Origin of the sequence: Corynebacterium sp. HMSC072D12 (genome assembly GCF_001813925.1) — a bacterium.
GTDB lineage: Bacteria > Actinomycetota > Actinomycetes > Mycobacteriales > Mycobacteriaceae > Corynebacterium > Corynebacterium aurimucosum.
In genome coordinates, this window is the sequence record NZ_KV814392.1 from 108296 (window position 1) to 221141 (window position 112846).

Below are 112846 nucleotides of genomic sequence, written 5' to 3' on the forward strand. Positions count from 1 at the left end.
TCGCGCTGCTGGTGCGGGAGTTGCAGACAAATCGTCCGCTGCTCTTCCCGGGCACTGAAAAGGAATTCACCGAGGATACAGCCAAGGAGCTGGGGATTTTCCGTGCGGCGGCCCGCGCTGTGCGGGACTTTGGACCGAAGTCGGTGTCGCACTGCATTATCTCTATGACGGGAACGGTCTCCGATATTTTGGAGCCGATGGTGCTGCTCAAGGAGGTGGGGCTGAACCAGGTAGATGTGGTGCCGCTGTTTGAGACCATCGAGGATTTGAAAGCGGGTGCTGGCATCCTGGAGAAGCTCTGGCAGGTGCCCGTGTACCGCGAGCATCTGCGCTCGCGCGGGGATGTGCAAGAGGTTATGTTGGGGTATTCGGATTCCAACAAGGACGGCGGGTATCTGCAGGCGAATTGGGCGCTGTACGACGCCGAATTGGCCCTAGTTGAGCTGTGTGAGCGCCACGGCGTGGAGCTGCGTTTGGCGCATGGCCGTGGTGGTGCGGTGGGCCGCGGCGGTGGCCCGACGTATGATGCGATTTTGGCGCAGCCGAAGGGCGCGGTCTCGGGTTCGGTGCGTATTACTGAGCAGGGCGAGGTGATTTCTGCGAAGTATGGAGCTCCGGAGACCGCGCGCCGTCATTTGGAGGCTTTCGTTTCCGGTGCGTTGGAGGCATCGTTGTTGGATACCGAGCCGATTGCGGATCCCGAGCGGGCCTACGACATCATGCGGGAGCTGGCGGACTTGAGCGGTACGGCGTACTGCCAGCTGGTTGATGACCCCGGGTTTATCGCCTACTTCACCCAGTCCACTCCGCTGCACGAAATCGGCGAGCTTAACCTGGGCTCGCGCCCGACCTCGCGTAAGCAGACCACCGCGATTACGGATTTGCGAGCGATTCCCTGGGTGCTGTCGTGGTCACAGTCCCGCACCAACATTCCGGGCTGGTTCGGCGTGGGCAGTGCGGTGACAGCGTGGGTTAAGCAATCCTCCAGTGGTGAATGTGGAGTAGGACTGGCCAGCGTAGAAGAAGTAAATGCCACTGCGGATGGAGCAGAAACCGGAAAGGCCGGAGTAAAAAGCGGCGATGGAGAAGTGGAGAAGCGCTGGGAGGAGCTGCGTGAGCTGTACCGTACGTGGCCTTTCTTCCGCTCCGTGTTCGCCAACATGGCGCAGGTCATGGCCAAGGCGGAGATGCAGCTGGCACGCCTCTATGCCAACCTGGTTGATGACAAAGAAACCGCGGACCGTATCTTCAGCCTGATTTCCGCGGAGTTTGAACGCACCCGCGAGGTCTACCTCAAGGTCACCGGCAACGCGGAGTTGGTCAGTGAGAACCAGCGCCAGGCGCGGTCGCTCAAGCGGCGCTACCCGTACCTGCTTCCGCTCAACGCCATCCAGTTGGAGCTGCTGCGTCGCTACCGCCGCGGCGACGATCAGTTCCTGGTGTCCAAGACCATCCAGGTCACGATGAATGGTCTCGCCACAGCGCTGCGCAACGCCGGCTAAGCCGGCACGCCCGCCAAACCGACCGCCCAGCCAACCGGTACGGCCAACCGGCACGGCCAACCGGCACGGCCAACCGGCACGGCCAAAATTCCTGCGGGACAGGCTTGAGCGCATGATCAGTTCCATGAATTAAGCCGGCACGCCGAATGCCCCGCGAGGAGGCGGTTTCCTGCGGGGTACGACCAAACAGTGCTGGAAGAATGCCCTGGCGCTGGTAGCGGCGTTGCTTGCACTGCTACCTGCACTGGCGGGACGGGGCACACCGGTGCCTTAGCGGGCATTGGGGGTAGTTGAAGGGGGGGCTAATTGAAGGCGCTGGTGAAGACCGGTGCGGCGTCGTATGGCGGGATCCATGCCACCCGCCCGCCGATACGGTCCATGTGGCCGCGTGAGGGCGGGGCATCGGGGTCATCGTCGTTGACTCCGTTGTGGTACGGACACAGTGGCACCAGGTTGAGGATGTTGGTGGGCCCGCCGCGGGCCCAGGCTTTGATGTGGTGGATTTGGCATTTCTCAAAAGGAACCTTGCAGCCCTCCCATGCACAGCACGGATTCTCCGCAGCCAAGGCGAGGCGCTGCTTCGTGGTGGCGAAGCGCTGGAAGCGGAAGACATCGAGCGGGCCGTGCTCGCGGCTGACAGCCACGATGATCCCCTTGTCCAGCAGAGCGCGCTCCACTAGCTGCGAACCGGTCATCGTCGCGCCACTTGTTGTGCGGACGATGAACTCTTCGCCATCCTTGTCGGTATTGCCCTTGAGCAGTTCTGCGTAGTCATCGAGCTGCAGGACCGCCATGGTGGCAACCTCAGTTTTGACGCCACCGCCCTCCAGATTCTCTAAGAAGCTCTCGCCGGGGCGTTCCTGGTCGATGCCTTCGAAGACGCCGGTCAGCTGCAGCGAGTCCGCGGTGACCGTGAGCGTGGCCAGGCCGTTGCCATGCTGGGTGAGCTTGGCGCGCTCGGCATACGTGCGGGGCTTGCGCATCATCCGCAACCGCTTGCGCGCTACCTTTTCCACCAACTCAGCGCTGGTCTGGCACAGCTCCACCCGCAAATCCCACGCTTTGTTGTGGTCCCGGACTTTGGCCACGAAGTGCTCGATAAGCTGCAAGGTCACCAGCCCGTGCCCGCGCCGGCGGGCGGCTGCAACCGCCGTGCGCTGCTTCTTCGTCGAGGAGGTATGCCCGAAGTAGGTGTGGTGAAGAGAGAGGAACACGGTGGCGTCGGCAGGCGTGGCGCCAAGGGACACCAAGTCAGATTCAGACAGGCCCGCGCACTCGGCCACCAGGTCAATGGCGCGGCCGAGTGCGGCGAAGTATGTCTGCAATCTCATACTCCGCAGCCTAAAAGCACCCCATCCTGCCGCCAAGCCCCGGACTAGCCATCCGACGAAATCTGTGGATAACTAGTCGGCACTAGGCGCCGGCAAGGCCGCGGCGCTTGAGCAGCGGGGCGACGTCCTTGTCGCGGCCGCGGAACTCGCGGTAAGCCTCCGTGAAGTCGCGGGATGCGCCCTTCGACAGGATGACATCGCGGAACTTTTGGCCGGCCTCGCGAAGGTCGGTTTGCTCCTTGAACCACTCGAAACCATCGGCATCGAGGGCCTCGGCCCAGAGATAGGAGTAGTAGCCCGCGGAGTAGCCACCGGCGAAGATGTGGTTGAAGTAGGTCGAGCGATAGCGCGGCGCAATGAGCTCGTTGTCTAGCCCGGCCGCGCGCAGGGCCTCGGCCTCGAACTCGGCGATGGCCTCCGGTGTAGCTTCCAACTCGGCGGCCTCCGACGCGCTCAGGGAATGCCACGCGAGGTCGATGATCGACGCCCCCAGATACTCCGAGGTGGCGAATCCCTGGCCGAACTCGGAGGCGGCGGAGATGGCGTCGAGAAGCTCGTCCGGAATAGGTTCGCCCGTCTCCACGTGGCGGGCGTACTCCTTGACCAAGTTCTTATCCAGTGCCCAGTTCTCGTTGATCTGCGAGGGGAATTCCACCCAGTCACGCGGTACGTTGGTGCCGGCGAAGGTGGGGTAGCGGACGTCGGAAAGCAGGCCGTGCAGGGCGTGACCGAATTCGTGGAAGACAGTGCGGACCTCATCCATGCTCAGCAGCGGTTGGGAGCCGTCGGCGGGCTTGGTGATGCCCATGACGTTGACGATGACCGGCTTGCGCTCCAGCAGTCGGGACTGCCCCACGAACTCGCTCATCCATGCGCCGCCGCGCTTGGTGGGGCGCCCGAAGTAGTCGGTGAGGAGGAGACCGATCCCGTGCGAGTCCTTTTCCCCGTGCGGGACGGAACCGTCCCGCACCTCCCACACGCGAACCCCCTCTGCGTAGCCCTCGAGGTCATCGCGCGGGATAACGGTGATGCCGTAGAGACGTTCGGCGGCGGCAAAGACGCCCTTCTCTAGGACCTGGTCCAGCGGGAAGTACTTGCGCAGCTCCTCCTCGTCGAGGGAGAAGTCGCGGGCGCGGACCTTGGATTCCCAGTAGGGCCAGTCGGCGGCGGTGAATCCCTGGCTGTTGAGCTCAGCCTCTTCAGCGAGGAGCTTCTGCTCGCCTTCGGCATTGGCCGCGGCGGCGGGGGCGAGGTCGAAGAGCATGGTGCGGGCGGCGTCGGCAGTCGCGGCGGTTTCCTCGGCGATCACGTAGTCGGCATGAGAGGCAAAGCCCAGCAGCTCGGCCCGTTCGGCGCGCAGTTGGACGGCCTCGATGAGCCCCGGGATGTTGTTTTCGGATCCCCTGCTTGCCGACGCCCCATACAACCTCTCCCTCGCATCCTCCCGCGCCAGGCGGCTTAGCTCCGATTGCACGGTTGGCAGCTCCAGCGGGATGGCATAGCCCTCGCGGCCAAGCGCCTCAGCGTCGGCTTTGGCGGAAGCGATGCGCTCGGCGGGCAGGCCTTCGAGTTCCTCCTCGGTGAAGGAGACCGCGCGCTCGCGGGTAGATGCCATGAGGTTGCGGCCAAATTCCTCCGACAGTGCAGAAAGGCGCTGGTTGATCTCAGACAGGCGGGCCTTGCCAGTCGCATCGAGATCGGCACCCTTGCGGGCAAAGGTGCGCAGGAGGTGGTCGTGGAGGCGCTGGCCTTCTGCGTCGTCGGCAGGCGGCGTCGCCTCCTTGATGCGCGCGTAGAGCACCTCGTTCTGGTACATCGCGTCGTAGTGCGCGGACAGGCGCGGGTAGATGTCGGCGGCGATCTCCTCCATCTCCTCGGTGACATCCGTACCGGAGAGGTTGCCGAAGACGGCCATGACGCGGTCGAGGTCCTGGCCGGATCGCTCGAGCGCCTCCACGGTGTTTTCCCACGTAGGCGCGGCGGGGTTGTCGGTGATGGAGGCGATCTCGGCGTCGTGAAGCGCGAGTGCTTCGTCGAAAGCGGGGCGGTAGTGCTCTACCTTGATCTCCGCAAACGGCGGGAGCTGATAGGGCAGCGTAGAGGGGGTCAGTAGTGGGTTAGTCATAAGAAACCACCGTACCTAATAAGCCCGTCCCTATGTGATGGCTTTCACTATGAGCCCATGAGGACTGGCGTGCGTTCCCTGCGTGGAGTGGTGGCACGGTACACCAGGACGATGTCGAGAACCAGGAACGCCGCCAAGGTGATTCCTAAGAGCGGCAGGAAGACGCCCACGGTGGCCGCGAAAAGCGCGCCCAGTCCTGTGGTGGCCCAGGAGAAGTGGGCAGTCGGGAGGAAGCGTGGGCGACGTTTCCACCACATGTAGTACCCCAGCACCACGAGAGCGGCGGTGGCGAGACCCAGCGTGAGTAGCGCAATCTGCAATGGCAGCCCGAACATGATGCCCATGTGCAGGTAGATGCCCCAGCTGCTGAGCTTGCTAAACAGCGGCAGGCTGGAGAAAGGCTGGCGGTCGATGACGTCGCCGGTGGCGCCATCTACCGAAATTGCATCGGAGGTGGTGCGCCATTCCACCCAGCGTTCGCTGACCTGCCAGGCGGAGTGGGCGTCCTCCGGTGGGTACATACGTAGCGGGCCGGTGAGTCCCTCGGCGCGACCGGTGGCGAAGACGCGCTCGGCCTCGGCAGCTATGTTCGTGCTTGACGATGCCCCTCCAACCCCATGCCCTTCATGACCTTCATGCATGGTGTGCTCATGCGTTTCAGCGGTGGTGCCGGGGAGGGCAGTCTCGATGGGGGTGGCCTTCCACTGCATGCGCTCCACTAGGGAATCAACGTTGTCGCCGGCCAGTCCCGACCACGTGATACCGGTGGCAGAGAGACCAAGCAGACCAATGAAGATCCAGGCGCCGACGGTGGAATGCAGACGGGTGGCCTTCCAGCGGGCAGAGCGCTTCGGCTGCTGAGCGGCGTTCCCGGTTGCCTTGTTCTTCGGGCGGCGGCGAATCCACCACATATAAAGACCGCCGCAGGCCATGACCCATAGCCAGGAGGCGGCCAACTCTGAGTAGAGCTCACCGACCTTGCCCAAGTGGAAGCTTTCGTGCAGGGAGGAAATCCAGCGGCGTAGCGGCATCTCGCCCAGGCCGGAGTAGGTGGTGTAGTCCCCGATGACCTCGGCGTTGGCCGGATTGATGAAGACGGTGCGCTGGAGGCTTTCATCGATACTGTCATCAGACACCAACACGCGCGTGGAATCCGTGGGGTTGGTTGCTGGCCAGACTTGGGACACAGGCATGTCTGGGTGCTCGTGCTGTGCGGCCTGGATTTGTTCTTCCAAGCTCACGGGGTGCTCGACCGCCGGAACGGAGATGACATCGTGGTACACCACCTTCTCCAGGGTGGGTGCCATGGCATAGAGGCAGCCAGTCAATGCCGCAACGAGGATGAAGGGGCCGACGAACATACCGCCATAAAAGTGAATGCGCTGAATGAAAGATCGCAGAGCCGTCCGACTCATAGGTAGTGCTCTTTTCAGTGTCTTTGGTGAAGGCCCCTGCTGAACGTTCGCGGGGCGCTCAGCAAAGGGCGATGGACAGGCGCTGATATCAACTGCACTACTAGTCGGAGGTGATGGCTTCTCGGTTCCCAAGTAGTGAAAAACTTTTTAAATAACTGGGGGCCTCGGCGTGAAAAGGATGAAAACCCCGCGAGATAAGGCGCGAGAAGCAAGAATCAGTCAAGAAAAAGCTCTCGCAGCTCAACGGGTAAAAATAGCGTCGCGGAGTGCTGTTTAGGCCTGTTTGTGGTTAATGAAGCAAGAAAAGACCGCCTCGAACTCCAGGGAGGAGACGAAGCGGTCTTTTGTTAAGTGCCTAGCGCAGAATTACTTCTTCAGGCCATCAATGATGTCGTTGAAGGCAGCGACAGGGCGCATGACCTCGGCTAGCTTCTCCTCGTTCGGGGCGTAGTAGCCGCCGAGGTCGACGGGGGAGCCTTGGACGTCGAGAAGCGCCTGCTCAATCTCGCCTGCCTTGGCCTCGAGGGCCTCAGCAACCGGCTTGAAAGCCTCGGCCAGCTCGGCGTCGTCGGTCTGTGCAGCCAGCTCCTTGGCCCAGTTGAGGGTCAGGAAGAAGTGGGAGCCTCGGTTGTCGTTCTCGCCCACCTTGCGGGACGGGGACTTGCCCTCATCCAGCAGGGTCTCGGTGGCCTTGTCCAACGCTGCGGCCAGGACACCTGCCTTGGCGTTGCCGTTGGTGTTGTGCTCGTGGCGGAAGGACTCAGCCAGAGCCAGGAACTCACCGAGGGAATCCCAGCGCAAGTGGTTCTCCTCCTGGACCTGCTGGACGTGCTTCGGAGCGGAGCCGCCGGCACCGGTCTCGAACAGGCCACCGCCAGCCATGAGCGGAACCACAGACAGCATCTTTGCGGAGGTGCCCAGCTCGAGGATGGGGAAGAGGTCGGTGTTGTAGTCACGCAGGACGTTACCGGTCACGGAGATGGTGTCCTCGCCCTTGCGGATGCGCTCGACGGAGATCTTGGTCGCGGTGACCGGATCCTCGATGGAGATGTCGAGACCCTCGGTGTCGTGATCCTGCAGGTACTTGTTGACCAGCTCGATGAGGTTGGCGTCGTGGCCGCGCTCCGGGTCGAGCCAGAAGATGGCCTTCATGCCGGACAGGCGGGCACGGTTGACGGCCAGCTTGACCCAGTCCTGGATCGGGGCGTCCTTGGTCTGGCAAGCGCGCCAGATGTCGCCCTCCTCCACGTCGTGGGAGATAAGGGCCTCACCCTTGGAGTTGCGGACCTCAACGGTGCCGGCAGCCGGCACCTTGAAGGTCTTGTTGTGGGAGCCGTACTCCTCAGCCTTCTGCGCCATGAGGCCGACGTTCGGGACGGTACCCATGGTGGTCGGATCGTAGGCGCCGTTAGCCTTGCAGTCCTCGATGACTGCCTGGTAAACGCCGGCGTAGGAGGAATCCGGGATGACGGCGAGGGTGTCCTGCTCCTCGTCGTTCTTGTTCCACATGTGGCCGGAGGTGCGGATCATAGCCGGCATGGAGGCATCGATGATGACGTCGGACGGAACGTGCAGGTTGGTAATACCCTTGTGGGAGTTGACCATGGCGAGGTCCGGACCGTCGACAAGCGCGTCGTCGAAGGCAGCCTTGATCTCAGCACCGTTCTCGAGCTTGTCCAGACCCTCGTAGATAGCGCCCAGGCCGTTCTCGCCGTTGAGGCCAGCAGCCTCGAGCTCCTCGCCGTACTTCTCAAAGACATCAGCGAAGAAAGCGCGGACGACATGGCCGAAGATGATGGGGTCAGACACCTTCATCATGGTGGCCTTGAGGTGAGCGGAGAAGAGCACGCCCTCTTCCTTGGCACGGGCAACCTGAGCCTTGAGGAACTCGTCGAGTGCCTTGGCGGACATGAAGGTGCCGTCGATGACCTCGTCCTTGAGGACCGGCAGCTTCTCCAGCAGGGGCTGCTCGCCCTCGGCGGTCTTCAGAACGATGGAGAGGGTGTCCTCCTCCGGCATGATGACGGACTTCTCGTTGTGGCGGAAGTCGTTAGCGTCCATGGTGGCCACGTTGGTCTTGGAATCAGCGGACCACGCGCCCATCTTGTGCGGGTTCTTCTTAGCAAAGTTCTTGACTGCAATCGGGGCGCGGCGGTCGGAGTTGCCCTCACGCAGAACCGGGTTCACAGCGGAGCCCTTGACGGCGTCGTACTTCTCCTGAGCCTCTTCGTACTCCGGGAGATCAAAACCGGCTGCCTGCAGCTCAGCGATGGCCTTCTTCAGCTGCACCAGGGAAGCGGAGATGTTCGGCAGCTTAATGATGTTGGCTTCCGGCGTCTTGGCCAGCTCGCCGAGCTCAGCCAGGGCATCGGAGACCTTCTTGTCACCAAGGCGCTCCGGGAACTGGGCCAGGATGCGGCCGGCTAGGGAAATGTCGCGGGTTTCCACCTCGATGCCTGCGGTGGACGCGAAGGCCTCCACGACGGGCTTGAAGGAGTAGGTCGCCAGCAACGGCGCCTCGTCGGTACGGGTCCAGATAATCTTTGCCATGGTTCTCCTAAAGAAGTTGAAAACTGTTCAACCTCACAGGATACCTGTCTTATTTTCTCGCGGTGCCGGTCCCCCTGTGACTCGCGCCACCCGCGGGAGGGGTCTGTGTACTTGGCACAACCTTTCCGGCTGGACTTACGAGCTCGGGAAGGGAAGTACTAAGGTCTGCCCCCGTGAAACCGATGAATACCAGTATCCAACGCCGCCCCGTCCCGCGCCAGACGGAAATCTCCGCGACGCGCCGCACCATCGTGATGATCGCCATGGCGCTGGGCGCTTTTGCCATCGGCACCACGGAGTTCACCTCCATGGGCCTGCTGCCGCTCATCGCGGATGATTTCGGTATTACGGAAGACACGGCGTCGGTGGTTATCTCCGTCTACGCGCTCGGCGTCGTGGTGGGCGCGCCGGTCATCGCTGCACTCACGGGCAAGCTCCCACGCCGCCGCCTCATCATCCTGCTGATCGCTTTCTTGCTCGTGGGTAACCTGCTGACAGCCTTGGCCCCGAACTACGGTGTTCTGCTGGTGGCGCGCTTCATCGCGGGCCTGCCGCATGGCGCATACTTTTCCGTAGCTAATCTGGCGGCGGCCTCGATGGCCCCACCGGGCAAGCAAGGTTTTGCCATGTCGATGGTGGGCATGGGCCTTTCCGTTGCCACCGTGATCGGTGTACCGGCAGCCCAAGCCCTAGGCCAGGGACTGGGCTGGCATTCGGCCTACTACTTGGTGGTGGTCCTTGCAGCCTTAACGATGGTGCTGCTCTTTTTCCTCTTCCCGCACATGACGCGTATGCCGGAAACGGATATGTTCACCGAGCTCGGCGCGTTGAAGAACAGCCAGGTCCTGCTCACCGTGTTCCTCGGCACCGTCGGCTTTGGCGGCATGTTCGCCGTCTACACCTACATCACGTGGACCATGACGGAGGTCGCCGGTATGGACCCGAACCACACCTGGATTGTGCTCATGGCCTATGGCATCGGTATGACTGTCGGCAACGTTGCTGGCGGTGCGCTGGCGGACCGAAACCTGGAATTCGGCATTATCTTTGCTCTCATCTGCATGGTCGGTGTGTCCGTGGCCTTCTACTTCTTGGCGCACAACGCCTGGGCTGGCACGATTGCCTTTGGTGTCTTGGCCTTCTTTGGCTCCATTCTCGTGCCCTCTCTGCAGCTTCGCCTCGTCAACGTGGCGGGGGATGCGCAGAGCCTCGCGGCGGCCTTGAACCAGTCGGCCCTCAATATCGCCAATGCGGCGGGTGCTGCTATCGGCGGTGCGGTCGTGGGCGCAGGTTATTCCTATAACTCCACCGCCCTCGCTGGTGCGGGGTTGGCGGTGGCCGGCTGCATCACCTGGGTTATCACCATGTGGGACAAGCGCCGCCGCGGCCTTTCCGTGAAGATTATTGAACAGAGTTAGACTGGCCGGCATGAGTTTCACCATCGCCTCCGTCAACGTTAACGGCATCCGCGCGGCCTGCAAACAGCGCAATGAGAACAACCCGGGTATGAACGCGTGGTTGGAGACCACGCCGGCCGACGTCGTCCTCATGCAGGAGGTGCGCGCCAACCCCGAGCAGACCCAGAAGGCCCTGGCCCCAGCCCTGGAGGCCGGATGGAACCTGGTGCAGGCCGAATCCGTCGCCAAGGGCCGCGCGGGTGTGGGAATCCTATCGAAGCACGCGCTTGGCGACGTCTCCGTGGGCTTCGGCTCCTTCGCCGAATCCGGCCGCTTCATCGCCGCCACCGTGGAAGGCGTGCGCGTGGCCTCTTTGTATCTGCCCTCCGGCGATACTGATTCCCCGAAGCAGGATGAGAAGTACCTTTTCTTGGATGAATTCTCTGAAGTTTTGGATGAGATGGCAGCGACGTATCCGGAGTCTGTTATCGGCGGTGATTGGAACATCTGCCACCGCGCCCAGGACTTGAAGAACAACAAGCCCAACGAGAAGAAGTCCGGACACTTGCCGGAGGAGCGAGCCTTCATGGACCGCGTTTTTGGCTCTTTCCCGGATGATGAGCCCCAGGAGAAGAAGGGGCTTGGGGACTGGCTCGGCGTGGTGGACTACGAAACCAAGACCGCCTGGGAGGCGGCCAAGGATCCGCAATGGTTTGACGTCGCCAGGCGCCTGCACCCGGAGGCCGAGGGGCCCTATACCTGGTGGACCTACCGCGGCCAGGCTTTCAACAACGACGCCGGGTGGCGCATTGACTATCAGGCTGCCACGAAGGCCATGCTGGAGCGCGCGCAGCGCACGTGGGTGGAGAAGGCGCCGACGGTGGAGGAGCGCTGGTCCGATCACTCTCCGCTTCTGGTGGAGTACAAGTAGCCCACATCAAGTAGTGGTACGATAATCCCGTCTTAACGTCCTTTTCTATTTCGCAGGAGATGCTCATGACCCGCGCAATCATCTACTTTGTCCTCGGCGCTATTCTGCTTGCCCTGGGTATCTGGTGGTGGACCATCGTCGGACCGTCCTTTGCCTTCCTTGGCCCGATCGTCCTCCAGGGTGTTGGCGGCGCGTTCATGGTGGCCGGTTTCGCCGTGATGATGGACGTTATTAGCCCGACCTCCCGCAAGATTTAACCGACGCAGCGCCTCCCCGGCGGAGGCGGCAGAGTAGAGTGATCAACCATGACTGACTCCACTTCTGCATCGACCTCCGCTTCTCGAGTCCTCTCTGGTATTCAGCCCACGGCGGACTCCTACCACCTGGGTAACTACCTTGGAGCGCTCAAGCAGTGGATTGACCTGCAAGACTCCCACGAGGCTTTTTACTTCATCCCGGACCTGCACGCCATCACAGTGGAGCAGAACCCGGAGGAGCTGCGCCACCGCACCGTGGCGGGCGCCGCGCAGCTCATCGCATTGGGCATTGACCCGGCGAAATCCACCCTCTTCGTACAATCCCACGTCCCCGCACACGCGGAGCTGACGTGGGTTTTGCAGTGCCTGACCGGCTTCGGTGAGGCTTCCCGCATGACCCAGTTCAAGGACAAGTCCCTCAAACAGGGCCAGGACCGCACGTCCGTGGGCCTATTTACCTATCCCGTCCTGATGGCCGCGGATATCCTCCTGTATTCCCCGCACTATGTGCCGGTGGGGGAGGATCAGCGCCAGCACCTTGAGCTCACCCGCAACCTGGCGGAGCGCTTCAACAACAAGTACGGCGAGGTCTTCCGTGTGCCGGAGGCCTTCATTCCGGAAGGTTCGGCCAAGATTTATGACCTGCAGGAGCCGACGTCCAAGATGTCGAAGTCGGGGGCAAACCCGAAGGGTATCGTGAACCTGCTCGATGCTCCCAAGACCTCCGCCAAGCGCATCAAGTCCGCGGTGACCGATGACCTTGGCGTGGTGGCCTTTGACCGCGAGAAGCAGCCCGGTGTGTCCAACCTGCTGGCCATTCAGTCCGCGCTGACTGGCGAGAGCATCCCGGACCTCGTGGACAAGTACGAGGGCCAGGGCTATGGCCACCTGAAGGTGGACACGGCGGAAGCACTTGAGGCTTTCACCACTCCGCTGAAGGCTCGCTACGACGAGCTCATGGAAGACCGCGGCGAGTTGGAGCGTATTTTGGCCAAGGGCGCCGAGCACGCCACGGAGATTGCCACCCCGCTCGTGGACAAGGTCTACGAGGCGGTGGGCTTTCTCCCCGCGCGTCGCGGCTGAGTTGGCTAGCATGATGAAGACTGTGTAGAGGATTCTGTAACTTATTTCTGTAATTCATAAAAAGGGGAAAGCCTGTGGCGCCAACGACTCAACCCGATGAGAAAAAGACTGATGATTACGGCATCGAGCGTGCTTATGCCGATGAGCCGGGAGCGGTAGATAAGGTCCGCGAGAAGTCCGGTTTTATCGACCACATCATGAAGATGCTGGATCGCTACGGTAGCCAAGGCGGCAACCAGTTCGCGGCCGGAATTACGTATTTCTCGGTTCTTGCTATCTTCCCCATCTTCATGCTCACGGTGGCAGCCATCGCCACCGTGTTGGCCAATCGCCCCGATCTCATGCAACAACTGGAAGAGCAGATCGCGAACGCCGTGTCGGGCGATCTGGGGGATTCGATTACGGAGCTTCTCCATACCGCGATTGAACAGCGCGGTGCGATGTACGGCATCGGTGGCCTCACCACCCTGTGGTCTGGGCTCGGCTGGATGAATAACCTGCGCATCGGCATTTCGGCGATGTGGATGCAGGATCCGACTGACGCCCCGGGCAACTTTGTGACCAAGAAGCTCAGCGACCTGCTGGGGCTCATCGGCCTGCTCGTGGCCATGGTTATCGCCTTCGGCGTGACGGCGGCGGGTTCCTCCGGACTGACCCAAAAGATCTTCGAGTGGGTTGGTATCGAGTCCTTCCCAGGAATGGGAACGGTGCTGGTTATCGCCGGCATCGTGATCGGTCTCATCGCTAACTTCCTCGTCTTCTGGTGGATGGTGGCTTTCCTGCCGCGCACGAAGGTGCCCACCAAGTCTGGTCTGAAGGGCGCGGCTATCGGCGCTGTGATCTTTGAGGCCATCAAACAGCTGTCCACCGTCATCATGTCCTCCGCAGCGGGCAACCCGGCCGGCGCCGTGTTTGGCCCGGTGATCGTCCTCATGGTGGTCATGTACTTGGTCTGGCGCGTCGTGCTTTACGTCTCCGCCTGGACAGCCACCACCGAGGAGTCCCTCGAGCTGCTGGTTCCGCCGGTTCCGGATCAGGCAGTCATCCGCGTCCGCAACGAGATCCGCCAGGGCCCGAACACGGGCGTGACCTTGGGCGCCGGTGCTGCCCTTGGTGCGGCCGCCGCGGGTGCGTGGGCCCTGCTGCGGCGAAAGTAGGGCGGGATGCTACCAGCGTCTTTTGCCCCGAACCTTTATACGCACTTCACCCTGGATTCGCGCGCGACCTCACGCGAGCTCAGCGTGCAGCTAGCGGCTGCCGACGCCCACCTCGAAGGCCTCGGCTACCTCCCCGAGGACTCCGAACGCGAGGAACTCGCCGTTGCCGCCCGCATTCTCTGCGAGCCCTCGTCCCGAGCCAGCTATGACCAAATGATGGAATCAGGTGCTCGGCTCACGTGGGCGCAGCTCGATGACTACGCCACTACCGGCCGCTGGGGCGAGAGCTATCATGCTGCCACACCCGCCGCGCCTGTTCAGGACGCCCCGCGCGCTACTCCTGGCACCCGAGTGCTTTTGGCCGTCATCGACTACGTCATTGCGGCGATTGGTGTGTCCCTCTTGCTAAGCGTCGGGGTATACAACTCCACTCTCAATGAGGTCTGGCTCACCAGTTTCTCGGGGATCATCACGGTGGCCTATTACATCTGCTTCGAAGTCCTAGTTGGGGCAACGCCGGCGAAGCTGATAGCTGGATACACGGTGCGCGATGTCACCACCCACAACAAGCTCACCTGGCAGCAGAGCATCAAGCGCAACTGGTGGCGCGTGGCCTCCCTCGTGCCGCTCATCGGCCCGCTCATTGCCTTCTTTGGTGCCCTGTACGTGGTGACCACGATTGGTCCGAAGAATGCGCTGCGCGGCCAGCACGACAGTATGGCTAACGCCGAAGTAGTGAAAAAGTAGCAACCACTACGACCAGGAGAGCGACGAGCCCTGCCACGAGCCACCCAATCCAGCCCTGCGAGTCCCCAAAGGATGAAGACCCCGCAGTCGCCTCCGGGGTGGCGGGCGTGGACGGCGTGGTTGGAGCCGGGGTGGTTGGTGCAGATTCCGAGGGCTCCTCTTGTCCAGCCGCGAAATCATCCACAAGCCCTACGCCATCGCCGGGGCGGACGTCGGAGGCTTCGTCGAGAAGCATCTGCGCCTGCTCCCAAGCGCGGAAACCATGCTCGACGGTTGTATCGAGGAGGACCGCCTGCAGGCGGCGCCCGCCGCGATTAATCGCGCCGACGAAGGTATGGTGCGCGTCCTCGGTATAGCCGGTCTTGCCACCAATACCGTCCGGGTCGTTGAGGAAGAGCCCATTGTCGTTCCACAGCTCATAACCGGGCATGTCACCCCAGCCGGGAAACTCCACGTGCTCGGTATCGACGATGCGCGCGAAGGTGTCGTTGGCAAAAGCCGCGCGGTAGATCAACGAGATATCCGCCGCGGACGTCGACATGCCTGCCGCGTCCAAACCGGAGTAGCTCGCCGCCACCGTCGAGCGCGTGCCAATCTCCTGTGCCTTCGCGTTGACTTTCTCCAGCGCCTTCTCATCCCCGCCAACAGCCTGCGCGAGGGCGTGCGCGGCGTCGTTGCCGGAAGCCATGAGTAGACCCTGTAAAAGCTGCTCCACGGTGTAAACCCCATCGGGGCCGAGGCCGACGGCGGAGCCTTCGACGGAGGCGTCGTCAAGCGTGGCGGTGATGCGCTGGTCCAGGGGCAGCTCTTCGATGACCACGAGCGCCAGCAGCGCCTTGATGATGGAGGCTGGACGGTAGCGCCCGTTGGGATCCTTCATGGCGATGATTTCGCCAGTATCCAGGTCGCTAACCATCCACGCCGAAGCCACAACGTCCTTATTGACCCGAAAACCGCGCGGGGCTGTCACACCGCACGCAGCGCCCTCAACCGCGGGAAGGGGAGTGGGCGCTTCCTGGCCAGGTGCCAACCTCTCAGAGGTGGTCGTCGGTTCCTCGGGAACAAGGGAATGCGGGCAGGAGTCGGTATCCGGCGCGGTGGTGCGCGTGGGCGATGAGGACTCTTCCTCTTCTGCAAACGCGGGCGGCGTCGCGGCCAAGGCGAGGGCAGTGAGGATCGCGGGGACATGTTTCATAGCGTGCTTAATCCTAGACCGCGTCCTAGGATGATCCTCATGCATGACGCACCTCTGATTAGCCCCGAAAATAAAGACTCCGGCGCTGAGATTTTCGCCGGCCTGCCCAAGGTGACGCTCTTGGCGCCGTTGCCCACGGATGCTTCCACCCCAGAGGAGCTCCGCGCGGCCACGCACGCTGTTGTGCAGGCGCTTGCCAGCGACCACGTGGTCTACGCCGAGCTCCGCCTGCGCCCCAGTGCTTTCTCCTTCGGTGCCGCCGAGGCGCTCGCTGCAGCGCGGGAAGGACTCGACGTTCCCGGAATTGATGCTCGCCTCATCGCTGAGGGCGATGCCAATAGCTGGGATGTAGGCGAAGGCGTTGCCGGTGCTGCGCTGACAAAGTTGTCTGCGGCTGAGAAGCTCCGCGCAGATTTCATCCCGTGGGAGCGGGACGTTGCCTCCTATGAGGATGCCGTGGTGGCTGTGCAGGCGGGTGCGACACGCCTTGTGCACGCCACTGATCTTGTCGATGACTTCAGCGCTGATCTCGACGGCGTTCGCCCTGGCAAGGCATCCGCGTGGGTGCGGGATCGCCGCATCGCGTTGACCTTCGCGCCGCTGGAGGAGCTGCCCGCAGAGGAGCTGGCTGACCATCCTCTGCCGCTGCTGCAGCAGCTTGGCTTTACCTGCACCGTGGCAGGCGAGAAGCTCAGTGACGTTTTCCTGGCCCTGAGCGAGACCTTCGGCTATGGGCTGGAGGAGTTCTTCGATCTCACTATCAAGGCGATTGAGAACTCTTTTGCCAGTGAAGAAGACCGCCAGCGCCTCATCGAGCAGGAAATCCTACCCGCCTACGAGGAGCTAGCGGATCCGGAATTCGCGGAAGACGCTTCTGATGTGAACGCTTCCGAAGCGGAAGAAGACAGCGAGTCTTCCGAGTAAAAACTAGAAGCGGGAGAAGCGCTTCGTCAGCATTTCCTCCAGGCCCTTCCAGGACTCCGCGTGCTCGGTGTAGGGCTTGGAGGGCACGTAGCCTGCGTGCTCGGTGGAACCCAGCATGTAGCCCAGGTAGTCCTGGAAGCGCGGGTTCTGCAGCATGTAGGAGTTGATGGAGTCATCCCCGGCCCAGTCGGCGGCATCTGCGCAGACCTCGTAGCAACGGCTCATCTGGTCCGTATCAACGGATTCGGGGCCCTTTTCAATATCGCGGACAATGCCGTAGAAGCTGTACTGGTTATCCGGGTGAACGGTGACCTCGAGCTCACCAGCGTTCGCTGCGGCAACGACTTCCTCCCAGGTGGATACCTTTGCTAGGTCGTGGTCATCGTTTTCCATGATCCAGCGCACCAGCACCTTGGAGCTGGGGAAGGTGAAGATTTCGCCCCACTTGCCCAAGAAAACCGGCTTGCCGTCGAGGTAGGTGCGCAGGGTGTAGACCGTCCTCTGATCGGCGGTGATCTTCACCGGGTCGATGCCCGCGGCTGCCCAGGGGGAGCTGTCATAAGGATCGGCGGATTCTGCGGCGGCCTTGCGCTCTTCCTCGGCCTTCTTGCGGGCTTCCTCCGCTGCTTCGCTGGCGGCGGAGATGCGGGTGGCGGCGTTGGTGGTTGCATCCTGGGTGAAGTCAGAGGAAGGAACGACCTTGACCACCTTGTCGAGGTCTTCGATGACCGAGCGCCAGTTGCTGTGGATAACGCGGCCCACGCCGGACCACTCACTCATGCCCTGTTCACCGGCGTAGTGATCGGCTCCGCGGGCAGGGTTGCGCAGGATGGAGTGCGATGCGAAGAAGATGACGGTGTGTTCCGCGGCGCAGACCTCCGCTAGTGCCTGTGCAATCTCCAGGCAGCGTGCGACGGTGGACACGTTCTCGTGGCTGGGGCGGCCGGCCAGGTGCTTCGGCATGCCGATGAGGTCGTAGACGCGTTTCTTTTCTGGCACGACACGGTCCGCCGCTTGGGAATTAAAGGCTTCCCACTTCGGGTGGTCGAGCAAGTCGTGCTTCGTGCCGGATTCGAGGAAGCAGAGCATCTCGGCTTCGGTGTTAAAGAGCAGGACGGATTCGTCGTCACCGAGAAAGGCCTGCCACTCGGAACCGTTCTGGCGCCACTTTGGCGCCCATAGGGTATAAAAATCGCCCTCAGAAAGGGAGAGCTTGATGGGGACAATAGCGCGGGTGTTCATGGGCAAATAGTCTACCCTGTGGGCCTCCAGAAGCCTTTGAAAGCCATCCCCATGTTGTTGGTGCGCAGTGGATTGGTTTGCACGGGGCTGCCGGCCTCCACCATCTGCCCGTCACCGGAGTACATAGCCACATGCCCATCCCACACAACGAGGTCGCCGGGCTGCAGCTCATCCGCGCTCACCTGGCGGCCCACGGTCTGACTTTCAGCGGTGCGCGGCAGTTCCACCCCAGCCTGGCGCCAAGCCCATTGGGTTAGCCCCGAGCAATCGAAGCTGCCGTTGCCGGTGCCGCCCCAGCCATAGGGTGTGCCCAGCTGGGAGAGTGCGGCTTGCACCGCGGCCTGGCCTTGTGCGCTTCCTTTGCTATCAGAGGACGAGGACGTGGTCAGCGCGTGGCGTGCTCCGCCTTCCTCCTGCGGACCGCGCACTGAAGGGCGCACCGCGCGTTGTGCAATGGGCACGAGGGGTGCGGCCGCCTGAAGGAGTTCCCCGGCCAGCTGCTTTACGCGCAGCATCGCCTTGCCGACGTACTCCATTGCCAAGGCCTGCAAAGCCGAGCGGGCTGCGGCCTGCGTGGCTGGGTTGGGGATGAGTAAGCCCAAGGCTAAAGGCAGTCCGCGCTGGAGCAACTCGAATCCCAGCCCGATGAGGTCCCTGACGGCCGCCGAGATGAGCCCGCGCGCGGAATTTAGCGCAGAGCGCGCCGTAGAGAGGTCCTCGGTGGCCTGGCGTGCGGCGGCGAAAAGCGCCCGCGGATCTCCGTGCGCTATCTCCGCTAAGGGCCCGGCAGCAGTGAGATCGGGCACAGTGGGCAGGGAGACATCGGGAAGCTGTGCCGGCTGCATCCGAGCGATGTGAGCGATTGCTGACTCCAACATCACAGACCTCCACAGGCGCTAGCAAGAGCACCGTCAGCGTCCTCGGCCTCGCGGGCCATGCGGAAGCTGGAGTCCGCCACAGCTCCGGCATCCGCCCTGACCTGGGCAAGGCGGGCAGCGAGGTTTTCCATGGCGGAGTTAAATGCGCCGGTGAAGCCACCCAGAACGGAATCAATAGGTAACGCAGGAGGGGGAGTGGCGGAGGCTTGGGAGACGGTGGCCAGTTCGTGTGCCAGCCGGCGGGTGTATTCGGTGTCAATAGTGAATGTGTCAAAGCTAGTCATGCCTTTTTAGACTGCGCCGCCCGCTGATCGGTTCCCGGCGGATTCTTATACAGTGAAGGGCATGGATATCCACGTAGTAGACCACCCCCTCGCCGCCTCCCGGCTCACGCTGATGCGTGATGCCCGCAGCGATAACACCGCTTTCCGTGCCGCCCTGCGAGACCTGGGCACCATGCTGGTGTATGAAGCAGCCCGTGATTTGCCCGTCGAGCATTTTGATTGCGTCACTCCCGTCGCCACGGCGGAGGGCACCCGCCTGCAAAACCCGCCGATCATCGTACCCATCATCCGTGCTGGTCTGGGCATGATTGACCCGGCCCTGTCCATGATTCCGGATGCCCAGGTCGGCTTCATCGGTATGGCGCGAGATGAGGAAACCCACGAGCCGGTGCCTTATCTGGAGGCCCTACCGGAGGATCTCAGCGGCCGCAGCGTCTTCGTGGTTGACCCGATGCTCGCCACGGGTGGTTCCCTCCTGCACTCCCTGAAGCTCCTTGCGGACCGTGGCGCTACCGACATCACGGCGATCTGCATGGTCTCCGCCCAGCCGGGCGTTGATGCGCTGGCTAACTCGGGCTTGCCAGTTCGCTTGGTCACTGCAGCGATTGATCCGGCCCTCAACGAGGACGCTTATATCGTGCCGGGGCTGGGTGACGCCGGCGATCGCCTCTATGGCCCCCGCAATATCGACCTGTAGCGAAACCGTCGGTCAGGGCAGACCGCTCAGTATATCTAGCGTGTGACCTGCCCGGCTAACTGAACCGCATGGTCTAGTTGTAGACTCTTCCCAAGAGGAAACCACGGAGGAGGAAGCAGTGATCTCGGACTACGTCAGTGAGTGGTTCAGCAACCACCGCGCGGAGGTCATCGCGTGGCGCCGCCATATTCACCGCCACCCGGAGACTTCCAATAACGAGGTGGAAACCACCCGCTTCCTGTCCCGCACCCTGCGCGAGTACGGCTTGGAGCCGCATCTTTTCCCCGAGACCGGCCTCATGGTGGACATCGGCCCCGATACGGAACTCGGGCGCCTTGCCTTCCGTGCCGATATTGATGCGCTCCCCGTCACCGAGGTTACCGGCCTCGAGTACACCTCCGAGGTCCCCGGCGTCATGCACGCGTGTGGGCATGACATACACACCACCATTGCGCTGGCCACGGCCTGCGCCCTGGCGGACCTTAATCGCGAGCATCCGCTAGATTTCGGTGTTCGTGTCATCTTCCAGCCCGCCGAAGAAGTCTGGGTAGGCGGCGCCACCGATGTCATCGAGTGGGGTGCGCTCGAAGGCGTGAACTCCATCTTTGCCGTGCACGTCGAACCAAAGCTGCGCGTCGGGCGTATCGGCGTTCGCGCTGGGGCGATCACCTCCGCGACCGATGTTGTGGAAATCAACGTCTCCGGCCCCGGCGGGCATACCTCGCGCCCGCACTTGTCGGCGGACGTCGTCTATGCGCTGGGCAAGCTGCTGACGGACCTGCCAGGTTTGCTCTCACGCCGCGTCGATCCGCGCACCGGCACCGTCTTGGTTTTCGGCCAGGTGAATTCCGGCTATGCCCCGAACGCAATCCCTGAGACCGGCTCTGTGTCTGGCACTATGCGCACGGCAGACATCGGAATCTGGCGGGATATGCAAACGCTCTTCTCCGAGTTGGTGGAACAGGTGCTAGCGCCCCTGGGTGTGGAGCATGAGCTGGTCTACCACCGTGGGGTTCCGCCCGTGCTTAACGACGACGTCTCTACCGCCCTCCTTGCCAGCGCTGCCCAGGCCATTGACCCGCAGGCTGTGGTTCAGGCCCCGCAATCCTCGGGCGGTGAAGATTTCTCGTGGTACCTAGAAAAGGTGCCCGGCTCCATGGCTCGCCTTGGCTGCTGGTCCGGTGAAGGCGAGCAGCATGATCTGCATATGGGTGATTTGGCCCCCGATGAGAGAGCCATCGGCGTGGGCGTCAAACTCTTTGGCTCCGTAGCGGAGCAGTTTGCCAACGTGGAGGATTAAGCGCCTAAGCACTACACTGTGACAAGGATTTCCCAGAGTTCTTATAGGCAGAATTTTAAAAAAGGAGCGACAGTGTCACAGGAAGCCCCCCGCATCGTAATCATCGGCGGTGGCCCCGCAGGCTACGAGGCTGCGACCGCCGGCGCCAAGTACGGCGCGCACATTACGTTGATTGAGGAACAGGGCCCCGGTGGCTCCTCCGTTCTCTTGGACTGCGTGCCCTCAAAGTCCTTCATCGCTGGCGCCAACATTCGCACCGACTTCCGCCGCGCCGATGACATGGGCCTGAACCACCAGCTCAGCTCCTTGCAGCTGAGCCTGGAGGCCCTCAACGGCCGTGTTCAGGCGCTGGCTGCTAACCAGTCCCGTGACGTCCGTGCGGGCCTAGAGAAGATCGGCGTCAAGGTCATTGATGGGCGCGCTGCCTTTTCTGAGGATCAGCATGGCGTGAAGGGGGCAGCGCACAAGGTTGATGTCACCCATAAGGATGGCACCACTGAGACCCTCGACGCGGACCTCGTCCTCGTTGCTACCGGTGCCACCCCGCGCATTCTGCCGGGCGCGCAGCCGGACGGCGAGCGCATCCTCACCTGGCAGCAGGTCTATGACCTCAAGGAGGAGCCGGAACACCTCATCGTGGTCGGCTCCGGCGTGACCGGTGCTGAGTTCGTTTCCGCCTTCGCCGAGATGGGCGTGCGCGTGACCATGGTGGCTTCCCGCGACCGCATTCTGCCGCACGACGACGCCGACGCTGCCGACGTCCTCGAGACCGTCCTGGCCGAGCGCGGCGTGGAGCTGGAGAAGAACTGCCGCGTGGAGACCGTCTCCCGTACTGAGGATGGCAACGTCGTGGTCAAGACCCAGGATGGTCGCGAGATCCACGGCTCCCACGTCATCATGTCCATCGGTTCCATCCCGAATACCAAGAACCTCGGCTTGGAGCACGTTGGTGTGGCTACCACGAAGTCCGGTCACATCGAGGTTGACCGCGTTTCCCGCACCAATGTCGCTGGCATCTATGCCGCCGGCGACTGCTCCGACCTGTTCCCGCTGGCTTCCGTTGCTGCGATGCAGGGCCGTATCGCTATGTACCACTCCCTGGGTGAGGGCGTGTCCCCGCTGCGCCTGAAGACCGTAGCAACCGCCGTGTTTACCCGCCCAGAAATTGCTGCTGTGGGCTTTACCCAGGCGGAGATTGAGGCCGGTGAGGTTGCCGCCCGCACCATCACGATGCCGTTGAATACCAACCCGCGCGCCAAGATGCGCTCGCTGCAGCACGGCTTTGTCAAGCTCTTCTGCCGTGCGACCTCCGGCCGCGTCATCGGTGGCGTGATTGTTGCTCCGACCGCCTCCGAGCTCATTCTGCCCATTGCGGTCGCCGTGACCAACCAGCTCACCGTGAACCAGCTAGCGGATTCCCTGGCGGTCTACCCGTCCCTGTCCGGCACCATCACGGAGGCGGCCCGCCGCCTCGTTGCTCACGATGACCTTGAGTAAAGACCTCGCGTAAATCAGACCCGGGTCTGATTTATCTACGGCCCGCTCTTATAAGCCCAGTGTGCTCACCGCATGCTGGGCTTCTTCCATGGTGAACTGCTCTCCGTATTCGCTGGTGAGCTGCTCTAACAATGCGGAGCCGGACATTGGCATGAGCTCCTGATAGCTCTCTGCTGCCTCGACGGCTTCGGCCATCCAATCAGCATTGACGGTGTCTACGGCGTATTGAGCTTGTTCTGGCGTGAACTTCTCCCCGTACTCGGAAGTCAGTTGCTCATAGAGCTTTGCCTTGGAAAAGGAGGAGAAATCGAGGTAACTCTCTGCGGACTCGAGTGACTCGGCGTTCCAGTCCACATCCAGCTGATCCATGGCGTACTGCGCCGCCTCGGGTGAGAATTGCGAGCCGTATTCGCTCGTGAGCTGGTCATAGAGCTTAGCTTCGGAGAATGAGGAAAAGTCCAGATAACGCTTCGCCGCGCGCAGAGCATTCTTGTGTTCTGCGGGCACGGTGTTGTCATCGCTGCCGGTACCGCCTCCGGCGGTTTCCACGTCAGCTACGGCGTGGTTGATATCGAGCGTCGGGGTGCTCAGCGCAGACTCCAGCGATTCGGCGGCAGTGATGCTTGTGCTTGGCTCCGGTGCGGCGGTGTTAGTCGGGTCATCGCTATCAGAACCTGCATTGAGGGCGATGCCGCCGAGCATGAATACCGCGACGGCACCCGCACCCCACTTGAGGCAGCCGCCCTTCTTTTTCTGTGGTGCCGGTTGCACCGGGGTTGGTGCCGGAGAGAACTGAGGAGCTGCATAAGGGGTGGACATGAGAGAGAACCTCCTGCGTAGGTGAGGGAAGAGAGCTCGGCGGGGTGCCGAACAGCTCCTATCTTGGCAAGCCCACCGGACATCGCAGTAGGAAATTCGAAAGCCTAGGCGAAAATGAAAGAACTATGAGGTGGCATAAGCCGAAACCGGCGTGGCATTGAGGTCGAGGCTGACGGGCCGCCCCACCTGTGGGAAGGCACGCTGCGGGCACGCTGGACGTGGGCAGGCAGCGCAGCCAGGGCCGATGGGGGTCGCCTCAGAAGGGGAAAGGTTGAGCGCATCCGCGTAGACCACGCGATCCGCCTGTGCGATATCGCAGCCTAAGCCCACGACGAATTCTTTGCGCGGCGTGCCCCAGGCCTGGGCCTGGCCTTGGACGAAGCGCGCAATCCACAAGTAGGTGTGGTCATCGGGCATCGAGGCCACCTGCCTCGTGATGCGGTTGGGCGTTTCAAAAGCGCGGTGCACGACCCACAACGGGCAGGAGCCGCCGCTGCGGGCGAAGTGGAAAGCGGTGGAGGACTGGCGCTTGGAAATATTTCCTGCGCGGTCGGTGCGGATGAAGGAGAAGGGAACACCTTGGTGGCCGGGTCGCTGTAACGTCGACAAGCGCTGCGCGGTGGTCTCGAAACCAGTGCCAAAGGCCGTCGCGATGACGTCGATGTCATAGCGCGTTTCCTCCGCAGTGGCGAGGAACTGGGTATAAGGCATGGTCACGGCGGCGGCAAAATACTGCGCGAGGCCCAGCGTGCCAATAGTCTGTGCTTCCTCGCCCGGCAATTCGGCGACGAGTTCCGCGCAATGCTCCGGGTAGGCCAGCAGGCAGTACTGGAGCGCCATTTCGAAGACGAGTTGGGATTCCGTAAGGCCCGCGCGCAGGTGCAACTCGCGGTCGTGGAAGGTGCGGCGCCGTGGTGAAGAGGAGGAGAATCGCGTTGTGACACCGAATTCATCCTGCAAGACGGAAGCTAAGCGCCCGCGGCGCAGGACTCGGTCTCCGAGCGAATCGGAGAGCTCCTCGGCGGCTATGTCGAGGCTATGGACGTAGTTGTGGGCGTCGTAGAAGAAGTCACGGACCGCTTCGAAAGGGCCGGGTTCGGCGGGGGTGTGTGCGGCGGCGTCGACAAGCCGGGGTAAAAGTTCGGGGAAGCGCCCGCTTAAGTCAGTAAGGGTGGCTTCGGTGGCTTCGGGGAAGAGCTGGCGCAGCTCGGCGAGAGCGCGCAGATCGCGGTCCCCTGCAAAGTACGTGGCGTCAACGCCGAAGCGTTGGGTCAGCTGCATGAGGACGGTGACGGTGAGGGGGCGCTGGTCATTTTCCAGCTGGTTGAGGTAGCTGGTGGATAGCCCCAGCTGCTTCGCCATGGCGGCTTGTGTGAGTTTGCGTTCCTTGCGTAGTGCGTGGATTCTCGCCCCCGCGTAGTGCTTGGTCACCGTCTGCTTCCTCCTAAAAGATTGCGCTAGCTGGGGATTCCACAAGTTTTGCAATTAACGCAAATCCCTGCAACAGATAGTCACAGTTTACACATGTGGCAGGTCACACGGAGCGAGGTTAGTGTGATGCCTATCGCAATCGTTGTTCTGGTCTAGGAGGGAATCCCGTTGATTAACCACGAAGTACGTACCCACAAGTCCGCCGAGGACTTTCCTATTGAAGAGCACTTGGCCTACAAGGTTGCCAAGGTAGCTGCCGATCCCGTCGAGGTTCCGGCCGAGACCACCGAGATGATCATTAACCGCATCATCGATAACGCCTCCGTGGCTGTTGCCTCCGCCACCCGCCGCCCGGTGACCTCCGCCCGCGTCATTGCGCAGGCCCACCCGGTGCAGGAAGGCGGCGCCACCATCTTCGGCGTGGACGGTAACTACTCCGCCGAATGGGCTGCGCTGGCCAACGGCACCGCCGTGCGCGAGCTGGACTACCACGACACCTTCCTTGCTGCCGACTACTCCCACCCAGGCGATAACATCCCGCCGATTCTCGCCGTGGCTCAGCACAAGGGCCTGACCGGCAAGGACCTCATCCGTGGCCTGGCTACTGGCTACGAAATCCAGGTGAACCTGGTCAAGGGAATCTGCCTCCACGAGTGGAAGATTGACCACGTGGCACACCTTGGTCCGTCCGTCGCCGCGGGTATCGGCACCATGTTGAACCTCGATGTGGACACCATCTACCAGGCCATCGGCCAGGCACTGCACACCACCACCGCCACCCGCCAGTCCCGCAAGGGCCTGATTTCCTCCTGGAAGGCCTACGCCCCAGCCTTCGCGGGCAAGATGGCCATCGAGGCAGTGGACCGCTCCATGCGCGGCGAGGGTGCCCCGGCCCCGATTTGGGAAGGTGAGGACGGCTTCATCGCCTGGATGCTGCACTCCCCGGAGCGCACCTACACCGTCCCCCTTCCGGCGGAGGGTGAAGAAAAGCGCGCCATCCTGGACACCTACACCAAGGAGCACTCCGCGGAGTACCAGGCACAGGCCCCGATCGACATGGCCTTTGCCCTCAAGAAGACCCTCGCGGAGAAGGGCCTGAAGACGGAGGACATCGAGTCCATCGTCCTGCACACCTCGCACCACACCCACTACGTCATCGGCACCGGCGCTAACGACCCGCAGAAGATGGATCCGAACGCCTCCCGCGAGACCCTGGATCACTCCATCATGTACATTTTCGCCGTAGCCCTGCAGGACGGCGAGTGGGACTACGAGACCTCCTACTCTGACGGGCGCAAGCACCGTCAGGACACCATCGACCTGTGGCACAAGATTTCCACCGTTGAGGATCCAGAGTGGACCCGCCGCTACCACTCCAACGACCTGGATGAGAAGGCTTTCGGCGGCAAGGCCGTCATCACCTTCAAGGACGGCACCGTCATTGAGGATGAGCGCGCGGTGGCCGACGCCCACCCGCTCGGCGCCCGCCCCTTCGGCCGCGAGGAGTACATCAACAAGTTCAAGAAGCTCGCCGCCGGCAAGGTCTCGGAGGAGGAGCAGGAGCGCTTCCTCGCCGCCGCCCAGAACCTGGAGAACCTCACCGACCTGAACGAACTCAACGTTCGCCTCACCGACGAGGCTATCGCCACCGCACCCGAGACCCCGAAGGGACTGTTCTAAATGGCTGGCCTATTTGGCTCCACTATCAGCAATGCAGACAAGCGCAAGAGCTTCCGCGAGGCACTGAACGCACCGGAAATTACCACTTTGCCGGGCGCCTTCAACCCGCTGACCGCGCGGCTTATCCAGGATCTCGGTGGCTTCGGCGGCGTGTACGTCTCCGGTGCGGTGCTGGCCAATGACCTGGGCCTGCCGGATATCGGCCTGACTACGCTCACCGAGGTGGCGCAGCGCGCTGGGCACATTGCCCGTGCCACGGATTTGCCTGTGCTTGTCGACGCCGACACCGGCTTCGGCGAACCCATGTCCGCCGCCCGCACGGTTGCCGCGCTGGAGGACGCTGGCCTGGCCGGCTGCCACCTGGAGGACCAGGTCAACCCAAAGCGCTGCGGTCACCTCGATGGTAAGGAAGTCGTGCCGACGGATCTCATGGTTCGCCGCATTACCGCCGCCGTCAATGAGCGCCGCGATGAGAACTTCATCATCTGTGCCCGCACCGATGCCGCCGGCATCCACGGCATCGATGAGGCCATCGAACGTGCCAAGGCCTACGCCGATGCCGGCGCGGACCTTATCTTCACCGAGGCCCTCTACTCGCCGGAGGACTTCGAAAAGTTCCGTGCCGCCGTGGACACCCCGCTGCTGGCCAACATGACGGAGTTTGGCAAGACCGAGCTGCTGTCGGCTAAGCGCATTGAGGACTTGGGCTACAACGCCGTCATCTGGCCGGTGTCCACCCTGCGCGTGGCCATGGGTGCTACCGAAGAATTCCTGCGCGACATGCAGGAGACCGGACTGCAATCCGAGGAGTGGCTCGAGCGCATGCAGCACCGCTCCCGCCTCTACGAGCTGGTGCGCTACGACGAGTACAACGCCTTCGACCAGAGCGTGTTCACGTACTCCAAGGACAGCTACAAGCCCACCTTTGACTAATCCCCCGGCCTAGCCCACACGCTAGGCCCCCCACTTAAGGAGAAACACCATGTCTGAAACCCCAGAGATCCGCAAGGGCCTGTACGGCGTTGTCGTCGACGAGACCGCCGTGTCCAAGGTTGTCCCGGAGACCAACTCCCTGACCTACCGTGGCTACCCGGTGCAGGAGCTGGCCCGCTACTGCTCCTTCGAGGAGGTTGCCTACCTGCTGTGGAATGGCGAGCTGCCGACCCAGGATGAGCTGGTCCGCTTCTCCGCCCGTGAGAAGGCACTGCGTCACCTGGACCGCCACCTCATCGACCTGATCACCTCCATGCCGAAGTCCTGCCACCCGATGGACGTGCTGCGTACCGCAGTCTCCTTCATCGGCTCCCAGGATCCGGAGGAGTACACCAAGGACTCCGAGCACATCCGCCGCACCGCGCTGGAGCTTATGGCGAAGTTGCCGACCATCGTCGCACTCGACATCCGTCGCCGCCGTGGCGAGGGATACCTCGAGCCTTCCCGCAAGAAGGGCTTTGCGGAGAACTTCCTGTGGATGGTCTTCGGTGAGGAGGAAGGCTCCCCAGCCCTGTCGCGCTCCGATATCGAGGCCTTTGATAAGTCCCTCATCCTCTACGCGGAGCACTCCTTCAACGCTTCCACCTTCGCTGCCCGCGTGGTGACCTCCACGATGTCCGATACCTACTCCGCTGTTACCGCCGCCATCGGCGCCCTCAAGGGCCCGCTACACGGTGGTGCTAACGAGGCCGTGATGAAGAACTTCCTGGAGGTCGGTGACCCGGCCAAGGCAGAGGAGTGGACGCTCAACAAGCTCAAGAACAAGGAGCTCGTCATGGGCTTCGGTCACCGCGTGTACAAGAACGGTGACTCCCGTGTTCCGACCATGGAGGCTGCCTTCCGCGAGCTGGCCAAGGATCACGGCCAGGAGCAGTGGGTGGAGATGTACGAGAAGATGGCTAAGACCATGTACGAGAACACCTCCATCAAGATCCAGCCGAACCTGGACTTCCCGGCTGGCCCCGCGTACCACATCTTGGGCTTCGACATCGAGTTCTTCACCCCGATCTTCGTGATGGCCCGCATCACTGGCTGGACCGCACACATCGTGGAGCAGAACGAGAACAACTCCCTCATTCGCCCGCTGTCTGCTTACAACGGCAAGGAGCAGCGCTCCGTTCCTCCGAAGCAGATCTAAGAGAAGCGGACCTAGTCAGCGTAAAACCAGCGCACGAAACTTTCTTCTCGTGGGCTGGTTTTCTTCTTTGTCCGACTATGTGCAGCGTGTGGATTCCTGTTGACATATAAGCCGATTCTCGCCCGCGTTGTCGCCTCGGACACTATCCTTGTCTTCGTATTGTTCCTATCTGAAAGGATCACTCCTAGTGTCTGATACCGCCCACAAGTCCTTCTCCAAGATCTTGGTGGCCAACCGCGGTGAGATTGCCGTGCGTGCCTTCCGCGCCGCCTTTGAGGTCGGTTCCAAGACCGTTGCAATTTATCCCAAAGAAGACCGCAACTCCTTCCACCGCGCCTTCGCGGATGAAGCCGTGCGTATCGGTACCGAGGGTCAGCCGGTCAAGGCTTATCTCGATATCGATGAGGTTATTCGCGCCGCCAAGAAGTCCGGTGCGGATGCCATTTACCCGGGGTATGGCTTCCTTTCAGAGCGTGCAGATTTGGCTCGCGCCTGCCGTGACAACGGCATCAAGTTCATCGGCCCCACGGCTGAGACCCTCGACCTGACCGGCGATAAGGCCGCCGCTGTGGCTGCAGCTGAGGAAGCAGGGCTGCCTACGTTGAAGGACTCGAAGCCCTCGACGGACGTCGACAAGCTGGCGGAATACGCCAAGGACTTTGAGTTCCCTGTCTTCGTGAAGGCAGTGGCCGGCGGCGGTGGCCGCGGCATGCGTTTCATTGAGAACGAGGCGGAGCTGAAGACCAAGTGCGCTGAGGCCTCCCGCGAGGCGGAGGCCGCCTTCGGCGATGGCAATGTTTACCTCGAGACCGCGGTCATTCGCCCGCAGCACATTGAGGTGCAGATTCTGGCTGACTCCCAGGGCAACGTCATGCACCTGTACGAGCGCGACTGCTCCGTGCAGCGCCGTCACCAGAAGGTCGTGGAGATCGCCCCGGCGCCGACGCTGGACCCGGAACTGCGAGATCGCATCTGTGCGGACGCCGTGAAATTCTGCGAGCACATCAACTACGAAGGCGCCGGTACCGTCGAGTTCCTCGTCGATGAGAAGGGCAACCACGTCTTCATCGAGATGAACCCGCGCGTGCAGGTGGAGCACACCGTGACCGAGGAGGTCACGGGCGTGGACATCGTGAAGTCCCAGATGCAGATTGCCGCTGGCCGCACCCTGGAGGAGCTGGGCCTCAAGCAGGAAGATATCCACATCACCGGCGCGGCACTGCAGTGCCGTATCACCACTGAGGACCCCTCTAACGGCTTCCGCCCAGATACCGGCACGCTGACCCAGTACCGCTCGCCGGGCGGCGCGGGCGTGCGTCTCGACGGTGCAACGGCCGTCGGCGCGGAGATCTCCCCGAACTTTGACTCGCTGCTGGTGAAGATGACCTGCCGCGGTGTCACTTTCGAGCAAGCCGTGGCCCGTGCGCAGCGCGCGCTCAACGAGTTCACCGTGGCCGGCGTGGCCACCAATATCGGCTTCCTGCGCGCTCTGTTGCGCGAGCCCGACTTCGTCAACACTCGCGTGGACACCAGCTTCATTCCGGAGCACCCGGACCTGCTGAAGGCCCCGCCGGCTGTGGACGAATCTGGCCGCATCATCGACTACATCGCTGACGTGACCGTCAACAAGCCGAACGGTGAGCGTCCGACCACCCTGCGCCCCTTCGATAAGCTGCCGGATCTGGACTTTAACTCCGAGTTGCCGCGCGGTTCCCGTGACGACTTGCTGGAGCTGGGCCCGAAGAAGTGGGCAGAAAAGATCCGTAAGCAGGATGCTCTGGCGGTCACCGATACCACCTTCCGCGATGCTCACCAGTCCCTGCTGGCTACCCGCGTGCGCGGTACCGCTCTGGTCACGGCTGCTGAGGCCGTTGCCCGCATGACCCCGGAACTCTACTCCGTGGAGGCGTGGGGTGGTGCTACTTACGACGTCGCCATGCGCTTCCTCAAGGAGGACCCGTGGGTGCGCCTGGATCTGCTGCGTGAGGCCATGCCGAACCAAAACATCCAGATGCTGCTGCGTGGCCGCAACACCGTGGGCTACTCGCCGTACTCCAACGATGTGTGCACCGGCTTCGTGCAGGAGGCTGCTAAGTCCGGCGTGGATATCTTCCGTATCTTCGATGCGCTAAACGACGTCACCCAGATGCGCCCGGCTATCGACGCCGTCCTAGAGACCAACACCACCGTGGCCGAGGTTGCCATGGCCTACTCCGGCGACATGTGCTCCCCGGATGAGAAGCTCTACACGCTGGATTACTACCTCAAGCTGGCCGAAGAGATCGTCAACACCGGCGCCCACGTCTTGGCCATTAAGGACATGGCAGGCCTGCTGCGTCCGGAGTCCGCATCCAAGCTGGTCATGGCTCTGCGCAAGGAGTTTGATCTGCCGGTTCACGTGCACACGCACGATACCGCGGGTGGCCAGCTGGCTACCTACTACGCGGCGGCCCTCTCTGGCGCGGACATCGTCGACGGTGCCTCCGCACCGCTAGCGGGAACCACCTCTCAGCCATCGCTGTCCGCCATCATCGCGGCATTCTCCAACTCCTCGCGTGACACCGGTATTTCCCTCAAGGCAGTCTCTGACCTGGAGCCCTACTGGGAGGCAGTACGCCAGCTCTACCAGCCGTTCGAGAAGGGCATTCCTGGCCCGACCGGCCGTGTGTACCGCCACGAGATTCCGGGCGGCCAGCTGTCCAACCTGCGCGCGCAGGCTACCGCGCTGGGCTTGGAGGACCGCTTCGAGGTTATCGAGGACACCTACGCTGCGGTGAACGAGATGCTCGGCCGCCCGACCAAGGTGACTCCGTCCTCCAAGGTGGTCGGTGACCTCGCTCTGCACCTCGTGGGTGCTGGCGTGGACCCGGCTGACTTCGAGGCCAACCCCACCAAGTACGACATCCCGGATTCCGTCATCGCCTTCCTACGCGGTGAGCTTGGTACGCCTCCGGGTGGCTGGCCGCCGCTGCGCGACAAGGTCCTGGAAGGCCGCGCGCCTGGCGACGTCGCCGTCAAGCCCGTCCCCGAAGAGGAGAAGAAGCACCTGAGTTCGGATGATTCCACCGAGCGCCGTGCCTCCCTCAACCGCTTGCTCTTCCCGAAGCAGTTCGAGGAGTTCAACGAGTTCCGCCGCACCTACGGCAATACCGAGGCGCTGACGGATACCGTCTTCTTCTACGGACTGGAAGAAGGTAAGGACTACATTGTCCACCACTTCCCTGAGGGCTCCAACGACCGCGCAGACCTCAAGCCCATCACCTTGCGTCTTGATGCTATGGGTGAGCCGGACGAGAAGGGCATCCGCAACGTCGTACTCAACGTCAACGGCCAGATCCGCCCGCTCAAGGTTCGCGACAACAACGTTGAGTCCACTGTCGCCACCGTGGAGAAGGCTGACCCGTCCAACGAGGGCCACGTGGCCGCACCGTTTGCCGGCGTGGTGAACCCGACCGCCAAGCCGGGTGACGAGGTCAAGGCCGGCGACCAGATCGCCGTCATCGAGGCCATGAAGATGGAAGCCTCCATCTCCGCCACCAAGGATGGCACCATCGAGCGCGTCGCCATTGGCGCCGCCACCAAGGTTGAGGGCGGCGACCTCATCGCGGTCATCAACTAAAGGCCGACTTAGGTCATGGATGGGTGAGCAGCGTCATTCTTGGCGCTGCTCCCTGGTGGTTTTGGCGGTGGGATGGGATTCTTCCTCACTACATTGACCTAAGTCAGGAGGGCGCCTCGCAAAAGGCATCTGGCAGAAGTCATCTTTGGGTCCAAAAACGCCATCTGCACTGAGTAAAAGGCGTTTTCAGGCGTGAAAACGCCTTTTGACTGATGCCTTTTATCAGACGCCTTTTGCCAGATGCCTCCCGCATGTCGATGGAGGCACGTAGACGTTGCGCGTTGCGAGGGGAGCGAAGAAGCTAGTCGCGTTTTCGCGAAGATACGTGCAGTGTTATACGGAAACCGTCGTTGTGGCCCGACTTGGATCCGCGGTGGGTGAGCAACGTCGCTCTTCGCGCTGCCGTAGGCGCGCCGCGAAAGGTGTCGAGTATAGTCGACACTTCTAGGGGAAATCGAGAAAGCGTCGAGTATAGTCGACACCCTTTTGCGGACTTGTGCTGCTAGAAGCGCTTGAGCATCACGTGGGCATCCGGGCGGCCCGGGACGTCGATGTCGACGAAGCCCTCGGATTCATACAGCTTGCGGGCGCCGGTGTTCTCCGGCTCAATCCACAGCGATACCGCGGGCGCCTCCTGTGCCTCGGCGAGGTCGCAGGTGTTGCGCAGGAGGCGTCGCCCAGCGCCCAAGCCCCTGTAGCGGGACTCCACCGCAAGGAAGAGCTCGGGAATCTCCTCCGGATCCAGGTCGGTGGCCCACTGGGACTCATCAAAAGGATCGGCCTCTGGATTGCCGGTGTAAGCAGCACCCTTCGCTTCAGTGGTGTAGTAGCGCAGCCACGCGCCACCAACGGGCACGCGGTGGCTGGAGACGGCGATGACGCCGCCGTCGACATGGGGCGACCATTCATCGACGTACAGCCCCACGTCAGGCGTGTGGAAGTCCCCGATATGGGCGTCCTCGTCACCGAGGACATCGGCGAGGAAAAGAAGGCGGGAGAGGTAGGTACGGTCGTGCTCCTTGGCCAACCGTACGCCGAACTCGGAATCGTTAACGCTCATGCCTTCCGAGGCTACTTGATCTCTGAATTTAGTCACTAACTGAGTGACTCGAGGGGAGTTGGTGGCGCAATCCTGATGCGCCATTGCTGCATCCCCCCGGAGCGACAAAACAGCACCCCGGTAAGTAGTACTCAGCGGGTAAGTAACCCGGAGCAGAGCTCCACCGGGGTATCACGTCAAAGAGTACTTAACAGTGCTAATCGAGGCAAGGTTTGTCGCAGTTTTGCGCTGTTCTCTGCCGGCAGAGACGCATTAGCGAACTACTTGATCTCCAGAATCGGCTCGCCCTTGTTGATCTGCGTGCCGGTGGACACCTTGAGGTCGGTCACGGTGCCGGATTTGTGGGCCTTGACGGGGTTCTCCATCTTCATGGCCTCGAGGACGACAACGACCTCGCCCTCTTCCACTTCCTGGCCCTCCTCGACGGCGACCTTGATGACGCTGCCCTGCATCGGCGCGGTCACGGTGTCGCCGGACACGTTTGCCGACGCCCCCTTGCCACGACGCTTCTTCGACTTCTTGCGCTTATTGCCACCGCCCAAGAGCAGGTTGCCCGGCAGGGCCACCTCGATACGGCGGCCGCCCACCTCGACGACGAACTTCTGGGCAGCCTCCTGTTCTTCGTCCTCGGGGGGCTCGGTGGTGTCGGTGTATTCGGGCAGTTCGTTTACCCACTCTTCCTCGATCCACTTGGTGTAGACCGTGAAGTTGCCGTCTTCGGCGGTGAAGGCAGGATCGGTGAGGATTGCTTGGTGGAAGGGGATAACCGTGGGCAGGCCCTCGATGCGGTACTCGGCTAGGGCGCGGCGTGCACGCGCAATGGCAGTCGCGCGGTCCGGGCCCCAGACGATGAGCTTGGCCAGCATGGAATCGAACTGGCCACCAATGACGGAACCTTCGCGCACGCCGGAGTCCATGCGCACGCCCGGGCCGGAAGGCTCGGAGTACGTGGCGACGGTTCCGGGGGCTGGCATGAAGCCCGCGGCGGCGTCCTCGCCATTGATGCGGAACTCGATGGCGTGGCCGTGCGGAGCCGGGTCCTCGGAGATGGAAAGCTCGCGGCCCTCGGCGATGCGGAATTGCTCGCGAACGAGGTCGAAGCCAGTGGTTTCCTCGGTAACGGGGTGCTCCACCTGGAGGCGCGTGTTGACCTCGAGGAAGGAGATGAGGCCATCGGTGCCGACCAGGTATTCCACGGTGCCGGCGCCGTAGTATCCGGCCTCGCGGCAGATGCGCTTGGCCGACTCGTGGATGGAGGCGCGCTGCTCATCGGTGAGGAAGGGGGCAGGGGCTTCCTCAACGAGCTTCTGGAAGCGGCGCTGCAGGGAACAGTCGCGGGTGCCCATGACGACGACATTGCCGTGCTGGTCGGCGAGGACCTGAGCCTCGACGTGGCGGGCCTTATCCAGGTAGCGCTCGACAAAGCACTCACCACGGCCGAAAGCAGTGACGGCCTCGCGCGTGGCGGACTCGTAGAGGTCCTTGATCTCCTCGCGGGTGTGGGCGACCTTCATGCCGCGGCCACCGCCACCGAAAGCGGCCTTGATGGCAACCGGTAGACCGTGCTCGTCGGCGAAGGCCTCGACCTCCTCTGCGCTGGCGACGGGATCCTTGGTACCCGGTGCCATGGGAGCGTCAGCACGCTCGGCAATGTGACGGGCGGTGACCTTGTCACCCAGGTCGGCGATGGACTTCGGGGAGGGGCCGATCCAGGTCAGGCCCGCGTCGATGACGGCCTGGGCAAAATCGGCGTTCTCGGAGAGGAAGCCGTAGCCGGGGTGGATGGCGTCGGCGCCGGATTTGGAGGCGGCGTCGAGAATCTTGTTGAAGTCGAGGTATGACTCTGCGGAAGTTTGACCGCCGAGTGCAAAGGCTTCGTCGGCAAGCGTGACGAATGGGGCGTCAGCATCTGGCTCAGCGTAGACCGCTACGGATGCGATGCCGGCGTCGCGAGCCGCGCGGATAACGCGGACCGCGATCTCACCGCGGTTGGCCACGAGGACCTTGGTGATGTTCTTGGTTTCAACTGCCACGGCAGGAACCCTCCTCCATTTTTTCTGATAGGACTGCGTACTATTCTTGCACACCAAAACATGAGGATACCTTCACATCTTGGTTTCGTGTCAAAAAATAAACCCGCACCAGCGTGGATGCGGGGTTAATTCGGCGTGTTTTTAGCGCTCAACGGGCATGCGAACCATGTTGCCCCACTCTGCCCACGAGCCATCGTAAACGCGCGCTGCCTTGAAGCCGAGCAGGTACTTGAGCACGAACCAGGTGTGCGCGGCCTGAGCGCCGACATGCGAGTAAAGGACGGTTTCCGTTGCGGGCTCTAGCTCGCCATAGTTGACTTTGAGCTCGCTGAGCGCGCGGAAGCAGCCGTTGGGGTAGACCGCTCGATCCCACTCGAGGTTGATGGCGCCTGGGATGTGGCCGTGGGTCAAGGTGGTGCCGTAGGCAGACTCACCAGTTCCGTTCTTGAGGGCGGCTTCGCCGCAGAACTCGTCTGGACTGCGGGTGTCGACCACCGTGGTGGTGGAGCCGCGCAGCTCGTCGACGAAGATGCGGGATGATTCTTCGCGGGAAACCTCAGGGTAGGAGGAAGCGGTTGGGTCAGGGACCATAAACGAGGTATCGCGTTCCTCGGACATCCAGGCATCCCGGCCACCATCGAGAAGCCGCACGTCTTCGTGGCCGTACAGCTCAAAGATCCACAGGGCGAATGCAGCCCACCAGTTGGACTTGTCTCCGTACAGGATGACGGTGTCATCGCGCTCGATGCCCTTCGAGCGAAGGAGGGCTGTGAAATCTTCCGCGCTGATGATGTCCCTCGTTGTGTTATCGAGCAGTTCTGTCTGGACGTTGATACGGATAGCGGTGGGGATGTGGCCGATATCGTAGAGGAGTGAATCCTCATCGACCTCGATGACGTGGAGGCCGTTGATGCCCAGTCGCGCGGATAGCCACGGTGCGGACACGAGGCGCTCAGGGTGCGCGTACTCCTGGAAAGGGGGATTCGGGTCGAATTCGGCCACGGTCCACCTGCCTTTCTCGTTAAGGGGAAACGTTCGCTTCAACTCTAGCGCGCTCGGCCGAAAAGTGGTCACGGGGGAGGGCTCTTTGTGGTGTTGGATACATTTTTATGCCGTAGGGTGCCAGCTCGCGTGTGCTGGTTATAACAAGTGTGCAGGTCAGGGGCTAAAAACTGCGTTAAGCTCGACTTTTATCGCATTTTGGCGTCGCTTCTTCAGGTGAGCGAACAGGCCTCACCTGGGTTATTTTAAGAAGTGACACTCATCAACCCCCTAGCGAAAGGGAAGCACTGTGCACAAGGCAATCGTCGTCTTCGAGGTCGAGGGCGGATCCGACAAGCAGATCAATGGACACCGTAAGGACACCATGCCGATCGTCGACTGCATCAAGGATGCAGGCTGGCACGCAGAGGTCGTGTTCTACCGTCCCGAGTGGTCTGAGAAGCTCTTTGAGTATGTATCTGAGAACTTCGATGCCTACATTTCCCGCGTGAACCCGGGCAACATCCCGGGCGGTGAGAAGGGCTACTTCGACTTGCTCACCAAGCTGTCCGACGCCGGCCTGGTCGGCATGTCCACCCCGTACGAGATGATGGCTTACGGTGCCAAGGATGCCCTGGTTAAGCTCAATGACACGGACCTGGTTCCGGCTGACACCGCCGCCTACTACGACGTCGAGTCCTTCCACAAGACCTTCCCGGCCTCCCTGTCCTACGGCGAGCGCGTGCTCAAGCAGAACCGCGGTTCCACTGGTTCCGGCATCTGGCGCGTGCGCCTTGCCGACGAGAAGCTGGCCGAGTCCGTCGAACCGGGCACCGCACTGCCTCTCGACACCAAGATCAAGTGCACCGAGGCTGTGGACAACCACACCGAGGAGCGCGAGCTCGGCGAGTTTATGGATTTCTGCGACCAGTACATCGTGGGTGACAACGGCATGCTCGTGGACATGCGCTTCATGCCGCGCATCGTTGAAGGCGAGATTCGTATTCTTCTCGTGGGCCCGGATCCGGTCTTCGTGGTGCACAAGAAGCCGGCTGAGGGCGGCGACGCTTTCTCCGCGACCCTGTTCTCCGGTGCAAAGTACACCTACCAGAAGCCGGAGGAGTGGCAGGAACTCGTCGACATGTTCGCTGAGGTCCGCCCGGTCATTGCAGAGAAGCTCGGTGGTGACAACATCCCACTGATCTGGACCGCAGACTTCATGCTGGCGGACGGTGAGAACGGCGAAGACACCTATGTCCTTGGTGAGATCAACTGCTCCTGCGTGGGCTTCACCTCTGAGCTGGACATGGGCATCCAGGAAAAGGTGGCGGCTGAAGCCATCAAGCGCGTGGAGGCCAAGCACGCATAAGCGTTTATTTTCGCGCTAGCCTTATCGAGTTTCCCCTGCCGCGGCAGGGGAAATTTGCATTTTCTTGGGGCTTATTCCCCGAGCCGGGCTGCCGGTGAGCGAGATCTCAGGTACGTTCGAAGGGGTAAAAATTGCGCCAGTGTAGTGCTGTAGCGTGCTGCGAAATTCGATGATTCTCCGAAAGGTCTAAGGAATAATGACGAACCCCAACCAGTTTGGTGAGAACGCCGACAACAGCGATAGCAACGTGGGCGATAACAGCTTTAACGGTTCCCACGGCGAGAACTCTGGGAACGATAACTTCGGTAGCTTTGGCGGCTACGGCAGCCCCCAGTCCAACAAGGATAGCTCGGCGTCTGGCTGGAATGCCCAGGATTCGAACTCCGGCTTTGGCTGGGGTGGCCAGGCAGGATACGGCGATTACTCCGAGAACTCTGCTGAGACTTCCTCGTTTGGTAGCGCCTCTTCCCAGGATTCGCAGCCGGACACTGACCGCGAAGCTAAGGACAGCATGTTTAGCGAAGGCTTTGCTTCTGCTGAGCCCGCATCCGAGTCCGCTAAGGACCAGGACACCCACTCCACCCAGGACTCCTTTGGCGCCTCCTATGCTTCCTACAACACCGATAGTGGTGCTGGCGCCGAGCATGCCGCTGAGTCGACGAACTCGAACCAGAGCCACAGCGACAACGGCTACGGCACTAACGGCTATGGCAACGACGGCTTTGGCGGTGGTGCGCAGACGGAATCCAACCAGGGCCATGGCTTTGGGCAGCAGTCAAGCAATGGTTTCGGTAGCCAGGCCTCTCACTCCAACTCCACGTCCGGTTTTGGTAGCTACTCCCAGCAGAACCAGGGCTTCGGTGCACAGGAGCAGCAAGGTTTCGGCACCCAAGGACAGCAAGGTTTCGGCACCCAGGAGCAGCAGGGCTTTGGCCAGCAGAACTCGCCCTTTGCGGCCTCCCCGCAGAATCAGTACCCGCAGCAGGCTGCGCCGAATGGCGGTTCTTCCAAGGGCACGGGATTCTTCAAGGCGCTATTTGACTTCTCTTTCAGCAACTTTATCACCCTGAAGTTCTCGTCCTTCATTTATATGCTGCTCGTCATTTTGTCAGCAGTCTTCTGGGTAGGAACGATCCTCTTCTCCTTCGCGTTTTTCGCTGATAGCGTTCTTTTGGGAATCCTTGCGTTCCTCGGTGCTGTGATCTTCGGCGGAATCACCTTCCTTTTTTACGTCATCCAGTTCCGATTGATCTTGGAGTTCTTCGTGGCAAACATCCGCACCGCGCAGAACACCGGCGATCTGGTTGCCAAGGCGGATGGCGATAAGGCTTAAAAGTCACTCTCCGCGCTGCTGTAGGGCAGACAAACAAATCCCGCGGCCTCAGTATTCGAGGTCCGCGGGATTTTTCTATGCAGGGGCCGCCGCGGTTTACGCGGCGAGCAGAGCGGCGTTGTTCCTAGCCAGTCGGGCTGGCCGAGCTGCTTAGTCCAGCAGCGCGGCGACGGACTCGGAGTCGGCGTCGGAAAGCATCTGGCGGATGCGGTCATACTCCGCGTCCTCACCAATGGCCTTCGCAGCATGGCCCAGAGCGGCAATCGCGCGCAGCACACCCTGGTTGGGCTCGTGGGAGAAGGGGACAGGGCCCCAGCCCTTCCAACCATTGCCGCGCAGGCGGTCGAGGCTGCGGTGGTAGCCGGTACGCGCATAGGCGTAGGCGGTGATGAAAGCGGTGGGCTCAGCACCCTTGTTCTTGTCTAGTTCCTGTTCCGCCAGCAGAGCCCAGAGCAGCGGGGAATCCGGGTGGGTGACAATTCCTGCGGTGAGATTGGAGGTGCTGTCAGCACCCGGATCGGCGGGCAGCTTGATGGGCGGGGGAGCGAGCATATCTTTCATTTCCATGCCGCCCCACTCTAGCCATGTGGCGCCACGGCCACCAGAGGGGGTGAACCTTGGAAGGGGCGAACCTGGAAGGGCGAACCTGGAAGGTTCGCCCGGAACTAGATGGGTTTGCCCAGAATTAGTGCTGAGCCCAGAAATCGGAAACGTTGAGCCCAAAGAAATACAGCGCGCGGCGCAGCACTGGTAGCGAAAGGCCGATAACGGAGGAGGGATCGCCCTCAATGCGGTCGATGAACCAGCCGCCGAGGGCTTCCAAGGTAAAGGCGCCGGCGCATTCGAGTGGCTCGCCGGTGCGGGCGTAGGCCTCGATATCGGCGTTCGAAGCCTGGGCAAAGTGCACCGTCGTGCGCGAGGCTTCTACGAAGCGCTTATCGCCCCGCAGCACGCAATGGCCGGTGATGAGCTCCGCGGCGCGCCCGGCCTGCGCGTGCCAGCGCTCCACGGTGGCCTCGGGGGTATGGGGTTTGCCTTGGAGGGAGCCGTCGAGAAGCAGCATGGAATCCCCGCCCACCACGACGTCCTCGGGATAGTCAGGAGCAATAGCCTCTGCCTTAGCAGTAGCCAGCGCACAGACGATCTCGGCGGGCTCAGCACCCGCCAGGCGCTCCTCGATGGCCCGCTCATCCACGTGGGCCGGGGCGATGACGGGTTCCACGCCCGCACCCCGCAGGATGGACAGGCGGGAGGGGGACTGGGAAGCTAGAACCAGGCGCATGCGCTTAGTAGTAGCGGACGTTGCGGAAGGCGGACGGGTTGAACACATCACCCGGCTGGCCCCACAGGTCGCGCTCGGAGCGGATATCGGCGGCCTTGGCGCGCGCCTCAGAGTCGAGCTGGCTGAGCACCGTGGACAGGGCCGCCACCTCAGCGTCGGTGGGGTTGCCGCGCAGAACGGTAAACAGGGAAGCGGTCATAGGGAAACCTCTACAAAACGATATTGCCGTGTTTCTTCGGCAGGGTTGGAATAATCTTGCGATCCAGCAGGCGCAGGCCCTCGATGAGGGAGCCGCGGGTGGCTGCCGGGGTAATGACGGAATCGACGAGACCACGCTCAGCGGCCTGGTACGGGGTCAGGTAGGCGGCGGCCTCCTCCTCGCTCAGCTCTAGCTCTGCGGCCAGTGCAGGGGCATCGGCCACTGAGATCTCGGCCGTCGGCCACGCATAGGACAGGTCCGCACCGAGTTCCTTGGAGCCGAAAGCGATGTAGCCGGTGCCGTGCGCGCGGCGGACGATGACACTGATCTTGCCTACGCTCGCCGCGGAGTAGGCGTGCACCAGCTTGGCCAGCGCTGCCTTCTCCACATCCAGCGCCGGGGAGTCGACGAACTCGATAATGGGGGTATTGAAGGCATCGCAGAGGCGGATGAAACGCGCGGCCTTAGCGGCAGCTTCCGCATCGAAGGAGTCGCGGTTGGCGATGATGCCCACGGTGCGGCCCTCGACGCGACCGAAGCCGGTGAAGACACCGCGCACCTGGGCGCCGAGCTCGAAAACATCCTCGCAGGTGGCGGTGACCACGTCGGCGAGATCGACGGCGCCGTCATCTCCCACGAGGGTATCGAGGGCGTGGTCGGCGTCGGTAATGTTCTCCTCCACAGAGCCCGCAACGATGGTGGCCTCGGTGCGGGGAGCGGCGGCACGGTTATTGGAAGGCAGGTAGGAGAGCACGCGCTTGGCGACGTTCACCTCGTGCTCCCCATCCGCCTGCAGGTCACCGTCCGGAGCAATGACGACATCCGACAGCGCGGCTACGAGCGAGGCCTCCTTGGAGTCCGCGTAGACTGCCGTGACCTGCGGGATGAGGCCGGAAGCGGTGGTGGCGCGGGCCAGGATGCGGGCCTGCATGGCGGAGGAGACAATGCCCTCCTGGGCGCGGGGCTTATCGCTGGCGACGAGTGCGACGATGGGCACGCCGGTCTTAATGGCCAGGTCATAAAGCTTGGTGACCTTTTCGCCATAGACCTCGCCCATGGTGCCGTCGAAAAGCGAGGCGTCCTGCGCATAGGCGCAGACCTTGCGGCCATCGACAGTGCCGAAGCCGGTGACGACGCCATCGGTGTAAGGACGGATGTGCTCGCGGCCGAACTCGGTGGAGCGGTGGCGAGCGAGCGCGTCGGTCTCCACGAAGGATCCGGCGTCAAAGAGCGCCTCGATGGCGCTGCGGGCCGCAGGAACCTCTCCCTGCGGCGCCCGGGACTCGGTGAGCTTAGCGCTCAGGTCCTCGATCTTGCCAGCGGTCGTCTTCAAGTCAGTCATGGGACACTAGTGTAATACAGTGCGTCTTCTGCACTACGCTGCGCTCGTTCCGAGCGCAGCCTAAAGCGGGATGTTGCCGTGCTTGCGTGCCGGGCGGGCCACATTCTTGTCCGTGAAGAAGCGCAGATTCTTGGCGATTGCACTGCGGGTTTCAGAGGGGAGAATGACGGCGTCGATAAGCCCGCGCTCCGCTGCCTTATACGGGTTGAGCATGTGGTCTTCATACTCACGCTCGAAGGACTTGGTCAGCTCAGCTACGTCGAGGCCCTTTTCGTGGGCAGCCTTGATCTCCTTGCGGTAGATAAAACCGACGGCGCCGGCAGCGCCCATGACCGCGATCTGGGCGGTGGGCCAGGCCAGGTTGACGTCCGCTCCCAGTCCCTTGGAGCCCATCACACAGTAAGCGCCGCCGTAGGCCTTGCGCAGGGTGACGGTGATCTTCGGAACGGTGGCTTCGGCGTAGGCGTAGAGCAGCTTGGCGCCGCGGCGCAGGATGCCATCGTGTTCCTGGTCGGCGCCGGGGAGGAAGCCGGGGACGTCGACCAGCATGATGATCGGGATATTAAAGGCATCGCAGGTGCGCACGAAGCGCGCGGCCTTCTCTGAAGAATTGATGTCGAGGCAGCCGGCGAAGACCTGGGGCTGGTTGGCCACGAACCCTACGGTGCGCCCTTCGATGCGGCCGAAGGCGGTGACCACGTTATCGGCGCGGTCGGCTTGGATCTCCAGGAAATCGCCGTCATCGGTGAGAGCCTCGATGATCTCCTTGACGTCATAGGGCTGGTTCGGGGAATCCGGGATGATGCTATCCAGCACGAGGTCGTCGACGGTTTCTTCGCCCAGCTCCTCGTAGGGCTCAACCGGGGTCAGCTGGCGGTTATTGGAGGGTAGGTAGGTCAGTAGGTCGTGTACCCAATCGAGCGCTTCCTCGTCGCTAGAAGCGGTGTAGTGCGAGGTGCCGGACTTGTGCATGTGGACGCCGGCGCCGCCGAGTTCTTCCTGGCTGACTTCTTCACCGGTGACGGTCTTGATGACGTCGGGCCCGGTGACGAACATCTTGGACTTCTCATCCACCATCACCACGAAGTCGGTCAGTGCGGGGGAGTAGGCGTTGCCGCCGGCGCAAGCACCCATGATGACGGAGATTTGTGGGACGACGCCGGAGGCCTTGACGTTCTGGTAGAAGGTCTTGGCAATCCAGTCCAGGGACACGGCGCCATCCTGGATGCGGGCGCCGGCGCCCTCGTACAGTCCGATGAGCGGGCGGCCGGTGGTGATGGACAGCTCCATGATCTTGATCATCTTCTCGCCGTAGACTTCGCCGAGGGCGCCGCCGAAGACGGTTCCGTCCTGGGAGAAGATGCAGACCTCGCGGCCGTCGATGGTTCCCCAACCGGTGACGATGCCATCGGTCAGCGGGCGCTTCTTGCCCATCCCGAAGTCCGTGGTGCGGTGCACGGCGAGCATGTCGGTCTCCACGAAGGAGCCTTCATCGAGGAGGTAGTCCAAGCGCTCCCGGGCTGTGAGGCGGCCCTGGGCGTGGACCTTGTCGTGGGCTTTTGCACCCATGGGCTGCGCCGCTGCTTCGCGACGCCTCTTCAGTTCAGCGATCTTGCCTGCGGTGGTGTCGGCGCTCAGGGAGTCAAGCTCCGACAAATGTGAGGAAATAGTCATGTTTCGACAGTGTAGAGAAGTTTTGTATAGGAATGTATAGCGGCGATCGGGTGATTTCTCTCACAATTGACGTTTGTGCAGGTAGATGGGGCGGGAAAAGTGAGGGTTTTCTCGCATACGGCGTGTTGGGTGCATGCTAACCGTCCTTGCCACCTTGCTCAGTTCCAAGGGCGCTGTGCAGGCGAGCAACGTGCAGGGCAATGTAGGCGAGCTCATTGTCATTAATGGCATGACCTTGACCTTCCAATTTGGAACGAACTAGACGAGCAATGCGCACTGCTGCAGCATCATCGTGTTCGATAGCCGCAAGCATGGAGTGCAATGGTGCGTCAGCTTCCCGGCTCGGGGAATGTAAACGTGCGAAGAGATACCGCAGGTGCGTAACGAATCGTGTGACCGTGGGGGAGCTGGGGCGAAGGTGGCACTGAAGCTCGGAAGAGACCAAGTCGAGAAGAGCAGAGATTTCCTTCGTGGTGTTTTCTGCCTTGGTCATATCCCCATCCACAAACTGGGCGTTGATGAAATGCATCGCTACGGCGGCGGCTTCATCGCGGGCTAGACGGACGCTAGTGGCTTTCTCTACTTGGTCGAGGAGCTTTAATCCCAGCTCAAATTCCTCTGGGTACAAAGTGGATACTTCCCACATCAATGGGTAGCTGAATTCGATTCCGCTTTCTTCGCGTTCGATTGCGAAAGAAATATGATCTGCTAGGCCTAAAACTAAAAGCTGTGTTTCGCTGACCTGAGAGTGCGTGTTTACGAAATTTACAACAAGATTGACTATGTCTAGCGGGAGATCAGAGAGTAGTGCGGTGAGGTTTGCGATGGGGTGAGCGGAGCTTGGGCGGAATACTTGCTCCACAGCATCATCCTGGATTTCATCGCCAAGCTTTCGACCGAAACCAATCCCCTTGCCCAAGCAGATAGCTTGAGTACCTTGTGCGTCGGTACAGAGCACAGCGTTGTTGTTAAGTGCGCGGATGACATCCATAGATTTAGGGTACAGGGCACGGTAACGCAGACTTGAAAGGTGCAGTCGTACGTGACCGTGCCCTGTCTTAGGAGGTGAGATTGTTAGAGCTCAGCTCCGTTGGAAGCTATGACATTTCGGTACCACTCGAAAGAATCCTTCTTTGAGCGGGACAGAGTGCCATTGCCCTCATTATCGCGATCGACGTGGATCATTCCGTAGCGCTTCTTCATTTCACCGGTGGTGAAGGAAACTAGGTCGATGATTCCCCATGGGGTGTAGCCCAGGAGATCGATGCCGTCTTCGAGGACGGCCTCCTTTACTGCCGCGATGTGGTTTCGCAGATAGTCGATGCGGGCCTCATCGTGGATGGAACCATCGGCTTCCGCGTTATCGACCGCACCGAAGCCGTTTTCCACAATGAAAAGTGGCTTTTGGTAGCGGTTGTAAAGGGAATTGAGGGAGTAGCGCAGCCCTTGTGGATCGATTGGCCAGCCCCAATCAGAGGACTTGATATACGGATTGTCTACTGAATTGGGCAATCCGCCGTTGACCGAGGAACCAGCGTCGGCCACTGCATCGTGTTTAACGGTGTTGGACATGTAGTAGGAGAACCCGAGGTAGTCGACGGTGCCGTTGCGGAGAATCTCGTCGTCGCCTTCTTGGAATCCTGGGTTAATTCCCTCTCGCTCAAATTTCTTCAGAGCATAGGCCGGGTAAGAGCCGCGGATTTGTACATCGGGGAAGAAGTATCGATCGCGGCTAGCAATTTCGGCGGCCATGATGTCTGAGGGATTGCAGCTGTACGGGTACACCGGGACCATGGCAACCATGGCGCCGATCTGTAGGTCGGGATTGATCTCGTGTCCTACTGCTACGGCACGTGCGGAGGCGAGCAGGCAGTTGTGCGCGGTTTGGTACAGCACCTGCTGGGGGTTTTCACCTTCGGCGATGGTCACGCCCGAGTTGGTCCAAAGGAAAAGCGGGTTATCCACATTCATTTGGTTGTTGATCTCGTTGAAGGTCATCCAGTACTTGACCTTCTTGTGGTAGCGCTCGAAGCATACTCGTGCGAAGCGCTCAAAGAATTCCACGAGCTTGCGGTTACGGAAACCGCCGTATTCACGAGCGAGGTGAAGGGGAATCTCGAAGTGGCTTAATGTGATGACGGGCTCGATACCGTACTTAAGAAGCTCGTCGAAGACCTCGTCATAGAACTTGAGTCCTTCTTCATTGGGCTCAAGCTCATCGCCTTGCGGGAAAACCCTGGACCAGGCAATTGACGTGCGGAAGCATTTGAGTCCCATTTCTGCGAAAAGTTTGATGTCTTCGCGGAAGCGACCGTAGAAATCGATTGCTTCGTGGTTGGGGTAGAACTCGTTGGCTTCGATGGTTTCGGTGACGCGGCGGGGAACTCCGTGGGCACCAGCGGTGAGGACGTCGACGACGGAGGGGCCTTTACCGCCCTTGTTCCAGCCGCCTTCGAATTGGTGTGCAGCAACAGCGCCACCCCAGAGGAAATCCGGATTGAGTGACGTGGTCATTTACTTGGCTCCTTCTGCTTGAGTCTGGTTCGAGGACTTGGCTTCAACGGCCATGAGCTCGTTTCCATGAGTGGTACGGGTTGATGGATGGATGATGACATCAGCGAATTTCTTCGTATTCGTGATGATTACTGGCGTAGTGAGTGAAAAGCCGGCTTGGGTAATCGATTGAGCATCAAATTCAACCAATAAGTCTCCTTCTTCGACGCGCTGTCCCTTTGTAACGTGACTGGTGAATGGCTTTCCCTTGAGCGCGACCGTGTCTAGGCCGATGTGGACCAGAACTTCAACGCCGTCATCTGAAATGATCCCTACAGCGTGTTTGGATGGAAGGACTGTCGCAACAGTGCCATCGAAGGGCGCGTAAACCTTGTTGTCGGTCGGTTCTACGGCCACGCCCTCGCCCATGGTGCCCTGTGCAAAGACCGGATCGTCCACCTCGTTAAGAGCGAGAACTGTGCCAGTCACAGGGCTTGAGATGTGGAAGACGGTCTCTTTTTGGGAGAGCTGGTTGTGGTATTCAGCGGATGCGGCATCGGAGTCGGGGGAGCTGTCGGTTGCTTCGGCAGGGGCCTCGGCGAGCACATCCGTGAAACCAACAAAGTAGACGCCGATGACGGCTCCGAAGAATGCTACAGCGCAGCCAATAATCTCTCCCATGAGCGAGTTCGTTCCAGGTTCGTAGGCATTCATGATGGTGAGCACGCCAGGTAGTCCTGCATAGACGTATTGCAGGGAACCGAAGAGGGACACCACAATGGCGCCTGCCGCACCCGCGACACAGCCCACAATGAATGGCTTCTTTAGGCGGAGTGTAACGCCATAAATAGCGGGTTCAGTGATGCCGAAGACGCCGGTCAGGGAAGCGGATGCGGCGACCTTCTTCATTTCGGGGCTGCGAGACTTGAGGAAGACTCCGAAGGCCGCTCCAACCTGAGCAATCACCGCAGCGGTCTGGAAGGCCTGGAAGGGGTCTGAGCCATACTGTTCAAAGTTCGCGAGGACCATTGGGGTAACGCCCCAGTGCACACCAAAAATGACGATTACCTGCCAGAAACCACCTACCATGGCTGCGGCGACAGGGGGAGCAACATCGACCAACCAGTTGAAACCGTCTGCAATGAGAATTGCGCCCTGGTTGGATAGAGGGCCAATAATCAGAACAGTGAGTGGCACGGCGATGATGAGGCAGAACAGCGGGGTAAACAGCTGCGTGATGACCTCAGGTAGGTGCTTCCGGAAAAACCTTTCGAGGTAAGACAATCCCCACACGACGAAAAGGGGTGGAAGCACAGTTGAGGTGTATGTGGTCTCGCTCAATCCAAAACCGAAAAGCGAAATGTGTTCGCCCTCGGCCACACGTGAGGCAATGTCGGCCATTTCTGGGGCGACGAGAGCGCCAACGGCGGCGACAGAGATGAATGTGTTGGTCTTGAAGAATTGCGAGGCGGTGATCGCGATGAGGATGGGGAGGAAAGTAAAAGGCGCCCAGCTCATGAGCGAGAAAATCTCGTATGTACCTGTCTCACCAAACTCCGGCCAGGCGGCAGTGATGAGGATGAGCGCACCTTGGATAAGGCCCGCTGCGGCGAGTACGTAAATGAAGGGGGCAAAAACCGCCGACATCATAGCGATGATGCGGTTCATGAGGGTGGGTTTATTGTCCTCGTCATCAATCTGCTGTTCATTAGGATCGATTCCTAGCTGATCAATGGCAGCTTCGTAGACCTCTCCCACGCGGTTGCCGATGACGATTTGGAACTGCCCTCCCTTCTCGACGGTTGTGATGACGCCGGGCAGATTTTCAATCTTGGTGTGGGCGTCTTCGGGAGTGCTCTTCAGGACGAGGCGCAGGCGAGTGGCGCACCGAGCAATTCCTGTGATGTTAGATGGCCCGCCGACCAGAGTGATGATGTCGTGGGCAAGCTTTGGATAATCACGTACCGGGGCGGTCATGATGTCCTCACTTTCGTTCTTAGGCTTTCGAAAAGTCCCAAAACGAAAAAGACTCGCGAGAGCAATGAAGCTGAAGTCCCTTTCGTTAAAGGGGGATTCCGCTTCAGGTTCTTGCCTCTTGCGAGTAACAGGCCTGATAGCCGATATGTGAAACTATAGCCCCTCTTGTGGCAGGGCACAAGAGGGGCTAGTTGTGATGTGGATTAAGCGGCTTTATCTGGAGCGTCGGCTAGCCAGCCGAGGTTGTAAAGGAAGAGTTCAACCTCTGTGAGATCCTCTTCGCTGGGAAAGGAGTTGGTCAGCGCCGCGTAGGACTCTTCGATGTCGGTGCGGGTGGCTGGGACGAGGCCGTGCTTGTGCAGATCTTCGGCGATCTGCGATACCAGCGGCGCCGGGTGCACCGTGTCAAGGTTGATTCCGGTGGCACTCTTGAATTCGTTAGTGATGGCGGAAAGGAATCCGGTCAGGGTATTCATTTGGCTCACCTCTCTATTTCTTGTCGTAATGATGCGGCCGTCCGCATCATGGGGTTAAACCAACTATATAGGTAAAGTTCTCTAAAAGCTAGCTTTCGTTCACGGCGAGTTAACTTTCAGTTAACCTAGCGCGAAATATGAGGTGAGAAACGAGCGCCTTTTAAGCCTCAATGGGCAGCCAGGCGTAGCCATAGGGCCCGAGCTCCACAGGGCCTAGGTCGACGGTCTGATCCGTGAAGTTATGGAGGCACAACAACTCAGCGCGCTGGAATCCCAGAACGCCCGTCTGACCGGTTTCCACGGCTTCGAAAGGTGCGGTGCCGAGTTCCGGATGTGCCTTACGCTGCTGGATTAGACCGCGGAGGCGGTGGAGGAGCGAGGAGTCGTCGGCAAGCTGTTCTTTCACTGAGACCCCTACGCCGCCGACGATGGGACGGCGCGGGTGAGCGGATGTAGTGAAACCTGCGCCCTCACCGGGCTCCCATTGCATGGGCGTGCGCACGGCATCGCGGTCGGGCAATTCGGGGGCATCGTTCATACCAATCTCATCGCCGTAATACAGGAAGGGCGCACCCGGCAGAGTCATGAGAAGTGAATAAAAAAGCTCAATCTTGCGGTAATCATTGCCCAACAGTGGCGCGAGGCGCCGCGCGATGCCCACGTGGGCGCGCATCTGCTCATCCGGCAGGTAGTGCTCGTACATGATGGCGCGCTGGTCCTCGTCGACCATTTCTAGGGTCAGCTCGTCGTGGTTGCGCAGGAAGGTGCCCCACTGACAACCCTGGGGAAGCTCCGGAAGCTCCGCCATGATGTCGTAGACCGGTGTGGCGTCCCCCAGCGCGAGGGCTTGGTAAAGCCGCGGCATCACTGGGAAGTTGAACACCATGTGGAAGCGATTGCCCGTGCCATAAAACTCCATGGTTTCTTCGGGCGGCTGGTTAGCCTCCGCGATCATGATGGCCTCGGGGTAATTCTCGTCGATGAAGGCGCGGACCTTCTCCACAAACTCGACCGTCTCCGGCAGAGACTCGCCGCCCACCCCATCACGCTCGTACAGGTAGGCGATGGCATCGAGGCGGAAGCCGTCCACGCCCTTATCTAGCCAGAAGGAAAGAATCTTGAATACTTCCTCGTGGACCTTCGGGTTGTCGTAGTTTAGGTCCGGCTGGTGTGAGTAGAAGCGGTGGAAGTAGTACTGCTTGCGCTCCGGGTCCCATGCCCAATTCGAGGTTTCCGTATCGGTGAAGATAATGCGGATCTCGGGGTAGCGCAGGGGATCATCGCCCCACACGTAATAGTCGCCGTAAGGGCCTTCCGGATCGGTGCGGGAGGCCTGGAACCACGGATGATCGGTAGAGGTGTGGTTGAAAGCCAAATCCGTCATGAGGCGCATGCCACGAGCGTGAAGTTCGGTGACGAGCTCGTCAAAGTCTTCCATCGTGCCGTAGTCAGGGTGAATGGAGTAGTAGTCGGCGATGTCATAGCCGTCATCGCGCAGCGGGGAGGGATAGAAGGGGGAGAGCCACAGGCAGTCCACTCCGAGCCACTTGAGGTAATCCAGCTTCTCAATAACTCCACGTAGCGTGCCAACGCCTTCGCCGTGGGTGTCCTTGTACGAGCCCACGAGGGCCTGGTAGAAAATGGCGTTATCGTGCCAGGTCATCGGAGATCCTTCCGTTTGGCCCGCCACAGCAGAAACTCCGCCAGGCACAGCGCGCCCGCCAGGAGCCCCGGCCAGATGGCGGGGGAGGGGTGAAAAAGATTGAGGACTGCTTGCACCAGCGCCAGGAAGGCAAAGAAGCCAACGAATCCCAGCGCGGTGTCCCATAGCAGTTCACGGCGCATTAAGCCTTGACACCTCCGGCGGTGAGGCCGGCGACGATGCGGTGCTGGAAGATGAGCACCATGATGATGAGCGGAACCGTTACCAGCGCGCCCGCGGCCATGGTGGCGGCATAGGGGTACTCGAAGGCCGAGGGGCCCGAGAAACGCGCGATAGCCACGGTCACCGGCTCAGTAGCAGTGGTGGATAGCTGCTTGGCCAGCATGAACTCGTTCCACGTTGTGATGAAAGCGATGATGGCGGTGGTAAACAGCGCGGGCGCGGCCAGGGGCAGGAGCACGAGGCGGAAAGCTTGACCGCGGGAAGCGCCGTCCACGCGGGCAGCTTCCTCCAGCTCCCAGGGCAGCTGACGGAAGAAGCTCAGCAGTGTGTAGACAGTCAGGGGCAGCGCGAAGGAGATATTCGGAATGATCATCGCGCGGTAGGTGCCAATCCACTCGAGGTTGCCAAAGAGCTGGAAGAGCGGGGTCACCAACGCGATGGCCGGGAACATCGAGGCGGCCAGGATGATGCCGGTGACGATACCTTTTCCAGGGAAGTCGTAGCGAGCTAGCGCATAGGCGGTGAACACGCCGATGAGGACTGCGACAGCGGTCGTGGCTAGGGAGATAAGCAAAGAGTTCCCCAGTGCGTTGAGGAAGTCATTGCCCTTGTCTGTTGCCAGTGCATCCCGGAAGTTGTCCAAGGTCACGTGCGTGGGCCACGGGGTGGTGTCGAAGGTATGGGACTTGTGCCGCAAGGCGGTGACAACCATCCAGTAGAAGGGCGCGAGCCCCCAGAACATGATGAAGAGGATGCCGAGGTAGTGGCCAAGCTTTTTCATGACTTCTTCTCCTTCTTCTGGCGAGCAGTACCGGAGATATCAGCGCCGAGGAAACGGACGAGGATGAACGCGACGGTGAAGATAAGCAGGAAGATGAGTGTGGACAGCGCGGAGGCTGAGTTGAAGTGGCCCTGGCGCATGTCTTCCACCACCAGCTGGGAAATGGTGGCCGTCGGCGCGTTGGAGGAAGCGGAGATCATGATGACCGGCAGGTCGTACATACGCAGCGCATCCAGCGTGCGGAAGAGGATGGCCACCATGAGTGCTGGCCGCACCAGTGGCAGGGTGATGGTGAAGAAGGTTTGGATACGCGAGGCGCCGTCCACGCGTGCTGCGTCATAGACATCGCGCGGAATCATCTGCAGGCCTGCCAGGATGAGCAGTGCCATGAACGGGGCGGTCTTCCACACATCAGCGATAATCACCGCGAGGCGGGCATAGAACGGGTCCGTGGTCCATGCGATGCGCGAGCCGATGAGCGCGTTAACGATGCCATCCGGTGCAAACATGAACTGCCATAGCTTCGCGGTGACTGCGGTGGGAATGGCCCAGGGAACCAGCACCGCCGCGCGCACGAGGCCGCGACCGCGGTATTCGCCGTTCATCACCAGCGCCATGAACATGCCCAAAATCGTTTCCAGGGTCACCGTGACCACGGTGAAAAAGAGCGTGATCTTAAGTGCCGGCCAGAAATCAGTAGCGATGACGCCATCCGGGCACGTGCTGGCCTGGCCGGTGGCAGACATGCAGCGATTAGTGATCCAGTACAGGTAGTTCTCGAGGCCTGCGAATGCGCCTTCCTCGAATACACCCGTGGTCGGGTTAAGCCGCTTGTTGCCCTGGAAGGACAACATCACAGCGCGCACGATGGGATAGCCGATGACCACGGCCAGCGCTATCAGCGCCGGCGCGATGAGCGCAGCAACGCGCAGATACTGTCTGCGGGGCTGCGCGGTAGGCGGTGCTCCAGCCATGCGGTGCCTGCCTTTCTGATTTATAGGGGAGGGGGTTATCGGGGGTTGGGGAAAATCATAGCGGGTGGCGTAGACATCCTCTGGACATCCTCTGCGCGCGAGCACCTTGATGCCCATTGGTTTAAATCCAGATCAAAGAAGGAGGCGCGGGCAAGTCACGTGGACTTACTCGCGCCCCCATTTCACGCTGGGAAGATTAACCCTGGGAGGCTGCCTCGATGGCGGCCTTCATGTCCTTCGTAGCGTCATCGACGGACTTGTCAGCGGTCAGAGCCGCGTAGGCGTTATCCTGCACGGCCTTGGAGATGGCGGTGTAGAACGGGGAGACCGGACGCGGCGCGGCGTTCTCCAGGGATTCCTTCAGAGCCGGAAGGTACGGGAACTCCTCGACGAGGGACTCATCGTCGTAGATGGAGGCCAGCACCGGCGGGAAGGAAGCCTCAGCGAAGGACTTCTGGTTCTCCTCGTTGATGATGAACTTCATGAAATCCAGGGCCGTAGCCTTGTGCTCGGAGTTGATGTTGATGCCGTTGTTGTAGCCACCGAGGGTGGAGACACCGACTCCGTCCTTGCCCACCAGCGGCTGGACCTCAAACTTCACGCCAGCCTCTTCGGAATTGGTGTACATGTACGGCCAGTTGATGGCAAAAGCGGTCTTGCCCTCAGTGAAAGCGAGGTTGGTCTCCTCCTCCGTTGTGGCGGTGGAGTCCTTGGAGATGGTGCCGTCTTCGTAGGCGTCGACAAGCGCCTGCAGGCCTTCCTTGGCCTCGTCGGAGTCAACAGCGATGTTGCCCTCATCATCCAAGATGGAGCCGCCCCAGCCCTCGATGAAGCCGGCGGTGTTGACGGTGAGGCCCTCGTACTGCTTGAGCTGCGTGGTCAGGCAGGAAGCATCATCCTTGAGAGCCTCGCAGGCAGAAGCGATGTCTGCGAACTTCTCCGGAGCCTTGTCCGCCAACTCAGTGTTGCGGAAGAGCAGCTGGCCGTTGGTGTTCTGCGGCAGCGCGTAGAGGGTGTCGTTGTAGGTGGCGGACTCCACGGTGGGCTCCAGCAGTCCGGAGGTGTCCACCTCAAGGTCACCGGTTAGCGGTGCCAGCCACTGGTTAGCGGCGAAGTCCGCGGTCCAGACCACGTCCAGCGCCATGACGTCGTAGTCGGAGTTGCCCGCCTGCAGGGACTGCACGAGGGTCTCGCGCTGAGCGTCGGCCTCGCCGGCGAGCTCCTTGAGCTCGACCTTCTCATCTGGGTGCTCGGCGTTCCATGCCTCGATGATGGGCGTGATCTTGTCGGTATCGTTTTTGCCCATGGCGAAGGTGATGGGGCCGCGGCCGTCACCATCAGTCGAGGAGGCATCGGAGCCAGTGCTTGACGACGATCCCTCGTCGCTCGAGGAGCAACCCGCCAAGGTCAGTGCGAGTGCAGCGGTGGTGACGACAACGCCGCGGCGGACAGAACGCAGCGAGCTGGGGAGGAAGGGCTTCTTCATTGAATATTCACCTTTCGGAAAACTTCTGATGACTACAAAATAGGGGATCATCCCCACACTGCACGTGGTTTTGGCTTTTAATTCACTTCAAACGGGGGTGAAATCACCCCTGTCCGTGGTGTTTCTTAAGCCTCAATACGCTGGCCGGTCTCCGGATCGAAGCGGTGAGCCTCGCGGGGGTTAAAGGTCAGCACGACGTTCTCACCACGCTGCGGAACGTTGTCGCTCGCGCGGGCGACGAAGCGCTGCTCGCCCACCATGACGTAGACGAAGGACTCAGAGCCCAGCTCTTCCACGAACTCCACCGTGCCTTGGAAGCCAATCGGCCCCTTATTGATGAACATTTTTTCCGGGCGAACGCCGACGCGTCCGCCGTTGTAGTCGAAGATGTTCATCGCGGGGGAACCGATGAAACCGGCGACGAATTCGTTAGCGGGAGCGTCGTAGAGCTCGCGCGGTGGCGCGACTTGCTGCAGAACACCGTCCTTGAGCACGGCCACGCGGTCACCCATGGTCATGGCCTCCACCTGGTCGTGGGTGACGTAGACAGTGGTGGTGCCGAGACGCTGTTGGAGGCTGGCCAGCTCCGCGCGGGTTTGCACGCGCAGCTTAGCGTCGAGGTTAGACAGGGGCTCATCCATGAGGAAGGCCTTCGGCTCGCGCACGATGGCGCGGCCCATGGCCACGCGCTGACGCTGACCACCGGAGAGGTCTTTGGGCTTGCGCTGCAGGTACTCCGTCAGCCCAAGGGTCTTCGCTGCTTCTTCTACTTTGGCTTTGATTTCAGCCTTGGGCATCTTGGCCAGCTTGAGGGCGAAGCCCATGTTCTGGGCAACGGTGAGGTGCGGGTAGAGCGCGTAGTTCTGGAAGACCATGGCGATATCGCGATCGCCTGGCTCAAGGCCCGTGACGTCTTTGCCGTCAATAAGGATGCGGCCGCTGGAGACCGGCTCCAGCCCCGCGAGGGCGCGCAGGGTGGTGGACTTACCGCAGCCGGACGGGCCGACGAGGACTAGAAACTCGCCGTCCGCAATCTCGAGATTGAGGTCTTTGACCGTGGGCTTCTCGGCACGGGGATAGGTGATGCCGACGTTCTCAAAAGTGACCTTTGCCATGGATTCACACTAGCACCTGGCGGTGCGTGCATTAGGCTGGAATTTGTTATGAAGAAGTTCGCTCCATTCCTCGCGCTGCTCTTGGTCGGTTGCTCCAGTACGGAATCCGCGGAGTCCTTTGCGCCACTGACAACCGTTTCTACTGGGACTGCTGATGCGTCTTCAGCGCCTTCGGAGACTACGACGGAGTCATTGACCTCCACTACCAAATCTTCTTCGGAAGAGCCTTCCCCGACGATGCCCTCGAAGGAGTCCGCGACATCGCCGACGACTTCGGCTGCAGAGACGCAGCGCGATACCGTGTTCCGCGCTATTTTTGCCGATACTGTCGACGCGTCTGACGTCCGCTCGCAGTTGGTGGACAATGGCCACGTGAATCGCTCCACCATGCGTGCCAGCATGAAGGGGATGGGCCTGGATGTCTCGGATTCGGAATTGCAAGAGTACGGCGAGTGGGTTTGTGAATGGGTTACCCCAGCAACTCGCTATGTGCTGGTGACTGAAGGGAAGCCGGACAGCCTTGGGGCACAAGACCGCGCTGATTACGACAAGTTGATCGGGGATACTGTTTCTTTCCTGGCAGATACGCGGCAGATCACCGTCACGCCTGAGCAGGTCACCCATGCGTTGCCGCAGGCTGTGCTGACTACCTGTCTTGACGATGCTACTGCCCGCACAATTCTGGCCAATCCGGATTACTTTTAGTTACTTCGAGGCGGCAGTGATCCGGCGGGTAACCTAGGGTGCATGACTGCACTTGATATGGACCGAATCCGCGAGGCGCTGAGCGAAGACTTCGCTGTTATCGATTACACCGAGTCCACTGGCTCCACCAATACCGATCTCATGCAGGCCGGCAAGGTGGCTGATGGCACCGTTTTGCTGGCCAATGAGCAGGTTGCCGGTAAGGGCCGATTGGGCCGTCAGTGGGTGAGCCCGGCTGGCTCGCAGCTCATCTTTTCCGTTCTCATCCTTCCGGATTCGCTGGATCACCTCGGTACTTTGCCGCTAGCTGCCGGCTTGGCCGTGACTGATTCCGTAGAGGGTGCGGTACTCAAGTGGCCGAATGACGTGCACATCGATGGTAAGAAGCTGTGCGGCATCCTCGCCGAGGCCGGTCCAGTGGGCGAGGCCTTCAAATCTGCTCCGAAGACGGAAGTTTCCAAGGCTGAAATCAACAAGGCCGAGGTGAACAAAGCCGAGATCAACAAGGCAGAGATCAACAAAGCAGAGATTAATAAGGCAGAGATCAACAAAGCCGAGGTCAGTAAAGCTGAAATCGCCCCCAAGACCCAGTCTGCGAACCCGCCTTCAGCCCGCGTGGTCGTGGGCATGGGCATCAACGTCACCCTGACCCGCGAGGAACTGCCCATCGAGGCCGCGACATCGCTCGCGCTCGAAGGCCTTGATACCGACCGCACGCAGCTGGCGATTACCGTGCTGAAGAACCTGCGTCGCCGCATTACCCAGTGGGAGCAGCAGGACCCACAGCTTTTGGCTGATTACCGTAAGGTGTGTTCTTCCATCGGGCAGGGAGTCCGCCTCGAAGCCCCGGCCGGCGACGTCATCGGCACCGTCGAGGGCGTGGCCGATGATGGCCGCATCAACGTCGGCGGCGAGTATTACTCCGCGGGTGATGTCATCCACCTTCGCCCGGCTGATAATTAGTCGCCCGCGCTGCGTGGCGTCTAAGCGTCGACCGGCGAGGCCCCATAGAAGACGCCGTGCTCGACACATGGCGCTATTCAAAAGGCGTCTGTCAGAAGGCATTAGTCAAAAGGTGTCTTTGGGGGCAAAGACACCTTTTGGACGCCTCCACATGGCGTTTTCAGGGGCAAAGACGCCTTTTGACTGACGCCTTTTAGGAAATGCCATGTGCGAAGCCTTGGCTGGGCCTGCAAGGCCTAGGACGTGACGTCCTCTTGCCTGGACAGCGGGAGCAGGGAGGTACCATGAGCCCCATGAACCTCATGCAGATGGGCCGCGGCGAGGTTGTGCGCGCGGATATGACCGCCCCCTTTCGGACGCTGCTCTTTCCTTTTTTAGAGCTCATCGTGATTACCGGGGTGTGCTGGATTGCCATCGGCTGGTGTGACTATAACGGCATGGACCTGGCGCTTCGCAATGGCTTAGTAGCTTTATGGGCCCTGCTTGCTGCCTGGCGCTTCATCGGTCCCTTGGTGAAAGCCCGCCGTAAGCGCTTCATCGTGACCAACCTGCGCGTCATCGCTCGCGAAGGCAAACGCGTTGATTCGATCCCGCTCACGGATATCCGTGGTGCGCGCCGCCGTCGCGGCGGGATTTCGCTGGCACTCCACGGATACGAGAAGCCGATGTATTTCCCATCCATCCCCAAAGCCAAGCGCGTCGAGGATATCCTCAACGAGCAACCGGTCTGGGGTTAGTCCTTAATCTCCGTCGTGTGTAGCTGCTGGTCCAAGTCATTAGGGGCCAGGTTGGCGGAGCGGAACTCGTGGGTCAGCGGCAAGCGCAGATCCAGGTCCGTGCCAGGGCAGAGCTCAATGGTGGCCTCATCCACCGTGTAGTCCAGCACGTGTCCGCCGGAGGTCCGCGCAGCGTCAATAAAGTGCACGTGGCAGCCCGGCACCGAAATGCCTTTTTCAAAGACCGGTGTGCGGAAACCACCGATGATGCCTTCGACGTTTTCAAAGCGCAGTTCCTTATCGCCGCCCACGGCCTGCGCCATCGGCGGATAAGGCTTGCTCTGCTTGACCACCGTGCGGGTAACCACGTTGCTGAAGCGTCCGGTGATTCGCACCGCGTACATGTAGTTGGCGGAAGGCTCGACTTCATCGATGAAGGCCGAAAGCTCCTCGCGCTTCAATCCCTTGGGCGCGGCCACCTTAATACGGGGGACGAAGTTCGTGGCCACCGCGAAGGGGGTTCCCTGGTCCAAGTCCGCTACCGTCGCGGTGCCATCGCCGCGTAGCTGGTAGCACACGCCGTCGAGGATAATCATCTCCCCATCCAGCGCATCGAAGGTGCCGATGCCAAAATTGCCTTTGCCCAAGAGCTCGCCGATGGTCATTTCGCCGTCGTAAATGCCATCCAACAGCGCGGTCATGAGGGAGTTCTGAAAGATGGTATGCCGGACGATCATGGCCCCAAGGCTAGTATTGAAAGGGTGAGTGAACAACACAAACCCCTCGTTACTGTTTATGGAGACGGCCAGCTTGCACGCATGATGCAGCCGGCCGCCGCAGAGCTCGACATCAGCTTGCGCGTGCTGGCCTCCGCGCCAGACAAGTCCGCCGCACAGGTGATCCCGGATGTGGTGCTCGGTGACTACCACGATCTCGACGTGCTCACCGCCGCCGCGGAAGGCGCGGATGCAATTACCTTTGAGCACGAGCACGTCCCGACGGAGCACGTCGAGCGTCTTATCGCCGACGGCCTCAACGTCCAGCCCCAGCCTTCCGCTCTCCTCTACGCGCAGGACAAACTGTTCATGCGCGAGAAGCTGGCCGAGCTGGGCGCCCCAGTGCCGCGCTTTGCCGCTATTGAATCGGTGGAGGATGCGCGGGATTTCGCCGCGCTTGTCGACGGTCACGTGTGCCTCAAAGCCCGCCGCGGCGGCTACGACGGTCATGGCGTGTGGTTCCCGTCAGCGGAGGAGCTGGAGCCGCTGGTAGAAGAGCTTCTCGCCGCTGGTACTCCGCTTATGGCTGAGGAAAAAGTTTCCCTTACTCGCGAGCTGTCCGTGCTCGTCGCCCGCCGCCCCTCCGGCGAGGTCAAAGCCTGGCCGGTCACCGAGTCGGTGCAGCGAGACGGCATCTGCGCCGAGGCTTTTGCCCCAGCCCCGAACTTGTCGGCAGCGCTCGCGGAGCGCGCCATGCAGGTGGGCATCAAGGTAGCCACCGAGCTGGGCGTTACGGGTGTGCTGGCAGTGGAGCTTTTCGCTTTTGCCACGAAGCAAGACGCCGGCTGCATCATCGCGTCCGCTTCAGGCGCGCCGGGAGCGGTTGTGGAAGAAGATATTGCGGTCAACGAGCTGGCCATGCGCCCGCACAACACCGGCCACTGGACGCAGGATGGCTGCGTGACCTCGCAGTTCGAGCAGCACCTGCGCGCCGTGCTGGACCTGCCGCTGGGCTCCACCGCGCCGTTGGCGCCCGTAACGGTCATGGCCAATGTGCTGGGGGCTGAGGAGGATCCGCAGATGCCCATGCCGCAGCGCGTCCGTGAAGTCATGGAGCGCTACCCGCAGGCGAAGATCCACCTCTACGGTAAGGACCACCAGCCGGGTCGCAAGATCGGCCACGTCAACGTCGTTGGTGAGGACGTGGAGGAAACGCGCCGCATCGCCCACGATGCCGCCCACTTCCTCGTCCACGCGCAGTGGGCGTAAGCCCACTGCGCACTCTTAAGCCCACAGCGCACTCTTCAGACCACTGCGCACTCTTAAGCCCGCAGCGAGCTTAAACGCTAGTAAAGAAGGAGATTTTTCATGGAACCACTCGTCGGACTGATCATGGGATCCGATTCCGATTGGCCCACCGTCAAGCCCGCAGCCGAAGTGCTCGCCGAGTTCGGCGTGCCCTTTGAGGTGGGCGTCGTCAGTGCGCACCGCACCCCAGAAAAGATGCTGGCTTATGCCAAGTCTGCCCACGAGCGCGGGCTCAAGGCCATCATCGCCTGTGCCGGTGGTGCGGCCCACCTGCCAGGCATGGTTGCCGCGGCCACGCCGCTGCCGGTCATCGGCATCCCGCGCGCGTTGAAGGATCTCGATGGTCTCGATTCACTGCTGTCCATCGTGCAGATGCCGGGTGGGGTGCCGGTGGCAACCGTATCCATCGGCGGTGCGAAGAATGCGGGCCTGCTTGCCGTGCGCATCCTCTCCGCGGGCGACCCAGCACTGGTGGAGAAGATGGCGGCCTACCAAGAGAACATGGCCGCCGAAGTAGAAAAGAAGGATGAGAACCTGCGTTCCCAGCTCCTCGGCGAATAAGACGCGGCTTTAACCGGGCAACTCGCTTGTCAGATCCGGGTAGGAGGCCTGGGCGCCGGAGCCCGTGACGGTAAAGGCCCCGACCCGCGCGGCGAAGCGCGCGGCATCCACCAGCGAATCGCCGTCCAACAAGCGGGCACACAGCGCGCCGGCGAAGGCATCGCCCGCGCCGGTCGTATCGACGGCGGTGACGCGTGGGGAGGGAACGTCGATAAGCTCGGCCCCCTCGGCCACAAGCGCCCCGCGCGCGCCCAGCGTGAGAACCACCGAGGCAAAGCCTGCCTCCCTTAAGCGCTGCGCTAGCTCCGCTGGCGCGCCCTGGCCGCTCAACCCCAGCTGCTCGAGGATGAGCCCGGCCTCGTGCTCATTGGCCAGCAGCGGGTCGGCGCGCAGGAGCGCTTCCTTTTCCACCTCGATGACCGGTGCGAGGTTGACCACGACCCGACCTTTGGCCAGCTCGATTGCCTTGGCAAAGCCCGCTGGCGGTATCTCACCTTGGAGCAAAATGAGCTCCGATGCGGTGATGGGGGAGGAGTGCGTGGTGACGAATGAATCGCTGACAAGCGCATTAGCACCCGGCACCACGATGATGGTGTTTTCACCCTGCTTATCTACGGTGATGACGGCTAAACCTGTTACCTCTTCGCTGGCCTCGACGTGCGTGAGGTCCACGCCGCTGGCCTGCAAGTAGTGCATCGCAGGCGCGGCATAAGCATCGCTGCCCACCGCGCCGACGAAGCTCACCTGCGCACCCAGCTGGGCAGCCGCGACCGCCTGGTTTGCTCCTTTGCCACCCGCGGTGATGGCGCCGCCGTGCCCCAAGAGGGTTTCGCCCGGTTGGGGATGCCGCGCGGCGTGGACCACGAGGTCAGCGTTGATGGAACCAACTACGCACATGCTCATGCTGCCCAGTATGCACGCTAAGCTAGCGGGCATGCAGTTTCCGCTTCTGGTGTTGGGCGCGCGCGTCGAGGGCGGCGAGCCTGGTCCGCTGCTGTGTAGCCGGTTGGACCGAGCGGTGGTGTTGTCTCGCCTGTTGCCGGAGGAGCCGATCATCGTCTCCGGCTTCGGGGAGGCGGAGCCGATGGCGCGCTACCTCATCGAGCGGGGCGTTAATCCGGAGCGGATTCTCCTCGAACCACTCGCTACCAGCACCAACGAGAACCTCGAGCGCGCCCATGCGCTGTGCCCGGAATACACCTATTTCCGCGTTGTGACCAATGACTTCCACGTGCTGCGCACCCGCATGTGGGCCGGGCACCTAGGGATTCGCGTTCACATGCACGGCGTGCGGACCCCGCGGAAAGACCGCTGGTGGATCTACCTGCGCGAGGTGGTGGCGACGCCGCATTCGCTGCTGCGCATTGTGTGGCGGCGGGTGGTGGCTAGGCGCCGAAGAACATGAGCACGATGGCAATCATCCAAATGACAAACCAGTGGCGCTTTTGCGGAGTGGTCGGGTTGGCCTTCTGCTGCAGCGACTTGAGGAAGTACCACGTTCCAGGCAAGGCGAAGCCGATGCCCATGGCTACATCGCCATCAGTAATTCCGGTGAAGCCTACGAGGACCGAAAACAGACTCAAAAGCCCTTTGAACAGGGAGAAGCTGTGGACCGTGCCGCCCGGTGAGTGCTGTTCAAGGGAATAGTCCTGCATCGGCGCCGGTGGGTAGGCGCGCTCAGGCTCAGCGAAAGGTTCAGCAGAAGGCTCCGCGGCCGGATCCGCGAAATGCTCTGCAGAAGGATTCGCAGAAGGCGCCGCGTAGGATTCGCGCGCGGGCTCCGCGAAGGGATTAGCCCCGCGGCCGTTGATTGGCTTGGCCGGCTCCTCGAAAGGGTTGGAGTCAAAGGGATTGCTCATGCGATTCACACTAGGCCACTAGTACACCGAACCCCGAATTAGAGCTTGGCCAGCGTCTTCCGGATGCCTTCTTTCAGCGTTGCCCGTGATTGCTTCATCGGATGCGCAATCGCCCGCAGGCCCATATATGCAATTTGGTCCGCTGCGCGGTTCAGCGGGTCACCCGCATGCCCCATCACCCGACGGATGGTCACCGCGCAGACTCCCTCCACGTCATTCCACGCTTGCTGGAAGCGCGAGCGCGAGCCGGAAGACAGCCCCCGCCACACCCCGCGCGAGCGCATCGCCTTCGAGCCCTTCTGCCGAATCTGTTCCACCGCTTCTAATGCAGCGACGGAGTCTGACTCGATGATCGCCTTGGTTGCCCCGACTTTGAGCAGGTATTTCAACGCCAGGGTGAGGGATTCGAGCTCAAGCTCATCGGTGCTGGCCGTCGTCTTGCGCGTGCGCAACCGGTAGTCACCATTGCTGGCCACGAAGCACATGGAGCCCTTAAACACCGTGTCCGAGGAGGCATCCGTGGCGATGCGCACGGTGGCGTCTATGGGCCACGAGGAGGCTGTCGAGAAGTTCGGCCACCAGTGCGCCTCCGGCGTTTCCACCTTGACGACCTGCTTCTTGCGTGGGGCCTCGCCTTCTTTCTTCGCGCGGCGCGCGGTGATCCCGGCCTGCTTGCGTCGCACGGAGCTAGCGCTTTTCGACGCCCTATTCTCCTCCGCAAAACTCCCCGTCACGGTATAGCCGCGTTCCTCCAACGCGGCCCGCAGCGCCGCCTGTCGGCGGCCGGTGACTATCCACTTGCGGCCCCGAATATTCTTCGTGGCCTTCTCCAATTCGCGGACGGCTACCTCAACGATATCGCCCTTCCGGATCTGGCCCTTGCGCACGAAGCGCGTTTTCTTGGTGTTAACGGCGATGACCCAACCGTCAATCGTGCCGTTCTCGGCGGAATCCCAGCGCTCATCCCACAGTGCAATAGCCACGTGCACGGGTGCTGAGATCATGTCCTTGGTGATCTTGCGCGTGCCGTAGGTGCGCGACTGCGTGCCCGTCAGGGCGGAGAGCTCGAGTGGTTCCATAGCTCTACTAGTAAACCATTTCAACGCTTTTCTGTAACGCTCGGCTGTCTGATGCAACATACTCAGTGAGCCCACGAACAATATGGAGTTATTTAGTGTCTGTCCTTACCTTGCCTGGTTCGCGCAAGCGGGAATTCTCCCGCCTGTTTCGCGAGCATTACCCGGCGGTGCTGGCCTATTTGCGCCGCCGCGTCCCACCGAGTCACGCGGAAGAGCTGGCGGCTGATGTATTTGAGCGAGCGTGGGCTGGCTTCGACTCTTTACGCGGCACGCCGCTGCCGTGGCTCTATGGCATCGCCCGCAATGTGATGCGGGAGTTCTACCGCACCCGGCGGGAGACGGAGAACCTCGACGACCATGAGCTGGAATCCTATGCCGGTTATGACGCAGTCGATGCCAATCTCGACATCACTCGCGCGTTGATGCAGTTGCCGCATGCCGAGCGCGAAATCCTCACCCTCCATGCGTGGGAGGGCCTCGACCACCCCGATATCGCCGAGGTCCTCGGCATTTCCCGCAATAACGTGCGCGTTCGACTGCACCGCGCGCGTACCCACCTATCCGAACTCACAGGAGAAACCGATGTCTAACTCTCTCGACAAACTCCGCGCCGCCAATCCTGTTCCCGACACCGCGCTTGACGACGCCTCCCTCTCCCGCTCCGAAGACACCCTCGCACAGATTACGAAGGGTCGGCCCACGTGGACAATAGCGGCGGCCTCCGTCGCGGTGCTTGCGCTCATCGGTGGCGCCTTCCCGTTGCTCAATAACTCGGAGCCCGTGGCCTCGGCCGCAGAGATTCTGACGCAGGCCGGCGAAGCTGCGGCCACCCAGCCCGATGCCGTGGATAAAGGTGTGACCGCGAAGGAATACATGAAGCGCGTCGATACCCTTGGCGATGCCACCGCGATCACCGAATATGCGGTGGATGCCGGCGGTGCCGTGGAGGTCTCCTCGCAGGGCGAGGTGCCAGGCTTCGATCCGCAGCCCTCCATCAACCCAGAAGACCTCGTCGTTGCGACCGATCGCGCCGGGTTGGAGAAGCTGGCGGATTCCTTCCCGAACCACGCCCTCGGAGCGCTGGAGCTGCTGCTCCAGCCCGGACTAAGTAGCGAGCAACAGAAGATTGCTTATGACATGCTGGCGGAAGCAGACGGCAATGAGGTCGGCACCGTTGAAGGTGAAGGCGAGGATCAGCTGGTTACCGTGATTCGCGATTCCGACCAGGTCTCCTTCTCCGTCTTGCCTGCGACCGGCCAACTGGTGCGCGTGGTCGGCCTCGTAGGCCCGGACGTGGAAACCACCATCGATGCCACCGCGATCTTGGACTGCGTCTCCGTCACAGGCCTGGAGGGCCCGGACCGCATCTCGCTAGCGTGCGCTGACAATAATTACCTGGTCAACGAATTGGACTGGCAGCGCTGGGGAGCCGACTCCGCAGAGGCAGAGGGCGTGGCCATCGAAAATGACTGTGACCCAAACTGCGCGGAAGGCACATTCAATGAGGATCGGGTGAAGGTGGTCGTCGATAAGCGCGTGGCGTGCGGCTACCATGCCGAGGTTTACTCTCGCGTGCGCGTGCAGTACCCGGATGGGCGTGAGGAAGAGCAGCAGATTGGCTGTGCGCCCTAGGTAAGTTGGCGCAGGGCGAACTGGCCGTACATGTCTCCTAAAGCCTCGGCGGTGTAATCACCGTCGGGGCTAAACCATTGGGCCACACCGATGCCCATATCGATGAGCGCCCAGCAGGCGATTTTGAGGTTCTCCGCGTGGAAATCGCCTTCGTTGACCACGGCCATCCAGCGCGCGACATAGTCGCGGCGTAGCTGCAGGACGACGGACTTGTGGGGCTCTTCGAGGTTAGTGAGCTCGTTGTTGACCACGCGGACGCGCCGAGCATGGGTGGCATGGTAGATGACATGGGCTTTCATGGTGGCGACGAGCTTGTCGCGGGGATCGCTGAGCCCGGCGAGGCAGGCGGCGTTGGCGCGGAGGAGATCCTCCATGGCGGTGATGGTGACTTCGGCGAGGAGCTCCTGTTTGGAGGAGTAGTGGTTGTACAGGCTGGAGGCGCGCATGCCGACGGCCTTGGCGATGTCCTCCATGCCGGTGGCGTGGTAGCCGCGCTGGTCAAAGAGGTCGAGTGCGGCGGCGGCGATTTGGTCGCGGCGTCTCTGGTTGGCCATGGTGGGCGTCCTCCTCAATGAGCTAATGGTGGTTAGTGTACCTGCGATGTGGGTTGTGGGGGACGGTTGGGGGCTGGTTTGTCTGGTGGCTGTGCTTGCGTGGTCATGCCGCGTTGTGTGTGGTCGTGTCACGTTATGTGTGAGGCACTTGACAGCCAATGGAGAGTCAGGTCACAATTAGGGCTAATAGCCATTCGTATTGCCTGTTTATTGGAGAACTCACCATGTCTCACAACCTCTTTGAGTCCACCACTGATTTCTTGGGTGTTTTTGACAGCCTCTCTGAGTCCGATGCTGCGGGGTGGAAGCGTGCAGCGCAGTTTCGCGAGTACTCCGCCCCGGTGATCAACCGGCACTGGCAGGCTGCGGAGTACCCACTGGACTTGGTTCAGCGCTTGGGCGACTTGGACGTGATGACGGATGGCCTGGCGGTGGAAGGCCATGAACAGATGTCCACGCTTGGTGCTGGCCTGGCACTCATGGAGGTCACGCGCGCGGATGCCTCGATGGGCACGGTGATTGCGGTGCAGGCTGGGCTGGCCATGCGCTCAATTTCGATGTTGGGTTCTCCGGAACAGCAGGCCTTGTATTTGCCGCAGATGGCTTCGTGCTCTTTGCTTGGTGCCTTCGGGCTGACGGAACCGGCTCACGGTTCGGACTCAATTGCTTTGGAGACCACCGCGGTGCGCGACGGCGATGAATGGGTGCTTAATGGCGAGAAGAAGTGGATCGGCAACGGCGCTTCCGGCGGAATCACGATCATTTATGCGCGCATGGAGGACGGCAATGTTGGCGGTTTCATCGTCCCGCAGGAGGCTCCTGGCTATTCGGCTTCGGTGATTGAGGGCAAGCTGTCCCTGCGCGCTATCCATCAGGCACACATTACGTTGACTGATTGCCGAATCCCCGCAGCTAATCAGCTCCCGGGCTGCCGCAGCTTCAAGGATGTGTCTCGCGTTCTTACCGCTACCCGCATTGGTGTGTCCTGGATGGCGCTGGGCTCCGCGGTGGCCTGCTACGAGATTGCCCGCTCGTATGTGCTGGAGCGCGTGCAGTTTGGTCGCGAGCTGGCGAAAGCGCAGATTATTCAGCAGCGCTTGGCCAATATGGTGCTTGACTTGAGCCAAATGATGCTGACCTGCCGTGAGGTCTCTTTGCGCGAAACCGCGGGGACCTTGGCCCCGGAGCAGGCCTCGGCGGCGAAGCTCCACAACACCCGCGCTGCTCGTCGAATTGCCGCTGATGCCCGCGACATGCTCGGCGGTGTGGGCATCCTGCTGGAAAACGACATCGCGCGTCACTTCGCTGACGTCGAGGCCATGCACACCTACGAGGGAACCGATACCGTGCAGTCCCTGATTATGGGCAAGAAGATTACCGGTTTCTCGGCCTACAAGTAGCGTTTCGAAGTGGCCCCATATTCCACCGTGCCCATCTTTTCCCACTATCGCGGTCATTCTAGGTTCGAGTCCTGGTGGGGAGGCCTCTGTTGGAACCGTCGTGAGCGGTCGAAGATGGTTCTGCTCAGAAGGCATTAGTGAGAAGGTTTGTTTGGGGGCAAACGAACCTTCTTTGTGCTGTTAGAAGGTTTACTTGGGTGCAAACGGGCCTTTTGACTAGAGACTTCTGAGTGAAGCCTTGTGAGTGGAACCTTGTGGATTACTTTGTTGAAGGATCAGCCAATTCGATGGATGAGTTGTAGTTATCCACAGACGGGGAATCGACCGTAGCTTTTGAGGGCTGGAAGCCATGATGATGGAAGCATGATTGACGATTCACACCTCATTTACCTACGACCCCTTTCGAACAACCACCCTGTGTGGAAACAACTTGCTTCAGGTGAACTTATTCGCCTCACCTCGCGTTACGCGATAAACAGCGAGTACTATTCAGCTCTTCCTTACTACCAACGCCATCTCTTTGACATCGTTGCCTTCGGGCGTAGCGCTCATCGGTCAGTTCTCGTGGAAAGATCTGCGGCCAAACTGTTGGGCTTGTGGACGCTGTCGTCTCGGGACGCACAAGTTGTTCTAGCACGGCAATCCAAAACAGTCCCGCCGCGACGGCAATGGGATAGCAAGGTGATGTACCGAAAAATGTGGCTGCCAACCTCAGACATTATGGAGCGCTTCGGGCTTCGGTGCACGTCGGTTGCGCGCACCTGCATCGACGTCGCACGGCTTGCGACGTTTGAGGAAGGGCTGATGGCTGTCGACTCCGCTTTGCGCAAACGACTCGTTAGCATTGACGATTTACGGTCAATGATCACGGCAATGGGCCGTGTAAAAGGTGCTGCTCAGGCTAGGAAAGTGGTTATGCACGCTACCGCCCTCGCCGAATCTCCCTATGAGTCCTATGCGCGCGGCATGTTAATTGTGGAAGGTCTGGGAAAGAAACTCGTGGTTCAGCCAGAGCTTCAGGGTGGGTATCGGCCGGACTTGCTTCTCAACGGCAAAGTCATCATGGAAATAGACGGCGCTGTGAAGTACGACGGAGCGACCTACGGAAAATCTACCGAAGCGGTGATACGGGCTGAGCGGCAAAGAGAGAAATACCTTCAGAATCTTGGATACATCGTGCTGCGCTATTCACCACGGGATCTTCTCCAGAACCGAGAACAGGTTCTTAACGAGGTGCGCGGTGCGTTAAACACCGTGCAACCTCGTTCAGCCTAGCGAGCCTCCTTGTCAGCACGAGGGCGCTGCCAGATGGTTTCATTCAGAAGGCATTAGTGAAAAGGTTTGTTTGGGGGCAAACGAACCGTTTGTAAACGCCTAGATGGTTTACTTGGGGGAATGCGACCGGGGAAGCCCAACGCATGTGGGCCTCGAGCATTCGCGTTTTAGCGCTTCAGCCCCGCGATCATGGTCTTCAAGTTGCTGCGCAGGAAATCCTCGTAGGTTCCCGCGACCGTGCCCGGCTTGCCGAGCTCATCGGAGTGCAGTGGCTCGTCGAAGATCGGAATCCCGGCCTCCTTCGAGACGGTCTTCATGGGGCGCGTATCCACGTTCGACTCCACGAACAGGTGCTTCGGGCGCTTGTCCTTCAGCTGGCGCACGAGGTGTCCGATCTGCGCGGGGGAGCCGTTTTCATCCGTGTCGATCTGCCAGATATACAGCTGCTCCATGCCGTAGGTGTCGACCATGTATTGGAAGGCATGTTCACTGGCCACGAGCACACGATCCTCCTTCGGCAGCGCACCGATCTGCTCGCGGTAGTCGGCGTCGATGCTCTCCAGCATGGCCTTGTACTCCGCCCCCTTCTCCTCGATGTGCTCGGCACGCTCGGGCAGGGCCTCGGCCAGCGCCGCGGTCACGTTCTCGGCCATCGCGATGCCGACGGTCGGGTCCAGGAAGGCGTGCGGGTTGATCTCCTGATTGCCCTTTTCGTCCTTGAGGTACTTCGGTTCCACGCCCTTGGTGGCCTCGACCATCTGGGAATCGTCCAGGCCCGCGGTGTTTTTCAGTTTCGCGAGCCAGCCGTGCTCACCGCCCTCGAGGTTCAGCCCGTTGTAGAACAGCAGGTCGGCGTCGCTCGTCGCATCCAGGTCCGCGGGCAGGGGGTCGTAGTCGTGCGGGTCCGTGCCGGTCGGCACGAGGTTATGGACGTCCACCGCCTCGCCGCCGATCTCCTCCACCAGGTCCGCCAGCAGCGTGAAGGTGGTGACGACGTTCAGCTGCTCACCGTCTGCCTTCTCCTCCGTCGAGAAGGTCACGGCCCCGAACACGAGGGCACCGCCCACCAGGAGGGCCAACAGCGCGGCCAGTGGCTTATTGCCCAGCGAGCGAGCAATCAGTCCCTTGCCTGGCGCGAAGAGGAAAGCCAGCAGGAACAGCGCGCTGGCGGTCAGCACGATCGTCACGCCGGAGGACACGTTGTAGCTATAGCTCAGGAACAGCCCCACTACGGAGCTGAGCGCCGAGATCGCCACTGAAAGCCCGATCATCACTCCCAGCCGGTTCGTCAGCAGGTACGCCGCCGACGCCGGAGTAATCAGCAGGGAGACCACCAGGATCACGCCCACCGTCTGCAGGGAAATGACCGTCACCAGCGTGAGCACCACCATCAGCCCGTAGTGGATTGCCCGCACGGGCACGCCAGCCGACTGCGCCATGACGGGGTCGAAGGTGCTGAGCTTGAGCTCCTTGTAAAAGACCAGCGTGAGAATCAGCACGGCAGCGGCAATACCGATCGAGAGGTTGCGGTCGGCGTCCTGAACGGTCAGGACGTTGCCGAAGAGGATCTCCGTCAGATCCGTCGCCGTCTGCGCTTTCGCCATGAGCAGCACGCCGATCGCGAAGAAGGCGGAAAAGACGATGCCGATCGCCGAATCGTTCTTCACAGTGGAGCGTTCGCTGATCAGCCCGATCGCCAGTGTGGCGAGTAGACCCGCGACCACCGCCCCGAGGAAGAGGTTCGTGCCGAGCAGGTAGGAGGCCGCGACCCCCGGTAGTACGGCGTGCGAGATGGCGTCGCCGATCAGGGCCATGCCGCGCAGCACGATGAAGCTGCCGACGATGCCGCAGGCCACGCCCACGATCACCGAGGTGATCAGCGCATTTTGCAGGTAGCCGTGGCTGAGTAGTGAGTCGAGGAACTCCGCGATCATGCTGTCTCCTCCTGGAGGGCTGCCTGCCGTGGCGTGGGGTGGGCTGGTGCTGACGGCTCGCGGATGACGAGCGCGCCGAAGGCCTTCTGCAGCACGTCGGGGACGAAGACCTCCTCGGTGGGACCCGCCGCGACGAGCTCGCCGTTGAGGACGATGAGGTCGTTGTAGTAGCCGCGCACCGTGTTCATGTCGTGGTGCACGACGACGACGTGCTTGCCCGCGTCCGCCATCTGCCGCAGCAGGGTCACGATCGTCTTCTCGCTGGGGACGTCGATGCCGACGAAGGGCTCGTCCAGGAAGATGTACTCCGCGTCCTGGACGATGGCGCGGGCAAAGAGGACGCGCTGGAACTGTCCGCCCGAGAGTTCGCTGATGTGGCGGTGGCGAAAGTCCCACATGTCGACGTCCTTGAGAGCCTGGGTGGCTGCTTCGCGTTCGGCCTTGCCGGGGCGGTGGAAAAGACCCAGGCGCGGGTAAGTGCCCATCAGGACGGTGTCGAAGACGCTGGTGGGGAAGTTGCGGTCGAGGTCAGAGCGCTGCTCGATATAAGCGATTGCGCGGCGCTGCTCGGCGGGGGCCTTGCCGTCGAGGGTGACGGGGTAGCCGGCAGGGGCGCCGGTGGGGCCTGTGCCGTGGACGTTGTGTTTGTCCAGGATCTGGAGCATCGCCTTCATGAGGGTGGATTTGCCTGAGCCGTTGGGGCCGATGATGCCGTGCATGCCGGGGGAGTCGAGGGTGAAGCTGATGTTCCGAATCGCGGTGTTCGCGCCGTAGCTCACGCTCAAGTTCTGGACGCTAATACTCATGGCAGCCAAGAATAGTGTTCAGTTCAATGTATCACCAAATTCAATGTATTGAACTTTGGGGTGGGGTGGTGTTGGGGGGCAAGTAAACCATGTGACTAATGCCTTTTAAGTGGAACCATGTGCAAGTTTGAGCTGTACACAGAATGACCAGCTCAAACTTGCAAGTGACCAGCTTAAACCTGCCTGTCAATTGCCGGTCCAGGTCGCAACGAACAAGGAGAAACCCCACTCCGAAAAAGGGAGCGGGGTTGGGAAATAGAAGCGGCCGGGGCTAGTTGTTGAGGGGCTTGCGGGTTGCGGCCATGTGTTTGGCGCGCTCCACGTTGGCTGGGAGGAGGACCAGCGGTACGTCGAATTCCACTTCGCGCTCACAGAACTCGGTGAAGCTCAGCGAAGCCGAGGCGGAGTTGGAGGAAGTAGGGGCGGTATACATCTCGGCGAGCTTGGCCACGATAACGTGGTCGTTCTCGGTGGTGCCCTCGATGGGCCAGTCATGGTCCAAGGCGGGGGAGCCGGAGTACATCTCGATAGAAGCGTCTGCAGGCGGGGTGTAGGAGGCAGCCAGGTCCGCGGCCTCGAGCAAAGCGTGAGCGAGGACGTGGTCGAAGGACATGAGCACGACGTCATCCGAGGATAAGAAGCCAGCCTTCTGGGCTTCGAAAGCAGAAGAGAAGTTGCGGGCGGAGGCGATGAAGTCGAAGGCCTTCTGGTGATAGTCTTCGACACCGGCTGCCTTGAGGCGCTCCAGCGAAGAGATAGTGCCCGTCCAGCCTGGGTAGAGACCCACCGTGCGCTCCGGGAAACCGAGGCGCGTATCGGCATGAGCAACAATGCGGTCGCAGGCCAAAGCGGTTTCGAATCCGCCACCCAAGGCAACACCCCGCACAGCCGCTACCACGGGAACCGGGACGAACTTGAGTGCACGCAGGGTTTCCGAGCCATCCGAAATCAATGATTCGACGCGCGAAGCGGAACCCGATTCACCCGCAGCCGCAATGGACGCGAGGTCCGCCCCCGCGCAGAAGACCGGCTTGTCGTTAGCAATGACCAGAGCGACAAGGTTGGAAGAGGGCACAGCGTCGAGGGCGGCTCGAATGACCTCGAGAGCCGGGGTTGGCATGGAGTTCATCGGTGTGTGCAGGTCGATGATGCCGATGCGTCCAGCAGAGGTGGACACCGCGTAGACTGCGCCCGCCTCCAGAGAAACGATGGTCTCAGTATCAAGAGAAGACAGCGTTACGACGCCCTCGCGCGGCGCGAGCTCCTGACGAGAACCCGTCGAGGACAGCACTGAGCCCTCGCCATAAAAGCCACCCGCCTGAGCAGCAGCGGAGACCAATTCAGGAACGTCTGCACCATAAGCGGAGGCGACGTGGTCGATACCGATGGCGTCGGCAAGCGCGAAGATGCCCTTCTTCCAGCCGAAGCCTAAGGTCAGTCCCTCGTCGATGAGGCCCACGTGGTCCGCGATGGAGGGAGCTACCTCGCAGCAGTAGGCCAGCGTGTCGAGGAAGACCGCGCGGGCAAAACGGCCGCCGGGGGAGTCAGTGTCCATGACCTCGCGCGGATCCTTGAGGCCCACGACAGGATCGGAGGGTTGAGTACGGGGCACGTACTCGTAAGAGGAGTTGATGACCTCGTCACGGCCGCGATAGAAGCCACCCTCACCAGTGCGGCCGGTCAGCCCCCGAGAAACGAGACCTTCGATGAAGGAGTCATCACCAAGGGGGACGTCAAGCAGCGGATCACCTGCCGGCAAGGCCGTCTCCAAAGACTTCCAAATGGGCTTGACCAGCTGGAGACCGATGTAGTCGAGCAGCCCGAAAATACCGGTGCGGGGGATGCCGAAGGCGCGGCCGAAGGCAGCGTCCGCAAGCTCGTAGCTCACGTCGAACTCGCGGGCGCGGGCCACGCCGGCGGCCATCCAGTAACAGCCCACGCGGTTGGCAATGAAGCCCGGCGTATCGCGGCACTCAAGAGCAATCTTGCCCAGGGTTTGCTCGATGGTCGTTCGCAGAGCAGCCTCCGTGGAGCCGGAAGCGATGAGCTCTACCAGGCGCATGACCTTCGGTGGGTTGAAGAAGTGCGTGATGGCGAACTTGTCGCGGCGGGCTTCCGGCACGCCCTCCAGGAGCGACGCCAGTGGCAGGGGAGAGGTATTCGAGCTCAACAGAGCATCCGCAGACAAATGAGGCTCAATGGCCTGATAGAGCGAATGCTTGGCGCCGAGGTCTTCGAAGATGGCCTCGATGATCCACTCGCGGTCCTCCAGCAAGGCGTAGTCATCGCTGGCGCGCACGCGCTCGGCAAACTCCGGCAGGTGGAAACCCTTGCGCTTGAGCTGGATCTCGACGCCCCTCTGGGCACCCTCCGCGTCCTGGTCCAGCAGCACGACGTCCATGCCTGCCGACGCACACAGCGCCGCAATGCCGGATCCCATAGAACCTGCTCCGATGACGGCTACCTTGGTGATGCTCATTTACTTCGCTCCATTCTCAATAATCATGGCGATTCCCTGACCGCCGCCGATGCACATGGTGACCAGGCCATAGCGCTTGCTTTCGCGGCGCAGCGCATAAGCTAGCTTGGTCAGCAGGATGACGCCCGTGGCACCAACCGGGTGGCCGTGCGCGACGGCACCGCCATAGATATTCGTCTTGGCCGGGTCGAAGCCCAGCTGGTCCTGCACGGCGATGGCCTGGGCGGCGAAGGCCTCGTTTGATTCGATGAGGTCAATATCCTGCAACTCCAGGCCGACCTTCTCAAGCGCCTTCGGCACTGCAGCCACCGGACCGATGCCCATGCGCGTCGGGTCCACGCCCGCGATGGACCAGGACACAATCTTCGCCAGCGGGTCTAGGCCGCGCTTGGTCACTTCCTCCGCGGTGGCCAGCACGGCGGCCGCAGCGCCATCGTTGATGCCGGAGGCGTTGCCGGCGGTGACGGTTCCATCTTTAACGAAGACCGGCTTGAGCTTTGCCAGCTTCTCGACGCTCGTCTCCCGCACGCTCTCATCAAAGTCCAGCTCGCCGACCGGGACGATTTCCTCGGTATGCACGTCCTCCGCGCGGGCCTTCGCGGCACGCTCCTGGGACTCGGCGGCGAATTCGTCCTGGCGTTCGCGGGAGATGTTGTTATCCGCAGCGACGTTTTCTGCGGTGACACCCATGTGGCCGGTGCCGAAGGGGCAGGAGAGTGCGCCGGTGAGCCAGTCGTAGAGTTTGCCATCCCCCATGCGCTTGCCAAAGCGCGCTCCTTCGACGGAGTAGGGCGCGTTACTCATGGATTCTGCGCCGACGGCTAACGCTAGAGAGCCGTCGCCAGACTGCAGGAGTTGGGCTGCACTGATGACTGCTTGGACACCGGAGCCGCAGAGGCGGTTAACGCCCATGGCAGTGGAGGAGTCTGGCAACCCTACGTTCCGGGCAATCGCGCGGGAGAGATAGAGGTCCTTCGGCACAACGGGCATGACGTTGGAGGCCACGGCGGTGTCGAGGTCTTCTCCTGAAAGCCCCGAACGCTCAATAGCCGTTTCGGCCGCAAGGGAGCCAAGTTCGGTCAGGGAAAGCCGCGCGAGGCTGCCGCCGAATTTGCCGATAGGCAGGCGTGCAGCCCCGGCGATGTAAATGTCCTGGGGCATGAATTCCTCCATAGATTTATGCGAATGGCCATTAGTTAACTTGTATCCTAGGTCACTTTCTATTGCCGTGCAATGAAATCTGGCGAGGGGTGTGGGGGTGGCTGCACTTTTGCCGTGGGTGTAACGTGCGCCACCCCCGCGCTGTTTACAGATTGTTCAACAACCCTTATGCTTTCACCAACGTTTAATGCGACCTTCGTCACGAAAGGTGCCCAACAATGAGTTCGGACCCCACCAAATCCTCCGCTTCCCAGGAAGCCGCCCAGAACGCGCCGCAAGAAGCGCAGGCCCCCAAGGGCATCGGCGCCATGGCCGGCGCCATGTTCCTCATGGCCACCTCCGCCATCGGCCCGGGCTTTTTGACCCAAACCTCCGTCTTTACCGTGCAGATGGGCGCCGCCTTTGCCTTCGCCATTGCGCTGTCGATCATCGTCGACATCGCCATTCAGCTGAACGTGTGGCGCGTGCTTGCCATCTCCGGCATGCGTGCCAACGAGCTGGGTAATACTGTTCTGCCCGGGCTGGGATGGTTCCTCGCCATTCTCGTCTTCATCGGCGGCATGGTCTTTAATATCGGCAACATCGCCGGCTCGGGCCTCGGCCTTAACGCCCTGCTGGGCATCGATGCTCGTATCGGCGGCCTTATCGCCTCCGCTATCGCCATCTTCATCTTCTTGTCCAAGCGGGCGGGCGTCGCGCTCGACCGCATCGTCGCCGCGCTGGGCGCCATCATGATTCTGCTCATGCTTTACGTGGCGATTGTTTCCCAGCCGCCGGTGGGCGAGGCGCTGAAGAACACCGTCATGCCGGAGAGCGTCGATTTCTTCGTCATCACCACCCTCATCGGCGGCACGGTGGGCGGCTACATCACCTTCGCCGGCGCGCACCGCCTCATCGACTCCGGCCTGTCCGGCCCGGAAAACGTCAACGCGATTACCAAGACCTCCGTGCTCGGCATCATCGTCACCGGCATTATGCGCGTGCTACTCTTCCTCGCGGTCCTCGGCGTCGTGTCGACCGGCGTTGCGCTCTCTGAAGACAACACGGCTGCCGATGCCTTCCGCCACGCCGCCGGCGAATTTGGTCTCCGTGCCTTCGGCGTTGTGCTCTTCGCTGCCGGCTTGTCCTCCGTTATCGGCGCGTCCTACACCTCGATCACCTTCGTGACCACCCAGAAGGTCAGCCCGCGCACCCGCAATTTCCTCACCGTAGGCTTCATCGTTGTCTGCGCCATTCTCTTCGGCATTCTCAACTCCGCGCCGCAGAAACTCCTCATTTTCGCGGGTGCCTTCAACGGCATCATCCTGCCCATCGCTTTCGCTATGGTGATGTGGGTCGCGTTCAAACGCCACGACCTTACCCACGGTGTTAAGCAGCCGATGTGGCTGCTCATCGCCGGTGTGCTGGCACTCGCGTTGGAAATCTTCATCGGCATCAAGTCCATCTCCGGAATCGTTAACCTATGGGCATGATGCAGACTCCCGCAGAAGTGCGCGCCTTTGCCCGCGCACACGACATGACCACCACTGCCGGCCACGCCCGCGGCTTTATGCAAGCCAACCTCATTGCCCTGCCGCGCGAGTACGCCTTCGACTTCCTTCTTTTCGCGCAGCGCAATCCCAAGCCATGCCCCATCGTCGGTGTGCTGGAGGCGGGGCAGTTCACTTCTGAGCTCATCCCGGGCGGGGACATCCGCACCGACATCCCGGCCTACAACATCTACGAGGACGGCCAGCTCACGCAGACGCTTGGCGACGCTTCCCCCTTCTACTCCGAAGACATCGTCTCCTTCCTCATTGGTTGTTCCTTCACCTTTGAGAATGCACTTGTGGAAGATGGTATTTCCATCGCTCATATCGAGCAGGGCCGCAACGTACCGATGTATCGCACGACGATTCCCTGCACCCCGGCGGGTGCCTTCTCGGGGCCGATGGTGGTCTCCATGCGCCCCATTCCTGCGAGCCAGGTGTCCGATGCCGTCCGCATCACCTCCCGCTATCCAGGCGTCCACGGCGCCCCGGTTCACGTGGGCGACCCGGCCGCCATCGGCATCGAAGACCTATCGCAGCCCGATTTCGGCGAAGCCGTCGACATTCCTGAGGGCACAATCCCGGTCTTCTGGGCGTGCGGCGTGACTCCGCAGGCCATCGTGATGAACTCGCGGCCTAGCCTGGCCATCACGCACGCCCCAGGCAAGATGCTCGTCACCGACATCCCGGACCGCAACTTCCTCATCCCCTGAGCCCCCAGTTCGGTGGCGTTTCCTCTAGCTCTCATGACGCTGATACATGGTTCTACTCAGATGGTTCTGGTCAGAAGGTTTGTTTGGGGGCAAACAAACCTTCTGTGAATGCGTACATGGTTCACTTGGGGGTAAACGAACCTTTTGACCCGAACCATCTCACTAGAACCATGTGGGCCGAGCAGTTTCGCGCGGGTGGAACCGGCTAACAGGAGCGCAGGCGCAGCTAGAGGATTCGGAGACTAAAGGACCCGAAGAATCGATTCCATCGCGCGCATCAAGTCCGCGCGGCAGGCATCGGCGGCGGCCTCACGTTCGCCTTGCGCGATGAGGTGGGCTAAGTCGATGTTGGCCTGCACGTGGTTATCGTGAATCTGCGGGTAGCGCTCCAGGGTCAACAAGAAGGTGAGTCGCATGCGCGCTAGGAGATGAGACATGGAGCGGTCCAGCGTCGGTGAGCCCAGACCAGCGACCAACCTCTTGTGGAAGCGCTGGTTGATGAGGGGGCGGGGAGCGCCGTCTTGCACGGCGGATTCGGTCAGCCGCACCAACTCGTCCGGGTCCTCAAAGGTGGCGTAGCGCGCAGCGGCCGGCTCGATGGCGGCGCGGGCCAAATAAAGATCGCGCACGAAATCGGCATCCGGGGTGGCAATGAACACGCCCCTGTGCGGGATGCGCTCCACGATGCGCTCGGAAGCGAGCATGGCGAAGGACTCCCGCAGGGTGTTGCGGGAGCATTCGAAGCGCTCGGCCGCGCGGACCTCGCTGAGCTGCTGCCCAGGCATGTACTCGCCCTCAGAGATGGCGGCGCGGAGCGCGGAGGCGACGGAATCTGCAAGCATGCGACTTACAGTAGCCCGCCGCTTAAGAAATCGTGGCGATCACCGCGCCCGGTTCCAACCTCGAGCCTTCCTTTGCCACACGGCTCAGCTTGCCCGCAGACGGAGCCTTGACCGCAGATTCCATCTTCATCGCCTCGATCGTGGCGATGGCCTGGCCTTCTTCGACCATCTCGCCGTCTTCTACGTTCCATGCCACGAGGTTAGCCTCGTAGGGGCATGTCACCTCGTTGCCGCTGTCGCTGGCCCCAGACGCCGCGCTTGCCGACGCCCCCTTCACCGGCCCCTGCGACAACATATCGGTGGGGAAGCCCACGCTGACCAGCTTGCCGTCGATTTCCAGCGCCACGCGGGTGCGCTGCGCGTAGATGGCCTCGACAGGAACGGTAGTACTCGTGGCCTCCGCGGAGGGGCGGTAGTTGTGGTCGAGCCAGTCGGTGTAGATGCCGGCCGCGGCATCGGCGTCGCCATGGTCCACGAGGACCTGGGAGGAGACCATATCGCGGTGGAAGGGCAGCACGGTGCGAACACCTTCGATATCGAATTCCTGAAGGGCCTGCTGCGCGCGTTTCAGCGCGATCTCGCGGGTTGGGCCCCAGACCAGGAGCTTGGCCACGAGCGAGTCATAGTAGGGCGGCACGATGGATCCGGAGCGCACACCCGAATCGACGCGGATGCCAGGACCGGTCGGCGGCTCAAAGCGCACGATGGTGCCGGGGCAGGGAGCGAAGCCGTTGAGGATGTCTTCGGCGTTGATGCGGAACTCGAAGGCGTGGCCGTCCATTTCAGGGTCTGAAGCATGAGCTTCAGACGCATGCGCTTCAGACGCATCGGACGAAGATGAGGAATCGGACGCGCCGGACACGAAGGAGAGAGGCTCGCCAGAGGCGATGCGGAACTGCTCGGCGATGATGTCCACGCCCGTGACCATCTCGGTCACTGGGTGCTCCACCTGCACGCGGGTATTGACCTCGAGGAAGGAGATCGTGCCATCCTCGGAGACGATGTACTCGACGGTGCCTGCACCGGTGTAGCCCACCTTCGCGCAGATGGCGCGGGCACCCTCGTGGATGCCGGTGCGCTGCTCGTCGGAAAGCGCGGGCGCCGGGGCCTCCTCGATGAGTTTTTGGAAGCGGCGCTGCGTGGAGCAATCGCGGGTGCCCAGCACGGCGACGTTGTCGTGCGTATCGGCCAGAATCTGGGCCTCCACGTGGCGCGGGTGGGTCAGGAATTTCTCCACGTAGCACTCCGCGCGTCCGAAGGCCTCCTTGGCTTCGCGGCCTGCCGAGTTGAAGGCAGCCTCGATGTCCTCGAGGTTTTCCACCACCTTGAGGCCGCGTCCGCCGCCGCCGTATGCAGCCTTGATGGCGATGGGCAGGCCGTGCTCCTCAGCGAAGGCGCGGGCCTCCTGCCAGTCATCGATGGGATCGGAGGTACCTGGTGCCAGTGGGGCGCCGACCTCCTCAGCCACGCGACGCGCAGCAATCTTGTCACCGAGCAGCTCGATGGACTCCGGCGAGGGACCAATCCACGTCAAGCCGGCTTCGGCCACGGTGCGGGCAAAGTCGGCGTTCTCCGAGAGGAAGCCATAACCGGGGTGGATGGCGTCAGCGCCGGCGCGCACGGCGATATCGAGGAGAGCCGGGATGTTCATGTAGGTATCCGCCGCGGAGTTGCCGGGAAGCGCATAGGCTTCGTCGGCCACCTGAGTGTGCAGTGCGCCAGCATCGGCTTCGGAATAAATGGCGATGGAGCGGATGCCCAGGTCACGCGCGGTTCGGGCAATACGGACGGCAATCTCGCCGCGGTTAGCAATAAGGACTGCAGAGATCATGGGTGGGTGTTCCTTTACTAGTGTTTAAGCGAGTTCAAAGCGGACCGTCGCCCCCGGCGGGAGCTGCGCGGCGATATCAATATCTTCTTCGAGGACTGTGGCGATGACCGGGTAGCCACCGGTCACGGCGTGATCGCGGAGGAAAATCACGGGCTCACCGCTCGGCGGAACCTGGACGGAGCCGGCGACCATACCCTCCGAGGGCAGCTCGCCCTCCCGGGCGCGGCTCAACGCCACGGAGCCCTCCGGGCCGACCAGGCGCACGCCCACGCGGTTGGACTGTGCAGTAACGGTCCACTCGGTGGCCAGGAACGCCTCCAGACTTTCGGGCGTAAACCAGTCATCGCGCGGGCCGAGCACGCAGCGCAGCACACCCTCGGTCTGTCCGTGCGCGCCTTCGCGAACGCGCATCGGGTTGCTCAGCTGCGCATCCGTCATTGCGGTGGAGCGGGGGAGGACACCGATGACATCGCCCAGCCGTACCGGTGTAGGCCCCAGCCCGGAGAGCACGTCGGTGGAGGCTGAGCCCAGCTCCGCATCCGCCACGATGCCACCGCGGATGGCGATGTAGCTGCGCAGGCCCACCGTCGCGGGATCCACGGTGACCGTTGAGCCGGCGGTGACGAGCACTGGGCGCGCGAGGTGTACCGGCATATCGTCGAGAAGCACGCGGGATTGGGCGCCGGTGACGCACACGACGGCGTCGGTCAGCGCGCGCAGGCGAATGCCGCCGATATTCTCTAGTACGGTGGCGCCGCGCGGGTTGCCCACCGCGACGTTGGCCGTGGCGGCCGCAGCCAAGTCAGCAGCACCCGAGGGCGTGACGCCCAAGTTGCCGCGGCCGGGGCGGCCCTGATCCTGATAAAGCGTCAGCAGGCCAGCATCGAGGACCTCCAAGCGCGGCAAGCGCGCCGGGGTGCGGCGGCCAAAAGGCGTGGTGGACACCACGTCCGGCAGCGAGCTCACCGCGCGATAGCGCACGCGGTCACCGGGCTGGACCAGTGCCGGCGGGTGGGCATCAGATTCCCACATCGGAGTTGAAGTAGTGCCCAACAGCTGCCAGCCGCCCGGGGAGACGCGCGGGTAGACAGCGGAGAAACCGCCGGCAATACCGACGGCACCAGCCGGCACCGCAGTGCGCGGGGTGGCGCGGCGCTCGATGTTGAAATTCTGCGCCGAGTCCGCCGGGGTGCAATAAGTAAAACCGGGCGCGAAGCCGCCAAAAGCGGCGAGCCACTCGGTGGACGTGTGCCAATCAATGAGGCCTTCGCGCGACATGCCCATCAACTCGGCGGCCTCATCGAGGTCCTCGCCGTCATAGAGAACGTCGATCTCCACAAAGCGCGGATCCTCGCCCGCCTGCGCGGTGGGGTGGAAGTCCTGCAGCTTCTCCGCGGCTGCGGCGGCGGAATTCGGCGTGGCAAAGGTCAACAGCAAGGTGGTGGCGGCAGCAATCGCGTCGACTTGATCTTTGAGCGGATTAGCGTCGAGGGCCGCGTGCCACGCCATGACCTGGGGCAAGTCCTCCAGCTCTATGAGCAGCGCGCGCGTTCCTACGGGGTGAATATGCATCAGATGGCGCTCCGAATCTCAATCCCGCGCGCCTGCAGCACCTTGACCACACCGCGCAGCAGCTGGACCGCGCCGGGCGAATCACCGTGCGTGCACACCGACTGGGCATCCACGTTGAGTACGGAGCCGTCGATGGCGGTAATAGAGCCGGTTTCGGCGACCTCGAGCACGCGCTTGACGACGTCCCCCTCATCACCCATCACCGCATTCGCCTCGCGCCGTGAGACGAGCGTGCCATCGGGGTTGTAGTTGCGGTCGGCGAAGGCCTCGCGGATGACGGTGAGGCCCTTCTTCTCGGCGATGTCGACGGCGATGCCGCCGGGCAGCAGCATGACGGGCAGGTCGCCGAAGGCCTTGATGCCGTCGATAACCGCGTGGGCCTGGGCCTCGTGGTGGACGATGGTGTTGTACATTGCGCCGTGCGGCTTCACGTAGGCCACCTGTGTCCCGTTGGCCTGGGCTAGGGCCTGGAGGGCACCGATTTGGTAGGTGATTTCGGCGGCAAGCTCGGCAGGTGCGTAATCGATGAAGCGGCGGCCGAATGCTGCTGGGTCGTTATAGCCAACGTGCGCGCCGACGGTAACTCCTGCCTCTGCGGCCGCCTTGAGCGTTTCCGCGATGGAGTGCGGGTCACCGGCGTGGAAGCCGGTGGCGACGTTGGCGGAGGAGACAAGCTGGAGCATCGCGGCGTCATCGGCCACGGGGTTGCCGGCGGTGGTTTCGCCGAGGTCAGCGTTGAGGTCTATGTGCAGCGCGCTCATTACAGGAGGACACCTCTTCTATAGTTCCCGAATTGTTGAACAATCTATGGGTGCCTAGTGTAGCCCGCATCACGTCATTTTGTGAAGTGTGTCCCTCATCTTTGCGGCTGTGGGAAGTGAAAGCACCCCCATCACGACCGTGATGGGGGTGCTGCTGGTTAACGCCTTTAGCTTGGCGCTTTAAAAGCTTAGGTGTAGAAGCTTTGAACTAGAACGGGAGGTTGATTCCCAGTGCCTGTGCTGCGGCTGGGCCGACTGCGGCCAGTGCGCCGAGGACACCGAGGACGATAGCGGCGATACCCAAGTCGGTCGGCTTGCCGTCTTCGGAGGAGAGCTTGCCCTTGAAGTCATCGAAGGAGCTCTGGCCATCCTTGTTCTTGTCGCCCTTGTCTCCGTCGCTGCTGCCGTTGTCGCCGCCCTGCTCGCTGCTGCCGTTGTTGCCGCCTTGCTCGCTGCTGCCGTTATTACCCTCGGTACCGGCGGAGGAGCTGTTGTTGGTGTCCTGGCTGCTGGCCTCTTCGGCGTGAGCGGCGGTGACGCCAGCGAGTGCGAGGGCACCGGTCAGGGCTGCTGCGGTGAGGTTACGGGAGATACGCTTCATGTTTCTTCTCCTGGGAATAGATCGGGAAAGTTCGGTCAATGCCGTATCAGACGATGTTGTCACCGTTAACTGATTTCGACTGCCCACATACTAACCAGAAAAAAGTGAGATGCGCCAAACTATTTTGTATTTTTAAGCTATTCCACGGGAATTGTCATGAAGGTTTCAGGGTGCGGGGTGGCGGTTGGGGGTGTCTGCGAGGAGTCATTTTGTGGCAATGCTCCTGGTTAACTTCGATATTGTGGCCTATCGTTGTTCTAGTTCATTCGTTGAATTTTTAACTTGCCCCAAGGTGTGCCACCGGTTGGGTGGTGGTGATTTGCGCGTCGGGAGGTTGCTAAAACGCATAAACCGCGTTCCTCCGCCTTTAGGTGGGGGAACGCGGTGTGTGGTGCTAGTTGTTCTTAAGCGAAGAACTTGCGGCGAGCAGCGAAAGCGCCAGCAGCGATCATGGCTGCGAAGGCCAGGGCGGCAAGGCCGCGAGCAACGGTGTTGGAGCCGGTCTCAGCGGAGATGCCGCGGGTCTGTGCCGGGGTCTGTGCGGCGGTGCTGTCAGCAATCTGGCCACCCTGGGCGATGACCTCGTCCTTGTTCTCCTGCAGCATCTGCTCGGAAGCAGCCTTCTCTTCGGCGGTCGGAGCGTCCTTCTGTGCAGCCTCCTGAGACTTCACGTAGGTCTTTCCATCCTTGGCCAGGTACCAGGTCACGCCACCGATGACGAGGGCAGCCGGCAGAGCCAGCCAAGCCAGCTGCTTCTTGTCGAAGTCAGTCTCGCTGGAGGAGGGGTCTTCATTGGTGGAGCCTTCGCCCTCGTTGGTGGAGCCTTCGTTGCCCTCGCCTTCCGGGTTTTCTGCATCGTCGGCCGGAGCATCCTCTTCAGGAGCTTCCTCTTCAGGGGCCTGCCGAGCCTGCAGTTGCTCCCAAGCCCACTGTGCCTGCTCTTCGGTCAGTTTGGTGGTTCCGTCCAGCTCGCCGTCCTCGTTGCGGTGCGCGTAGGTACCGTCGGCCTGCCTCTGGTAGGTCACGCCATCGAGTTCAAACTCGGCCGGGGCCGGGATCTGGGCAGAGGCAACGGCGGTGCCGCCGAGTGCGAGGGAACCAGCCAGGACGGCTGCGGTCAAAGTGCGGTTGATGTGCTTCATAAGTTTCTCCTTGTGAGGGTAGTGAGAGGGATTCAACCCAACGTGAACAACAATAGTCACAACTTTCACATCAGTCACAAGGGTTTGGAAGTTTTGCTCGCTAACATGGCGGACACCTCTCGCGCCAAACGGGCCGCGTGTTCGGCTTGTGAGGGCCCGTTCGGTTGCGTCTATGGGGTCTGTTGACCTGCAGAAACATGCGCTATGAAAACCGGCGAGCTGGGAAAATGTTCGATAGAAGCCTAATGGGCTGAGTGTCCCCCACTATGGGGGGTATGGCAGGAAGCTCTAGCCTTGGTCTGTGGCAGCTTCAGGCGTTTCGGCTACGCCTTCAAACTGCCATCCCACCACGGCATTGCGTACCGCCGCTGCCAGTGGGTTGGCTGGCTGGATGCAGCTGATGGTGAGCAGGCGGCCGGGCTGGGCATCGGCGCCCCAGATGCTCTCGTCCTGCTCGAGACCGTCCTTTGAGGGATCGTGCAGATCTGTCGCGGTGTATACCAGCCACTGATCAGCGGAGTTCTGCGTGCGCAGGTATAGCTTGTCGCCTATTGAAGCCTTGTGCTCGTCTGCCCGGCCGTCGTAGAGATTATTAAATACTGCCGGCACACCCGCGCCGGTATGGCCGGCGATAACCACGATGTCTTGAGCATCCGTACCGGGAAGTGAATAGGGCTTATCCTCCGCGGTATAGGTGCAGGCCTTATTCATCGAGTCCGGATTGATCTTGTTGTCTTTGACTCGGCAGGAGCCTTCTTCGAAGTCCGTGCGTACATCAATTGCTGGGATGTACATCTCGACTGCGGGGGAGGGCTCGATGACTGCGGCGGGTTCCGTGACTATGTCGGCGGGTTGCGGCGCGGGTGCTTCTGGTTCCTTATTGAACTTAAGCGCGGCGACAATCCCGAGGAACACCAACGCCAGAATCAGGAGGACCCCCATCCCGCGACGGCTGTCAGGCTGGTGATGGCGCGCTGCGTGGCGCCGTGGTGAAGTTCCTTGTTTTCTCGTCGGTGCTGTTCGTGTTGGTGTTTGTTGGGTAGGCGCCGACAGGGAAGCGGATCGCCGTGAAGGGGTAGCGGTCGAAGAGGGAGAAGTTAACCGTTCTTGGCTGGGGCGGCGTCGCGGCCGGTAGGCCGAGCGCTCAGGGGTAGCGTCCGCGCGGCCTTGAAGAGAGCGGCTACGGCGTGCACGCTCAGCACGAAGATCAATACGGATTCCTTCTTCCGGCAGGCGGTAGCTATCGCGCTGTGCCGAGTAGCGAGAATCCATGGTGAGCTCCTGAGAAGAACGATAATTAGAAAATTACAGTACTACTCGCTCAGTAACCATTCCTTAAGTGCGCGTTATGAATCACTTGTTACCGAAGCTCATCCACGCGTTTTCCCTCACAGGCGAGCTGAAAGCGTAGTGCGTAGGTGATGAGCCAGTGGGTGGACATGAAGTGGCCGTCGACAAGCTGCGGTTGTGCGCTGGCAGCAAGCGCCTGTGCGCGGGGTAGGACGGAGGCGTCGAAATGCTCAGCGAGTTCAACGAGCATCCACGCCCTGGTCAGCGCTAGGCCGAAGAGGTGGGCCAAACGGCCATCGGTTGGGTCGAGTACCTCAGGAATTTGTGTAAGAAAGTCCAGTGCCTCGGCGCGGTGGGGAAGAAAGCCGTCGAACCAGTGTGGGAAATCCGGCAGAACGCGCGACATGAGTAGCGCCTCCGATAGTCCGTTGGACAGGAAATCGTGCCCAGACAGCTCCCATTCGAGCGGGTAGTTGTGGTCGTCGCCAAAAAGGAGAACCGAGGCGAGCTGCAACAGCCAGGCGCGCCCATAGGGCATCTCATACCCGGGGTGTTCGACGAGGTAGTTGTATTCGACGGTGAGGGCTTGGGGGCTGAGGCGATCGTCGAGAAGCGCGGCAAGACTGGTGGGGGGACTCCGGTCCGAGAACCTCGTTTAGTAGCGTGCCTGAGTACTGCATGTGGACGCTGGAGTGCCAGTTGAAACAACCGTAGAAACTGGGGTGCAGCTTGCGGGGCGCACGTCGCAGTCTTCTGTGGAAGCGCTTGTGTGGTGCATCGCGGCGGGGAATTCGCGCTCGAGTGCGGCCGCAATTGTTTCCGCCCAGTCGCTGGCACAAGTTTCTAGCGAAGTCATGCGTTAAGTATGGCAAAGCTGAAGGTGGGGTGTGTCTTCTCTTGACTTCTGGGGTGTGCGTTTGAAATTGACCATCGAACGCATGAGCGACATTGTGGTGTTGATGTCCGGTCGCCCTCGTATTCTTTAGAGCAGGCATCCAAGAGGTGGGGGAATGCACGTCCGCACGCACGCGGTCTAGCAAGGGTGTCTGGAGCTACAGGCAACACTTCGTCTTGGGGGTTGCCATTATCGAAGAAGGGGGAACCTTGAGGTTCTTGGAACACAAGCCGACGACGTTTAGTAAGAGACAAGTACATCGAATAGGAAGTGCGTTACAGAATGGGGAAGCGGTTGATGAGGAACGGTTTGGTCTGTTCTTGGGCCAGCAATCAGCCCTGTGTGATGCGATAATTCAAAAAGCAGGTCAGACCATGGCACAACTTGATAATCGGTTGACGCTGAGTTCAGACTCGATTGTGGAGCCAGATTCAGATACATACTTCCTGGGTTCTCGTGTAAAAACACGAGACACGTTGAGGGAGAAGTTGAGTCGAATGCCGAGCTTTCCTTTGGAGAATATCCAAGACGTCTCTGGAGTACGGCTGGATCTCGACGTGACTCTAAAGGAACAATCGATACTGGCGGAGCTTCTTTCTCGAGATCTTATGAAGGCTGGGGCGAGGAAGGTAGAGCTCCGGGACATGCGCGAGGAACCGCACTCGGGCTATCGCGCGGTGCACCTACATGTGATGTCTGAGGCCGGGCGTGCAGAAATTCAGTTACGAACGGCGCTTCAGTCGCAGTGGGCAAACCTTTATGAAATGGCAGGAGACTTGTAGGGGAGAGAAATCCGATACCTCGAATTCGGCGGAAAAATTCCGGCAGGATTTGAGATTGAGACCCGCGCTTTGCATGAACTGTCCGAAGTCGTAAACAGGGTGGAAAAGCTCGTCGATATTCTTACTGAGCCTTTCGAAGGCAACCAACCTGCTGATACAACGCAAAGAGAAGCACGTCAATTGCGACGTAGCATGTACAAGATGCTAGATAAATTAATCCATGAATTCGAAGAACGCCGAGTTCAACGTGACGTGGAGGGAGAATAAATCGATGCCAGCCTATTTGATTAAATACCATCGACCGACAGGTGCACTGGAAGTAACTGAGTACGAATCCCTCATCGAGGGAACCCGCGCTCGTCATAGACTGGATCAAGTAAATAAGGATCCTGACGTCGAGATTGTGGCGATTGGCGCTAAGAATTTAGAATCCGTCCGCCATACGCACGCGCGCTACTTCTTCCGTGAGAAGACCGCGCCGCCGTACCCCTTTGTGGCTTAAAGCTTGAAGCTTTGAATAGCGCAGTTGGCGAATACTAGCCGCGAAGGATTTTCGCCATGGCCTTTCCTTTGGCTAGCTCGTCAACGAGCTTGTCCAGGTACCGAATATTCTGCATCAGTGGGTCCTCGATGTCCTGGACACGGTGTCCGCAGATGCTGCCAGTGATGAGGTGGCGAGACGGGTTCAGTTGAGGGGCCTGCTCGAAGAACTCCTCGAGGGTGATCTTTTGCTCCCGGACCCTCCCCAGTCCTTCAACCGAGTAGCCGGTAAGCCAGGTGATGACTTCGTGGAGCTCGCTGACAGTCCTGCCTTTGCGCTCCACTTTGTTGACGTAGTGCGGATAGATGTCGGCGAAGGGCACGGAAAAGATTCGATGAGGCATGTGGCGCAGTATATTCGTGGTCCTCGAAATGCGTGGAGGCCGTTCGGCGTCGCGGGTTAGCCGTGCCAGAGCGACGAGATTAGCATCGCCCAGTGGTTGTCACCTATTGGTAGGAATCGCCTGCGCTGTTGTGGTTCCGCAATGCTCCCGCTGCCGTTCTGCAAAGACTTTGTTGCCATTCTGCAAGGTTCCCATTGCCGTTCTGCAATGCTCCCGCTGCCGTTTGATCATGCTGTGAAACGCCAAAAAGAGGGCACCCTCGGCCGCTGCGAAGCGGTGTGAAGGTGCCCTCTTTTGTAAAGTCTGGGCGGGTGAGATAGCTGGGTTAGTTCCAGACGGGGGCATCGCCAAGCTGCAGCTCGGAGTAGCGCGCCTCCGGGACGGTGGCGGAGTAGGGCTTGCCCACGGCCTCCCATTCCTGATCAGCGTTGCAGCGAACGTCCTGCCCGTCGGTGTCGAGCATGGTAAAGCCCCACACCAGCTTGCCCTGGGAGTTCGCCGGCAGTGTGTACGGGCCAACCTCTTGGTTCAGCTTCCAGTGCTGCTCGTGGACATAGTTGAAACCGTAGGTCTGGGTCAGCACCTTGGCCAGTTCGCCCTCGCCCTTGATGGAGCCGGAGACCTCAATGGTCTGAGTGCGGGCCTGGGTCACGGTGTGGCTGACCGGCACGGACTCATCGTTGCGGTTGGCCACGCTGGTGGCATCCGTCTGCTTGAACCAGCGGCGAGTGGCGGTGACGTAGGTGCCGTTCTCACCGGGTGTTGCGCAGTGAGTGCCCGGCTTGAAATCATCGTTCCAACGCTGGGGCAGCTCGAAGTCCCCGCCGAAGTCAGCGGCGTGGGCAACGGGAGCGGCTGCCAGCAGGCTCAGCGCAGCGAAGACGCTCGCGGCAGTGCGCGCGATGGACTTCTTCAGCACGTCTTAGCCCCAATCGTTGTTGTCGCGGGTGGAGACCTCCACGTGGCGCTCCTTCGGCAGGGTAGCGGTGAAGGTGTCGCCGTTAGCCTGCCAGGTGTTATCGGAACCGCAGATGGTCTTCTGGCCCTCAAAGTCGGAAACCACCCAACCCGCGCGCATGACGGCGGTCTTGCCCGGAGCGATGTTGTACGGGCCGACCTGCTCGCCGACCTCGTAGGACTGGGAGTCGGTGTAGCTGGAGGAGAAGGTGAAGTTGATCAGATCCAGCAGCTTGAAGTCCACGCCGGCGGAGACGTTCCAGGTCTTGGTCTTGGTTTCCTTGATGGAGCGAGTTACCGGCAGCGGCTCGTCGTTGTAGTTGGAGATGGTCCAGGAACCGGCGGAGCCGTCGAAGTAGGTGCGCTTAATTTCGACGGTCTGGCCGGTGTCACCCGGGTTGGCGCAGTGCTCACCGATGGTGGTCGGGTTGGCCGGACCCAGGTCACGCGCAGGCAGGGCGTTGGCGGCCGGGGCAGCGATCAGGCCGCAGGCGATGGCCACGGCGGCGGTGGTGGAAGCAATCTTGGTCTTGAACATGTGGGTGTACTCCTTGGGGGATTAAAGGTGGATTAGTAGATGGTCTGGGTCGGGACTGGAAGGTTGCGGTACTCCTCCGGGGTTACGTCCTCGGTGCGGGTGGAGCCGTCCTTGCTCGTGATGGTGGCCTCCGCCCAGAAGCCGCTGGGAGCGGTGGTCTGCTTGTAGTTGGAGGTCAGGCTGTACTTGCCGTCCTTGCCGCAGTGGATTTCGCGGTAGTTGATGCGGGTCATGGTGGTGCCGTACTCCACGCGTACGCGCTCACCGGGGGCGAGGTCGACGTGCTCGAGTTCAGTTCCCACCGGCATGTAGGCGCGCTTGACCGCGCCGACGGATTCCAGCCAGCCCTTCGGGATATCGCCGCGGTTTCCGCGCCAGTTGGTGTAGGGGGCGTGCTCGGCGCCAACGACGAAGTCAGTAACCGGTGCGTATTCATAGTCGCCCTTGGACCAGTTGAGGAAGTCCGTGGAGTAGCCCGGCTTGCGGAAGGTCGGCGTCACGGCAGTGATATCCAGCGGGTACCAGGAGCTATCGCGACCCTCGCAGGTCTCGCCCTCCTTGGGCCAGGAGGGATCGCGCTGCAGTTCCTCGGAAGGCTGCATGATTTCATCCTTCTTCGGATCTGCGATCTTTTCCAGGCTGGGGCCGGATACGGAGGTGTAGTTGCCCTCGATGGGCTTGGAATTGGCGCCCGGGGAGCGGGAGGGAATCTCCATGGCCAGGTCCGAAACGGAGCCGTCCGCCTTGATGATGTAGGCAAAGGCATAGCGCTCGGCCGGGCCCTTGCCGCGGATAACGTTGGCGCCGGGCATGTTCTCTAGACGGTCGTCGTTACAGCCGACGAACATAGAGATGAAGTCCTTTTCCACCACGCCGTATTCCACGCGGAAGGATTCACCCGGCTTGAGCGTGATGGGACCGAAGGTTTCCTTCTCCTGCCAGCCGTTGGATAGCTTCAGTCCGATATCGGACTTGGCGGTGGTGTCCCACCCGGAAGGCATCGCGGCCTTGGAGTTGGCTTCAATCTTGTGGTTGGTGCCGGTTTCCACGGAGGCGGTATAGGGCACTTCTTGGTCAGTGGTGTTCTTGAACTGCAGAGTGCCGTCGCTTAAGTAACGGCGGCCGGTTTCGGCAAAGTGCCACTCCGGGGTGGTGAGGTCTTCGCCTGCTGCGCTGCAGCTCTTGTAGAGGTTCGTGATGGGGTAGGCCTGCGGCATCGGCGGAATATTGGCTGCCTGTGCTGCGGGCGCGATGAAGGCCGCGGTTGCCATCGCGGCTGTAGCCGCCAGCGGCGCGAGTGCGCGGAGTCTCTTGATGTGCACCTGGATACCGTCCTTAAAGAAACTCAAAGAATGATGGGGAACTAATTTAATCCTGAAACAATCTTAGGTGCCGAAACCGGAGGCTTTGAAAGCTGGACAAGAGATTTCCTAAGGTCTTGGGGGAAGTTGGCGGTGTCAATATGATGACTGCCAGTGTTTTGACCTTTCGTGCACAATAATTCGATTGACCCTATACGGGGTTGCCGAAATTTCAGGGTTTCAAACGAATCTGCTGGCAGTGAGCTTTGCTCGGGGAAGTTTCGTAGGAGAGCTGATGGTACTGATGCTCGCGCCATGCCTGCATTTCTCACCCCTAGGGTGAGAAGCGTGTGGCTGCGGCCGTGGTGGGAATGGGGCTGCGCTTGGCGACGTCCCCTTCACCCCACCGTCTGCTCTCCTGGTGGAGGGCGGGGCGTGAGACGGCAGATGCGAAAATATATTCCCATCGTGTTGTTAGTAATCCACCGCCTCGCGAACAATCGGGCAGGTCATGCAATGCCCGCCACCGCGGCCGCGCCCCAGCTCTGCCGAGCCGATCTCCACTACCTCAATGCCGGCAGCCCGCAGCTTCTTGTTGGTGTGCTTGTTGCGGTCATAGGCCACCACCACGCCAGGTTCAATAGCCACGACGTTGTTGGCATCATCCCACTGCTCACGCGCGGCGGTATAAACATCCCCACCTGTTTCAATGACCTCGAAGCGTCCAATACCGAGTGCCTGGGCTACGACATCGAGGAAGGAGTCGGTGGGCAGTTCGACGTCGAAAGGCGCCGTGCTTGTGGAGGGGTGCAACACGATAGGCCGGATGGTGTCCACAACCTTGGGGTAGGCGGTGACCTTATCGGCGTCCAAGAAAGTGAGTACGGTGTCCAGGTGCATTGATGCGCGGTCAGCGGCCATGGCGGCGATGATGATCTTCTCCGCCGCACTCTCCTCGAAGAGCCGCATGGCCAGCTGGCTCACGCCCTGCCATGTGGTGCGCTCACCCATGCCGACGAGGACGATGCCCTTGCCAATCGGCATGATGTCACCGCCCTCTAGTGCTGCGAGACCCGGCTCCTCATCGGTATTTCCGTACCAAAATTGGAAATCTGCCTGCGCAAACCGCGGGTGATAGTTGTAGATAGCCCGCGTCAGGAGTGTTTCCTGGTGGCGCGCCGGCATGCGCATTGGGTTGAGCGAGACTCCGCCATAAATCCACGCCGAGTTATCGCGCGCGTACTGCGTATTGGGCAGCGGGCGCAGCGCAAAAGCGTCAGGCCCGTAGATCTCACGCATGGCGTCGATGGTGCCGTGGCCTAAGCCTTTCGGGATTTCGGCGAAAGGCAGTCCGCCGATGAGGAGCTCTGCCAGGTGCGCGTTGGACATCTCGTTGAACCAGTGGAGCAGCTCGCCGCCGATGCCCACACCGACGTTCTTATCCAGCAGCTTGAAGTCCAAGATGAAGTCACGCCCGCCCGGGGTGGCCAGGGTCTCCTCCAAGAGCTTGTGCATCTCCAGCACCTCGACGCCGTAGCTGCGCAGCTTGGTGACGAACTCCGCGTGATGCTTCTTGGCCTCGTCGACCCAGAGGACGTCGTCGAACAGCAGCTCCTCACAGTTGCTGGGGGTCAGCCGCTCGTGCGCGAGCCCCGGCGCACACACCATGACTTGGTGGAGCTTGCCAACCTCGGACCACACGCCCAGCGGGGGAGTTGTCATCTGCGTGAACCTTTCTTCGCGCGCGGTGAACCGTGTCAGCCACGTGCGTAGTGAGAGGCGGCACCGCAAGGAGGAAGTGTGAACTAGATGACAATTCTAAGATAAGTTTGAACTTTTTCAAGCTCCCGACAGCGAGGAAAACCCACGTAGGCGCAGGTTTTGCGGCGGTTTGCATACTATTATCCGCGTTTATTCAGACGGTCCCAGCGCGCACACGGTGCGGTTTCACGCCGCGCTTGGCGACGCCCTCCCTCCACCACTTCGACAACACCGACGCTGGCAGGTGCTGCATTCCCCGGCGAGCCGGATGAATAACTTTGAGAGGAATGGAAACTCTGCGCGAATAGTAGAGATGTAAACGCGCGGGGGTAGGTGTGGCGTGCAGTCCGAGGGCGAGGGAGGCCTCGCTACTGGGCGTCGAAGTCTTCAGCTATAAGGCTTGCCGCGTGCTCGCGGAGGTAGTCACGTAAGTACGGCAAGGCGAAATCGACTTCGCCGTGGCCCGTGGTGGTGATCATTTCGGCGTCGAGAAGCCGGCGGCGATAATTGCCTACATAAGAATCAGTCTTATTGAAGCGTGCCTTGATATCCGCCATCTTGGAAGGGCCATCGCTTTGAGCCATGTAGACCAAAAAGCTTCGGTCGACGGGGGAGAGGTCCGACAGCGCTGGCTCATGAATAAGTTGGCCGAGCTTGCGCTGTGCTGTTGCGACTCCTCGCTGAGCAGCGTCGATAGAAATCTCGGTACCTCCGTCAGCGGTACGCGCCTTTTCCCTAAAGGAGCACTGGCCGACGAGCTGAATCATGAATGGATATCCATGGCATGCCTCAACCGCGGTTTCCAAAGCGTCCTGTGACCATGAGGTGGCGGCGCTGTGAAGGGGTTCCTCCAGTGCTTCACGTACATCCGAATCGGAGACTCTGCCCAGTTCAATGCGGTTGGCGCGTCGAAGAAAGGTGACTGGATTGGTGTCGCCACGACTGTTCAGCTTCCCGGAAAGCAGCGGTCTAATTGAGGACGGGATGCCTGCCATGACAACGGAAATGTCCTCACCCTCGCGAACTAAATGTTGAATCGTGGCGCCGAACTCTATGAGCTCCTGGCTGCGTTGGTGGTGCATTTCATCCAGTGTTACAAGTACCCCACCGGGCTCCTGGCGGGATTTCCGGTCTAGTTCACGTTTGTAGGCCAGTAAATCTTTCAGTGCATTGCGCAGTGAATATGTGGACTCTGCAATAGCTCGAGTATCCCAATTGAGCCCGCCTCCAATGCCGAGGATGGAGACGTTGAGGCCTTTGAGCTGCTTCCTCTCTTTAGCCAGAAGCTGAATAATGCTGCTACGCAGTCGCTCAACAAAACCGGTCGTTGCAGTGTCACTGAGCGTGAGCCAGCCGCGCTCGAGCGCTTCGTCTTCGAAGGCGTTTAGAAGGACTGTCTTGCCGATGCCGCGTGGTCCGATGATGAGTGAGATCCTCTCATGGGCACCAGGGCCTTCATCGAGTGCAAAACCGAAATCACGAATGGCATCGCTGCGGCCAACCAACAGCGGGGGAGTGGCGCCGAGAGTAGCCGTAAAAGGGTTGGTGTGTTTCGGATTCATGTCCCTCACTCTAGACCACAGAGCTTTTGAAGTCTTGTGAAGTTTATGAATTTTGTGAATTCTTTGAAGTTTATGAAGAGCTTTGAAGTTTGAAGAAAGGCCGCGCCGCTATCAATAGGAAGTGGCGGCGCGGCATGGAGCGATTGGGAAAGAAGCTGGTTTACCAGCCCTTTAAGGAGCATCTTTGGCGCAAGGGAAACTCCCCGGACATCGTCGTGGATGAATCGAGTTTGGGGGAGCGAGCATCCCGCCGGGTGGAACAGAAAGCGAGCACGTACTCACTCAGCAACATTTAACTGGCCACGTACTGTAAACGTATGACTCAGGACGCTTTGAAACCTATAGCGGAACTGCCCCGCGGTGAGTTCGCATTCCCTGGCCCGCTTCGCGACGCCCTCGTCACCGCCATCCTGAACAGCACCAAGACCACTACGACGTCCTTGTTGGCCGAATATCCGCACGGCTACAGACCGCAGGAGGACGTGGGCAACCTCGAAGCAGTCCTCGATTCACACGACAACGTTGTGTGCGTCATCTGTATCACCGAGGTCCAGGTCTGTCGGCTCGCCGACGTCAGCGACGAGCACGCCATCGCCGAGGGCGAGGGCTACATCAATGCCGACGAATGGCGCGCCGGGCATGAACAATTCTGGCGCTCACCCGAGTTCGTTGAATACATCGGGCAGTTAGACATCAACGATGACACTCAGGTGGTGTGCCAGCGTTTCACTGTCGACTCGCGGTACCCGACCAAGGGGTTGGTGCCGTGGAAGGCCGAAACCTAGGAGAGGCGGTACACCTCGTAGTCATCCGGCACACCTGCGCCGGGAACGTGCTGCAGACCGAGCTTCAATGCTAGAGCAATCGAAGCCTCGTTGGTGGGGTCGATGATGGCGACGACAGGGAGCTGCGGGAAACGTTCTCGCGCACTGGCAATCGCAACGGACGCAGCCTCCTTGGCAAAGCCCTGTCCCTGTGATTCGGGTGCGAAGCGGTAGTAGAGGTTGAGTACTTCTTCACCAGCTTCCTCGCTATGGCGCACACCGGTGAAACCAATAGTGCTGCCATCAAGCGTGGACACCACGTAGTAGCCCAGCTGCTTCTCTCGCCAATTGGCTTGCCATGCGCGTGCCAGCTCCACGGCTTCCTCCCTAGTCTTCATAGCCAGTTCAGGGCGGTGCTCGTAGGTGCGGGCATCCGAGTGAATGGCGAAGATGGCGTCAATATCGGCATCCGTCGGCACCGCAAGGAGAAGCCGGGGAGTGCTCAGAGCATGAGTATCATTCATTGTGATTTCCTGACGTTGGAGATGCTGTCAAGTCAGGCTACCTAATTTGTACGCGCGAGATGCAGTCGATTTCTGCGTTGGGGCAACCTTATCGTTAAAGCTGGTTATCGGGTGGTTGCCTTTAAAGGCGCAGCAGCCTACATAGTCGTTCACCGACAATCTAGGCGCTGGTGCGGCTGGTACCTGATGGACGGGTGCAGTTTGCCGAGCTTTCTGCTCCGCTAAGTGAGCAGCCTCAGCTGCTTTCCGCTCTGAACAGCAAGCAGCCTCAGCGTGTGATCCTCACGAACGCTGGGATCGGGGGGCGTACCGAGGCTGCCGATCCAAAAATCCCTGAATGGCGCCCTGTAAAGAGAAAACCATCTCTCTACCGGGCGCTTTTAGTAGCGGGGCGCACGAAGCCTACCGCCCAAAGTTCTGCACAGCATACAGCTTGCCATCAGCACCGATGGCCATGCCGATGCCCACGGACGTGGCTCGGGGGTCGAGCAGGTTTCTGCGGTGGCCGGGGGAGTCCATCCACAGCTGGACAACGCGGGCGTCGGAGTAGTCGCTCCATGCCTGGAGGACGTTCTCGCCCCCGGCTGGCAGGCCGGCGGGGTAGTGGGTCCAGTAGTTCGGGCGGTGTCGGGTCTTGCCATCGCGGCTTAGGGTGTTGGCCCAGTCTTGTGCGAGGTTGGTCAGATTCGTGTCAACACGCAGCGGTGCGAGGCCATTGGCCACGCGTTGGGCATTGGTTTGCTTAATAATGCCTTGCACACTGGCGGATGCGCGGGGAGCTGGGGCGGCTGGGCCGCTAGCAGAGGGCTTTGTATTGAGGAGCGCGGCCGGGGCGGAAGAACCGAAGGAACTAGCAGCCTGAGCAGGGGTGTTGAGGGAGCCAGCGAAGAGTGCTGCGGTGGCAGCAATCGGGACGACAATTTTTGTGGCGGTATGTCTAAAGTGGAGGCGGAACATAGTGGGCACCTCTTTCTGCTTCAGGGTTAAGTGGCAGCTTTTTGCCGCGTACCGATCGGTACTTTCACTTAAAATTAAAGCTCTCTTTGGCGCAGAAAGACCAGTTGACCAGCAGTTTTAAGCTTTGCCTTTATGTTTGTCGCCTTTCATGTCTCGCCCCTTAGGCTTCTTTAGATTTCCCCTACTTTCGGCCCGACTTTGTAAAGGTTGAGTCGATTGTTTCAGTCAGTGGGGGTAATGTGCGGGGGGTGCTCGCTCAGGATTGCAGCCTTGTGTTCAGGGGTTTTAGGTGAAAAGGGGGCAACTATTGTTGAAACCTTGGCCGTTTCTTTGTAAAAGCATGGAGACTTTCTGTGAACGTATAGCGTGCACTTATGTGTAGTGGGGTGGTACGGCAAGTGAAAGTGCGACGACGAGCGCGAATGGGCTTGAGCGCGGGGCATTTGTCCCGTTTGAAGATTAGGAAAGATAATACTGCTATTGGGGTGGGCTATTTGAGTGAGGTGTGGCGGTTGCCGGTATATCAAGAAGGGCCGCTCGGAAAGCTTGCTCGGCATGGCAGTACGGTGAGTAGCCGAGCTAAGCAGCGGGATCGGCAAAGCCCCGCATCACGTCAGATTACGCAATGCGGGGCTAGTTCGGCGCTACAGGTTCAGCGCTAGGAGCGGGTGAGGGAGTTTACTTGATGTCCTTTACCACGTCCGGGTTCTTGTCCAGCCACTCCTGGACGGCCTCCAGCTCCTTGCCCTCGCCGTACTCGTTGACCACGAGGTCTTCCAGGGTGCCGTACTGTTCATCATCCAGCTTCAGGCCCTTGAGCCACTCGGCCACCTCAGGGTTGTCCTCCTCGAAGCCGTCGCGGGCTAGCCAGTGCAGACCCTCGGTATCACCCAGGGTGCCCTTCGGATCCTCGAGGTCCTTGACTGGGAACTTAGCGTTAGCCCAGAACGGACGCCATAGGGTGACTACGATGTCCTCCTCAGCGTCGGTAGCGGACTTCAGCTCAGAAAGCATAGCCGGGGTGGAAGAGGTGGACAGGTTGTAGCCGTCCAGTTCGTAGCCTTCGATGGTCTCCTGGGAGGCCTTGGTCAGGCCTGCACCCGGCTCGATACCCACGACCTGGCCGCCGAAGCGGTCAGCCTGCCCCTTCAGGTCTTCGATGGAGTTGACATCATCCATGTACTCCGGCACTGCCCAGGTCAGGCGGGCATTTCCGTAGTAGGCGCCGTAGTCCTCAATCTTGTCGGAGTACTTGTCCATGTACTGCTTGTGGGTGAATTCGGACCAGGCAGACGGGTAGATGTCGATGTCGCCGGAAGCGAGGGCGGTGTAGACCACGGCGGCGTCGTTAAGCTGCTCGTGCTCAACGGTGTAGCCGGCCTCCTCCAGCTTGTTCTGAAGAAGGTGGGCAGTGGACAGGCCATCGGTCCAGGACGGAATGTAGCCCATGGTGATGGTGCCCTTGTCACCGTCATTGTCGGAGCCAGATGCGGAGTCCGAGGAGTCAGAGGAGCAGGCCACGAGGGAAGCGCTCAGCGCGAGGGCAGAGACGGTGGCCAGAATCTTACGGGAGAACATTTTTGATGGTCCTTTCAGATATCGAAATGGTAATGATAGGCGCGGTGCCACTCACGCCGGAGGTTTAAGCGTCATTGAGCTTGGGCAAAGCATCGCCATGGGTACCGAGCCACTCTTGGACGGCTTTGTCTTCGTCGCCATCCTCGTACTCGTTGACGATGAGGTTTTCGAGGGACTCGTACTGCTCCTGATCCAAAGTGAGGTTCCCGAGGTAGTCAGCGACGTCGGGGAACTGCTCGCTAAAGCCCTTGCGTGCGAGCCAGTGCATGTTCTCTGGCTCTCCCATGGAACCTTCCGGATCCTCTAGGCGCTTGATGTCGTACTGGCTGTTGGCCCAGAAAGGGCTCCAGAGGGTGACGACGATGTCCTCTTGATTGTCGATGGCATTTTCTAGCTCAGCCAGCATCGCTGGGGTGGAGGAGGTTGCCAACGTGTAGCCTTCATCCTCCAAGCCATAAGCATCGACGGTGTTGGAGGACAGCTCAGTCAGGCCTGCACCGGGTTCAATTCCGACGATTTTCCCGCCGAAGCGATCCGCCTGCCCCTTGAGATCAGAGATGGAATTGACATCGTCCATATAGGTGGGAACCGCGAAGAAGCTTTCGGCCTTGTCGTACCCAATTCCCAAGTCTTCGAGGTTCTCGCCGTACTGGTCCATGTATTTCTTGTGAGTACGCTCGCTCCATGCCAGCGGGAAGATATCAATGTCACCGTTATCGAGTGCGGTGTAGAACACGGCGGCGTCGGAGAGCTCTTCGAGCTCTACGTCATAACCTGCTTCGGTGAATTGTTCTTTGAGGAGGTTGGCCCCGGATACCGTATCGGTCCACGCAGGCATGTAGCCGAGGGTAAGAGTCTTATCCTCGCCCGAGGAAGAGCAGGAGGCCAAACCACAAGCTAAAGCCGCAATAGAAACGGCGGCCACTATCTTGTTTTTCAACATTGTGAGTCCTTCTTGTTCTTTGTGTTGACTGTTTTCGGTCTGTCTAGGGTTTCTCCGTGCGCGGTATTACTTGCGCACCAAGTTCAGAATCGAGGCCGGGTAGCTCTTGAGCGAACCCAGAGCCGCGGTGAGGCGGTCAAGGAAGACAGCCAAGATAACCACCGCGAGGCCGGCTTCAACGCCCTGAGCAATATCCAGGGTGGAAATAGCGGAGACCACTTCCTTGCCCAGGCCGTCCGCGCCCACCATGCCGGCGATGACTGCCATGGACAGAGAGAGCATGATGACCTGGTTAATACCGGCCATGATGGTCGGCACGGCCAGCGGGAGCTGGATGCCCTTGAGGATCTGCCAATTGGTGGCACCGTAGGACTTGCCGGCCTCTACGGTTTCGCTATCCACCTGGCGGATGCCCAGTTCGGTCATGCGCACACCCGGAGGCAGCGCGAAGATGATCGTGGAGAAAATGCCCGGGACCACGCCGATAGAGAAGAATGTCACCGCTGGGATGAGGTAGACAAAGGCCGGCATGGTCTGCATGAAGTCCATGATGGGGCGGATGATCGCGCTGGCAGTGTTCGACTTTGCTGCCCAAATGCCCAGTGGAACCGCCAGGATGGTGGCAGATAAAGTGGCGATGAGCACCAGCGACATGGTCTCCAACATGGTGTCCCATTGGCGCATGCACATCACCAGCAAAAAGCCCAGGGCGGAGCCGATGGCGAACTTGGGCGAGCGGAAGAACCAACCCAACAACGCCAAGATGACGAGCATGATGATGCCAGGGACGGAGAGGAGCACCTCTGAGAAACCGTCAATGAGGAAGCTCATGATGGCGGAGAAGGCGTCGAAAAGCACAGCGGCGTTATCGGTGAGCCAGTCAATGCCGTCCGAGACCCAATCGCCCACGGGGATGCGGGGCAATGCGTTTTGATCCATGGCTTAGTTCTCCTCTCCAGTGGTGTCGATGTCACTCGATGCGGCGGACAAGAGAGTCACGCGCGGAATAACACCGGTGAACTTGCCGTTGCCGTCGACAACGAGCAGAGGGGTCGTGGTGTCGGCGGCATATCCGAAGAGCTCCGCAATGTTCTGGCCCTCATGGACAATGTGCGTGGTGCTGGAATCCAGCGGCAGCTCGCTGTTGCCGTTGCGCACCGCCTTGGCGATGTCCTCTTCCCAGACCACGCCGGCTGGTGTGCGGTCGGCATTGAGCACCACGAGCCAGGAGTTTTGAGATTCGCGCAGGAGCTTTTGCGCGGTGAGCGGGCCCTGGCTCGCGTTTAGGGTGTTCTGTGGGCGTTCGACGATATTCTCCGCATTGAGTACGCGGGAGCGGTCGACATCCTTAACGAAGTCGGCCACGTAATTATTGGCGGGGTTTTGCAAAATCTCTTCGGCGGTACCAATTTGTTCCACCCGGCCGTCGCGCATCATGGCGATGTGGTCACCAATACGCATGGCTTCGTTGAGATCGTGGGTAATAAAGACGATGGTCTTGTTGAGGGAAGCCTGCAGGTCGATGAGCTGATCCTGCATGTCCTTGCGGATGAGCGGGTCCAATGCGGAGAACGCCTCATCCATGAGCAGGATGTCTGTATCTGCTGCCAGCGCACGGGCGAGGCCCACACGCTGCTGCATGCCGCCGGAGAGCTCGTCTGGCATGGAATCAGCCCAGCCTTCGAGCCCCACCATGGCCAAGGCTTCCTCTGCCTTGGCCTCACGCTCTTGCTTTCCGACGCCCTTGATTTCCAGCCCATACGCCGCGTTCTCACCGACAGTGCGGTGGGGTAGCAAAGCGAAGGACTGGAAGACCATGGAGATACGGTCGCGTCTTACAGCGCGTAGCTCCTCTTCCGACATGGCTGCTAAGTTTTGGTCGCCAATGAAAATCTCGCCTGAGGTGGCATCCCACAGACCGTTGATCATTCGGATGAGCGTGGACTTTCCGGAGCCCGACAGGCCCATAACAACGAAGATCTCTCCCGGTTCAACCTCAAAGCTGGCATCAATCACCGCGGCGGTGAGGCCCTGCTCGCGGAGATCTTCACGAGTAGACCCATTCTTGAGGGATTCCACCCCTCTCTTGGCATGTTTGCCAAAGACCTTGTACAGATTCTTGGCAGTAATCGCTGCCATTTCCCCTCCTTGCTGCGGGAATCGCTAACTCGTCCACCGTGTCATGACATCCAGATTGTTTCAACCAAAAAATCAGCTTGCGGACAGGTTTTGCAGTTAGCTGCGCGCTCGCGGCGCGTGTTGTGAAGAGTGCAGTCCCATGCCTGAGTGCTGCGGATACTTAGGGTTCTGACGTGGTGGGGGAGTCCACCAATCTCAAGCGAATAACGAAGCTATAACAACTTCCTGTTGTCGAGCTGGACCTTGCGGGCACGGTGCGCTGCTAGGCTCGTGCGTTATGGCACTGTGTGATGCGCCGATGCTTGTCGACGGCGGCCTCGGAACCCACCTTGAAGCCCAGGGGCATGACATCTCTGGCCCGCTGTGGTCGGCGCGGGTGTTGCGGGAGAACCCCGCGCTCATTGAGTCTGCGCACGTGGACTTCTTCGCCGCCGGCGCGCAGGTTGCTACCGCGGCCTCCTACCAAGTCACCTTCGATGTGCTTGGTGAAGAAGCGGAGAAGCTTCTTCGCCGCAGCGTCGCAGTGGCCCGTGAGGCGGTGCGAGTGGCCGTCGACAAGCGCACTGCCCATGGTGATCTGCTGGTCGCTGCATCCATCGGCCCCTATGGCGCGGGTCCGGGGAAGGGGACGGACTATGACGGTGCTTATGATCTGCGTCGCGGTGAGCTACAGCGCTGGCATGCCCGCAGGGTAGCGATACTTGCGGATACGGACGCCGACTTCCTCCTTGCGGAGACCATTCCCAACGTCGAGGAGACGGCCGCATTGCTCGAGCTCCTTGAGGAGCAGCCTAAGCCCTTCGCACTGAGTATTACCGGCGCCATCGCGGCGGACCCCGAGAAGTTCTCGCGGGTTATTGAGCTTGCCAACCAGTCGCCGCGACTGGGAGCTCTGGGCGTAAATTGCGTCGACCCATCACGGGCATGCGCGGTGGTGAAGCAACTGCGAAGCGGCACCGATAAGCCGCTTCTGGCCTGCCCCAACAGCGGGGAGAACTGGGACCACGGCGCTTGCGACTGGCAGCCTGCTCCTGCCGGCGCTATGAACCTGACCGACGCAGCGGTGGAGCTTCAGGCTGCAGGCGTTAGCTTGCTGGGCGGCTGTTGCCGTGTGGGGCCTGCCGAGATTCGGCAGTTGCGCAGCGTCATCAGTTAAGCCGGGGCCGGCAATGCCGAGAAAAACTGTGGCGCGGGAGATAGAGTGTTCCTGTGAAAAAGTTTCCTCTCCTTGCTGCAACAGCAGCACTACTCATCACAACACTGTCCGTGCCTGCTGCTAACGCCGAGCTGACCCAAACTGAGCGGGACCAGTTCCGCACCGATCCCGTCGGGGCGATTGCTTGGCAGGCTATTAAGGGCTCCTCGGAATACGTGCGCGCCGATGGCAACACCATGATGGCCGCGTCCTTCTTCTCCATGACTTCGCCTGGGGAGAGTATCGGCCTGCCAGCCCTGGAGAACTGCGCCGAGCGCGTCGGCTCCTCTTCGCCGGCAGGCGGTGTGCGCTACGTGGCGGCTGCCTTGTGCGCAACCTTCGACCGGAATGCCCGCAGTCAGGTGCAGCGCGGTGACTTTGGCTACGCGCCGCTGGGCTAAGCCGCGCCGTATTGAACCGCGCTACGTCACGTAGTGCGTAGCGCATAAAATCGGGTGGCGTGTGAAGGAGGATGATGCACAAGCACGTTGTGATCATGGGAGTCTCAAGCTGCGGTAAGTCCACGGTCGGGGAGTTGCTGGCGCAGCACACCGGCCTTCCCTTCCAGGACGGGGATGACATGCACCCGGCAGCGAACATCGAGAAGATGGCCTCGGGACAGGCGCTTGACGACGATGACCGGAAACCCTGGCTCGAATCCATCGGGCGCTTCCTCGCAGACCAAGAAGGTGGCGCCATCGTCGGCTGCTCCGCGCTCAAGCATTCCTACCGCGAACTCATTCGCACCGCAGCGCCGGATACGGTCTTCGTGCACTTGCACGGCTCCTATGAGCTGCTCAAAGAGCGCATGAGCCAACGCTCCGGACACTTCATGCCTGTATCCCTGCTTGATTCGCAGTTCGAGACCTTGGAGGAACTGCGCCCAGAAGAAGCAGGAGTGGTGCTGGACGTCAGCGCCACCCCGGAGGAACTTGCCGCCGCGGCGGCCGAGTACTTGCGGGCTTAGCTGGTGCTTCCTGACTTAAGTCATGGGTGGATGAGCAACGCCACTCTTGCACTGCTACTTGGTGTTGTTCGGCGGTGGGGTGGGATTGTTCCCGCACTAAAATGGCCTAAGTCTGAAGGGCGTCCTGCAGAAGGCATCTGGCAAAAGGCATCTTTGGGTCTAAAAACGCCATCTGCGATAAGTAAATGGCGTTTTCAGCCGTGAAAACGCCTTAGGACTGATGCCTTTTGCCAGACGCCTCCAGCATGTCAATGAAGGCACGTAAATGTTGCACGTTGCGAGGGGAGCGAAGAAGGCATTCCGTTTCGCGAAGGCAGATACGTGCAGTGCACTTCGGAAACGGCCGTAGTGACCCGGCTTAGGTCATTGGCGGGTGAGCAACGTTTCTCTCGACACTGCTACCTGGTGGTTTTCGGCGGTGGGGTAGGATTGTTCCGCACTAAAATGGCCAAGTCAGGTTTCAGGGTTAGCTGGTGCTTTCGAGATCCTGCCGCTGCTCCAGCTGCGGCACTAGAGCAGCGCGGCAGCACCGTAGAAGATAAGGACAATGCCGAAGCCAATAGAGGAAATGAGTGCCTGGTTTACTGTCCACGTCCGCAGTGTGGTCGACACATCCATGCCCATGAGTCGGCCCACGAGCCAGAATCCCGAGTCATTGACGTGGCTGCCAAAGACCGAGCCAGCCGCGGTGGCAAGCGTAATGAGGACCAGTTGGATTTCGCTGAAGCCGCCAGCCTCGACGGCAGGCGCCATGAGCGCGGCGGCCGTGGTGAGGGCAACGGTGGCTGAGCCTTGCGCCAGGCGCAGGGCGACCGCGATGAGGTAGCAGGCCAAGATAACGGGGATGCCGAGGCCGGACATAGAATCCGCGAGGGCATCACCAATGCCGCTGGTACGCAGCACCCCGCCGAACATGCCTCCGGCACCGGTGATGAGGATGACGGAGCAAATTGGGCCGAGCGCAGACTCCATGGTCTTCTCAATGGCGCTTTTGCCTTCCCCGCGGCGCAGGCCCAGCACGGCCATCGCCGCAAGCGTGGTGATGATGAGCGCGATCGGCGTTTGCCCCAGAAAGATGAAGAAGCGCACCCAGGTGGCGGAAGGATCGACAACGCCAGCTGTGCCCAAGGTAGTCAACCCGGTATTGCCAAAGATGAGGAGCATGGGGATGAGCAGGATGCTGATTACTGAAGCGGGGGAGGCCGGGCGATCCGGCAATTCGGCATCGCTGACCAGCGCACCGGTTATGGCCTCCTCCAGGCGGTAGGGGTATTTCTTGCCCAAGTGGAGACCGAAGCGGTAGCCGGAGAGATACCATGTGGGCAACGCGATGAGGAGGCCGAAGATAAGGATCAGGCCGATGTTCGCGCTGAAGAACTCACCTGCTGCGACGGGGCCTGGGTGCGGTGGCACGAAGACGTGCATGACGGAGAAGGCACCGGCCGCAGGAATGCCATAGGCCAAGACTGGGCCGTCCAGGCGCCTGGCGACGGCAAAGATGACCGGCAGCATCACCATGAGGCCTGCGTCGAAGAAGATGGGAAAGCCCATGATGAGGGAAGCCACGCCCAGCGCTAGGGGCGCTTTGTTTTCGCCGAAGAGTTTCACGAGGGCGTCGGCAAGCGTTTTGGCTCCGCCGGAGGTCTCTGCCAAGCGCCCGATCATGGCGCCCAAGCCCACCAACAAGGCTACGGAACCGAGAGTCGAACCGAAGCCGCTCGTCATGGTGGGAACCACGCCATCCAGCGGGATTCCGGCGGCCAAAGCGGTGAGCGCGGAAACCGTGACAAGGGTGACGAAGGCGTGCACCTTGAAGTGGATGACGAGGATGAGGATGACGGCGATGGCCGCCACCGCAATTCCTAATAGAGGTCCGGTGCCCAGCGTGGGCTCCCAAGTGTCCATGACATTCATGAATGTTGATTTTACGTGCGCGGTGCGTGGTGATCTAGAGCTCACGCGATGTAGTTGTGCGCGTGATTGACGGTGCTAGTCCACGCCGAGTGCCGGGCCCACCGTGGCCCAACTGATGGCTAGCTCCCGGCGGAAGAGCCCCCACGTGTGGCGCCCGGCCGGAAGCTCGTAGTAGTCAAGATCAACGCCAGCGGCGGTGGCACGCTTGGCGTAAAAGGAACTGCACCAGTAATCCAAGCGTTCGTTGAGTCCCAAGGCTGGGAGCGGTGAGTCCTCAATATCGACATCAAAGTCTGCCGGGCCGCCGCGGGAGACGATGACAAAGGTCTTCCGCCCCTTTTGGTGATCGAGGTTGAGAACCGGCGAATGCTGCGCCCACGCCGGATCCCACGGCGCGCCGAAAGAACGAGCTGGGTCCGTACCGTAGAAAGCCGCGCTTACCCATGCGAAGGACTGCGCGAGGATACCTGTGGTCGAAGGGCAGCCGGAGAAGGAACCAGCAACCTTGAACCGCGGATCAAAAGTGGCAAGCTCCAGCGCTGGGCCGCCCGAGTTGCTCACGCCCGCGATGCCGTCGCGGCCGTTGCCGTGAAACTCGGCGTCGATAAGCTGCGGTAGTTCCTTGGTGAGATAGGTGGCCCACTTGTATTTTCCGTGGGTGTCATGGGGCTGCGCCCAGTCGGACATCATCGAGCCATAAGCGCCGCGGGGTGATACGACATTCACGTGCTTGTCGCGGAAGAACTTGGAAGCTCCGCCACCGTCCCACCACAGTGCGTCCTCGCCTCCGCCGGCGCCGCCCAGCAGGTAATAGGTCGGGCGAGGCTGAGTATTCTCTAATCCTCCCAGAGGAAGAATGATGTCGTTAGTGATAACGCGGTCCATGGCCGGTGAATAGGCCTTAAGCTCCCACACGTTGTCTTGGATATGCCGCAGCTCGCGCAGTTGTGCCGGTGCGGTGGTCGCGGGTGGGCGCGTAGCTTCTGGTGCGACCGTCGGGATTCTCACTTGCTGAAGTAACTTCCCCCAAGCAGCGAAGATATTATCGGCAAAGAGTACTGGAGCTAGTGGGCCCAGGGCTATGGGATCGAGGGCACTGGAGTGTTGATCGATGTTCGCGATATCGCTGCTCATCGCATCCGGCGCCTGTGCGTGCGCCGGGTGAGCGTGAGTGGAGGAAAGGATCAGCCCCACTGAAAGAAGGCCCGCTAGTGCGGTGCGAGAGAAATGCATTGGTTCACAATAGCCAACTAATTGTGTACCGCGAAATGCCGTCTGCGATATGAGAGCCTCGTGAAAGAGCCGCTGGGCACAAAGAAACCCCGACCGCACGGTCGGGGGTTTCCTCTCACTCTCTCACTGCCGGACTAAGCGCCGGCGGGCTGCACTCTCTGTGAAGCGGGCGTGGGGTGTTCCTTAGAACAGGCCCTCAGCCTTCTTGCCGGTGTCCTTCACGGTGATCTCGCGGGAGTCAACGTTCTGGTCGTTGTCGGTGGAGTTATCACCCTTCAGGCGGGAAATCTGGGTCACCTCGATGTAGTTCTTCAGGCGGCCTTCCTTGGTGTTGCCGTCGCCGAAGTCCAGGTTGGCAACGCGAGCGCTCTCGCCAGCGTTAATCGGGTTAGCCAGGGTGACCTCGAAGGAGCGGGTGGAGGTCTTCTCATCGAAGCCCAAGTCGCGGATGTGCGCACCGTTGGAGGAACGCGGGGTGATGAGGCGGTCAACGCCCTTCGGGCCCTCAGCGGTCTTGACGTCAACGCGGTACTGGACAGCCGGGAAGTCGCCGTAGTAGCGCTCGGTACCGACGTTCTCCAGGCGGAGAGCAACGGTGCCGGCGAAACCAGCGTGCTTAGCACCGGAGGTGGTCAGAACCGGCTTCAGGTCCAGCTTCTGCTTGGCCTCATCGGTCTTGCCGTTATCAAGGTCCTCCTGGACCTTCTTGTCGGCTTCCTCTTCCTTCTTACCCTCAGCCTCGGACACGGCCTTCTCCTCCGGAGCGACCTCGTTGTCCTTGATGACCTCGGCGTCAGCCTCCGGGGACTTCTCTTCCTCAACAACCTTCGGGTCGTTGACGTCGGTGGTGTTCTGAGCGTCCTTGTTTGGAGCGTAGGAATCAGCGATGTCGTCGTAGAGCTTGACGCGAACCTCGTTCTTCATCGGCTGCATTGCGGACCAGAAGGTCGGGGTGGACCAGGTGCCGTTCGGCTTGCAGTACTGCTGGGTACCGGTCATGTTCAGAACGCGGAAGCCGTAGGTAGCTTCACCGGTGTGGTTCGGCGGAACATCGTACGGGCCGATGGACTGGCCAGCCTCCCAGGACAGGGAGTAGGACGCGGAAGCACCGAGCTTGGTAGCAATCTCGTGGGAGACGCCGAAGGAGCCCTCGGAGTTCTTGCCGGAGCCCTTGCCGCCTGCGTTCATGGAGGTGGTCTCAGTGCGGTCACCGTTGACGGACAGGGTGATGGACTGGGACTTGGACAGGTCCTGCTGCAGCGGGATGTCCTTCTTGGTCTGGTTGGTGGTGGAGATGGTGCCTGCTGGCATGAAGTTATCGGTCACCTTGTAGACCACGGTGCGGTGGTCCTCCCACGGGTTGCAGACCGGGCGCGGGTTGAGCACGTTGGCCTTCATGTGGTCGGAGCCGTGGGACGTGTGAACGATGGGCAGCTTGGCGTTCACAGCCGGGGTCTCTGGGTAGGACTCGGTCTGGGTAGCTGCGGAGGCAGCCGGCGCGATGAGGGCAGTGCCTGTAATCGCGAGGCCGGCGATGAGGCCGGCGGTGCGACGACGCTTGGTCATTGTTGTTCTCCTGGATGAAAATTTTTGGGGCAATGTGGTGACGCACTGCGGTGGCGCTGTAGGAGCGCTGTTGTGCCCAGTGCGTGACGTGTTGCAACGATAAGACGCTTTTCAGGATCGCGCACCCTTAGAATTGTTAATATTTTTGCCCATGGAAGTACATTTCGATCGGGTGGGTCTGACGTGAACATTTCACTAAGAAATTTGCGCCAACCTTGGTTTTGTCCCAGTAGACCGTATTCTGGGAAAACGTCTCTTTGACCGTTCGTTCACAAACTAAAGAATGACCCCATCGAGGGGTGTTTAGGGGGTGCGTTAGGGATGGGCGGCGGGTGGTTTGGCCCTGAGGGGGCAGGGATGTGGGCGCAGCCGTAGGCTTCTGAATTAAGGGATTTCTTAAAGGGGCTGCGTCATTCTTCTTCGATCTCCGGGTCTTCCGAACGGGCTTGCTCGAAGACCTCTGCCGCGGCGCGCAGATTAATGGTGCCGATGATGAGGCTGACTACGATATCCGGCCACGGGCTTGCCCATGCCAGCATGAGAAGGCCGGTGCCAAGAATGAGAATGTTGGCGGCAACATCGTTGCGCGCGGCCAACCAAGCACCGCGCGTGAGCGCGCTGCCGTGACGCAGTTGCAGCAATAACACCGCGCAGAGCAGATTGATGAGCATGGCGGCTACGGCCGTGCCGGAAAGCGTGAGCGGCTCGGGCACGGCGCCAGTGACGATCTTCCATATGGCCATGGCATAGGATGCCACGGCAGGAATCAGGATGAGTCCGGCTAGGCCATAGCTTGCTTTGCGACGCCGAGTCCCAACTTATTTTTCTTATGAGCGGTTGTGTATTAGTCGACGATGGTGACGTCGTCCTCGCGGCGGTGTCTTTCGCCGGCGAAGCCACCGAAGGCTGTAATGAGCGCGGTGGCGGCCAGGATGATAATTCCCGGTGTAGAGCTAGGCGTGTCATTGGAGGCGTTCAGCGCGGTAGCGAGGAAAGGCAGCAGTCCCGATACTGCCGACGCGATATTGGCAGAAATGGCCACCCCGGAATAACGGACGTTAGCCGGGAAGATCTCTGAGAGTAGGACGCCCGACACGGAATAGGTGATTGTAACTAGGGACAGTCCAATGCAAACAGCAAGCGTGAGTAGTACAGCATTGCCGGTATCGATCATCGCCCACAGCGGCCACGCCATGATGGCGGTGGCAAGCGCGCCGTATCCGATAACGCGACCGGGGCCAATCTTTTCGCCGAGGCGGCCGAAGATGATGTTGATAAAGATCTGGCACACAGCGCCGAGGAGGGTGGCGTTCACGACGGTCTGGCGCTCGAAGTCCAGCGTGGTTGTGGCATAGGAGAGGACGTAGGTGCTCATGACGAAGAAGCCGCCGATTCCTAGGAAAGCTGCCGCAGAGGCGAGGCATAGTTGTGGGAAGTGTTGTGTGAAAAGCTCCTTCAGGGAGCCTTGGTGCGCGGCTTCGTCTGCCTCGGCCTCCTCTTCGAGTGCTTTGTAGACCGGGGATTCCTCAGCCTTCGAGCGAATCCACAGTGCTACTGCCAGGAAGGGGAAGGCGATGAGGAAGGGGATGCGCCAGCCCCATGAGCTCACCGCGTCATCACCGAGCATGAGTACAAGCGCGAAGGCGCCGGAGGAGAGCAACGTACCGGCGGGGGAGCCGATTTGCACGAAGGCTGCGTAACGGCCGCGCTTTTCTGCCGGCGCGTGTTCGATAGCCATGGTTGTTGCACCACCCCATTCGCCGCCGACGGCGACTCCCTGGAGCAGACGCAGGATGACCAGAGTGATAGGTGCCCAGATGCCAATGCTGTCAAAGGTGGGCAGGAGGCCAATGACTCCGGTGGCTACTCCGATCACGACGATGGAGATGATAAGGGCTGGTCGGCGCCCCATCTTATCGCCAATTTGCCCGAAAATAACCGCGCCGAGTGGGCGGGCGAGGAAGCCTACGCCGAAAGTGGCGAAGGAGGCGAGGGTGGCGCCGGTGCCCGACATTCCAGAGAAGAAGAGTTCGTTGAAGACGAGCGCGGCGGCGGTGCCGAAGAGGAAGAAGTCATACCATTCGAGGGCTGTGCCGACGAATGCGGAACTGGCGATGCGGAAGACGTCCTTTGAGTCGACCTTGATTTCCTCGGCGCCGGATTGGGCCGAGGCGGCCGGCGCTGCATGGGTAGTCATATCGAGGTGCTCCTTATGTGAAATGCATTACCTTTCTATGGAACATTAGGTGCGCGTCACCTTGGGGTGAATGGGGCGGAGAGTTTTCTATGCATTGCCCCACTGGCCGAGTGCTGTGGTTGTGTCTGTGCACAAGTGCTATCGGGCAGTGCGATGGAGTGCTAGCAAAGCTCGCGCGGCATCCTTTGGGCGAGTGATGTCAAGACCGGTGAGCTCGTTGACGTGTCGTAGGCGGTTGAGCACGGTATTGCGGTGGCAGTGCAGCGCTTCCGCGGAATCCTTGATGGACCCGCAGTCCAGGTAGGTGGTGATGGTCAGGTAGAGCGGCGCGTGGTGAAGCCGTAACTCGGCGATTGTCTGGGTGAGCTCCGTCATGCCGCTGGCGGTGAAGTCTGCGAGGGCATCCCCGGCGACGGCCCAGAGTGCATCGGGCGCTACGGTGAGTTGGTTCAGCGGCCCGGTGGCGTCGAAGATGTGTGGTGCCTGATGTGCAGCCGCGCGCGCTCCGGCTAGTCCGGTGACGTTGCGAAAGAGCACCCCGGAAATATCTGCCAACTCTTTGGTCCTGCGTCCTGTGGAATGGCTGATGGGGCACTGTTCACTGGGCCAAAAGGCCACAAACATCCCGCGCACACCGTGGCCGAAGGCCTTGCCGGAGGAGATGGGTTCGTCGAGAAGTGCGCGCAACTCCACCGCCGCAGTGGGGTGGGCCACCACGACATCGAAGTGGCAATCGGCATCCAGGTTGAGCGCGCGGGTGATTTCCGCAATGCCGAGCGTGCCCAGTGATTCGGCCGCAAAGAGCCTTTCCAAATGTCGGGCGTGGGCGCGGTGCACGTCGTGCTGCCCGCGCGCTTCTTCTAGGCGGTAGGCGTCGCGTACCACCAGGTTGTACATCGTCACAACGGAATGCAGCTGGGTCACGTGGTCGATGAGCACTTCCTGGTCCGCGCCGGCGGCCCGGCGTAAATGCTCCCAGAGGGCCGTGAAGTCGAGCTGGATGGCGTCGATCAGCGTTGCTAATTCCACGCCCTGGTGTGCGCGCCGCCGACCCAGGCTCTGTGCGTGGGCGCGCAGCTCCTCCTCATCCATCGCGCCGACCAGCACATCGGAGATGCGAGCGAGGACCTCAAAGGCTGTAAGGCGTAGCTCGTCCTCGCTCACTAGTGAGTCGCCATAGCGCCCTGAGCGGCTAAAGGCGGTGAGGAAATCCTCCACCAGCCGGGGGATGGTGCCCTGGACCTCCGCAACGATATCGTGCCAGCGTTGTTCGTGCATGTGCACAACGCTACACGGTGGTCACTGGTGAATTGCCCTCACTGCGGGGAGGTGTATCACTTCTACGTTTAACCTGTGGGGGCAGACACAGCACGTACCGCGTGCAGTTCGTTGGAGAAACAGGAGAACACAGGAGGACGCATGATCACGCGCATCGACAACGCCCACATCCTGACCCAAGACCCTGCGCGGCCAGTCACGGATGCGGTGGCCTTTGCCAACGGGCGCATCCTGGCAGTGGGGCAGGCCGCCCGCGACCTGCCCGCTGACCAGGTGTGCGATGCCGGCGGGCGCACGCTGAGCCCTGGTTTTAATGACGTGCATTCCCACACCGTGTGGTTCGGCCAAACGCTGCTGGAAGTCGACCTCTCCCGGGCCACAACGCCAGAGGATGTCTACTCTGCATTGCACGAGGCCGAGCCCAACCCCGACGGCTGGGTAGTAGCAGCAGGGTTTCGTCCCTCCGGGCTGGATGCGCCGGTGGAGATAGAGCAGCTTGACCGCGTGACCGGCGGGGCTCCGCTGCTCATCAAACACAACTCGGGTCATGCCTACACGGTGAACACCGCGGCCCTGCACGCGGCAGGCGTTGACCCCGCCAACCCGCCGGAGGTGGAAGGCGGCGAGTTCGTTTGCGATGCCGATGGCCACTGCACTGGGCTGCTCGACGAAAACGCTATGCGCGCTATCCAAGAGGTGACACTGCCGGAATCCGGCGAGGAGATTGCCCGCGCCCTGGAACTGGCCACGCGCCGCTACCTCGAACGTGGACTGACCTCTGTCACGGATGCCGGTGTGGCTGGCGGCTGGATTGGGCACAGCCCGCGCGAGATTGCGGCCTATCAGAACGCCACCCTGCACACCCGCATGCAGGTGATGGTGACCATGGATGTGCTCCACGAGATTTCCGGACACGCCTCCGACGGGACCGGCTGGGGACTGGATGGTGGCCTGCGCACCGGCTTCGGCGATGAGTGGCTGCAGATCGGACCAGTGAAGATTTTCAGCGATGGCTCCCTGCTGGGAACCACTGCTGCGCTGAGTGAAAACTATGCTTGTTGCTCCCACCACGGCTACTTCCAGGGTGACCCAGAACAGATGCGCACCCGCGCGTTGCGAGCGGCGAATTCTGGCTGGTCACTGGCCATCCACGCCATTGGGGATGCAGCGGTAGATTTTGCGATAGAGACGCTGGAGGAGGCCGTCGAAAAGCATGGCGTGCCCGCCATGCCGCACCGCATCGAGCACGGCGGCGTGGTGCGCCCCGACCAGATTGAGCGCCTGCGCGGCAAGCCCATCGTGGTGGTGCCGCAGCCGCTGTTCATTCAGGCCTTCGGTGACGCGATGGCGGATGCCCTCGGCCCGGAGCGCACCGCGTGGAGTTACCCGGGCAAGCGGCTTCTCGACGCCTCCCTCATTCTCCCCGGCAGCTCCGATCAACCTGTGGCACCCGGGGTGCCCTTGGAGGTCATGCAAGCCTTCGTGGAGCGGCGCACCGCCTCGGGCCGGGACTACGGGCCTAAGGATCGTCTGACCCCAGCCGAGGCGCTCTACGCCTATACCGCCGGTTCGGCCGCGGCGACGGGCTGGGCCGGGCGCAAGGGGCAGGTGATGCCGGGGCAGCTGGCGGATTTTGTGCTGCTTTCCCAGGACCCGCTGCAGACTGATGACCTTTCCACCATCGACGTGGCCGCCACCATTGTGGGCGGCGAGCTGCGCTACGGAAGCTTTTAAGGAGTAGAAATGCGATCAACCACCAACGAACAATTCCTGGCCGATTTCCAAGCCATGTCCGCCAACGGTGCCACTCCGGGCGGTGGCGTGGAGCGACAGGCAGCCAGTGCCGGCGATAACCTCAACCGCGCCTGGTTCCACGAGGTCCTAGAGTCCCTCGGGGCGCGCGTCATCTATGACGAGATTGGCAACCAGTACGGGCTCTTCGAGCTTGTCCCCGGCGCCGAGTACGTGGGCCTGGGCTCACATCTGGATTCGCAGCCCTTGGCCGGCCGTTTCGACGGTGCTTATGGCGTGCTGGCTGCAGCCCATGCTGCCGGGCGCGTGGCGCAGTCGGGTGCCAAGGCGCGCTATAACCTGGCGGTCATCAACTGGTTCAACGAGGAGGGCTCGCGCTTTGCGCCCTCCATGATGGGCAGCTCCGTGTTTGTGGGAACGCTGGCGCTTGACCGCGCCCACTCCGCCACCGACCTTGCCGGCGTCACTGTGGCGCAGGCCCAGGAGGAAGCCGGATGGGCCCCGCGCGGTGAAGCCCCGAAGCTCGCGGCCTATGCGGAGATCCACGTCGAGCAAGGTAAGGAACTTGAAGCTGCCGGCAACACGATTGGCCTGGTTACCGCCACGTGGGGTGCGAAGAAATTCCAGGCGGTGGTCTCCGGTGAGCAGGGCCATACCGGTTCCACTCTGATGGCCGATAGGAAGGATGCGCTCTTCGGCGCCTCCCTCATCATTGCTTCAGTAGAGCGCCTCACCCACGAATTCGCCGAAGGCCAGCTGCAGGCTTCGGTCTCGCAGCTAACACTGGAGCCGAACTCGCCCGTGACCATCGCCCGCGAGGTGCGCTTCAACGTGGATGTGCGCTCACCCTCCACGGAGGTGCTGGAGAAAGCCCAAGCGCGCCTGCAGGAGATTATCGCCGAAGCAGAGGAGGAATCACGCACCTCGGTCGAGCTATCCCCAACGCACGAGTGGGCACTCAACCCCTACCCAGCAGCCGGCGTGGCGCTCGCCCAGGAGGTCGTGGAGGAGCTGGGCTACTCGCACCAGGAGATCTACACGGTGGCCGGCCATGACTCGACCAACCTTAAGGAAGTGG

Annotated in this window: 100 protein-coding genes and 1 pseudogene (2 of these 101 cut by a window edge); 37 read left to right on the forward strand and 64 right to left on the reverse strand. The window is 61.0% G+C overall.

Annotated elements, in window-relative coordinates; translation table 11 throughout:
* Positions 1 to 1502: the 3' portion of a phosphoenolpyruvate carboxylase gene (ppc, locus tag HMPREF2943_RS04125; protein ID WP_070710869.1), read on the forward strand. Its footprint begins 1249 nt before the window's first position; only the last 1502 of its 2751 coding nucleotides appear in the window; the start codon falls outside the window, past its left edge; the stop codon is at positions 1500 to 1502.
* Positions 1503 to 1804: 302 nt separating this feature from the next.
* On the opposite strand, the gene HMPREF2943_RS04130 is transcribed toward ppc, so the two are convergent.
* The 4 genes from HMPREF2943_RS04130 to HMPREF2943_RS04145 form a co-directional block, all read right to left on the reverse strand.
* On the reverse strand, positions 1805 to 2833 hold the full coding sequence (locus HMPREF2943_RS04130; protein ID WP_070644388.1) for an HNH endonuclease signature motif containing protein: 1029 nt from the start codon (positions 2831 to 2833) through the stop codon (positions 1805 to 1807).
* 82 nt (positions 2834 to 2915) lie between these two features.
* Positions 2916 to 4958: a M3 family metallopeptidase gene (locus tag HMPREF2943_RS04135; protein WP_070710870.1), complete on the reverse strand. Its 2043-nt coding sequence runs from the start codon at positions 4956 to 4958 to the stop codon at positions 2916 to 2918.
* 47 nt (positions 4959 to 5005) lie between these two features.
* A complete protein-coding gene (locus tag HMPREF2943_RS04140; protein ID WP_070710871.1) occupies positions 5006 to 6373 on the reverse strand; it encodes a PepSY-associated TM helix domain-containing protein in 1368 nt (455 codons plus the stop codon).
* Positions 6374 to 6739: 366 nt separating this feature from the next.
* Positions 6740 to 8923 (reverse strand): NADP-dependent isocitrate dehydrogenase, encoded by a 2184-nt coding sequence (locus HMPREF2943_RS04145; RefSeq protein WP_070710872.1) that lies wholly within the window; start codon positions 8921 to 8923, stop codon positions 6740 to 6742.
* Positions 8924 to 9105: 182 nt separating this feature from the next.
* On the opposite strand from HMPREF2943_RS04145, the gene HMPREF2943_RS04150 reads away from it, so the two are divergent.
* From HMPREF2943_RS04150 to HMPREF2943_RS04175, 6 genes are all read left to right on the forward strand, one after another.
* Entirely contained in the window at positions 9106 to 10341 is a 1236-nt protein-coding gene (locus tag HMPREF2943_RS04150; protein WP_210399720.1) for an MFS transporter, read from the forward strand.
* Positions 10342 to 10351: 10 nt separating this feature from the next.
* Positions 10352 to 11251 (forward strand): exodeoxyribonuclease III, encoded by a 900-nt coding sequence (locus tag HMPREF2943_RS04155; protein WP_070710874.1) that lies wholly within the window; start codon positions 10352 to 10354, stop codon positions 11249 to 11251.
* A 65-nt stretch (positions 11252 to 11316) separates the two neighbouring features.
* Positions 11317 to 11508 (forward strand): hypothetical protein, encoded by a 192-nt coding sequence (locus HMPREF2943_RS04160; protein ID WP_049157254.1) that lies wholly within the window; start codon positions 11317 to 11319, stop codon positions 11506 to 11508.
* A gap of 48 nt (positions 11509 to 11556) precedes the next feature.
* Positions 11557 to 12591 carry a tryptophan--tRNA ligase gene (gene trpS / locus HMPREF2943_RS04165; RefSeq protein ID WP_070710875.1) on the forward strand — a complete coding sequence of 345 codons (1035 nt, stop codon included), beginning with the start codon at positions 11557 to 11559 and terminating at the stop codon, positions 12589 to 12591.
* A 74-nt stretch (positions 12592 to 12665) separates the two neighbouring features.
* Positions 12666 to 13748, forward strand: coding sequence for a YhjD/YihY/BrkB family envelope integrity protein (locus HMPREF2943_RS04170; protein WP_070521401.1), 1083 nt, complete (start codon positions 12666 to 12668; stop codon positions 13746 to 13748).
* 6 nt (positions 13749 to 13754) lie between these two features.
* Complete coding sequence (locus HMPREF2943_RS04175) at positions 13755 to 14495, forward strand: RDD family protein (protein WP_070710876.1); 741 nt, start codon at positions 13755 to 13757, stop codon at positions 14493 to 14495.
* Here HMPREF2943_RS04175 and HMPREF2943_RS04180 read toward each other — a convergent pair.
* On the reverse strand, positions 14470 to 15690 hold the full coding sequence (locus HMPREF2943_RS04180; RefSeq protein WP_070446409.1) for a D-alanyl-D-alanine carboxypeptidase family protein: 1221 nt from the start codon (positions 15688 to 15690) through the stop codon (positions 14470 to 14472). The two genes, HMPREF2943_RS04175 and HMPREF2943_RS04180, sit on opposite strands and share 26 nt — an antisense overlap.
* A 39-nt stretch (positions 15691 to 15729) precedes the next feature.
* On the opposite strand from HMPREF2943_RS04180, the gene HMPREF2943_RS04185 reads away from it, so the two are divergent.
* Entirely contained in the window at positions 15730 to 16614 is an 885-nt protein-coding gene (locus HMPREF2943_RS04185) for an amidohydrolase family protein (RefSeq protein WP_210399718.1), read from the forward strand.
* A gap of 3 nt (positions 16615 to 16617) precedes the next feature.
* Here HMPREF2943_RS04185 and HMPREF2943_RS04190 read toward each other — a convergent pair whose 3' ends face one another.
* The 3 genes from HMPREF2943_RS04190 to HMPREF2943_RS04200 are packed head-to-tail and all read right to left on the reverse strand — an operon-like array spanning position 16618 to position 19018.
* Positions 16618 to 17856 carry a hypothetical protein gene (locus tag HMPREF2943_RS04190; protein WP_070446405.1) on the reverse strand — a complete coding sequence of 413 codons (1239 nt, stop codon included), beginning with the start codon at positions 17854 to 17856 and terminating at the stop codon, positions 16618 to 16620.
* Positions 17857 to 17867: 11 nt separating this feature from the next.
* Positions 17868 to 18734 (reverse strand): C40 family peptidase, encoded by an 867-nt coding sequence (locus HMPREF2943_RS04195; RefSeq protein WP_070710878.1) that lies wholly within the window; start codon positions 18732 to 18734, stop codon positions 17868 to 17870.
* Complete coding sequence (locus HMPREF2943_RS04200) at positions 18734 to 19018, reverse strand: hypothetical protein (protein WP_070521391.1); 285 nt, start codon at positions 19016 to 19018, stop codon at positions 18734 to 18736. The genes HMPREF2943_RS04195 and HMPREF2943_RS04200 overlap by 1 nt, the downstream gene beginning before the upstream one ends.
* A gap of 61 nt (positions 19019 to 19079) precedes the next feature.
* On the opposite strand from HMPREF2943_RS04200, the gene upp reads away from it, so the two are divergent.
* The 3 genes from upp (at position 19080) to HMPREF2943_RS04215 (ending at position 22512) form a co-directional block, all read left to right on the forward strand.
* Positions 19080 to 19715 (forward strand): uracil phosphoribosyltransferase, encoded by a 636-nt coding sequence (gene upp / locus HMPREF2943_RS04205; protein ID WP_010189385.1) that lies wholly within the window; start codon positions 19080 to 19082, stop codon positions 19713 to 19715.
* Positions 19716 to 19833: 118 nt separating this feature from the next.
* Positions 19834 to 21015 carry a M20 family metallopeptidase gene (locus tag HMPREF2943_RS04210; RefSeq protein WP_070446401.1) on the forward strand — a complete coding sequence of 394 codons (1182 nt, stop codon included), beginning with the start codon at positions 19834 to 19836 and terminating at the stop codon, positions 21013 to 21015.
* 72 nt (positions 21016 to 21087) lie between these two features.
* Positions 21088 to 22512 carry an NAD(P)H-quinone dehydrogenase gene (locus HMPREF2943_RS04215; protein WP_070446399.1) on the forward strand — a complete coding sequence of 475 codons (1425 nt, stop codon included), beginning with the start codon at positions 21088 to 21090 and terminating at the stop codon, positions 22510 to 22512.
* Between the two features lie 48 nt (positions 22513 to 22560).
* On the opposite strand, the gene HMPREF2943_RS04220 is transcribed toward HMPREF2943_RS04215, so the two are convergent.
* Together HMPREF2943_RS04220 and HMPREF2943_RS04225 are read right to left on the reverse strand one after the other, a co-directional pair.
* On the reverse strand, positions 22561 to 23331 hold the full coding sequence (locus tag HMPREF2943_RS04220; protein ID WP_070710879.1) for an Ltp family lipoprotein: 771 nt from the start codon (positions 23329 to 23331) through the stop codon (positions 22561 to 22563).
* Between the two features lie 123 nt (positions 23332 to 23454).
* Positions 23455 to 24762, reverse strand: coding sequence for a short-chain fatty acyl-CoA regulator family protein (locus tag HMPREF2943_RS04225; RefSeq protein WP_070710880.1), 1308 nt, complete (start codon positions 24760 to 24762; stop codon positions 23455 to 23457).
* A gap of 168 nt (positions 24763 to 24930) precedes the next feature.
* On the opposite strand from HMPREF2943_RS04225, the gene prpD reads away from it, so the two are divergent.
* The 4 genes from prpD (at position 24931) to HMPREF2943_RS04245 (ending at position 32192) form a co-directional block, all read left to right on the forward strand.
* The gene (gene prpD, locus HMPREF2943_RS04230; RefSeq protein WP_070446395.1) at positions 24931 to 26442 is read left to right on the forward strand and encodes a 2-methylcitrate dehydratase PrpD; all 1512 of its coding nucleotides are present in this window, start codon (positions 24931 to 24933) and stop codon (positions 26440 to 26442) included.
* Entirely contained in the window at positions 26443 to 27375 is a 933-nt protein-coding gene (gene prpB / locus HMPREF2943_RS04235; protein ID WP_070521380.1) for a methylisocitrate lyase, read from the forward strand.
* Between the two features lie 49 nt (positions 27376 to 27424).
* A complete protein-coding gene (locus tag HMPREF2943_RS04240) occupies positions 27425 to 28573 on the forward strand; it encodes a bifunctional 2-methylcitrate synthase/citrate synthase (RefSeq protein ID WP_070446391.1) in 1149 nt (382 codons plus the stop codon).
* A 187-nt stretch (positions 28574 to 28760) separates the two neighbouring features.
* Positions 28761 to 32192 (forward strand): pyruvate carboxylase, encoded by a 3432-nt coding sequence (locus HMPREF2943_RS04245; protein WP_070710881.1) that lies wholly within the window; start codon positions 28761 to 28763, stop codon positions 32190 to 32192.
* A 502-nt stretch (positions 32193 to 32694) separates the two neighbouring features.
* On the opposite strand, the gene HMPREF2943_RS04250 is transcribed toward HMPREF2943_RS04245, so the two are convergent.
* From HMPREF2943_RS04250 to HMPREF2943_RS04260, 3 genes are all read right to left on the reverse strand, one after another.
* On the reverse strand, positions 32695 to 33252 hold the full coding sequence (locus HMPREF2943_RS04250) for a GNAT family N-acetyltransferase (RefSeq protein ID WP_070644368.1): 558 nt from the start codon (positions 33250 to 33252) through the stop codon (positions 32695 to 32697).
* Between the two features lie 260 nt (positions 33253 to 33512).
* On the reverse strand, positions 33513 to 35285 hold the full coding sequence (locus HMPREF2943_RS04255; RefSeq protein WP_070710882.1) for an ATP-binding protein: 1773 nt from the start codon (positions 35283 to 35285) through the stop codon (positions 33513 to 33515).
* 141 nt (positions 35286 to 35426) lie between these two features.
* A complete protein-coding gene (locus HMPREF2943_RS04260) occupies positions 35427 to 36287 on the reverse strand; it encodes a sulfurtransferase (protein ID WP_070710883.1) in 861 nt (286 codons plus the stop codon).
* 289 nt (positions 36288 to 36576) lie between these two features.
* On the opposite strand from HMPREF2943_RS04260, the gene HMPREF2943_RS04265 reads away from it, so the two are divergent.
* Together HMPREF2943_RS04265 and HMPREF2943_RS04270 are read left to right on the forward strand one after the other, a co-directional pair.
* Complete coding sequence (locus tag HMPREF2943_RS04265; protein WP_010189357.1) at positions 36577 to 37635, forward strand: Cj0069 family protein; 1059 nt, start codon at positions 36577 to 36579, stop codon at positions 37633 to 37635.
* 196 nt (positions 37636 to 37831) lie between these two features.
* A complete protein-coding gene (locus tag HMPREF2943_RS04270) occupies positions 37832 to 38968 on the forward strand; it encodes a DUF4282 domain-containing protein (RefSeq protein WP_070521363.1) in 1137 nt (378 codons plus the stop codon).
* Positions 38969 to 39118: 150 nt separating this feature from the next.
* Here the strand turns inward: HMPREF2943_RS04270 and HMPREF2943_RS04275 are convergent, their stop codons facing one another.
* The 15 genes from HMPREF2943_RS04275 to HMPREF2943_RS04345 all read right to left on the reverse strand — a co-directional run bounded on the left by HMPREF2943_RS04275 (position 39119) and on the right by HMPREF2943_RS04345 (position 54652).
* Positions 39119 to 39535 carry a DUF3151 domain-containing protein gene (locus tag HMPREF2943_RS04275; protein ID WP_070521360.1) on the reverse strand — a complete coding sequence of 139 codons (417 nt, stop codon included), beginning with the start codon at positions 39533 to 39535 and terminating at the stop codon, positions 39119 to 39121.
* Positions 39536 to 39653: 118 nt separating this feature from the next.
* Entirely contained in the window at positions 39654 to 40250 is a 597-nt protein-coding gene (locus HMPREF2943_RS04280) for a Maf family protein (protein ID WP_070446377.1), read from the reverse strand.
* Positions 40251 to 40254: 4 nt separating this feature from the next.
* The gene (locus HMPREF2943_RS04285) at positions 40255 to 40449 is read right to left on the reverse strand and encodes an acyl-CoA carboxylase subunit epsilon (protein ID WP_070644361.1); all 195 of its coding nucleotides are present in this window, start codon (positions 40447 to 40449) and stop codon (positions 40255 to 40257) included.
* 10 nt (positions 40450 to 40459) lie between these two features.
* Positions 40460 to 41791 (reverse strand): carboxyl transferase domain-containing protein, encoded by a 1332-nt coding sequence (locus tag HMPREF2943_RS04290; RefSeq protein WP_070710884.1) that lies wholly within the window; start codon positions 41789 to 41791, stop codon positions 40460 to 40462.
* Positions 41792 to 41851: 60 nt separating this feature from the next.
* A complete protein-coding gene (locus HMPREF2943_RS04295) occupies positions 41852 to 43465 on the reverse strand; it encodes an acyl-CoA carboxylase subunit beta (RefSeq protein WP_070521352.1) in 1614 nt (537 codons plus the stop codon).
* Between the two features lie 136 nt (positions 43466 to 43601).
* Entirely contained in the window at positions 43602 to 44456 is an 855-nt protein-coding gene (locus tag HMPREF2943_RS04300; protein WP_070710885.1) for a PRD domain-containing protein, read from the reverse strand.
* 83 nt (positions 44457 to 44539) lie between these two features.
* A complete protein-coding gene (locus HMPREF2943_RS04305) occupies positions 44540 to 45979 on the reverse strand; it encodes a 6-phospho-beta-glucosidase (RefSeq protein WP_070710886.1) in 1440 nt (479 codons plus the stop codon).
* Positions 45980 to 47935, reverse strand: a complete 1956-nt coding sequence (locus HMPREF2943_RS04310; protein ID WP_070446365.1) for a beta-glucoside-specific PTS transporter subunit IIABC — start codon at positions 47933 to 47935, stop codon at positions 45980 to 45982.
* Positions 47936 to 48138: 203 nt separating this feature from the next.
* Positions 48139 to 48411 carry a hypothetical protein gene (locus HMPREF2943_RS04315; protein WP_070446363.1) on the reverse strand — a complete coding sequence of 91 codons (273 nt, stop codon included), beginning with the start codon at positions 48409 to 48411 and terminating at the stop codon, positions 48139 to 48141.
* A 160-nt stretch (positions 48412 to 48571) separates the two neighbouring features.
* Positions 48572 to 50074 (reverse strand): maltose alpha-D-glucosyltransferase, encoded by a 1503-nt coding sequence (gene treS, locus HMPREF2943_RS04320; protein WP_070710887.1) that lies wholly within the window; start codon positions 50072 to 50074, stop codon positions 48572 to 48574.
* Positions 50071 to 50256, reverse strand: coding sequence for a hypothetical protein (locus tag HMPREF2943_RS04325; protein WP_070446358.1), 186 nt, complete (start codon positions 50254 to 50256; stop codon positions 50071 to 50073). The genes treS and HMPREF2943_RS04325 overlap by 4 nt, the downstream gene beginning before the upstream one ends.
* Positions 50256 to 51077 carry a carbohydrate ABC transporter permease gene (locus HMPREF2943_RS04330; protein WP_070446356.1) on the reverse strand — a complete coding sequence of 274 codons (822 nt, stop codon included), beginning with the start codon at positions 51075 to 51077 and terminating at the stop codon, positions 50256 to 50258. The genes HMPREF2943_RS04325 and HMPREF2943_RS04330 overlap by 1 nt, the downstream gene beginning before the upstream one ends.
* Positions 51074 to 52051, reverse strand: coding sequence for a carbohydrate ABC transporter permease (locus tag HMPREF2943_RS04335; RefSeq protein ID WP_070710888.1), 978 nt, complete (start codon positions 52049 to 52051; stop codon positions 51074 to 51076). The genes HMPREF2943_RS04330 and HMPREF2943_RS04335 overlap by 4 nt, the downstream gene beginning before the upstream one ends.
* Before the next feature lie 196 nt (positions 52052 to 52247).
* Positions 52248 to 53537, reverse strand: coding sequence for an ABC transporter substrate-binding protein (locus tag HMPREF2943_RS04340; RefSeq protein ID WP_070446352.1), 1290 nt, complete (start codon positions 53535 to 53537; stop codon positions 52248 to 52250).
* Positions 53538 to 53662: 125 nt separating this feature from the next.
* Entirely contained in the window at positions 53663 to 54652 is a 990-nt protein-coding gene (locus tag HMPREF2943_RS04345) for an ABC transporter ATP-binding protein (RefSeq protein WP_070446350.1), read from the reverse strand.
* A gap of 48 nt (positions 54653 to 54700) precedes the next feature.
* Here HMPREF2943_RS04345 and HMPREF2943_RS04350 point away from each other — a divergent pair, with 48 nt between their 5' ends.
* The 3 genes from HMPREF2943_RS04350 (at position 54701) to HMPREF2943_RS04360 (ending at position 57057) form a co-directional block, all read left to right on the forward strand.
* A complete protein-coding gene (locus HMPREF2943_RS04350) occupies positions 54701 to 55357 on the forward strand; it encodes a hypothetical protein (protein WP_246817265.1) in 657 nt (218 codons plus the stop codon).
* A 42-nt stretch (positions 55358 to 55399) separates the two neighbouring features.
* On the forward strand, positions 55400 to 56320 hold the full coding sequence (locus tag HMPREF2943_RS04355; protein WP_070710889.1) for a biotin--[acetyl-CoA-carboxylase] ligase: 921 nt from the start codon (positions 55400 to 55402) through the stop codon (positions 56318 to 56320).
* 293 nt (positions 56321 to 56613) lie between these two features.
* Entirely contained in the window at positions 56614 to 57057 is a 444-nt protein-coding gene (locus tag HMPREF2943_RS04360) for a hypothetical protein (protein ID WP_070710890.1), read from the forward strand.
* Here HMPREF2943_RS04360 and budA read toward each other — a convergent pair.
* Positions 57054 to 57773 carry an acetolactate decarboxylase gene (gene budA / locus HMPREF2943_RS04365; RefSeq protein WP_070710891.1) on the reverse strand — a complete coding sequence of 240 codons (720 nt, stop codon included), beginning with the start codon at positions 57771 to 57773 and terminating at the stop codon, positions 57054 to 57056. The genes HMPREF2943_RS04360 and budA overlap by 4 nt on opposite strands.
* On the opposite strand from budA, the gene HMPREF2943_RS04370 reads away from it, so the two are divergent.
* Together HMPREF2943_RS04370 and purE are read left to right on the forward strand one after the other, a co-directional pair.
* The gene (locus HMPREF2943_RS04370) at positions 57759 to 59021 is read left to right on the forward strand and encodes a 5-(carboxyamino)imidazole ribonucleotide synthase (protein ID WP_083315643.1); all 1263 of its coding nucleotides are present in this window, start codon (positions 57759 to 57761) and stop codon (positions 59019 to 59021) included. The genes budA and HMPREF2943_RS04370 overlap by 15 nt on opposite strands.
* A 99-nt stretch (positions 59022 to 59120) precedes the next feature.
* On the forward strand, positions 59121 to 59621 hold the full coding sequence (gene purE / locus HMPREF2943_RS04375; RefSeq protein WP_046647007.1) for a 5-(carboxyamino)imidazole ribonucleotide mutase: 501 nt from the start codon (positions 59121 to 59123) through the stop codon (positions 59619 to 59621).
* A gap of 9 nt (positions 59622 to 59630) precedes the next feature.
* On the opposite strand, the gene HMPREF2943_RS04380 is transcribed toward purE, so the two are convergent.
* Positions 59631 to 60524: a ribokinase gene (locus HMPREF2943_RS04380; protein WP_070710893.1), complete on the reverse strand. Its 894-nt coding sequence runs from the start codon at positions 60522 to 60524 to the stop codon at positions 59631 to 59633.
* A 31-nt stretch (positions 60525 to 60555) separates the two neighbouring features.
* On the opposite strand from HMPREF2943_RS04380, the gene HMPREF2943_RS04385 reads away from it, so the two are divergent.
* Entirely contained in the window at positions 60556 to 61026 is a 471-nt protein-coding gene (locus HMPREF2943_RS04385; protein WP_070710934.1) for a YdcF family protein, read from the forward strand.
* Here HMPREF2943_RS04385 and HMPREF2943_RS04390 read toward each other — a convergent pair.
* Both HMPREF2943_RS04390 and HMPREF2943_RS04395 read right to left on the reverse strand, forming a co-directional pair.
* The gene (locus tag HMPREF2943_RS04390; protein WP_070710894.1) at positions 61007 to 61480 is read right to left on the reverse strand and encodes a hypothetical protein; all 474 of its coding nucleotides are present in this window, start codon (positions 61478 to 61480) and stop codon (positions 61007 to 61009) included. The genes HMPREF2943_RS04385 and HMPREF2943_RS04390 overlap by 20 nt on opposite strands.
* A gap of 38 nt (positions 61481 to 61518) precedes the next feature.
* Entirely contained in the window at positions 61519 to 62559 is a 1041-nt protein-coding gene (locus HMPREF2943_RS04395; RefSeq protein WP_070710895.1) for an RNase H family protein, read from the reverse strand.
* Positions 62560 to 62654: 95 nt separating this feature from the next.
* Here HMPREF2943_RS04395 and HMPREF2943_RS04400 point away from each other — a divergent pair, with 95 nt between their 5' ends.
* Together HMPREF2943_RS04400 and HMPREF2943_RS04405 are read left to right on the forward strand one after the other, a co-directional pair.
* Positions 62655 to 63149, forward strand: a complete 495-nt coding sequence (locus tag HMPREF2943_RS04400; RefSeq protein ID WP_070710896.1) for an RNA polymerase sigma factor — start codon at positions 62655 to 62657, stop codon at positions 63147 to 63149.
* Positions 63142 to 64191: a hypothetical protein gene (locus tag HMPREF2943_RS04405; protein ID WP_070710897.1), complete on the forward strand. Its 1050-nt coding sequence runs from the start codon at positions 63142 to 63144 to the stop codon at positions 64189 to 64191. Before HMPREF2943_RS04400 ends, HMPREF2943_RS04405 begins: the two co-directional genes overlap by 8 nt.
* Here HMPREF2943_RS04405 and HMPREF2943_RS04410 read toward each other — a convergent pair.
* Entirely contained in the window at positions 64188 to 64745 is a 558-nt protein-coding gene (locus tag HMPREF2943_RS04410; RefSeq protein WP_046647001.1) for a TetR/AcrR family transcriptional regulator, read from the reverse strand. The two genes, HMPREF2943_RS04405 and HMPREF2943_RS04410, sit on opposite strands and share 4 nt — an antisense overlap.
* A gap of 224 nt (positions 64746 to 64969) precedes the next feature.
* Here HMPREF2943_RS04410 and HMPREF2943_RS04415 point away from each other — a divergent pair, with 224 nt between their 5' ends.
* Both HMPREF2943_RS04415 and HMPREF2943_RS12135 read left to right on the forward strand, forming a co-directional pair.
* Positions 64970 to 66145 (forward strand): acyl-CoA dehydrogenase family protein, encoded by a 1176-nt coding sequence (locus HMPREF2943_RS04415; RefSeq protein WP_070710898.1) that lies wholly within the window; start codon positions 64970 to 64972, stop codon positions 66143 to 66145.
* A 363-nt stretch (positions 66146 to 66508) separates the two neighbouring features.
* Positions 66509 to 67420, forward strand: coding sequence for a DUF559 domain-containing protein (locus HMPREF2943_RS12135; protein WP_083276458.1), 912 nt, complete (start codon positions 66509 to 66511; stop codon positions 67418 to 67420).
* A 167-nt stretch (positions 67421 to 67587) separates the two neighbouring features.
* On the opposite strand, the gene HMPREF2943_RS04425 is transcribed toward HMPREF2943_RS12135, so the two are convergent.
* The 4 genes from HMPREF2943_RS04425 to HMPREF2943_RS04440 all read right to left on the reverse strand — a co-directional run bounded on the left by HMPREF2943_RS04425 (position 67588) and on the right by HMPREF2943_RS04440 (position 73800).
* Complete coding sequence (locus tag HMPREF2943_RS04425) at positions 67588 to 69354, reverse strand: metal ABC transporter solute-binding protein, Zn/Mn family (protein WP_246815742.1); 1767 nt, start codon at positions 69352 to 69354, stop codon at positions 67588 to 67590.
* The gene (locus HMPREF2943_RS04430) at positions 69351 to 70160 is read right to left on the reverse strand and encodes a metal ABC transporter ATP-binding protein (protein WP_035006260.1); all 810 of its coding nucleotides are present in this window, start codon (positions 70158 to 70160) and stop codon (positions 69351 to 69353) included. The genes HMPREF2943_RS04425 and HMPREF2943_RS04430 overlap by 4 nt, the downstream gene beginning before the upstream one ends.
* Before the next feature lie 271 nt (positions 70161 to 70431).
* Entirely contained in the window at positions 70432 to 72639 is a 2208-nt protein-coding gene (locus tag HMPREF2943_RS04435) for a 3-hydroxyacyl-CoA dehydrogenase/enoyl-CoA hydratase family protein (RefSeq protein ID WP_070710899.1), read from the reverse strand.
* Positions 72640 to 73800: an acetyl-CoA C-acyltransferase gene (locus HMPREF2943_RS04440; protein ID WP_070710935.1), complete on the reverse strand. Its 1161-nt coding sequence runs from the start codon at positions 73798 to 73800 to the stop codon at positions 72640 to 72642. It abuts the gene before it with no gap.
* 308 nt (positions 73801 to 74108) lie between these two features.
* On the opposite strand from HMPREF2943_RS04440, the gene HMPREF2943_RS04445 reads away from it, so the two are divergent.
* Both HMPREF2943_RS04445 and HMPREF2943_RS04450 read left to right on the forward strand, forming a co-directional pair.
* On the forward strand, positions 74109 to 75272 hold the full coding sequence (locus HMPREF2943_RS04445; protein ID WP_210399721.1) for an NRAMP family divalent metal transporter: 1164 nt from the start codon (positions 74109 to 74111) through the stop codon (positions 75270 to 75272).
* Positions 75263 to 76042 (forward strand): putative hydro-lyase, encoded by a 780-nt coding sequence (locus HMPREF2943_RS04450; protein WP_371325757.1) that lies wholly within the window; start codon positions 75263 to 75265, stop codon positions 76040 to 76042. The genes HMPREF2943_RS04445 and HMPREF2943_RS04450 overlap by 10 nt, the downstream gene beginning before the upstream one ends.
* A gap of 242 nt (positions 76043 to 76284) precedes the next feature.
* On the opposite strand, the gene HMPREF2943_RS04455 is transcribed toward HMPREF2943_RS04450, so the two are convergent.
* From HMPREF2943_RS04455 to HMPREF2943_RS12725, 9 genes and pseudogenes are all read right to left on the reverse strand, one after another.
* Positions 76285 to 76884 carry a GntR family transcriptional regulator gene (locus HMPREF2943_RS04455; RefSeq protein ID WP_070710901.1) on the reverse strand — a complete coding sequence of 200 codons (600 nt, stop codon included), beginning with the start codon at positions 76882 to 76884 and terminating at the stop codon, positions 76285 to 76287.
* Positions 76885 to 76906: 22 nt separating this feature from the next.
* Positions 76907 to 78715 carry an acetyl/propionyl/methylcrotonyl-CoA carboxylase subunit alpha gene (locus HMPREF2943_RS04460; protein WP_070710902.1) on the reverse strand — a complete coding sequence of 603 codons (1809 nt, stop codon included), beginning with the start codon at positions 78713 to 78715 and terminating at the stop codon, positions 76907 to 76909.
* 24 nt (positions 78716 to 78739) lie between these two features.
* A complete protein-coding gene (locus HMPREF2943_RS04465) occupies positions 78740 to 80287 on the reverse strand; it encodes a 5-oxoprolinase subunit B/C family protein (protein WP_070710903.1) in 1548 nt (515 codons plus the stop codon).
* Positions 80287 to 81048, reverse strand: a complete 762-nt coding sequence (locus tag HMPREF2943_RS04470) for a 5-oxoprolinase subunit PxpA (protein ID WP_070710904.1) — start codon at positions 81046 to 81048, stop codon at positions 80287 to 80289. The genes HMPREF2943_RS04465 and HMPREF2943_RS04470 overlap by 1 nt, the downstream gene beginning before the upstream one ends.
* A gap of 208 nt (positions 81049 to 81256) precedes the next feature.
* The gene (locus tag HMPREF2943_RS04475; protein WP_070710905.1) at positions 81257 to 81649 is read right to left on the reverse strand and encodes a hypothetical protein; all 393 of its coding nucleotides are present in this window, start codon (positions 81647 to 81649) and stop codon (positions 81257 to 81259) included.
* A 404-nt stretch (positions 81650 to 82053) separates the two neighbouring features.
* Positions 82054 to 82791, reverse strand: coding sequence for a hypothetical protein (locus tag HMPREF2943_RS04480; RefSeq protein WP_070710906.1), 738 nt, complete (start codon positions 82789 to 82791; stop codon positions 82054 to 82056).
* 288 nt (positions 82792 to 83079) lie between these two features.
* Positions 83080 to 83733, reverse strand: coding sequence for a sortase family protein (locus HMPREF2943_RS04485; protein WP_236659319.1), 654 nt, complete (start codon positions 83731 to 83733; stop codon positions 83080 to 83082).
* 418 nt (positions 83734 to 84151) lie between these two features.
* Positions 84152 to 84715: pseudogene (locus tag HMPREF2943_RS04490) on the reverse strand (DUF2891 family protein); the annotation flags it as partial.
* Positions 84621 to 85076 (reverse strand): DUF2891 family protein, encoded by a 456-nt coding sequence (locus HMPREF2943_RS12725; protein ID WP_168166179.1) that lies wholly within the window; start codon positions 85074 to 85076, stop codon positions 84621 to 84623. The pseudogene HMPREF2943_RS04490 and the gene HMPREF2943_RS12725, both read right to left, overlap by 95 nt.
* Before the next feature lie 274 nt (positions 85077 to 85350).
* On the opposite strand from HMPREF2943_RS12725, the gene HMPREF2943_RS12620 reads away from it, so the two are divergent.
* Together HMPREF2943_RS12620 and HMPREF2943_RS04500 are read left to right on the forward strand one after the other, a co-directional pair.
* Positions 85351 to 85758, forward strand: a complete 408-nt coding sequence (locus HMPREF2943_RS12620; protein WP_246815740.1) for a nucleotidyltransferase family protein — start codon at positions 85351 to 85353, stop codon at positions 85756 to 85758.
* Between the two features lie 220 nt (positions 85759 to 85978).
* Entirely contained in the window at positions 85979 to 86260 is a 282-nt protein-coding gene (locus HMPREF2943_RS04500; protein ID WP_236659317.1) for a hypothetical protein, read from the forward strand.
* A 34-nt stretch (positions 86261 to 86294) separates the two neighbouring features.
* On the opposite strand, the gene HMPREF2943_RS04505 is transcribed toward HMPREF2943_RS04500, so the two are convergent.
* The 6 genes from HMPREF2943_RS04505 to HMPREF2943_RS04530 all read right to left on the reverse strand — a co-directional run bounded on the left by HMPREF2943_RS04505 (position 86295) and on the right by HMPREF2943_RS04530 (position 92761).
* The gene (locus HMPREF2943_RS04505) at positions 86295 to 86642 is read right to left on the reverse strand and encodes a DUF2200 domain-containing protein (RefSeq protein WP_070446309.1); all 348 of its coding nucleotides are present in this window, start codon (positions 86640 to 86642) and stop codon (positions 86295 to 86297) included.
* Positions 86643 to 86967: 325 nt separating this feature from the next.
* On the reverse strand, positions 86968 to 87561 hold the full coding sequence (locus HMPREF2943_RS04510; protein WP_070710907.1) for a hypothetical protein: 594 nt from the start codon (positions 87559 to 87561) through the stop codon (positions 86968 to 86970).
* A gap of 3 nt (positions 87562 to 87564) precedes the next feature.
* Positions 87565 to 88137: a hypothetical protein gene (locus tag HMPREF2943_RS04515; protein ID WP_070710908.1), complete on the reverse strand. Its 573-nt coding sequence runs from the start codon at positions 88135 to 88137 to the stop codon at positions 87565 to 87567.
* 32 nt (positions 88138 to 88169) lie between these two features.
* On the reverse strand, positions 88170 to 89408 hold the full coding sequence (locus HMPREF2943_RS04520) for a hypothetical protein (protein WP_371325758.1): 1239 nt from the start codon (positions 89406 to 89408) through the stop codon (positions 88170 to 88172).
* Between the two features lie 504 nt (positions 89409 to 89912).
* Positions 89913 to 91160 (reverse strand): arginine deiminase, encoded by a 1248-nt coding sequence (locus tag HMPREF2943_RS04525; protein WP_070710910.1) that lies wholly within the window; start codon positions 91158 to 91160, stop codon positions 89913 to 89915.
* A gap of 407 nt (positions 91161 to 91567) precedes the next feature.
* Positions 91568 to 92761, reverse strand: a complete 1194-nt coding sequence (locus HMPREF2943_RS04530; RefSeq protein WP_083315647.1) for an ATP-binding protein — start codon at positions 92759 to 92761, stop codon at positions 91568 to 91570.
* A 317-nt stretch (positions 92762 to 93078) separates the two neighbouring features.
* Between HMPREF2943_RS04530 and HMPREF2943_RS04535 the strand changes: the two genes are divergently transcribed.
* Positions 93079 to 93546: an ASCH domain-containing protein gene (locus tag HMPREF2943_RS04535; RefSeq protein ID WP_070644315.1), complete on the forward strand. Its 468-nt coding sequence runs from the start codon at positions 93079 to 93081 to the stop codon at positions 93544 to 93546.
* On the opposite strand, the gene HMPREF2943_RS04540 is transcribed toward HMPREF2943_RS04535, so the two are convergent.
* The 6 genes from HMPREF2943_RS04540 to HMPREF2943_RS04565 all read right to left on the reverse strand — a co-directional run bounded on the left by HMPREF2943_RS04540 (position 93543) and on the right by HMPREF2943_RS04565 (position 99666).
* Complete coding sequence (locus HMPREF2943_RS04540) at positions 93543 to 94049, reverse strand: GNAT family N-acetyltransferase (protein WP_070644312.1); 507 nt, start codon at positions 94047 to 94049, stop codon at positions 93543 to 93545. The two genes, HMPREF2943_RS04535 and HMPREF2943_RS04540, sit on opposite strands and share 4 nt — an antisense overlap.
* Positions 94050 to 94451: 402 nt before the next feature.
* Positions 94452 to 95006 (reverse strand): CAP domain-containing protein, encoded by a 555-nt coding sequence (locus tag HMPREF2943_RS04545; protein ID WP_070644310.1) that lies wholly within the window; start codon positions 95004 to 95006, stop codon positions 94452 to 94454.
* A 678-nt stretch (positions 95007 to 95684) separates the two neighbouring features.
* Complete coding sequence (locus HMPREF2943_RS04550; RefSeq protein ID WP_070644309.1) at positions 95685 to 96584, reverse strand: glycine betaine ABC transporter substrate-binding protein; 900 nt, start codon at positions 96582 to 96584, stop codon at positions 95685 to 95687.
* Between the two features lie 64 nt (positions 96585 to 96648).
* Positions 96649 to 97527, reverse strand: a complete 879-nt coding sequence (locus tag HMPREF2943_RS04555) for a glycine betaine ABC transporter substrate-binding protein (protein WP_070644306.1) — start codon at positions 97525 to 97527, stop codon at positions 96649 to 96651.
* Positions 97528 to 97593: 66 nt separating this feature from the next.
* Entirely contained in the window at positions 97594 to 98466 is an 873-nt protein-coding gene (locus HMPREF2943_RS04560; RefSeq protein ID WP_070446289.1) for an ABC transporter permease, read from the reverse strand.
* Between the two features lie 3 nt (positions 98467 to 98469).
* Positions 98470 to 99666, reverse strand: a complete 1197-nt coding sequence (locus tag HMPREF2943_RS04565; protein ID WP_070446287.1) for a quaternary amine ABC transporter ATP-binding protein — start codon at positions 99664 to 99666, stop codon at positions 98470 to 98472.
* Positions 99667 to 99943: 277 nt separating this feature from the next.
* Here HMPREF2943_RS04565 and mmuM point away from each other — a divergent pair, with 277 nt between their 5' ends.
* The 3 genes from mmuM to HMPREF2943_RS04580 all read left to right on the forward strand — a co-directional run bounded on the left by mmuM (position 99944) and on the right by HMPREF2943_RS04580 (position 101828).
* Positions 99944 to 100822, forward strand: a complete 879-nt coding sequence (gene mmuM / locus HMPREF2943_RS04570; protein WP_070710911.1) for a homocysteine S-methyltransferase — start codon at positions 99944 to 99946, stop codon at positions 100820 to 100822.
* Positions 100823 to 100875: 53 nt separating this feature from the next.
* Positions 100876 to 101262, forward strand: coding sequence for a hypothetical protein (locus HMPREF2943_RS04575; protein ID WP_070644297.1), 387 nt, complete (start codon positions 100876 to 100878; stop codon positions 101260 to 101262).
* 71 nt (positions 101263 to 101333) lie between these two features.
* Positions 101334 to 101828, forward strand: a complete 495-nt coding sequence (locus HMPREF2943_RS04580; RefSeq protein ID WP_083315648.1) for a gluconokinase — start codon at positions 101334 to 101336, stop codon at positions 101826 to 101828.
* Between the two features lie 510 nt (positions 101829 to 102338).
* On the opposite strand, the gene HMPREF2943_RS04585 is transcribed toward HMPREF2943_RS04580, so the two are convergent.
* The 6 genes from HMPREF2943_RS04585 to HMPREF2943_RS04610 form a co-directional block, all read right to left on the reverse strand.
* Entirely contained in the window at positions 102339 to 103733 is a 1395-nt protein-coding gene (locus HMPREF2943_RS04585) for a GntP family permease (RefSeq protein ID WP_070710940.1), read from the reverse strand.
* Between the two features lie 84 nt (positions 103734 to 103817).
* Positions 103818 to 104975 (reverse strand): alpha/beta hydrolase, encoded by a 1158-nt coding sequence (locus HMPREF2943_RS04590; protein ID WP_246817266.1) that lies wholly within the window; start codon positions 104973 to 104975, stop codon positions 103818 to 103820.
* 183 nt (positions 104976 to 105158) lie between these two features.
* Positions 105159 to 106541: a hypothetical protein gene (locus tag HMPREF2943_RS04595; protein WP_070710913.1), complete on the reverse strand. Its 1383-nt coding sequence runs from the start codon at positions 106539 to 106541 to the stop codon at positions 105159 to 105161.
* A gap of 410 nt (positions 106542 to 106951) precedes the next feature.
* Entirely contained in the window at positions 106952 to 107314 is a 363-nt protein-coding gene (locus HMPREF2943_RS04600; RefSeq protein WP_371325759.1) for a cation efflux transmembrane domain-containing protein, read from the reverse strand.
* A 71-nt stretch (positions 107315 to 107385) separates the two neighbouring features.
* Positions 107386 to 108738 (reverse strand): MFS transporter, encoded by a 1353-nt coding sequence (locus tag HMPREF2943_RS04605; RefSeq protein WP_070446275.1) that lies wholly within the window; start codon positions 108736 to 108738, stop codon positions 107386 to 107388.
* Positions 108739 to 108876: 138 nt separating this feature from the next.
* Positions 108877 to 110016: a helix-turn-helix domain-containing protein gene (locus HMPREF2943_RS04610; RefSeq protein WP_070710914.1), complete on the reverse strand. Its 1140-nt coding sequence runs from the start codon at positions 110014 to 110016 to the stop codon at positions 108877 to 108879.
* Positions 110017 to 110157: 141 nt separating this feature from the next.
* Between HMPREF2943_RS04610 and HMPREF2943_RS04615 the strand changes: the two genes are divergently transcribed.
* Entirely contained in the window at positions 110158 to 111750 is a 1593-nt protein-coding gene (locus HMPREF2943_RS04615; protein ID WP_070710915.1) for an amidohydrolase, read from the forward strand.
* 9 nt (positions 111751 to 111759) lie between these two features.
* Positions 111760 to 112846, forward strand: partial view of a M20 family metallo-hydrolase gene (locus HMPREF2943_RS04620; protein ID WP_070710916.1) — the 5' portion only. Its footprint extends 149 nt past the window's final position; the window shows 1087 of its 1236 coding nt (coding positions 1-1087); it begins with the start codon at positions 111760 to 111762; the stop codon falls past the right edge of the window.

Bases quoted from the DNA above. Each gene is read 5' to 3' on its own strand.
- HMPREF2943_RS04130 (WP_070644388.1), bottom strand. From the start codon at position 2,833: ATGAGATTGCAGACATACTTCGCCGCACTCGGCCGCGCCATTGACCTG.
- HMPREF2943_RS04135 (WP_070710870.1), bottom strand. From the start codon at position 4,958: ATGACTAACCCACTACTGACCCCCTCTACGCTGCCCTATCAGCTCCCG.
- HMPREF2943_RS04140 (WP_070710871.1), bottom strand. From the start codon at position 6,373: ATGAGTCGGACGGCTCTGCGATCTTTCATTCAGCGCATTCACTTTTAT.
- HMPREF2943_RS04145 (WP_070710872.1), bottom strand. From the start codon at position 8,923: ATGGCAAAGATTATCTGGACCCGTACCGACGAGGCGCCGTTGCTGGCG.
- HMPREF2943_RS04150 (WP_210399720.1), top strand. From the start codon at position 9,106: ATGAATACCAGTATCCAACGCCGCCCCGTCCCGCGCCAGACGGAAATC.
- HMPREF2943_RS04155 (WP_070710874.1), top strand. From the start codon at position 10,352: ATGAGTTTCACCATCGCCTCCGTCAACGTTAACGGCATCCGCGCGGCC.
- HMPREF2943_RS04160 (WP_049157254.1), top strand. From the start codon at position 11,317: ATGACCCGCGCAATCATCTACTTTGTCCTCGGCGCTATTCTGCTTGCC.
- trpS (WP_070710875.1), top strand. From the start codon at position 11,557: ATGACTGACTCCACTTCTGCATCGACCTCCGCTTCTCGAGTCCTCTCT.
- HMPREF2943_RS04175 (WP_070710876.1), top strand. From the start codon at position 13,755: ATGCTACCAGCGTCTTTTGCCCCGAACCTTTATACGCACTTCACCCTG.
- HMPREF2943_RS04180 (WP_070446409.1), bottom strand. From the start codon at position 15,690: ATGAAACATGTCCCCGCGATCCTCACTGCCCTCGCCTTGGCCGCGACG.
- HMPREF2943_RS04185 (WP_210399718.1), top strand. From the start codon at position 15,730: ATGCATGACGCACCTCTGATTAGCCCCGAAAATAAAGACTCCGGCGCT.
- HMPREF2943_RS04190 (WP_070446405.1), bottom strand. From the start codon at position 17,856: ATGAACACCCGCGCTATTGTCCCCATCAAGCTCTCCCTTTCTGAGGGC.
- HMPREF2943_RS04195 (WP_070710878.1), bottom strand. From the start codon at position 18,734: ATGTTGGAGTCAGCAATCGCTCACATCGCTCGGATGCAGCCGGCACAG.
- HMPREF2943_RS04200 (WP_070521391.1), bottom strand. From the start codon at position 19,018: ATGACTAGCTTTGACACATTCACTATTGACACCGAATACACCCGCCGG.
- upp (WP_010189385.1), top strand. From the start codon at position 19,080: ATGGATATCCACGTAGTAGACCACCCCCTCGCCGCCTCCCGGCTCACG.
- HMPREF2943_RS04220 (WP_070710879.1), bottom strand. From the start codon at position 23,331: ATGTCCACCCCTTATGCAGCTCCTCAGTTCTCTCCGGCACCAACCCCG.
- prpB (WP_070521380.1), top strand. From the start codon at position 26,443: ATGGCTGGCCTATTTGGCTCCACTATCAGCAATGCAGACAAGCGCAAG.
- HMPREF2943_RS04240 (WP_070446391.1), top strand. From the start codon at position 27,425: ATGTCTGAAACCCCAGAGATCCGCAAGGGCCTGTACGGCGTTGTCGTC.
- HMPREF2943_RS04250 (WP_070644368.1), bottom strand. From the start codon at position 33,252: ATGAGCGTTAACGATTCCGAGTTCGGCGTACGGTTGGCCAAGGAGCAC.
- HMPREF2943_RS04270 (WP_070521363.1), top strand. From the start codon at position 37,832: ATGACGAACCCCAACCAGTTTGGTGAGAACGCCGACAACAGCGATAGC.
- HMPREF2943_RS04275 (WP_070521360.1), bottom strand. From the start codon at position 39,535: ATGGAAATGAAAGATATGCTCGCTCCCCCGCCCATCAAGCTGCCCGCC.
- HMPREF2943_RS04280 (WP_070446377.1), bottom strand. From the start codon at position 40,250: ATGCGCCTGGTTCTAGCTTCCCAGTCCCCCTCCCGCCTGTCCATCCTG.
- HMPREF2943_RS04285 (WP_070644361.1), bottom strand. From the start codon at position 40,449: ATGACCGCTTCCCTGTTTACCGTTCTGCGCGGCAACCCCACCGACGCT.
- HMPREF2943_RS04290 (WP_070710884.1), bottom strand. From the start codon at position 41,791: ATGACTGACTTGAAGACGACCGCTGGCAAGATCGAGGACCTGAGCGCT.
- HMPREF2943_RS04295 (WP_070521352.1), bottom strand. From the start codon at position 43,465: ATGACTATTTCCTCACATTTGTCGGAGCTTGACTCCCTGAGCGCCGAC.
- HMPREF2943_RS04300 (WP_070710885.1), bottom strand. From the start codon at position 44,456: ATGGATGTCATCCGCGCACTTAACAACAACGCTGTGCTCTGTACCGAC.
- HMPREF2943_RS04305 (WP_070710886.1), bottom strand. From the start codon at position 45,979: ATGACCACGTCACTCAATCCGGATTTCCTCTGGGGTGGCGCTGTTGCT.
- HMPREF2943_RS04310 (WP_070446365.1), bottom strand. From the start codon at position 47,935: ATGACCGCCCCGGTACGTGATTATCCAAAGCTTGCCCACGACATCATC.
- HMPREF2943_RS04315 (WP_070446363.1), bottom strand. From the start codon at position 48,411: ATGAATACCCTGACCGGATTCCTTTCCGCCATCACTAACGAATTCAAG.
- treS (WP_070710887.1), bottom strand. From the start codon at position 50,074: ATGACCTGGCACGATAACGCCATTTTCTACCAGGCCCTCGTGGGCTCG.
- HMPREF2943_RS04325 (WP_070446358.1), bottom strand. From the start codon at position 50,256: ATGCGCCGTGAACTGCTATGGGACACCGCGCTGGGATTCGTTGGCTTC.
- HMPREF2943_RS04330 (WP_070446356.1), bottom strand. From the start codon at position 51,077: ATGAAAAAGCTTGGCCACTACCTCGGCATCCTCTTCATCATGTTCTGG.
- HMPREF2943_RS04335 (WP_070710888.1), bottom strand. From the start codon at position 52,051: ATGGCTGGAGCACCGCCTACCGCGCAGCCCCGCAGACAGTATCTGCGC.
- HMPREF2943_RS04340 (WP_070446352.1), bottom strand. From the start codon at position 53,537: ATGAAGAAGCCCTTCCTCCCCAGCTCGCTGCGTTCTGTCCGCCGCGGC.
- HMPREF2943_RS04345 (WP_070446350.1), bottom strand. From the start codon at position 54,652: ATGGCAAAGGTCACTTTTGAGAACGTCGGCATCACCTATCCCCGTGCC.
- HMPREF2943_RS04350 (WP_246817265.1), top strand. From the start codon at position 54,701: ATGAAGAAGTTCGCTCCATTCCTCGCGCTGCTCTTGGTCGGTTGCTCC.
- HMPREF2943_RS04355 (WP_070710889.1), top strand. From the start codon at position 55,400: ATGACTGCACTTGATATGGACCGAATCCGCGAGGCGCTGAGCGAAGAC.
- HMPREF2943_RS04360 (WP_070710890.1), top strand. From the start codon at position 56,614: ATGAACCTCATGCAGATGGGCCGCGGCGAGGTTGTGCGCGCGGATATG.
- HMPREF2943_RS04370 (WP_083315643.1), top strand. From the start codon at position 57,759: ATGCCGGACGATCATGGCCCCAAGGCTAGTATTGAAAGGGTGAGTGAA.
- budA (WP_070710891.1), bottom strand. From the start codon at position 57,773: ATGATCGTCCGGCATACCATCTTTCAGAACTCCCTCATGACCGCGCTG.
- purE (WP_046647007.1), top strand. From the start codon at position 59,121: ATGGAACCACTCGTCGGACTGATCATGGGATCCGATTCCGATTGGCCC.
- HMPREF2943_RS04380 (WP_070710893.1), bottom strand. From the start codon at position 60,524: ATGAGCATGTGCGTAGTTGGTTCCATCAACGCTGACCTCGTGGTCCAC.
- HMPREF2943_RS04385 (WP_070710934.1), top strand. From the start codon at position 60,556: ATGCAGTTTCCGCTTCTGGTGTTGGGCGCGCGCGTCGAGGGCGGCGAG.
- HMPREF2943_RS04390 (WP_070710894.1), bottom strand. From the start codon at position 61,480: ATGAGCAATCCCTTTGACTCCAACCCTTTCGAGGAGCCGGCCAAGCCA.
- HMPREF2943_RS04395 (WP_070710895.1), bottom strand. From the start codon at position 62,559: ATGGAACCACTCGAGCTCTCCGCCCTGACGGGCACGCAGTCGCGCACC.
- HMPREF2943_RS04405 (WP_070710897.1), top strand. From the start codon at position 63,142: ATGTCTAACTCTCTCGACAAACTCCGCGCCGCCAATCCTGTTCCCGAC.
- HMPREF2943_RS04410 (WP_046647001.1), bottom strand. From the start codon at position 64,745: ATGGCCAACCAGAGACGCCGCGACCAAATCGCCGCCGCCGCACTCGAC.
- HMPREF2943_RS04415 (WP_070710898.1), top strand. From the start codon at position 64,970: ATGTCTCACAACCTCTTTGAGTCCACCACTGATTTCTTGGGTGTTTTT.
- HMPREF2943_RS12135 (WP_083276458.1), top strand. From the start codon at position 66,509: ATGATTGACGATTCACACCTCATTTACCTACGACCCCTTTCGAACAAC.
- HMPREF2943_RS04425 (WP_246815742.1), bottom strand. From the start codon at position 69,354: ATGATCGCGGAGTTCCTCGACTCACTACTCAGCCACGGCTACCTGCAA.
- HMPREF2943_RS04430 (WP_035006260.1), bottom strand. From the start codon at position 70,160: ATGAGTATTAGCGTCCAGAACTTGAGCGTGAGCTACGGCGCGAACACC.
- HMPREF2943_RS04435 (WP_070710899.1), bottom strand. From the start codon at position 72,639: ATGAGCATCACCAAGGTAGCCGTCATCGGAGCAGGTTCTATGGGATCC.
- HMPREF2943_RS04440 (WP_070710935.1), bottom strand. From the start codon at position 73,800: ATGCCCCAGGACATTTACATCGCCGGGGCTGCACGCCTGCCTATCGGC.
- HMPREF2943_RS04445 (WP_210399721.1), top strand. From the start codon at position 74,109: ATGGCCGGCGCCATGTTCCTCATGGCCACCTCCGCCATCGGCCCGGGC.
- HMPREF2943_RS04450 (WP_371325757.1), top strand. From the start codon at position 75,263: ATGGGCATGATGCAGACTCCCGCAGAAGTGCGCGCCTTTGCCCGCGCA.
- HMPREF2943_RS04455 (WP_070710901.1), bottom strand. From the start codon at position 76,884: ATGCTTGCAGATTCCGTCGCCTCCGCGCTCCGCGCCGCCATCTCTGAG.
- HMPREF2943_RS04460 (WP_070710902.1), bottom strand. From the start codon at position 78,715: ATGATCTCTGCAGTCCTTATTGCTAACCGCGGCGAGATTGCCGTCCGT.
- HMPREF2943_RS04465 (WP_070710903.1), bottom strand. From the start codon at position 80,287: ATGCATATTCACCCCGTAGGAACGCGCGCGCTGCTCATAGAGCTGGAG.
- HMPREF2943_RS04470 (WP_070710904.1), bottom strand. From the start codon at position 81,048: ATGAGCGCGCTGCACATAGACCTCAACGCTGACCTCGGCGAAACCACC.
- HMPREF2943_RS04475 (WP_070710905.1), bottom strand. From the start codon at position 81,649: ATGAAGCGTATCTCCCGTAACCTCACCGCAGCAGCCCTGACCGGTGCC.
- HMPREF2943_RS04480 (WP_070710906.1), bottom strand. From the start codon at position 82,791: ATGAAGCACATCAACCGCACTTTGACCGCAGCCGTCCTGGCTGGTTCC.
- HMPREF2943_RS04485 (WP_236659319.1), bottom strand. From the start codon at position 83,733: ATGGGGGTCCTCCTGATTCTGGCGTTGGTGTTCCTCGGGATTGTCGCC.
- HMPREF2943_RS12725 (WP_168166179.1), bottom strand. From the start codon at position 85,076: ATGCCTGCTCTAAAGAATACGAGGGCGACCGGACATCAACACCACAAT.
- HMPREF2943_RS12620 (WP_246815740.1), top strand. From the start codon at position 85,351: ATGGCACAACTTGATAATCGGTTGACGCTGAGTTCAGACTCGATTGTG.
- HMPREF2943_RS04500 (WP_236659317.1), top strand. From the start codon at position 85,979: ATGAATTCGAAGAACGCCGAGTTCAACGTGACGTGGAGGGAGAATAAA.
- HMPREF2943_RS04505 (WP_070446309.1), bottom strand. From the start codon at position 86,642: ATGCCTCATCGAATCTTTTCCGTGCCCTTCGCCGACATCTATCCGCAC.
- HMPREF2943_RS04515 (WP_070710908.1), bottom strand. From the start codon at position 88,137: ATGTTCAAGACCAAGATTGCTTCCACCACCGCCGCCGTGGCCATCGCC.
- HMPREF2943_RS04520 (WP_371325758.1), bottom strand. From the start codon at position 89,408: ATGGCAACCGCGGCCTTCATCGCGCCCGCAGCACAGGCAGCCAATATT.
- HMPREF2943_RS04525 (WP_070710910.1), bottom strand. From the start codon at position 91,160: ATGACAACTCCCCCGCTGGGCGTGTGGTCCGAGGTTGGCAAGCTCCAC.
- HMPREF2943_RS04530 (WP_083315647.1), bottom strand. From the start codon at position 92,761: ATGAATCCGAAACACACCAACCCTTTTACGGCTACTCTCGGCGCCACT.
- HMPREF2943_RS04535 (WP_070644315.1), top strand. From the start codon at position 93,079: ATGACTCAGGACGCTTTGAAACCTATAGCGGAACTGCCCCGCGGTGAG.
- HMPREF2943_RS04540 (WP_070644312.1), bottom strand. From the start codon at position 94,049: ATGAATGATACTCATGCTCTGAGCACTCCCCGGCTTCTCCTTGCGGTG.
- HMPREF2943_RS04545 (WP_070644310.1), bottom strand. From the start codon at position 95,006: ATGTTCCGCCTCCACTTTAGACATACCGCCACAAAAATTGTCGTCCCG.
- HMPREF2943_RS04550 (WP_070644309.1), bottom strand. From the start codon at position 96,584: ATGTTCTCCCGTAAGATTCTGGCCACCGTCTCTGCCCTCGCGCTGAGC.
- HMPREF2943_RS04555 (WP_070644306.1), bottom strand. From the start codon at position 97,527: ATGTTGAAAAACAAGATAGTGGCCGCCGTTTCTATTGCGGCTTTAGCT.
- HMPREF2943_RS04560 (WP_070446289.1), bottom strand. From the start codon at position 98,466: ATGGATCAAAACGCATTGCCCCGCATCCCCGTGGGCGATTGGGTCTCG.
- HMPREF2943_RS04565 (WP_070446287.1), bottom strand. From the start codon at position 99,666: ATGGCAGCGATTACTGCCAAGAATCTGTACAAGGTCTTTGGCAAACAT.
- mmuM (WP_070710911.1), top strand. From the start codon at position 99,944: ATGGCACTGTGTGATGCGCCGATGCTTGTCGACGGCGGCCTCGGAACC.
- HMPREF2943_RS04580 (WP_083315648.1), top strand. From the start codon at position 101,334: ATGATGCACAAGCACGTTGTGATCATGGGAGTCTCAAGCTGCGGTAAG.
- HMPREF2943_RS04585 (WP_070710940.1), bottom strand. From the start codon at position 103,733: ATGGACACTTGGGAGCCCACGCTGGGCACCGGACCTCTATTAGGAATT.
- HMPREF2943_RS04590 (WP_246817266.1), bottom strand. From the start codon at position 104,975: ATGCATTTCTCTCGCACCGCACTAGCGGGCCTTCTTTCAGTGGGGCTG.
- HMPREF2943_RS04595 (WP_070710913.1), bottom strand. From the start codon at position 106,541: ATGACCAAGCGTCGTCGCACCGCCGGCCTCATCGCCGGCCTCGCGATT.
- HMPREF2943_RS04605 (WP_070446275.1), bottom strand. From the start codon at position 108,738: ATGACTACCCATGCAGCGCCGGCCGCCTCGGCCCAATCCGGCGCCGAG.
- HMPREF2943_RS04610 (WP_070710914.1), bottom strand. From the start codon at position 110,016: ATGCACGAACAACGCTGGCACGATATCGTTGCGGAGGTCCAGGGCACC.
- HMPREF2943_RS04615 (WP_070710915.1), top strand. From the start codon at position 110,158: ATGATCACGCGCATCGACAACGCCCACATCCTGACCCAAGACCCTGCG.